General features: G+C 56.1%; 94 protein-coding genes, 1 tRNA gene, 1 pseudogene and 1 CRISPR repeat array (1 of these 97 running past the window's edge). Of the genes and pseudogenes, 60 read left to right on the forward strand and 36 right to left on the reverse strand.

Going from position 1 to position 115,343, the window contains the following annotated elements:
• The first annotated feature begins 458 nt into the window (after positions 1-458).
• The 5 genes from HCU74_RS17455 (at position 459) to HCU74_RS17475 (ending at position 6,524) form a co-directional block, all read left to right on the forward strand.
• On the forward strand, positions 459-1,787 hold the full coding sequence (locus HCU74_RS17455; RefSeq protein ID WP_168451722.1) for a DUF6065 family protein: 1,329 nt from the start codon (positions 459-461) through the stop codon (positions 1,785-1,787).
• A gap of 98 nt (positions 1,788-1,885) precedes the next feature.
• A complete protein-coding gene (locus HCU74_RS17460; RefSeq protein ID WP_168451723.1) occupies positions 1,886-2,206 on the forward strand; it encodes a hypothetical protein in 321 nt (106 codons plus the stop codon).
• Between the two features lie 114 nt (positions 2,207-2,320).
• Positions 2,321-3,301 (forward strand): glycosyltransferase, encoded by a 981-nt coding sequence (locus HCU74_RS17465; protein ID WP_168451724.1) that lies wholly within the window; start codon positions 2,321-2,323, stop codon positions 3,299-3,301.
• Positions 3,298-4,080, forward strand: a complete 783-nt coding sequence (locus HCU74_RS17470; protein WP_168451725.1) for a glycosyltransferase family 2 protein — start codon at positions 3,298-3,300, stop codon at positions 4,078-4,080. Before HCU74_RS17465 ends, HCU74_RS17470 begins: the two co-directional genes overlap by 4 nt.
• Complete coding sequence (locus HCU74_RS17475; RefSeq protein ID WP_168451726.1) at positions 4,080-6,524, forward strand: efflux RND transporter periplasmic adaptor subunit; 2,445 nt, start codon at positions 4,080-4,082, stop codon at positions 6,522-6,524. The genes HCU74_RS17470 and HCU74_RS17475 overlap by 1 nt, the downstream gene beginning before the upstream one ends.
• On the opposite strand, the gene HCU74_RS17480 is transcribed toward HCU74_RS17475, so the two are convergent.
• The 6 genes from HCU74_RS17480 to HCU74_RS17505 all read right to left on the reverse strand — a co-directional run bounded on the left by HCU74_RS17480 (position 6,521) and on the right by HCU74_RS17505 (position 10,606).
• Complete coding sequence (locus HCU74_RS17480; protein ID WP_168451727.1) at positions 6,521-7,768, reverse strand: class I SAM-dependent methyltransferase; 1,248 nt, start codon at positions 7,766-7,768, stop codon at positions 6,521-6,523. The genes HCU74_RS17475 and HCU74_RS17480 overlap by 4 nt on opposite strands.
• A gap of 20 nt (positions 7,769-7,788) precedes the next feature.
• Positions 7,789-8,451 (reverse strand): glycosyltransferase family protein, encoded by a 663-nt coding sequence (locus HCU74_RS17485; RefSeq protein WP_168451728.1) that lies wholly within the window; start codon positions 8,449-8,451, stop codon positions 7,789-7,791.
• Between the two features lie 250 nt (positions 8,452-8,701).
• Positions 8,702-8,777: transfer RNA gene (locus HCU74_RS17490), tRNA-Phe, on the reverse strand.
• A gap of 83 nt (positions 8,778-8,860) precedes the next feature.
• A complete protein-coding gene (locus HCU74_RS17495) occupies positions 8,861-9,133 on the reverse strand; it encodes an oxidative damage protection protein (protein ID WP_168451729.1) in 273 nt (90 codons plus the stop codon).
• Positions 9,133-10,212 (reverse strand): A/G-specific adenine glycosylase, encoded by a 1,080-nt coding sequence (mutY, locus tag HCU74_RS17500; protein ID WP_168451730.1) that lies wholly within the window; start codon positions 10,210-10,212, stop codon positions 9,133-9,135. Before mutY ends, HCU74_RS17495 begins: the two co-directional genes overlap by 1 nt.
• Complete coding sequence (locus HCU74_RS17505) at positions 10,205-10,606, reverse strand: acetyl-CoA sensor PanZ family protein (RefSeq protein WP_168451731.1); 402 nt, start codon at positions 10,604-10,606, stop codon at positions 10,205-10,207. Before HCU74_RS17505 ends, mutY begins: the two co-directional genes overlap by 8 nt.
• A gap of 81 nt (positions 10,607-10,687) precedes the next feature.
• Here HCU74_RS17505 and hisB point away from each other — a divergent pair, with 81 nt between their 5' ends.
• From hisB to hisF, 4 genes are read left to right on the forward strand one after another with little or no spacing between them, the layout of a single operon-like run.
• Positions 10,688-11,281, forward strand: a complete 594-nt coding sequence (hisB, locus tag HCU74_RS17510) for an imidazoleglycerol-phosphate dehydratase HisB (protein WP_168451732.1) — start codon at positions 10,688-10,690, stop codon at positions 11,279-11,281.
• Between the two features lie 13 nt (positions 11,282-11,294).
• Complete coding sequence (hisH, locus tag HCU74_RS17515) at positions 11,295-11,960, forward strand: imidazole glycerol phosphate synthase subunit HisH (protein WP_168451733.1); 666 nt, start codon at positions 11,295-11,297, stop codon at positions 11,958-11,960.
• A 20-nt stretch (positions 11,961-11,980) separates the two neighbouring features.
• Positions 11,981-12,715 (forward strand): 1-(5-phosphoribosyl)-5-[(5-phosphoribosylamino)methylideneamino]imidazole-4-carboxamide isomerase, encoded by a 735-nt coding sequence (gene hisA, locus HCU74_RS17520; protein ID WP_168451734.1) that lies wholly within the window; start codon positions 11,981-11,983, stop codon positions 12,713-12,715.
• 9 nt (positions 12,716-12,724) lie between these two features.
• Positions 12,725-13,501, forward strand: coding sequence for an imidazole glycerol phosphate synthase subunit HisF (gene hisF / locus HCU74_RS17525; protein ID WP_168451735.1), 777 nt, complete (start codon positions 12,725-12,727; stop codon positions 13,499-13,501).
• Between the two features lie 187 nt (positions 13,502-13,688).
• On the opposite strand, the gene HCU74_RS17530 is transcribed toward hisF, so the two are convergent.
• From HCU74_RS17530 to gpmM, 3 genes are all read right to left on the reverse strand, one after another.
• Positions 13,689-15,041, reverse strand: coding sequence for a S41 family peptidase (locus HCU74_RS17530; RefSeq protein ID WP_168451736.1), 1,353 nt, complete (start codon positions 15,039-15,041; stop codon positions 13,689-13,691).
• Positions 15,042-15,179: 138 nt separating this feature from the next.
• Positions 15,180-16,322 carry a murein hydrolase activator EnvC family protein gene (locus HCU74_RS17535; protein WP_168451737.1) on the reverse strand — a complete coding sequence of 381 codons (1,143 nt, stop codon included), beginning with the start codon at positions 16,320-16,322 and terminating at the stop codon, positions 15,180-15,182.
• Between the two features lie 53 nt (positions 16,323-16,375).
• Entirely contained in the window at positions 16,376-17,932 is a 1,557-nt protein-coding gene (gpmM, locus tag HCU74_RS17540) for a 2,3-bisphosphoglycerate-independent phosphoglycerate mutase (protein ID WP_168451738.1), read from the reverse strand.
• A gap of 224 nt (positions 17,933-18,156) precedes the next feature.
• Here gpmM and HCU74_RS17545 point away from each other — a divergent pair, with 224 nt between their 5' ends.
• From HCU74_RS17545 to HCU74_RS17560, 4 genes are all read left to right on the forward strand, one after another.
• Positions 18,157-18,573: a rhodanese-like domain-containing protein gene (locus tag HCU74_RS17545; RefSeq protein WP_168451739.1), complete on the forward strand. Its 417-nt coding sequence runs from the start codon at positions 18,157-18,159 to the stop codon at positions 18,571-18,573.
• Between the two features lie 17 nt (positions 18,574-18,590).
• Positions 18,591-18,848, forward strand: coding sequence for a glutaredoxin 3 (gene grxC / locus HCU74_RS17550; RefSeq protein WP_168451740.1), 258 nt, complete (start codon positions 18,591-18,593; stop codon positions 18,846-18,848).
• 33 nt (positions 18,849-18,881) lie between these two features.
• Positions 18,882-19,370, forward strand: coding sequence for a protein-export chaperone SecB (gene secB, locus HCU74_RS17555; protein ID WP_168451741.1), 489 nt, complete (start codon positions 18,882-18,884; stop codon positions 19,368-19,370).
• Positions 19,371-19,433: 63 nt separating this feature from the next.
• Positions 19,434-19,898 carry a tRNA (cytidine(34)-2'-O)-methyltransferase gene (locus HCU74_RS17560; protein WP_168451742.1) on the forward strand — a complete coding sequence of 155 codons (465 nt, stop codon included), beginning with the start codon at positions 19,434-19,436 and terminating at the stop codon, positions 19,896-19,898.
• A gap of 120 nt (positions 19,899-20,018) precedes the next feature.
• On the opposite strand, the gene ntrC is transcribed toward HCU74_RS17560, so the two are convergent.
• The 4 genes from ntrC to glnA form a co-directional block, all read right to left on the reverse strand.
• Complete coding sequence (ntrC, locus tag HCU74_RS17565; protein ID WP_168451743.1) at positions 20,019-21,437, reverse strand: nitrogen regulation protein NR(I); 1,419 nt, start codon at positions 21,435-21,437, stop codon at positions 20,019-20,021.
• Complete coding sequence (gene glnL, locus HCU74_RS17570) at positions 21,434-22,507, reverse strand: nitrogen regulation protein NR(II) (protein ID WP_168451744.1); 1,074 nt, start codon at positions 22,505-22,507, stop codon at positions 21,434-21,436. The genes ntrC and glnL overlap by 4 nt, the downstream gene beginning before the upstream one ends.
• Before the next feature lie 276 nt (positions 22,508-22,783).
• Positions 22,784-23,284: a DUF4124 domain-containing protein gene (locus HCU74_RS17575; protein WP_168451745.1), complete on the reverse strand. Its 501-nt coding sequence runs from the start codon at positions 23,282-23,284 to the stop codon at positions 22,784-22,786.
• A 148-nt stretch (positions 23,285-23,432) separates the two neighbouring features.
• The gene (gene glnA / locus HCU74_RS17580) at positions 23,433-24,839 is read right to left on the reverse strand and encodes a glutamate--ammonia ligase (protein ID WP_168451746.1); all 1,407 of its coding nucleotides are present in this window, start codon (positions 24,837-24,839) and stop codon (positions 23,433-23,435) included.
• A gap of 377 nt (positions 24,840-25,216) precedes the next feature.
• Between glnA and thiI the strand changes: the two genes are divergently transcribed.
• Complete coding sequence (gene thiI / locus HCU74_RS17585; RefSeq protein WP_168451747.1) at positions 25,217-26,671, forward strand: tRNA uracil 4-sulfurtransferase ThiI; 1,455 nt, start codon at positions 25,217-25,219, stop codon at positions 26,669-26,671.
• A 26-nt stretch (positions 26,672-26,697) separates the two neighbouring features.
• Here thiI and HCU74_RS17590 read toward each other — a convergent pair whose 3' ends face one another.
• Both HCU74_RS17590 and HCU74_RS17595 read right to left on the reverse strand, forming a co-directional pair.
• Complete coding sequence (locus tag HCU74_RS17590; protein ID WP_168451748.1) at positions 26,698-27,132, reverse strand: hypothetical protein; 435 nt, start codon at positions 27,130-27,132, stop codon at positions 26,698-26,700.
• A 30-nt stretch (positions 27,133-27,162) separates the two neighbouring features.
• A complete protein-coding gene (locus HCU74_RS17595) occupies positions 27,163-28,497 on the reverse strand; it encodes a sodium-dependent transporter (RefSeq protein ID WP_246864701.1) in 1,335 nt (444 codons plus the stop codon).
• Positions 28,498-28,687: 190 nt separating this feature from the next.
• Here HCU74_RS17595 and typA point away from each other — a divergent pair, with 190 nt between their 5' ends.
• The 5 genes from typA (at position 28,688) to HCU74_RS17620 (ending at position 33,402) form a co-directional block, all read left to right on the forward strand.
• The gene (typA, locus tag HCU74_RS17600; protein WP_168451749.1) at positions 28,688-30,496 is read left to right on the forward strand and encodes a translational GTPase TypA; all 1,809 of its coding nucleotides are present in this window, start codon (positions 28,688-28,690) and stop codon (positions 30,494-30,496) included.
• A 113-nt stretch (positions 30,497-30,609) separates the two neighbouring features.
• Entirely contained in the window at positions 30,610-31,587 is a 978-nt protein-coding gene (gene pip, locus HCU74_RS17605) for a prolyl aminopeptidase (protein ID WP_168451750.1), read from the forward strand.
• Positions 31,588-31,623: 36 nt separating this feature from the next.
• Positions 31,624-32,061, forward strand: a complete 438-nt coding sequence (gene dtd / locus HCU74_RS17610; protein WP_168451751.1) for a D-aminoacyl-tRNA deacylase — start codon at positions 31,624-31,626, stop codon at positions 32,059-32,061.
• A 143-nt stretch (positions 32,062-32,204) separates the two neighbouring features.
• Positions 32,205-32,789: an outer membrane beta-barrel protein gene (locus tag HCU74_RS17615; RefSeq protein WP_168451752.1), complete on the forward strand. Its 585-nt coding sequence runs from the start codon at positions 32,205-32,207 to the stop codon at positions 32,787-32,789.
• A 220-nt stretch (positions 32,790-33,009) separates the two neighbouring features.
• Positions 33,010-33,402 (forward strand): GNAT family N-acetyltransferase, encoded by a 393-nt coding sequence (locus HCU74_RS17620; protein ID WP_168451753.1) that lies wholly within the window; start codon positions 33,010-33,012, stop codon positions 33,400-33,402.
• An 18-nt stretch (positions 33,403-33,420) separates the two neighbouring features.
• Here HCU74_RS17620 and HCU74_RS17625 read toward each other — a convergent pair whose 3' ends face one another.
• Positions 33,421-34,458, reverse strand: coding sequence for an AraC family transcriptional regulator (locus HCU74_RS17625; RefSeq protein ID WP_168451754.1), 1,038 nt, complete (start codon positions 34,456-34,458; stop codon positions 33,421-33,423).
• A gap of 190 nt (positions 34,459-34,648) precedes the next feature.
• Between HCU74_RS17625 and HCU74_RS17630 the strand changes: the two genes are divergently transcribed.
• The gene (locus tag HCU74_RS17630) at positions 34,649-35,668 is read left to right on the forward strand and encodes an AraC family transcriptional regulator (RefSeq protein ID WP_168451755.1); all 1,020 of its coding nucleotides are present in this window, start codon (positions 34,649-34,651) and stop codon (positions 35,666-35,668) included.
• Positions 35,669-35,854: 186 nt separating this feature from the next.
• A complete protein-coding gene (locus HCU74_RS17635) occupies positions 35,855-38,293 on the forward strand; it encodes a TonB-dependent receptor (protein ID WP_168451756.1) in 2,439 nt (812 codons plus the stop codon).
• A 433-nt stretch (positions 38,294-38,726) separates the two neighbouring features.
• Here HCU74_RS17635 and HCU74_RS17640 read toward each other — a convergent pair whose 3' ends face one another.
• Complete coding sequence (locus HCU74_RS17640; protein WP_168451757.1) at positions 38,727-39,365, reverse strand: TetR/AcrR family transcriptional regulator; 639 nt, start codon at positions 39,363-39,365, stop codon at positions 38,727-38,729.
• 347 nt (positions 39,366-39,712) lie between these two features.
• Between HCU74_RS17640 and HCU74_RS17645 the strand changes: the two genes are divergently transcribed.
• The 9 genes from HCU74_RS17645 (at position 39,713) to HCU74_RS17685 (ending at position 49,399) form a co-directional block, all read left to right on the forward strand.
• Positions 39,713-42,394, forward strand: a complete 2,682-nt coding sequence (locus tag HCU74_RS17645) for a c-type cytochrome (RefSeq protein WP_168451758.1) — start codon at positions 39,713-39,715, stop codon at positions 42,392-42,394.
• A 234-nt stretch (positions 42,395-42,628) separates the two neighbouring features.
• Positions 42,629-43,801: an acyl-CoA dehydrogenase family protein gene (locus tag HCU74_RS17650; protein WP_168451759.1), complete on the forward strand. Its 1,173-nt coding sequence runs from the start codon at positions 42,629-42,631 to the stop codon at positions 43,799-43,801.
• A 215-nt stretch (positions 43,802-44,016) separates the two neighbouring features.
• Complete coding sequence (locus HCU74_RS17655) at positions 44,017-45,126, forward strand: alcohol dehydrogenase catalytic domain-containing protein (protein ID WP_168451760.1); 1,110 nt, start codon at positions 44,017-44,019, stop codon at positions 45,124-45,126.
• Positions 45,127-45,152: 26 nt separating this feature from the next.
• Entirely contained in the window at positions 45,153-46,682 is a 1,530-nt protein-coding gene (locus HCU74_RS17660; protein ID WP_168451761.1) for a class I adenylate-forming enzyme family protein, read from the forward strand.
• Between the two features lie 97 nt (positions 46,683-46,779).
• A complete protein-coding gene (locus tag HCU74_RS17665) occupies positions 46,780-47,295 on the forward strand; it encodes a TlpA family protein disulfide reductase (protein ID WP_168451762.1) in 516 nt (171 codons plus the stop codon).
• Positions 47,295-47,507: a DUF4266 domain-containing protein gene (locus HCU74_RS17670; RefSeq protein WP_168451763.1), complete on the forward strand. Its 213-nt coding sequence runs from the start codon at positions 47,295-47,297 to the stop codon at positions 47,505-47,507. The genes HCU74_RS17665 and HCU74_RS17670 overlap by 1 nt, the downstream gene beginning before the upstream one ends.
• A complete protein-coding gene (locus HCU74_RS17675; RefSeq protein WP_168451764.1) occupies positions 47,494-48,717 on the forward strand; it encodes a DUF3570 domain-containing protein in 1,224 nt (407 codons plus the stop codon). The genes HCU74_RS17670 and HCU74_RS17675 overlap by 14 nt, the downstream gene beginning before the upstream one ends.
• Before the next feature lie 149 nt (positions 48,718-48,866).
• Positions 48,867-49,106, forward strand: coding sequence for a type II toxin-antitoxin system ParD family antitoxin (locus HCU74_RS17680; RefSeq protein WP_168451765.1), 240 nt, complete (start codon positions 48,867-48,869; stop codon positions 49,104-49,106).
• Entirely contained in the window at positions 49,106-49,399 is a 294-nt protein-coding gene (locus tag HCU74_RS17685; protein ID WP_168451766.1) for a type II toxin-antitoxin system RelE/ParE family toxin, read from the forward strand. Before HCU74_RS17680 ends, HCU74_RS17685 begins: the two co-directional genes overlap by 1 nt.
• A gap of 37 nt (positions 49,400-49,436) precedes the next feature.
• Here the strand turns inward: HCU74_RS17685 and HCU74_RS17690 are convergent, their stop codons facing one another.
• Entirely contained in the window at positions 49,437-50,369 is a 933-nt protein-coding gene (locus HCU74_RS17690) for a DUF4238 domain-containing protein (protein ID WP_168451767.1), read from the reverse strand.
• A 237-nt stretch (positions 50,370-50,606) separates the two neighbouring features.
• Between HCU74_RS17690 and HCU74_RS17695 the strand changes: the two genes are divergently transcribed.
• The 5 genes from HCU74_RS17695 (at position 50,607) to HCU74_RS17715 (ending at position 58,085) form a co-directional block, all read left to right on the forward strand.
• Positions 50,607-51,542: an FAD:protein FMN transferase gene (locus HCU74_RS17695; RefSeq protein ID WP_168451768.1), complete on the forward strand. Its 936-nt coding sequence runs from the start codon at positions 50,607-50,609 to the stop codon at positions 51,540-51,542.
• Between the two features lie 391 nt (positions 51,543-51,933).
• Positions 51,934-53,139: an iron-containing alcohol dehydrogenase gene (locus HCU74_RS17700; protein ID WP_168451769.1), complete on the forward strand. Its 1,206-nt coding sequence runs from the start codon at positions 51,934-51,936 to the stop codon at positions 53,137-53,139.
• 139 nt (positions 53,140-53,278) lie between these two features.
• Positions 53,279-54,349 (forward strand): AraC family transcriptional regulator, encoded by a 1,071-nt coding sequence (locus HCU74_RS17705; protein ID WP_168451770.1) that lies wholly within the window; start codon positions 53,279-53,281, stop codon positions 54,347-54,349.
• Positions 54,350-54,394: 45 nt separating this feature from the next.
• Complete coding sequence (locus tag HCU74_RS17710; RefSeq protein WP_168451771.1) at positions 54,395-56,761, forward strand: TonB-dependent receptor domain-containing protein; 2,367 nt, start codon at positions 54,395-54,397, stop codon at positions 56,759-56,761.
• 55 nt (positions 56,762-56,816) lie between these two features.
• Positions 56,817-58,085 carry a cytochrome P450 gene (locus HCU74_RS17715; RefSeq protein ID WP_168451772.1) on the forward strand — a complete coding sequence of 423 codons (1,269 nt, stop codon included), beginning with the start codon at positions 56,817-56,819 and terminating at the stop codon, positions 58,083-58,085.
• On the opposite strand, the gene HCU74_RS17720 is transcribed toward HCU74_RS17715, so the two are convergent.
• On the reverse strand, positions 58,053-59,102 hold the full coding sequence (locus HCU74_RS17720) for a helix-turn-helix transcriptional regulator (protein WP_168451773.1): 1,050 nt from the start codon (positions 59,100-59,102) through the stop codon (positions 58,053-58,055). The genes HCU74_RS17715 and HCU74_RS17720 overlap by 33 nt on opposite strands.
• 209 nt (positions 59,103-59,311) lie before the next feature.
• Here HCU74_RS17720 and roxC point away from each other — a divergent pair, with 209 nt between their 5' ends.
• Together roxC and HCU74_RS20085 are read left to right on the forward strand one after the other, a co-directional pair.
• A complete protein-coding gene (gene roxC / locus HCU74_RS17725; protein ID WP_168451774.1) occupies positions 59,312-61,717 on the forward strand; it encodes a putative rubber dioxygenase RoxC in 2,406 nt (801 codons plus the stop codon).
• A 396-nt stretch (positions 61,718-62,113) separates the two neighbouring features.
• The gene (locus tag HCU74_RS20085; protein WP_345889710.1) at positions 62,114-65,497 is read left to right on the forward strand and encodes a thrombospondin type 3 repeat-containing protein; all 3,384 of its coding nucleotides are present in this window, start codon (positions 62,114-62,116) and stop codon (positions 65,495-65,497) included.
• Between the two features lie 47 nt (positions 65,498-65,544).
• On the opposite strand, the gene HCU74_RS17735 is transcribed toward HCU74_RS20085, so the two are convergent.
• Together HCU74_RS17735 and HCU74_RS17740 are read right to left on the reverse strand one after the other, a co-directional pair.
• Positions 65,545-66,204, reverse strand: coding sequence for a TetR/AcrR family transcriptional regulator (locus tag HCU74_RS17735; protein WP_246864713.1), 660 nt, complete (start codon positions 66,202-66,204; stop codon positions 65,545-65,547).
• A 110-nt stretch (positions 66,205-66,314) separates the two neighbouring features.
• Complete coding sequence (locus HCU74_RS17740; RefSeq protein WP_168451776.1) at positions 66,315-67,067, reverse strand: murein L,D-transpeptidase catalytic domain family protein; 753 nt, start codon at positions 67,065-67,067, stop codon at positions 66,315-66,317.
• Between the two features lie 56 nt (positions 67,068-67,123).
• On the opposite strand from HCU74_RS17740, the gene HCU74_RS17745 reads away from it, so the two are divergent.
• Entirely contained in the window at positions 67,124-68,743 is a 1,620-nt protein-coding gene (locus tag HCU74_RS17745; RefSeq protein WP_168451777.1) for a L,D-transpeptidase family protein, read from the forward strand.
• A gap of 26 nt (positions 68,744-68,769) precedes the next feature.
• Here the strand turns inward: HCU74_RS17745 and HCU74_RS17750 are convergent, their stop codons facing one another.
• Both HCU74_RS17750 and HCU74_RS17755 read right to left on the reverse strand, forming a co-directional pair.
• Entirely contained in the window at positions 68,770-71,025 is a 2,256-nt protein-coding gene (locus HCU74_RS17750) for a TonB-dependent receptor (protein WP_168451778.1), read from the reverse strand.
• A 374-nt stretch (positions 71,026-71,399) separates the two neighbouring features.
• The gene (locus tag HCU74_RS17755; RefSeq protein WP_282596064.1) at positions 71,400-73,064 is read right to left on the reverse strand and encodes a long-chain-fatty-acid--CoA ligase; all 1,665 of its coding nucleotides are present in this window, start codon (positions 73,062-73,064) and stop codon (positions 71,400-71,402) included.
• A 183-nt stretch (positions 73,065-73,247) separates the two neighbouring features.
• Here HCU74_RS17755 and HCU74_RS17760 point away from each other — a divergent pair, with 183 nt between their 5' ends.
• The 4 genes from HCU74_RS17760 to HCU74_RS17775 are packed head-to-tail and all read left to right on the forward strand — an operon-like array spanning position 73,248 to position 77,029.
• Complete coding sequence (locus HCU74_RS17760) at positions 73,248-74,234, forward strand: NAD(P)H-dependent flavin oxidoreductase (RefSeq protein ID WP_210425379.1); 987 nt, start codon at positions 73,248-73,250, stop codon at positions 74,232-74,234.
• 11 nt (positions 74,235-74,245) lie between these two features.
• Positions 74,246-74,668 carry an acyl-CoA thioesterase family protein gene (locus HCU74_RS17765; protein ID WP_168451780.1) on the forward strand — a complete coding sequence of 141 codons (423 nt, stop codon included), beginning with the start codon at positions 74,246-74,248 and terminating at the stop codon, positions 74,666-74,668.
• 46 nt (positions 74,669-74,714) lie between these two features.
• The gene (locus HCU74_RS17770; RefSeq protein ID WP_168451781.1) at positions 74,715-75,917 is read left to right on the forward strand and encodes an acyl-CoA dehydrogenase family protein; all 1,203 of its coding nucleotides are present in this window, start codon (positions 74,715-74,717) and stop codon (positions 75,915-75,917) included.
• 2 nt (positions 75,918-75,919) lie between these two features.
• Positions 75,920-77,029 carry an acyl-CoA dehydrogenase family protein gene (locus HCU74_RS17775; RefSeq protein ID WP_168451782.1) on the forward strand — a complete coding sequence of 370 codons (1,110 nt, stop codon included), beginning with the start codon at positions 75,920-75,922 and terminating at the stop codon, positions 77,027-77,029.
• A 45-nt stretch (positions 77,030-77,074) separates the two neighbouring features.
• Here HCU74_RS17775 and HCU74_RS17780 read toward each other — a convergent pair whose 3' ends face one another.
• The 5 genes from HCU74_RS17780 to HCU74_RS17800 all read right to left on the reverse strand — a co-directional run bounded on the left by HCU74_RS17780 (position 77,075) and on the right by HCU74_RS17800 (position 85,408).
• Positions 77,075-80,065: a COG1470 family protein gene (locus tag HCU74_RS17780; RefSeq protein WP_168451783.1), complete on the reverse strand. Its 2,991-nt coding sequence runs from the start codon at positions 80,063-80,065 to the stop codon at positions 77,075-77,077.
• A 158-nt stretch (positions 80,066-80,223) separates the two neighbouring features.
• Positions 80,224-81,957: a bifunctional isocitrate dehydrogenase kinase/phosphatase gene (gene aceK / locus HCU74_RS17785; protein WP_168451784.1), complete on the reverse strand. Its 1,734-nt coding sequence runs from the start codon at positions 81,955-81,957 to the stop codon at positions 80,224-80,226.
• 91 nt (positions 81,958-82,048) lie between these two features.
• Complete coding sequence (locus HCU74_RS17790; protein WP_168451785.1) at positions 82,049-83,083, reverse strand: LLM class F420-dependent oxidoreductase; 1,035 nt, start codon at positions 83,081-83,083, stop codon at positions 82,049-82,051.
• Positions 83,084-83,163: 80 nt separating this feature from the next.
• On the reverse strand, positions 83,164-83,646 hold the full coding sequence (gene rraA / locus HCU74_RS17795) for a ribonuclease E activity regulator RraA (protein WP_168451786.1): 483 nt from the start codon (positions 83,644-83,646) through the stop codon (positions 83,164-83,166).
• A 157-nt stretch (positions 83,647-83,803) separates the two neighbouring features.
• On the reverse strand, positions 83,804-85,408 hold the full coding sequence (locus tag HCU74_RS17800; RefSeq protein ID WP_168451787.1) for an isocitrate lyase: 1,605 nt from the start codon (positions 85,406-85,408) through the stop codon (positions 83,804-83,806).
• A gap of 318 nt (positions 85,409-85,726) precedes the next feature.
• On the opposite strand from HCU74_RS17800, the gene HCU74_RS17805 reads away from it, so the two are divergent.
• From HCU74_RS17805 to HCU74_RS17840, 8 genes are all read left to right on the forward strand, one after another.
• Positions 85,727-87,913, forward strand: coding sequence for a malate synthase G (locus tag HCU74_RS17805; protein WP_168451788.1), 2,187 nt, complete (start codon positions 85,727-85,729; stop codon positions 87,911-87,913).
• Between the two features lie 908 nt (positions 87,914-88,821).
• Positions 88,822-89,781 carry a type I-F CRISPR-associated endonuclease Cas1f gene (gene cas1f, locus HCU74_RS17810; RefSeq protein WP_168451789.1) on the forward strand — a complete coding sequence of 320 codons (960 nt, stop codon included), beginning with the start codon at positions 88,822-88,824 and terminating at the stop codon, positions 89,779-89,781.
• A complete protein-coding gene (locus HCU74_RS17815; protein WP_168451790.1) occupies positions 89,778-92,735 on the forward strand; it encodes a CRISPR-associated endonuclease Cas3'' in 2,958 nt (985 codons plus the stop codon). Before cas1f ends, HCU74_RS17815 begins: the two co-directional genes overlap by 4 nt.
• A 3-nt stretch (positions 92,736-92,738) precedes the next feature.
• Positions 92,739-93,683: a type I-Fv CRISPR-associated protein Cas7fv gene (gene cas7fv, locus HCU74_RS17820; protein ID WP_168451791.1), complete on the forward strand. Its 945-nt coding sequence runs from the start codon at positions 92,739-92,741 to the stop codon at positions 93,681-93,683.
• A 24-nt stretch (positions 93,684-93,707) separates the two neighbouring features.
• Entirely contained in the window at positions 93,708-94,715 is a 1,008-nt protein-coding gene (gene cas5fv / locus HCU74_RS17825) for a type I-Fv CRISPR-associated protein Cas5fv (protein WP_168451792.1), read from the forward strand.
• Positions 94,716-94,725: 10 nt separating this feature from the next.
• Complete coding sequence (gene cas6f, locus HCU74_RS17830; protein ID WP_168451793.1) at positions 94,726-95,277, forward strand: type I-F CRISPR-associated endoribonuclease Cas6/Csy4; 552 nt, start codon at positions 94,726-94,728, stop codon at positions 95,275-95,277.
• A gap of 256 nt (positions 95,278-95,533) precedes the next feature.
• Positions 95,534-95,761: a hypothetical protein gene (locus HCU74_RS19875; RefSeq protein WP_210425380.1), complete on the forward strand. Its 228-nt coding sequence runs from the start codon at positions 95,534-95,536 to the stop codon at positions 95,759-95,761.
• Positions 95,762-95,775: 14 nt separating this feature from the next.
• Positions 95,776-96,339, forward strand: coding sequence for an ATPase (locus HCU74_RS17840; RefSeq protein WP_168451794.1), 564 nt, complete (start codon positions 95,776-95,778; stop codon positions 96,337-96,339).
• Between the two features lie 141 nt (positions 96,340-96,480).
• Positions 96,481-97,410: a CRISPR direct-repeat array (repeat unit 28 nt; unit sequence GTTCACTGCCGCACAGGCAGCTTAGAAA).
• Positions 97,411-97,870: 460 nt separating this feature from the next.
• On the opposite strand, the gene HCU74_RS17845 is transcribed toward HCU74_RS17840, so the two are convergent.
• The 4 genes from HCU74_RS17845 to HCU74_RS17860 are packed head-to-tail and all read right to left on the reverse strand — an operon-like array spanning position 97,871 to position 101,765.
• Positions 97,871-98,893 (reverse strand): NADH:ubiquinone reductase (Na(+)-transporting) subunit F, encoded by a 1,023-nt coding sequence (locus tag HCU74_RS17845; RefSeq protein ID WP_168451795.1) that lies wholly within the window; start codon positions 98,891-98,893, stop codon positions 97,871-97,873.
• A gap of 16 nt (positions 98,894-98,909) precedes the next feature.
• A complete protein-coding gene (locus HCU74_RS17850; protein WP_168451796.1) occupies positions 98,910-100,424 on the reverse strand; it encodes a ferritin family protein in 1,515 nt (504 codons plus the stop codon).
• Positions 100,425-100,437: 13 nt separating this feature from the next.
• Complete coding sequence (locus HCU74_RS17855) at positions 100,438-100,728, reverse strand: MmoB/DmpM family protein (protein WP_168451797.1); 291 nt, start codon at positions 100,726-100,728, stop codon at positions 100,438-100,440.
• Positions 100,725-101,765, reverse strand: a complete 1,041-nt coding sequence (locus HCU74_RS17860; RefSeq protein WP_168451798.1) for a ferritin family protein — start codon at positions 101,763-101,765, stop codon at positions 100,725-100,727. Before HCU74_RS17860 ends, HCU74_RS17855 begins: the two co-directional genes overlap by 4 nt.
• A 347-nt stretch (positions 101,766-102,112) precedes the next feature.
• On the opposite strand from HCU74_RS17860, the gene HCU74_RS17865 reads away from it, so the two are divergent.
• The 6 genes from HCU74_RS17865 to HCU74_RS17890 all read left to right on the forward strand — a co-directional run bounded on the left by HCU74_RS17865 (position 102,113) and on the right by HCU74_RS17890 (position 107,752).
• Positions 102,113-102,829, forward strand: coding sequence for a nuclear transport factor 2 family protein (locus tag HCU74_RS17865; protein WP_168451799.1), 717 nt, complete (start codon positions 102,113-102,115; stop codon positions 102,827-102,829).
• An 87-nt stretch (positions 102,830-102,916) separates the two neighbouring features.
• Positions 102,917-105,286 (forward strand): TonB-dependent receptor, encoded by a 2,370-nt coding sequence (locus tag HCU74_RS17870; protein ID WP_168451800.1) that lies wholly within the window; start codon positions 102,917-102,919, stop codon positions 105,284-105,286.
• 64 nt (positions 105,287-105,350) lie between these two features.
• On the forward strand, positions 105,351-106,061 hold the full coding sequence (locus tag HCU74_RS17875; RefSeq protein ID WP_168451801.1) for a hypothetical protein: 711 nt from the start codon (positions 105,351-105,353) through the stop codon (positions 106,059-106,061).
• Between the two features lie 142 nt (positions 106,062-106,203).
• A complete protein-coding gene (locus HCU74_RS17880) occupies positions 106,204-106,677 on the forward strand; it encodes a hypothetical protein (protein WP_168451802.1) in 474 nt (157 codons plus the stop codon).
• A gap of 88 nt (positions 106,678-106,765) precedes the next feature.
• Positions 106,766-107,044, forward strand: a complete 279-nt coding sequence (locus HCU74_RS17885; RefSeq protein WP_168451803.1) for a hypothetical protein — start codon at positions 106,766-106,768, stop codon at positions 107,042-107,044.
• Positions 107,045-107,125: 81 nt separating this feature from the next.
• The gene (locus HCU74_RS17890; RefSeq protein WP_168451804.1) at positions 107,126-107,752 is read left to right on the forward strand and encodes a TetR/AcrR family transcriptional regulator; all 627 of its coding nucleotides are present in this window, start codon (positions 107,126-107,128) and stop codon (positions 107,750-107,752) included.
• A 123-nt stretch (positions 107,753-107,875) separates the two neighbouring features.
• On the opposite strand, the gene HCU74_RS17895 is transcribed toward HCU74_RS17890, so the two are convergent.
• Positions 107,876-108,715, reverse strand: a complete 840-nt coding sequence (locus HCU74_RS17895) for a hypothetical protein (RefSeq protein WP_168451805.1) — start codon at positions 108,713-108,715, stop codon at positions 107,876-107,878.
• 378 nt (positions 108,716-109,093) lie between these two features.
• Between HCU74_RS17895 and HCU74_RS17900 the strand changes: the two genes are divergently transcribed.
• Positions 109,094-109,645 carry a TetR/AcrR family transcriptional regulator gene (locus tag HCU74_RS17900; RefSeq protein ID WP_246864704.1) on the forward strand — a complete coding sequence of 184 codons (552 nt, stop codon included), beginning with the start codon at positions 109,094-109,096 and terminating at the stop codon, positions 109,643-109,645.
• 7 nt (positions 109,646-109,652) lie between these two features.
• Here the strand turns inward: HCU74_RS17900 and HCU74_RS17905 are convergent, their stop codons facing one another.
• Both HCU74_RS17905 and HCU74_RS17910 read right to left on the reverse strand, forming a co-directional pair.
• Positions 109,653-110,519, reverse strand: a complete 867-nt coding sequence (locus tag HCU74_RS17905) for a metal-dependent hydrolase (protein ID WP_168451806.1) — start codon at positions 110,517-110,519, stop codon at positions 109,653-109,655.
• Positions 110,520-110,576: 57 nt separating this feature from the next.
• On the reverse strand, positions 110,577-111,020 hold the full coding sequence (locus HCU74_RS17910; protein WP_168451807.1) for a hypothetical protein: 444 nt from the start codon (positions 111,018-111,020) through the stop codon (positions 110,577-110,579).
• 545 nt (positions 111,021-111,565) lie between these two features.
• On the opposite strand from HCU74_RS17910, the gene HCU74_RS17915 reads away from it, so the two are divergent.
• Together HCU74_RS17915 and HCU74_RS17920 are read left to right on the forward strand one after the other, a co-directional pair.
• On the forward strand, positions 111,566-113,842 hold the full coding sequence (locus tag HCU74_RS17915) for a TonB-dependent receptor (protein ID WP_168451808.1): 2,277 nt from the start codon (positions 111,566-111,568) through the stop codon (positions 113,840-113,842).
• A gap of 154 nt (positions 113,843-113,996) precedes the next feature.
• Positions 113,997-114,155: pseudogene (locus HCU74_RS17920) on the forward strand (rubredoxin); the annotation flags it as partial.
• Between the two features lie 93 nt (positions 114,156-114,248).
• On the opposite strand, the gene HCU74_RS17925 reads toward HCU74_RS17920, so the two are convergent.
• Positions 114,249-114,962: a nuclear transport factor 2 family protein gene (locus HCU74_RS17925; protein WP_168451810.1), complete on the reverse strand. Its 714-nt coding sequence runs from the start codon at positions 114,960-114,962 to the stop codon at positions 114,249-114,251.
• A 265-nt stretch (positions 114,963-115,227) separates the two neighbouring features.
• Here HCU74_RS17925 and HCU74_RS17930 point away from each other — a divergent pair, with 265 nt between their 5' ends.
• Positions 115,228-115,343, forward strand: partial view of a 1-acyl-sn-glycerol-3-phosphate acyltransferase gene (locus HCU74_RS17930; RefSeq protein WP_168451811.1) — the beginning only. Its footprint extends 1,774 nt past the window's final position; the window shows 116 of its 1,890 coding nt (coding positions 1-116); its start codon is at positions 115,228-115,230; its stop codon lies off the right edge, out of view.

Consider the following 115,343-nt stretch of genomic DNA (forward strand, 5'->3'; position numbering starts at 1 on the left):
CCCAGCCGAGTTCGGTTGGGGCATTTTACTTTGTGGAATCTAAATAGTTGGGCAACTGGCTATGCCCAACGGTCATGGCCAAAGCACTCGCTAACGCTCGCGGGCCACGCTGTCGCCAGGCTTTAATTAAAAACCCGAGATTCGTTTGAGTCTCGGGTTTTTTTATGGTTCTGTGGTAGCTTCAGCGAGGCGAGACCCACAGCGCTTCGCGGGGCCGGCCCTGACCTACGCAGCTAAAGCACTTCGTGGGCCACACTGAATGCCCCAGCCGAGTTCGGTTGGGGCATTTTACGTTGTGGTATCTAAAAAGTTGGGCAACGGGTGAGGCGCAGCGGGCAATGTGGCCCAGCCGCGCGCGGATGAATGACGTGTCGGTAATCAGCTTCCAAGGTCGTTCCAGTAAGTAAAAGGCCGGGACGCTGTCTATAATAATTAAATAACCGTGACAGAGATTCGCCGTGACCGATACTCCCGAAAACGCACTTACAGCCTATCCTGTAGCTGAAAAAGACGCGCTGCCAGAAATTAGGCCAGCGCAGCGGGTACGCCAATGGCAACTCGATACTGCTGACTCCTACGCGGTTAGGTGTCTGCCGCTCAATATCGCGAACAACAACGGATGGGAGCTATTGTTACCCGGAGGCTTCGACGTCGTCTATGGCGGAGGGAGGGGGCTGGATGATATATCCGTCTACCCCCACGGCGATGGCAAATGTATCGCGCAGAGCCACTTCGGAGAGGGCGTGCTGACATTTCAGGTGGGCTATTTATTTCGTACCTCTGACAATGTTCACCTGCAAATCGGGGGGCCCATTAATTATTTCCGCGATGGTATTCAGGCGTTAGGCGGCATTATTGAAAGCGACTGGTCACCTTATACAACGACAATGAACTACCGTTTCACCCGGTCTTGTCGGGTCAGATTTTGTAAGGGCGAGCCCTTTGCTCAATTGTCCCCGATTCCAGCGGCATTTGTTAATCGATTTCAGGTGCGTTTTGCGGATCTGGCGGTGGAGGATCCAAAGTGCAAGTCAGATTTTGATCAGTGGTCAGCCTCACGAGCAGAGTTCAACTCAAGATTAGCAAAGGGGTGCACGAAGGCGAAGAAGCAGAAATGGCAGAAACTGTACTATCGCGGCCTGTATCCGGACGGGGAATGTCGGCACGATGCTCATCGCACACGGCTGGCCCCGGAACCGTTCTCAGACAGTGGCTTGCCCGCGAGGGAAATTCTGGAGGGTAATGCTCAGAATGCAATTGAAAAGGCCCCCGTGCGCTACCCCGTTACGGCGTTGATTAAATTGGAAAAACCGGATTGGTACGCGACCAGATGCATTGATGAACTTAGCGTGAGAGCAGAGAAGGTCGTGGTGTTCTATGCGGCATCTTCCTCAGGTATAGCGTCCCTGGTAAAGGAAATCCCTTATTCCAATGTCACAGCGATTCACGTTAACTCACAACATAACGTCGTAGACCAGTTAATCGAGCACTGCAGCCATGATGCTGTGCTGACATTGAGTACCCGGTGCCTGCTACAAGGTGATTTCTGGACTAACCTTGAGGGTTATTTGCGGTTACTGCAGGAGAAGTACGAGGCCATTGAACTGGCGAAATATCAGGCCAGACATGCATTTGCTACGGTGAAAATAATGGAAAGGACGTTGTCCTATCCTTCTGATGTGCTGGATGCACTCCACACGACTGAAGTCGTGTTGCAGAGGCGGGATCAATTGGGCGCTTCGTCACTTGAAGTGTTTAAAGCCAAAGACAAACTGATTATGGCGTAGAAAACTGGAATAAGTAAAAGCTCCTGGTTGGCGGCACTGAGTCGGTAAATCGGGTGATCTCAGACGCCTTGCGGCGTATTCAGTGAGGAGAACGATAGATGACTGACCATAAACGACCGCCAAAAAAGGTCGAACGCTTATCCCTTGAGGATCTGGAAAAGCGTCTTGCCCCTGCTCCGGTGTGGGCGGGAGGAGCCTTTCCGGGTAAAGGTAACGGCAAAAATCTGGACAACGCTAACGAAAATGCTGCTTTCTTCAAGTTTGCTGACGCGGGCGATGGTGGGGATGACGATATTCCGACAGATCCGCCAACAGATTTGCCGACATCTCCGCCGACCATGTCGCCTCCGAGCCCTTATACGTCACCGCCGGAGCCAATTACACCTGCGCCTACAATGTCGCCGCCGCCACCCTACTAGTAGCGTAAATGGGGGACGGTTGTTGATAAGGCAATTGTTGAAAGATCGCAGTGATGCGAGCAAAGGCCACTTCGGTGGCCTTTACTTTGTCAGGACGACCCAAGGAGAAGGTGTGTGGCCTGCCCAGAGCTGACTGTGGTAATTACCTTCAAGAATGAAGCGGAGATGCTGCGCGACACGCTGGTGAGCCTTCGGGCTACAGCGGGTAGTGGCGTCGATATTCACTTGATTAACGACGCCTCTGACGATAATTATGACTATGTCGCCTTGGCACAGCAGTTTGGTTGTCGTTATGACGAACACACCGTTTCGCGAGGCCCGGCAGCCAATCGTAATCAGGGTGCGGACGCGGCCACCACCCCCTATGTGATCTTCCTTGATGCCCATATGCGCTGCTACCACAATGACTGGCATTTGCAGGTAGTCAACGCGATTAAGTTTGACCCCCGCGCGCTGTATTGCTGTGTTAGTCGGCCACTGGATATTGAAGCTCAGCCTGCCTCGGGTGCAGAGGGCCATGGGGCCTATCTGCGACTGGACGACGCACCAGCAGAGCGCTTACTCCTCGCTGAGTGGAATACCTCACCACTTACCCATACCCGCTACCCAATGATTCCACTTCCCCTGGGCGCGACCTACGCGTTCAGTGTCGCCTTTTTTCAGGAAATCGGCGGCTATGTCGGTCTTCGTCAATACGGGGGGGAGGAGGCCTATGCAGGAATGAAGGCCTGGCTTATGGGTGGCCGTTGCCGCTTGATCAGTGACGTGGTGATCGGCCATATCTACCGCTCCGTTGAACTTCGTCCCTGGCAGTCGGCGTTCAGTTACTACCTCTACAACAAGATTGTGCTCGCGGTGACCTTGTTTTCCGAGGAGCAGTGTCAGGCGTTGATGGAAAAACTCAGTGGGCTGCCCGATTATCGTCAGGCAATAGCGACGTTGAGAAAAGAACAAGGTTTCGTTAACAATCTGCGTGCCTATATACATGAACACAGTCAGCACGATGCAGAATATTTCCTTGATTTGAACAACGCCTTTATCAAGGCACGAAATCTGGAAAACTACTTTGCTGAAAGCGGGTCGGAGGGGCAATGAGTCTGTCGATTATTATCCCAACCTGGAATAACGCTGAGCTGACGTGCGAGTGCCTGCGCTCTCTTGAGACCAATACGCAAAGCGATTTTGATATTGTCTGGATCGATAACGGGTCCACAGACGAACAGTATCAACAGGTGGCCGCAGCCATCAAGGGTTTTGCCGTCACTGCCCAGCGATACGATCACCCGTTGGGCTTTGCACGGGCGGTGAACCACGGCTTGGCACAGATTCGTGGCGATTACGGGGTAATTCTAAACAATGACGTCACGGTCAATAAGGACTGGGATGTCGACCTGAAGCTGGCGGTTGACGACAAGCCGGGCATCGCGGGCCCGGTCTGTATCAATTCGATCGGCTGGCAGGACACTCGTCTGCACCCCTGGCTGGGTATTCCGGAGCACGTCGCTGAGGACAATGCAAAGTGCGCGGAATGGCTGCAAGCGCAATGGTCTGGCCAAGTGATTGATATACCTGAACAACCCTCCTTGCGGCACTTCAGAAATATGCTGGCCTTTTTCTGCGTGCTGATGCCTCAGCAGGTTTTGCAAACGGTGGGCGAATTGGATGAAAATTTTGGCTGGGGCTACTGCGAAGACGATGACTATTGCCACCGGGCCCGTCTGGCCGGTTACAGCCTCACCCTTTGCCCTGGATCTTCTGTTGTCCATCGGGTGGGTTCAACGCTGGCGCAGGTGCAGGAGGACCCTCAGCAGCGGCTGAAGCAGAACCAGCATTATCTGGCGGAAAAATGGGGTTTTCCGGAGGGGCGTGAATAATGACAGTGGCTGGCTCTGTGGCGGAGACGCAAGGCGCACAGGAAGAAGCCGCTGCCGCGCTCAGACTGGCATTAACTACGCCGCGTCTGCGCAGTGACCTGATTATTGCTCGTACCGATACCGCGGGGCAGCAGCGATACACCATCAAGGTGCCGGATACAGAACAGTACTTCCAATTGGGTGAAGATGAATACCGCATTATTTGCCTGATGGATGGCTCGCGAAACATCAGTGCGTTGATGGCGGCCTGTGAACAGGAGTTAGGGCTGGAGATTGCAGCTCGGCCTCTGTGGGAATTTGTAAAAATTCTGAATAAGTCCCATTGTTTGGTGGTCCCTGGAGCTGCCACCCAGACTAAAAAGCAGAAGCCACTAAGCAGTAGTCTGAAGAACGCGTTCTACATTAACAAACACGTTTTCAACCCTGACCGGATGCTGGATTATCTGGAACCGCGACTGAGGTTTCTCTTTACGCCGGGCTTTCTGATCCTGGTTGCCGTGGCGTTTGTGGTGAGTGTGGGGATTATTCTCAGCCACACCGACAGGTTTATATTCGAGCTGTCGTCGCTTGGCTCCGTGTCCGGCTTTATCAGCCTTTACTTTGCCGCAGCGGTGGTCACCGCGCTGCACGAAATCGCTCATGGACTGACCTGCAAGCACTTTGGTGGTCGAGTACCTTCCATGGGGGCGCTGTTGATACTGCTGACCTTCCCCTGTTTTTACACCGATGTCAGCGATGCCTGGTTGTTTGAAAACAAGCGGCAGCGTATATGGGTGACCGCCGCAGGCGTGATATTTGAAAGCTTTCTGTGGAGCGCAGCCACCCTGTTGTGGCTGGTTACGGAAACTGATGCCCTGATTCATCAGATTTGTCTGGGTGTGATGATTTCATCGGCTATGGGGATGTTGCTGAGCGCGAACCCCCTATTGAAGTTTGATGGATACTATCTGATCAGTGATGCGCTGGAGATCCCCAATCTGCGCAGTAAATCCATGGCCTATACTTCAATCTATCTGGGTACCTTCTTCGGCGGCAGTGCGGGGCAATTGCCCAGAGTAAGCCCGAGAGAGAAGCGCATATTTCTGATTTACGGCTGCGCCGTAATTTTGTTCACGATATTTATACTCGGCAATGTTGTGCTATTGCTGTCGGGTGTTGCGGTCGAGGAACTGGGGGCGGTTTTTCTACTGCCGGTGGCTTACGTGTTCTGGCTATTACTGGGGCCAACTTTTAAAGGTATATGGGCGGGGATGACATTGGCGAAGCAGGGTGAGACCGGCACCGATAACGCGACGGAAGCTCAGGCAACAGCACCTGTGGCGCGGGAGCAGGCAGAAGACAGTGTCGTACCGGGAGCGTCAACAGAGTCTGCACCGCAAACGGCGGGTAGCGAGCGGGACGGTAATACCACGCCACCAGAACGGCGGCATACGGGCAAGTTGTTGTTGGTGCTCGTACTGGTCGCGTTAGTCGCGTCGTACTTTGTCGAGGGCACCATCGAAGTCAGCGGGCAGGCGCAGTTGAAACCGGTGGCGGCGCAGTCTATAGAACCCTCTATCCATGGCTTGATTCGTGAAATATATGTGCGTGAAGGGAGCGTGGTAGCGGAAGGTGATCCGTTGTTGAAAATCGACGACGAAAGCCTGCTGGCGGAAATTAAATCGGCAGAAGCCAGCTTGCTTAGTGCCCGCAAGGAACTGATATTACTGGAAAACGGCACCCGCCCCGAAGTGATCGCCGCCAAGCGGGGTGAGCTGAGTATTTTGCGTGCCGATGTCACCTACTATAAAGACGCCTATGAGCGTCTGCTGCGGCTGCCCGACAGTGTTGCCAGAACCACAATTCTACAGGCAAAACACAACTGGGAGAGCGCCATCAAGCGAGTGGCGGTGTCGCGGGATGAGCTGGCGCTGTTGCGAGCGGGCACGCCCACGGAAGAAATTGAGGCCAAACGGGCGGCGATTCTCAGTCTTGAGGCAGGTCTGGAAAAGTTAAAGCAGGATTTGCGCAATACCGAAGTGTTCGCGCCGATTTCCGGCGTCGTGGTCACGCGGGAGCCGGAAAACCTGATCGGAAAGTATACCGCCCAGGGCAGTGCGGTGCTGGAAATCGAGCACTCCGGTGCTTTCAAAGCGCGTATTCAGATCAAGGAGCGGGATATTGCTGAAATTGCCATTGGGCAGCCGGTTCGGCTAAAAGTGTATGGCTATCCGGGTAAGCAGTTTAATGGCCGTATTGAGCATATTTCCACTACGGTTCAATCGGCGACGATCGATAGTCTGGTCGTACCGGCAATTGAAGTGGAGGCCTCGATGGAAGACCCGGAAGGCCTGCTGAAAACGGGAATGAATGGCATCGCCCGCATCAAGGGTAATCAATACAGCTACCTGGAGCTGGTATTTCGCAAAATTATCCACTGGTTTCGCATTGAGTTCTGGATCTAGGCGATTGGCTTAGGGTCGATTGAGGGCTGTATTGCACAGTCGGCAAGATAGGCCTCCAGCTCGCTTTGGCACAGAGTCATGTCGCGGTAGCAAGCCACTATGTTCTCGTAATGGTGCTGCAACGCCGTGTTGTGAGGGTCGAGCGAAGACACCTTGACCAGCCCGGTGGGAGGGCAGTCATAGCAAGTGATCTCGAGATCAGGCCGGTATTCCTTCAGTATTGGCAGTACTTTCCATACGTCGCCGGTCCACCAGTGGGCAAATGGGCCGGTGTTGGGGACGGATCGCTCATCGCGATTCGTCATCTCCGTCGTGACCGGCAGGCAGTCATGCATATAAATCACAGCCTCCTTGTCGCAGTGCTTCTCGGTATTGATAAAATCCCTCAGCAGGAATTCGAAGAGATGCATGCCATCGAGAAAGGCGCTATCAATGGGCTTGCCAAATAGTGCGTCGGGGCGATAACGGTTAAAAAAGTCGTCGCTGGTCATCTGAAAAAACAGGCACTGGGGTTTGTTACCGATCACATTTCCATTGACCACAAGGTTGGGGTCGATGGCGATAACGGGGCAGTCCAGAGCGGCAATCGAACTGCCATCGCGAGTGCCGATTTCCAGGTGCGCATCAGACTGCCGGGCGCGTAAGTCACCCTGAAGAAATTCGAGGTAATGTCGACCGCGGTGCTGTAGCGGGTGGGTATTGTGTTGCGGCTCTGTGTTCTTTGGGGCGAGCGGGGGCTTCAGAAACACCCCCGTCAAATCCCCCCATTCCGAGTCTTCGTCCAGCCATGAATCTATCAGTCGGCAGTTGCCGAAACGGGCCAGTGCGGGCATCGCGTCGGGCAAGAAGCGATAGCAATCGACGGGAAAGCGATGGATAAATCCGGTTGAGGGCACGATGACGACGATATAAGCGCCAGGCTTGGCGATGCGAACCATTTCTTGAAAGGCCAGCCAGAAAAACTCGCAGTGCTCCAGCATTTGGCCGGATAGCACGATGTCGGCGCAGTTGTCGGGAACAGGGTAGTGATAGGGATTGTCGGTGACAATATCGACGCCCTTGCCAGGCTCCAGGTCTACGCCGATATAGTGAAACTTCTCCTGATCGAATACCTCCCGGTAGCTGCCATTCACGTTCTTTGCACCGATATCCACCACTGTCGCGGGGGCAGTGATCTGGTCCAGATGAGGTTGCAGGAAGCGTGAGTAAAACGCCTGCATATTGAACATTGATTCTGAGTGCATGGAAGAGGACCTGCCTGGTTCTAGGGTGGGGTGTCAGAGAAGACGTCTTCCAGCCAGATATGAGAGCTAAAGCTCCCGTCGTGGGAGACATAAATGGCGGTGCGTTTATCGCTTTGACGGCAGTCAAAGCCCTGGCGAGTTACTGCCAACACAACGTGGTCGGCGTAACTGGCATCGGGGGTGTCGAGAAAAGCTTGGTGAAGCGCTTCGGCAAAGGGGCGCGTAAACGCCATGCTGGAACTCATTCCGCCTGCGGGGTGTGAGGTAAAGTGAACAAGTGGCTGAAAGCGGTATTGCCCCGCTTGATGAAATAATATGCTGTTCTTGTCAGAAATTGAGAAGTCGCAGTAATCGAGCTCGTTCAGTCGCGCCTCAACGTGATGGGTCAGGTAAATGTCGTCATGGTCGGCCCAGAAAAAATGGGTACAACCCGCTTCGATAAGGCGCTGCAACGGGCGACGGTACCACTCTACCGCCGGCAGAGTTTGCGGGCTGAATATCCACTCGCAGGGCAGAAACGACTTCAGGTCGCTAATGCACCACTCGTAGCTTTCGGAGGAACCGTTCTGATGAATTACGACGAAATCCGGGCAGCGACTTTGTACGATCCACTGTAAAAGGCACGCGCGGAGTAAGTCTGGCCTGTTGTACGTGGGTAGAAATACGCCAACTTTTTCCGCCATTAGCCAAGACCTCTTGCCCGCCATTGTTATGGTTGCACTATTTAGAATAAAGCACATTATGAAGAAGAGGTGTAGTCGGAAAGATAGCGATCCGGAGGCGGTGAATTTCTCACGGCGGGCGTATGGTTTCAGAAACTTTGAGAACTACAGAATGAGAGTGCTGGCCCAGTGTGGATGGGACGGGATTATCAACAGGGTTTAGTGAGTGTCATCCCCCGATTATGGGGTTGGGGATATTGCTTAAAAAAAGTGGTGCCCGGAGGCGGAATCGAACCACCGACACGAGGATTTTCAATCCTCTGCTCTACCGACTGAGCTATCCGGGCATATGTGTTGCAGCTGATGTGCATCACAGAAGGCGCGTATTAAACCTGTTCCGATTGCCGGAGTCAAGCCTAAAAACAAAGACTTATTCGCTGGGTGGAACGTAGCCTTCCGCTTGCTCGAAATCTTCGCCGGAAAGGAATTTATCCATTTCGCCCTGGAGGAATTTGCGCGACGCCGGGTCCATCATGCTCAGGTGCTTTTCGTTGATGAGCATGGTCTGGTGGGCCATCCACTCCTCCCACGCTTTTTTCGAGACGTTGTTGTAGATGTCCTGGCCTTTGGGGCCTGGGTAGGGGGCCTTGTCGAGACCTTCGAGTTCCTGTTGGTATTTTTTGCAGAATACGGTGCGAGTCATTACTGGGGTTCCGTAAATAGGTCGTGTTGCAGGAGGCTGTCTAGCAGCTTTTTCACCGGCGCGGGTAGGCCGAGCTGCTGTCCCGGTGCTCCGTTATACCAGAGCCAGCGGCCGTCTTCCATGATATGTCCCGGTTCGCGGGGTAGGTGAATGTGTTGGGGCTGAATGTCCAGATGGTAGTGGCTGAACGTGTGGCGGAGTGGTGTCAGCGCTTGGGGGGCGCCAGTGACGCTGAATTTACCGAACAGGAAATCGTCGATATCGCCCTCGTCTTCCAGCTCGGGCAGGCTCCACAGTCCGCCCCAAATGCCGCTGTCGGGGCGTTTTTCCAGCAGGATTTCGCCTCGGGGGTTTTCGATGAGGAGCATATGGCAATATTTTACCGGCAGGGTTTTGCGCGGTTTTTTGCCGGGAAATTCGCCTTGGCGGCCGAGTGACAAGGCTTTGCAGTCGGCGTTGACGGGGCAGGCGTCACACCGGGGGCGAGAGCGGCTACACAGGCTGGCGCCGAGGTCCATGATAGCCTGGGTATAGTCGGCCACCCGCTGATGCGGGGTGTAGTGTTCGGCAATCTGCCAAAGGCGGTCTTCCACTTCCCGTTTGCCGGGCCAGCCCTCAATGGCGTGATGGCGGCTGAGTACCCTTTTTACATTGCCGTCGAGTATGGGCGCGCGGCCCGCACAGGCGATACTGTGAATCGCACCTGCGGTGGAACGGCCTATACCGGGTAAAGACTGCAATTCCTCCACGCTGCGGGGAAACTCACCGGCAAAGTCAGCGACGACCCGCTGTGCGGCTTTGTGCAGGTTACGGGCACGGGCGTAGTAGCCGAGGCCGGTCCACAATGCCATGACCTCGTCTGCGGGTGCGCTGGCGAGGTCGGCAACAGTGGGAAAGCGCGTCATAAACCGCTGGTAGTAGGGAATAACGGTGGCTACCTGGGTCTGCTGCAGCATAATTTCTGACACCCAGACCCGATAGGGACTGGTGTCATGCTGCCACGGCAGATCCTTGCGGCCGTGGTGATCGAACCAGTTCAGTAGTCGCGCACTGAAGTCAGTACTGCCCGGGTCACTCACGCGTGGGGCGCTGCCACTGCCAGGTGCTGCCACTAGCTGTGAAACCAAGCTCGTTAAACAGGCTGGACAGTTCCGGGGCCGTTCGAAGGTCGGCGCAAAGGCTGGTCAGATCGTCGGGCAGGTCTTTAAGGCACTGAATCAGCAGCTGACGGGCGACACCCCGGCGGCGGGTAATGTCGCGGACGGTCAGTTGCGCCACCTGATAGTCACCGCCATGGATGGGGGTGAGGGTCATGGCGGCAATAAGGCGACCATTAAAGCGGCCTGCGACGAGATGAATTTTACTCTTCGCGGCATTATTGATGAGTCTTTCGCTGTCACCGGGGTAGAGCAGCTCAAGGTCTGAGCGGTCCTGGGGTTCCGGTTCGCGGATGTATTCGGCGTATACGGGCATTTATCCGCACTCTGCTGGCTGTATTACGGGTCGGGATTTTTTATAATGGTCTATTGTACGCAAAATACTGTTGGGACGTCGATGAACGAGCGCAAAGCAACAATCAGCCGCAATACTCTCGAAACACAGATCACCGTCACGGTTAATCTGGATGGGACGGGGCAATCCGAGTTTGACACCGGGGTGCCCTTTCTCGACCACATGATGGATCAGATCGCCCGTCACGGGATGATCGACCTGGTGGTCCAGGCCAAGGGCGATCTGCATATCGACGATCACCACACCGTGGAAGACATCGGTATTACCATGGGGCAGGCCTTCGCCGAGGCGGTGGGCGACAAAAAGGGGATAAACCGCTATGGCCATGCCTACGTGCCTCTGGATGAGGCCCTGTCCCGAGTGGTCATCGACTTTTCCGGCCGCGCTGGCATGGAATATCACGTGCCTTATACCCGCGCCAGTGTGGGTGGCTTTGATGTAGACCTGTTCTCGGAATTTTTCCACGGTTTCGTCAATCACGCCAAAGTGACCCTGCACATTGATAATCTGCGCGGCACCAACACCCACCATCAGGCCGAGACGGTGTTCAAGGCCTTTGGCCGCGCCCTGCGCATGGCGTTGACCGTAGACGAACGCATGGCTGGTATCACTCCTTCTACCAAGGGCTGCCTGTAAGGCACATCGGCTTATGACTAAATCAACAGTGGCCGTAATTGATTACGGTATGGGAAATTTGCACTCGGTGGCCAGCGCTCTGCACAAGGTGGGCGACGGCGTGACGGTGCAGGTGACCGATGACCCCGACACCATACTGGCGGCTGATCGGGTGATTTTTCCCGGAGTAGGTGCCATTCGCGACTGCATGGCAGAGCTAAAGGCGCGGGGGCTCGACGAGCTGGTGCAGGAAGTGTCTGCGACCAAACCTATGCTGGGTATTTGCGTGGGTATGCAGGCGTTGATGGAAAGCAGCGAGGAAAATGGCGGCGTTGCCTGTCTCGATGTGTTGCCGGGCCAGGTTAAGTTCTTTGGCGCGGATTTGCGCGATGGGGGCGGCGAGCGGCTCAAGGTTCCCCATATGGGCTGGAATACCGTCAAGCAGAGCTATGAGCACCCCCTGTGGGAGGGTATAGCCGATAACAGCCGATTCTATTTTGTACACAGCTATTACATTGACGCGCCGGAGTTCGTTGCGGCCACCGCGGAGTACGGCGTTGAGATTCACGCCGCGCTGCATTGCGAAAATGTGTTTGCAGTGCAGTTTCACCCCGAAAAGAGCGGCGACGCCGGTTTGCGTTTGCTGAGTAATTTTTTGCGCTGGGATGGCGGTCAGGCCGTTTTCCGGCCCGTATCCTAAGCATTGTCAGGTTGTAAATTATGCTAGTTATTCCCGCGATAGATCTTAAAGACGGCCACTGTGTGCGCCTGCGTCAGGGCGAAATGGACGATGCCACTGTCTATGGCAGCGACCCGGTGGAAATGGCCGCTCGTTGGGTAGATCAGGGCGCGCGGCGCCTGCATCTGGTCGATTTGAACGGTGCCTTTGATGGCAAGCCGGTCAACGGTGAGGCGGTCATGGCAATTGCCAGGGCCTACCCCGATTTGCCAATCCAGATCGGTGGCGGTATTCGCTCCCTCGACACCATTGAGCGCTATCTCGATGCCGGGGTGAATTACGTCATTATCGGCACCAAGGCCGTCAAGGAGCCTGCCTTTGTTACCGAGGCCTGCAAAGCCTTTCCCGGCGCGGTGATTGTTGGCCTGGACGCCAAAAATGGTCTGGTGGCCACCGATGGCTGGGCAGAAGTGTCCAATATTCAGGCAACGGAGCTGGCCAAGCGTTTTGAGCAGGACGGCGTATCGTCAATCGTTTACACCGATATCAGCCGCGACGGCATGATGCAGGGGGTGAATATCGAGGCTACTGTGGCAATGGCTCAGGCCTCCGGGCTGAAGGTCATCGCCTCGGGTGGGGTGACTAATATGGATGATATTCGCCAATTACAGGCCGTCGCCGATGCCGGTATTCTCGGCGCGATCACCGGGCGGGCCATCTATGAAGGTGAGCTTGATCTGGCGGAAGCCCAGCAGTTCTGCGACAACGCCAAGTAGGAATCAAACATGGCATTAGCAAAACGCATTATCCCCTGTCTGGATGTTGATAAGGGGCGCGTGGTCAAAGGGGTCAACTTTGTCGGTATCCGCGACGCCGGTGACCCGGTGGAAATCGCCAAGCGCTATAACGACCAGGGTGCCGACGAAATCACCTTTCTCGATATCACCGCGACCCACGAGGGCCGGGCAACCACGGTGCAAACCGTAGAGCAGATTGCCGCGGAGGTATTTATCCCCCTGACCGTTGGTGGCGGTATTCGCGAAATTTCCGATATTCGCACCATGCTCAATGCCGGGGCGGATAAGGTGGGGATTAACTCCGCCGCCATTCACAACCCCGATTTCGTGCGCGAAGCCGCTGAGCGCTTTGGCTCCCAGTGCATTGTGATCGCCATTGATGCCAAGCAAGTGCCAAACAATCCCGATGGCAGCCCTCGCTGGGAAATCTTTACCCACGGCGGCCGCAAACCCACCGGTATCGACGCGGTGGCGTGGGCGCGGAAAATGGTCAGCTACGGCGCTGGCGAGGTTCTGTTGACCAGTATGGATGGTGATGGCACCAAGGCCGGCTATGACCTGGCGCTGACCCGTGCGATTTCCGAGGCCGTTGCGGTGCCGGTGATTGCCTCGGGTGGTGTGGGCAACCTGGACCACCTGGTTGACGGCGTGATTGAAGGAAAGGCCGATGCGGTGCTCGCGGCCAGCATCTTCCATTTTGCCGAATATACCGTGCCGGAGGCCAAGGCCTATATGGCGTCCAAGGGGATTGAAGTACGCCTTTAGGTGATTGCGGGGGTGCCTGGGTTCGCTTGCAGGACAAGCTCCCACAGCCTGTGGGTCAGCTATTGCTGCGGATCTGATTACTTTCTTTCGGGGCAGGTTCCTGCAGAGGGGTAGGCGCCGGTTGTTCACCTGCAGGACTGGCTCCTGCAGGGGGGTTGTCGTGGGAGCTTGCCCTGCAAGCGAAGGCTTACTCCTTGTTATCCAGCCGACTCAAGGCCTTCTGTGCCGAAGCTCGGTTCGCCTCAGACATAATATTCAAGCCCTTCAGCAGATTGAGTGCCTCGTACAATTGATTGTCGTTGGCGGCCAACTCGGCGCTCTCGCTGTCCAGTACAGAGCGGGACGTGCTGTTGCTCTCATTGCCGTCATCCCGACCCAAATGCCCGGCCAGATCCGCCTCTGTAACCAGTTTGTTTCCCGCCAGGCTTTCAAATTTTGCGCGATCCACAAAGATGTCGGGAATAATGCCCTGGGCCTGAATCGAGCGCCCGCTGGGGGTGTAATAGCGGGCTGTGGTCAGTTTAATGGCACTGTCTTCCGACAGCGGCAGAACCGTTTGCACCGACCCCTTGCCGAAGCTCTGGGTGCCGAGAATAATCGCGCGGCGATGATCCTGCAGTGCACCGGCAACAATTTCCGAGGCCGAGGCAGAGCCGCCATTGATCAGTACCACCAGTGGGGTGCTGTCGCCAGGGGTGTCGCTGTTGGCCATATAGCGGCTGTAGGCGTTGGGCAGGCGTCCTTCGGTGTAGACAATCAAACCGTCGCTGAGGAAGGTGTCGGCGACTTGAACCGAGGCTTGTAGCAAGCCGCCGGGGTTGTTGCGCAGATCGAGCACCAGACCGCGTAATCCACCCCGGGTTGCCTTGAGCTTTTCCAGCTCCTTGCGCAAATCCTGGCCGGTGCGGCTCTGGAACTGGGAAATGCGCAGGTAGCCATAGCCCGGCTGCAGCATTTCGCCGCGCACGCTGGCCACGGTGATAGTGTCACGGCGTAATTCCACTTCGATGGGGGCGTTTACCCCTTCACGGAGAATATTCAGGGTAATTTTGCTGCCTTTTGGGCCGCGCATCAGGGCAACGGCTTCCTGCAGGCTCATGCCTTTCACCGGCTGATTGTCGATCTGAATAATCAGGTCGCCAGGTTGGATGCCGGCACGCTGGGCGGGGGTGTCGTCGATGGGGGCAACTACTTTGACAAAGCCGTTTTCCATGCCGACTTCAATGCCCAATCCGCCAAATTCGCCGGTGGTGTGGCTTTGCAAATTGTCGAAAGAGTCGGCGTCGAGATAATCCGAATGGGGGTCGAGGCCGCTAAGCATGCCGCGAATGGCGCTTTTCAGCAGCTCTTCATCGTCCACTTCCTCAACGTAGCTGTGGCGAATCTGGTTGAATACATCGGCGAAGTTGCGCAGGGCCTGTATCGGCAGCGCGGCTTCGCGGGCAGCGGTGTCCTCAGTGCTCTCGGTCTCTGCCAATAGCGCCGGGCTGGTACAGAGCATCAGGCTGACAAACAGCGTGCGTGTTAGGTTTTGCAGCATCTACATATCCCTGAAATAAATCGGGCCAACCGTTGTGTTGGTGGCCGGAGAATTTATTGTATCCGGCTTTTGGGCCGAATGTCGCCGGAAACCAAGCCGATATGTGGTGGCTGGTGGCGGTTTCCGCTTGTTTCGTTGCTACTTTTTGCACCATTGGCTGGGGTTGGTCGGGCGCCCCTTGTGGCGGATCTCGAAATAGAGTCCCGCCTGCCGTTGCCCCCCGCTGTTACCGAGGGTGGCAATGGCCTCGCCGCCCTGCACCCAGTCGCCTTCCTGGCGCAACAGGCTCTGGTTGTGGGCGTAGAGGCTCAAATAGTCATTGCCATGATCGACAATAATCAGCAGACCTGCACCGCGCAGCCAGTCCGCGTAGACTACACGGCCATTGTGGATGCTGCGAATGGTGTCGCCTTCCTTGCCGGCTATTTGCACTCCCTGCCAGCGCAGATTACTGCCTGCTCGCCGAGCGCCAAAGCTGTTCAGCGGCTTGCCCGCCACCGGCCAGGGCATTTGACCGCGCATTTGGGTAAAGGGTCGGTAAGAGTCGGGAATCGCGATATTGGTTATTTCCCGTTCCACTGCGGCAAGGATGCTTTCCAGATCCTTGCGTTCGGTATCAAACTTTATCAGCTCGGTTTGCTGGCTGCTGAGCTCGTTGTCGAGTTTGCCGAGGGTGACGGCCCGGCGCTGTTTTTGCACGGAAAGCTGTTCATGCTGCGAGGTCAATTGACGCTGCACGGCACTGAGGGCCTCGGTCTCGGCGGTAATTTCCGGTATCAGCGTGGAGATTTCCGTCAGGGTAGCCTGGTAGCGGCGCAGTTGCTCGCTGCGCGCCTTATTGAAATAGTCGTAGTAGCTGACCAATCGTGTCAGCGATTGCGGGTCTTCCTGATTCAGCAGCATTTTCAGTTGCCGCTCGCGGCCGAGAGTGTAGGACTGGCGGATTTGTTCGGCAATCAGCCCGCGCTGGACACTTTGTTGCTGGCGTAACTCGCTCTGGCGTTTTTCGAGGGAGTTCAGTTTTTGTTGGCGGCGGTCCCGCTCAACCCGGGTTTTGTGCAGTTTGGCGGCAATCTTGCCGATTTCCTGTTCGACCTCCTGTAGCTCCTTTGCGGCGCGGCTGCGCTGGCTGCGGGTTTCGCCGATGGAAGACTTCAGTTGTTTGATTTGCCGGTCCAGGCTTTGCAGTTGGCGTCGCGCTGTGTCGCCGTCGGTGGCGTAGGCCACCGCGCTCAGCGCGGTGCACAACAGGGCGATGAGCGTGTGGCGAAGGTGTGGCAAATGGGCACTTCCTGTTGCGTGATTAGGCGGAATCTGGCGATAACCGGCGCGGCTCAGACCTCGCTTAGCAAGTTGATGCCGGTCATTTCCGCCGGTTGCTCCATGTCCAACAGGGCGAGCATGGTGGGAGCGATATCCGCCAGGCGGCCACCGCTGGCCTTCAGGCTCACCGGTTTGTCGCCGACATAGACCAGTGGCACCAGTTCGGTGGTGTGCTGGGTGTGGGCTTGCCCGGCGTCATAGTCGAGCATTTGCTCACAGTTGCCGTGGTCGGCGGTAATCAGGCAGTGGCCACCAACTTCGCGTACAGCGGCGGTTACCTGGGCCAGGCAGTCGTCAAGCGCCTCTACGGCCTTAACGGCAGCGTCAAAGACGCCGGTGTGACCCACCATGTCGCCATTGGCGTAGTTGCAGATAATGCTGTCGTACTGGCCGCTGCGAATCGCCGCTACCAGTTGCTCAGTCACCTCAGGGGCGCTCATTTCCGGCTTGAGGTCGTAGGTCGCCACATCGGGAGAGGGGATCAATTTGCGCTCCTCGCCGTCGTATAGCTCCTCGCGACCTCCGCTGAAGAAAAAGGTCACGTGGGCGTATTTTTCTGTTTCGGCGATGCGCAGTTGGCGGCGACCGCTTTTTTCCAGTAATTCGCCGAAGCTGTTTACCAACTTCTCCGGGGGATAGGCTACCGGGGCGTCGATGCTGTTGGCGTACTCTGTGGTCATCACGAACCCGGCAAGGGCCGGGCAGCGGCGGCGGGCAAAACCGTCGAAGTCCTTGTCGACGAATGCACGGGTGATTTCACGGGCGCGATCGGCGCGGAAGTTCATAAATACCACTGTATCGCCGTCGCTGATGGCGGCGTTGTCCTCGCCATCGGCCTGAATGACGCTGGCGGCGACAAACTCGTCGTTCTCGTCCCGGGCGTAGGCGGCTTCCAGAGCGGCGGTGGCGTTGTTATAGCAGTGTTCTGCCTCGGCTTCGGTCAGAAGGCGATAGGCTTTTTCGACTCGATCCCAGCGATTATCCCGGTCCATCGCGTAGTAGCGGCCTACCACGGAGGCGGTGCGGCCGCAGCCGAGTTCGGCAAACTTGGCATCGACCTTTTCCAGCGACGCCTTGGCGCTGCGCGGGGGGGTGTCGCGGCCGTCGAGGAAGGCGTGGACATAGACCTTTTTCGCGCCGCGGCGGGCGGCCAGCTCGATCATCGCCAGGATATGGTTTTCGTGGCTGTGAACGCCGCCAGGAGACAGCAGGCCGAGTATGTGTACGGCCTTGCCTGCGGCGACGGCCTTGTCGATATTTTCCACGTAGGTCGAGTTGTTGAAAAAGTCGCCGTCGGCGATCTCTTTGTCGATACGGGTAATGTTCTGATAGATGATGCGTCCGGCGCCGAGGCTCATATGGCCCACCTCGGAATTGCCCATTTGGCCATCGGGCAGGCCGACATCAAGGCCGGATCCGGAAATCAGGGTGTGGGGCGAGTGCTGCCACAGAGCGTCCCAGGTCGGAGTGTTGGCATGGTATATCGCGTTGTCCTGCGGAGCCTCGCGATAGCCGAAGCCATCGAGAATAATTAATACAACGGGGGCCTTGGACTGGGTATCTACCATGGTTGAAACCTGTTTCTGTCTGGTCTGTGAAGGCGGCGAGTCGCAGTGGCCTGAGCCTGCTGCGGCGCGCGAGAAAATCCCATTGTAACTTTTCCACTCGCCCCAAGCCACGTGCCCTGTGGTGAGAATTCCCGTTTAGCGGTGTATACTCTGGCCTTTTCGCGGGGAAGTGGTGGCAGTCTCCGGCCCGGTGCCCGCGTGTTGATTCTGTCCAGAGAGTATTCATGGAAAAGTTGATCTTATTTATCGTTGAACAGTGGATGCTGGTCGGCGCGCTGTTGAGCTGCGTTATCCTGCTGAGTTACCACGAATCCCGTCGCGCTGGCCCGGCCTTGTCGCCCCAGCAGATGGTGAGCCTGCTCAACGAGCAGAAAGCCACCGTTATCGACCTGCGTGACAAGGCCGAGTACAACAAGGGGCACATTCTCGACTCGGTTAATCTGCCCTTTGCCAAGCTGGACAAAGAGATTGACCGCGTTGCCTCCGACAAGGACAAGCCACTGGTGTTAGTGTGCAAACTCGGGCAACATTCCAGCGCTGCGGGTAAAAAACTCGCCGGTAAGGGCTATGCCAAAGTGCATCGCCTGAAGGGCGGCATCAGTGAGTGGCAAAGTATGCAAATGCCCTTGGTTAAAGGCTAGGGCGGAGAGCCGGAATTATGGCAGCAGTTAAAATCTTCACCACACGGTTTTGTCCCTTTTGTGTGCGCGCCAAACAGTTACTCGACCGCAAGGGCGTTGCCTACGACGAAACCGCGGTGGATGGCCGCAACGACCTGCGCGAGGATTTGCTCAAGCGCACAGGCCGCCGTACCGTGCCGCAGATCTGGGTGGGTGACACCCATGTTGGCGGCTGTGATGAATTGTATACCTTGGAGCGTAGTGGCCGCCTCGACGAGCTGCTGGCTGCGGATTAATTTCAATAACACATCAGGAGTCGTAAACCGACAATGGCTGAACAAGAGAACGCAACGCAGGCCCAACAACCCTCTGCGACCTTCGCCCTGCAACGTATTTATGTAAAAGACTCGTCGTTTGAGTCGCCCAGCAGCCCGGCGGTATTTGGTAAAAGCTGGAAGCCTAAAATGCATGTGGACCTCAACACCCGCAGCCAGGCCGTGGCAGACAAAACCTACGAGGTGACATTGACTGTTACCGTGACGGCCAAGCTGGAAGAAGACGAGACGGCCTTCCTGGTTGAAGTGCAGCAAGCGGGCCTGTTCGTTGCCGACGGCATTGAAGGTGAGGCGCTGCGTCAGCTGCTGGGTATCGCCTGTCCGAATATGCTGTTTCCCTATGTGCGCGAAGCGGTTGATGCCCTGGCAATCAAAGGCGGTTTCCCGGCGCTGGCACTTCAGCCGGTAAACTTTGAAGCCCTGTTCCGTCAGGCGCAAAAGCAGGCGGAAGAAAAAGCGGCGGCTGAGTCCACGACTCACTGACACCTGTCAATCTGCTATGAGCGTGGCGGCGACCGGCCTTGGCGGGTTGTCGCCCACCCACCTATGTTCCACATTGCCCTCCACGAACCACAAATTGCACCCAACACCGGCAATATTATTCGCCTGGTTGCCAATAACGGCTGTCACCTGCACTTGATTGAGCCTCTGGGCTTTGATCTTGAAGAAAAGAAACTACGCAGAGCGGGGTTGGATTATGCGGATATGGCCAGGGTCAGCAGGTACTCTGACTATGGAGCTTTTTTAGCCGCAATGGGTGAGCGCCGCATCTATGCGCTTACAACGAAGGGCCATCGGAACTATGCCGATGTGGCCTACCAGCCGGATGATGTGTTGCTGTTCGGTTCGGAGACTGCGGGCCTGCCCCAGTCTATTCGCGATGAACTAGGCGCTGAGCAATGCCTGCGGGTGCCGATGATGACGGGAGCGCGCAGCCTGAATTTATCGAACACCGTGGCCCTGGTGAGTTACGAAGCGTGGCGACAGCAGGGATTTGGCGGGGCGAGCTAGATCGAAAGCAACGCGTCATTTGGTTATCGCGCTTGATAGGAAGAGCGCCAGCCCCAAAGCTAATCTAGCGTCTAGCGTCTAGCGTCTAGCGTCTAGCGTCTAGCGTCTAGCGTCTAGCCTTCAATCCTCGTCGTCACCGCCCATGCCCAGTTCCTTGATTTTCCGGGTCAGGGTATTGCGTCCCCAGCCCAGCAAATTCGACGCATCCCGACGGCGACCGTGGGTGTGGCGAAGGGCGGCTTCGATCATGATTTTCTCAAACTGGGGCACGGCGCGATCCAGCAGCTTGTCCTTGCCCAGCATCAGCTCCTGATCGGCCCAGCGGCGCAGATTGTCCTGCCAGTTCGATGCGGGGGCCGCTTCGCCCTGTGGTCGCTCGAGCAGCTCGGGGGGCAGGTCGTCGATATGAATTTCCCGGCCGGAAGCCATTACCGTCAGCCAGCGACAGGTATTCTCCAGTTGACGAACATTGCCGGGCCAGTCCAGCTGGCAAAGGAATTCTTCGGTTTCCGGGCGCAGGCGCTTGGGTTCGACATTCAATTCACTGCCCGCCATGGTGAAGAAGTGCTGCATCAGCTTGGGAATGTCCTCCCGGCGCTCGGCCAGCTTGGGCAGATGAATGCGGATGACGTTCAGCCGGTGGAACAAATCCTCGCGGAAGGTATTGTTCTGCACCAGTTTTTCCAGGTTCTGGTGGGTGGCGGCGATAATCCGTACATCGACCTTTACCGGGGTGTGTCCGCCCACGCGATAGAATTCGCTGTCGGCCAATACCCGCAGCAGGCGGGTTTGGGTGTCGGCGGGCATGTCGCCGATTTCATCGAGAAACAGGGTGCCGCCATTTGCCTGCTCAAAGCGGCCGCGGCGCTGGGCGCTGGCCCCGGTGAAGGCGCCTTTTTCGTGGCCGAACAGTTCTGACTCCATAAGGTCCTTGGGAATGGCAGCCATATTCAGCGCAATAAAGGGCTTGGTAGCGCGCGGGCTGTGACGGTGAAGGGCCTGGGCGACGAGTTCTTTACCGGTGCCCGATTCGCCGTTAATCAATACGGTGATATTGGATTGGCTGAGGCGACCAATGGCGCGAAACACTTCCTGCATCGCAGGGGCTTCGCCGATAATCTCGGTGGTCTCCAGCGGCGGTTCGTCGGGCAGGACACTGCGGTTCTTGTTGGCGTGCTGGAGGGCGCGCTGGGTGGTGGCCAATACCTCGTCCACATCAAAGGGCTTGGGCAGGTACTCAAAGGCACCCCCCTGGTAGGAGGCAACCGCGCTGTCCAGGTCGGAGTGGGCGGTGGTGATAATAACGGGCAGCCCGGGGTGGATTTCGGTGATCCGCGACAGCAGCTTAAGGCCGTCGATGCCGGGCATGCGAATATCGCTGATGACCGCATCGGGAACGCCGGTTTCCAGCTGGGCCAGCAAGGCGTCGCCGTTTTCAAAGCTGCGGGTAACGATGCCCGCCTGATTCAGCGCCTTTTCCAGCACCCAGCGGATTGATCGGTCGTCGTCTGCAATCCATACAGCATTGCTTTGCGTCATTGCTTTAACTCCACGGGTATAAAGAGAGAGAACTGGGTGCACCCGGGTTCGCTCTGGCATTCAATAAGGCCACGGTGGTGGTTGAGTATCGACTGGGCAATAGACAGGCCCAGTCCGGAACCGTCGGCGCGGCCACTGATCATTGGCAGGAAAATCGACGGCAGCAGTTCGCTGGGTATGCCGGGGCCGTTGTCGATAATGTCGACCCGGCACACCAGTCGGTGGCGGTGAGAGCCGATGGTGAACTGGCGCAGTGTTCGACTGCGCAGGGTAATAATGGGATCGCTGTGATGGGTGGATTCCAGCAATGCCTGCTGGGCATTGCGCATAATATTCAAAAACGCCTGAATCAGTTGCTCGCGATCGCCAAAGATATCGGGAATGCTGGGGTCGTAGTCGCGAATAATTTGCAGGCGGCCCTGGGATTCAACGTCGATAAGCTGGCGCACTCGCTCCAGTACCTCGTGAATATTGGTCGCGCATTTTTCCGGCACTTTGTGGGGGCCGAGCATATTGTCGACCAGGTTACGCAGGCGGTCGGCCTCTTCAATGATGATATTGGTGTAATCGTGCAGGCGGGGCTCGTCCAGCTCCCTTGCCAGCAGCTGTGCGGCGCCGCGCAGACCGCCCAGAGGGTTTTTGACTTCGTGGGCAATACCGCGAATCAGCGCCTGGCTATTTTGCTGAGAGGACAGCAGGCCCTCTTCCCGGCTTATGCGCAGCAAACGATCCAATGGCTGAAGTTCAATAATCAACGAGGTGCGCGGGTGCTCGATTACCGGAGTCACGGCGTAGTCAACGGTGATTTCCCGTCCGGAGCGCAAGGTCAGCACGGTTTCGCGCTTGGTGTAGGCCTCGCGCTTGTTGATGGCGTCGAGTAATTTAACCAGGGTGTCTTCGTCTTCGTGGAACAGCTTGGTGATCGCCTCACCATGTATGCGTTGGTCGGAAACAGCCAGCAACGACTCGGCCGCGGGGTTGATGTAACTCACCGTCAAATTGGGCTCGACCAGCAAGATCGCTGTCTTGAGGTTGTCGAGTATGTGGTGGTGAAGATTATTTGGGGGCATACCGTCGCCGTATCCGTCGTTATAGCTTGCTTGGAAGCAATTTCCAGGCCAGTCCATTTGCTTGTGGGGAGCCAGTGCTAGTGGGTTGAAATTACTGGATTCGTAGCCGTAGTCCCATTGTGGTGCGAGCTAAAGAATGGCGCCGTGCCACATATCGGGTCGAGACAGATTTCATTATACGCGCTAATGCACCAAAGTGGCGCATATGGCTGCCGGGTGGTGCGGCCTGTGACTTATGGTGGCACAGGCGTTTGATTGTCGTCCGAAGGCCGGGGTTCAGCGGTTATTTGGCCAGTGAACTACGATGTTGACGGTATGTGAGCTGATCAGTCTGTCGTTGCTGGTATACAGGCTGGCGTTGATCTGGTGGGGGCCGCGCTGCATCAGCGGTATTCTGAGGCTGGTTTGGCCGCCGCGCTGGACGACTTTGCCGTCAATGGAAAATACGACGATCTGGCCCGATATCAGCGGGCTTTCGGTGCTGGCGGTGACGGTGATGGGAATGCGGCCATTGGGGAAGACCTGGCCGTCCCGTGGAAAGGTGACGGTAATTCGATTGTCCATCATCGCCGGTTCAGGGGTGTCTGAGAAGGTTTGTCGCTCCCGTGGAGCGATGGCGGGGGTGGCGTTTACCTCGGGCAGGTCGATGGTTTCGCTGCCGGGAAAGGGGCTGTCGCTGTAAATGGTGTTGCCGCGTTTGTCCTTGCCTTTGTAAATCTCGCTGGTGGCGGCGCCGGTCGCCAGAGTCAGGCAGAGTAAAATCGTCAGTCTTAACATGTTGAGCCCTTGTGTGTGTCCTCCATGTTGCGACGGGAGGAGCCCTGGGGCAAGAGGCAGAAGGTTATTTTCATTGTCGGGGTCTGTCCCCGCTTGTGGCAGGCAAAAAAAAGCCCGCCGAAGCGGGCTTTTCGATAAGGCCTGGGCCTTACACGCTGTAGTACATGTCGAACTCAACAGGGTGAGTTGTCATGTTCAGGCGCTCGATTTCCTGTGATTTCAGGGCGATATAGCCGTCGATCATGTCGTCGTCGAATACGCCGCCAGCGGTCAGGAAGGCACGGTCTGCATCCAGGGCCTGCAGGGCCTGCTCGAGGCTTGACGCTACAGTCGGGATGTTGGCCGCTTCTTCTGCGGGCAGGTCGTACAGATCCTTGTCAGCAGCATCGCCGGGGTGGATCTTGTTCTGAATGCCGTCCAGGCCAGCCATCAGCAGGGCTGCGAAAGCCAGGTATGGGTTGGCAGAAGGGTCGGGGAAGCGAACTTCTACGCGACGTGCCTTCGGGTTGGAGATGAACGGAATACGGATTGACGCAGAGCGGTTACGCGCTGAGTAAGCCAGCATTACGGGAGCTTCAAAGCCGGGAACCAGACGCTTGTACGAGTTGGTAGAGGCGTTGGTGAAGGCGTTGATGGCGCGAGCGTGCTTGATGATACCGCCGATGTAGTACAGGGCAGTTTCAGACAGGCCGCCGTAAACGTCACCGGTGAACAGGTTCTGGCCGTCTTTGCTCAGAGACATGTGTACGTGCATGCCGCTGCCGTTGTCGCCAACGATGGGTTTGGGCATGAAGGTTGCGGTTTTGCCGTAGGCGTGAGCAACGTTGTGTACGCAGTACTTGAGGATCTGTACTTCGTCAGCTTTGGCAACAGCAGAGTTGGGGCCAACACCGATTTCACACTGGCCGGCAGTACCCACTTCGTGGTGGTGTACTTCAACTTCCAGGCCCATGTCGGTCATGGCGTTACACATGGCGGCACGCAGGTCGTGCAGGCTGTCGACCGGAGGAACGGGGAAGTAGCCGCCTTTAACGCCGGGGCGGTGACCAATGTTGCCTTCTTCGAAGTTGTTGCCGGAAACCCAGGCGGCTTCGTCAGAAGAAATCGCGTAGCTCGCGCCTTCCATTGCGACTTTCCACTTCACGTCGTCAAATACGAAGAACTCGGGCTCGGGTCCGAACAGGGCGCCGTCGGCAATGCCGGTTGAGCGCATGTAGTCTTCAGCGCGCTGGGCAATAGAGCGTGGGTCGCGGTTGTAGCCTTGCATGGTTGAAGGCTCAACGATGCCGCAGCGGATGATGATTGTGGGCTCGTCGGTGAATGGGTCCAGAACGGAGGCAGAATCATCTGGCATGAGAACCATGTCTGATTCGTTAATGCCTTTCCAGCCAGCAATGGATGAGCCGTCGAACATTTTGCCGTCTTCAAAGAAGCCAGCGTCGATCTCGCCCACCGGCATGGTGACGTGCTGCTCTTTACCTTTTGTGTCGGTGAAGCGCAGGTCGGCCCACTTCACGTCGTTGTCGGCGATTAACTTCAGAGTGTTCTCTGACATTCTTAACATCCTCCAATTATAGAGTCTTGTAGTCGATTTCGGCGGGGCCGAAGGGTGAAACGATTATAGGTATATTGCAGTGAGACGCAAAGCGCCATCTGCCTTGAACACTTATAAACATCAGATTCGTTGGTGGGCCGCTAATGGGCGCACCACAGTTGCGGAGGTTGATAAGGCAATAACTGTGCCACTAATAAGTGCCGTTTGGGTGCTTGGAGAGGTTGAAAAACAACCAAAATGCACAAAAAACACCCGCGCCCATCAGTGGTGCGCACTTTAATGGTGCGGTCGTGCCTCAGTATGGTGCGGCAAAGGGTGGCTGAATAGCGCGGCTTGAGCCGTTATACTTACGCGTCAGCACCTAATGCGGTATCACCATGAAATTTCTCGTTAAGCTTTTCCCCGAAATCATCATTAAAAGCAAGCCGGTTCGCAAAAAGTTTATTAAGCAGTTGCGGGATAATCTGCGCAAACTCCTGCTGCCGATCGACCCCGATATCAACATTATTCGCGAATGGGATCGTATTACGGTGGAGACTGCGCTGACTGACGAGGCAGCGCACCGCGGAATATTAACCGTGTTGTGCAACACCCCCGGGATCGCCAATGTGGCGGAGGTGGCGGAATATCCGTTGGTCGATGTGCACGATATCTACGAAAAAACCCGCGATGCCCTCGGTGACAGCCTGCGCGGCAAAAGTTTCGCCGTGCGCTGCAAGCGCACCGGGCAGCACGATTTCAACTCCGGGGAAGTGGAGCGCTATGTAGGTGGTGGTCTGAACCAGTTCAGCGAAACCGGCGGAGTGAAATTGAAAAACCCCGATGTGACGGTGCGTCTGGAGGTGCGTCACGGGCAGTTCTCGCTGCTGAAGCGCCGCCACGAGGGTTTGGGAGGCTTTCCGATTGGCACGGTCGATTCTGTGGTTAGTCTGATCTCCGGCGGCTTCGACTCTACGGTGTCCAGTTACATGGTGATGAAGCGGGGGATGCGCACCCATTTTTGCTTTTTCAACCTTGGCGGGCGTGAACACGAGGTGGGTGTGAAGGAGGTGGCCCTGTACCTGTGGCTGAAATATGGCGCTTCCCACCGGGTGAAATTTATCACCGTGCCCTTTGAGAACGTGGTGGCGGAAATCCTCAAGAATGTTGAAAACTCCCAGATGGGGGTGATCCTCAAGCGCATGATGTTGCGCGCGGCGTCAGAGGTGGCGGCAAACCTCGAATCCCCGGCGCTGGTCACCGGCGAAGCCGTCGCCCAGGTCAGCAGTCAGACTTTGATTAATCTGTCGGTGATCGACCAGGTGACCGACACTCTGGTGTTGCGCCCGCTGATTACCGCGGACAAGCTGGATATTATCAACACCGCTGCACGTATTGGCACGGAGGAGTTCGCTGCCAATATGCCGGAATACTGCGGGGTGATATCGGTTAAGCCGACCACTCGCGCGAAGCCGGAAAAAATCGCCGAACAGGAAGGCAACTTTGATTTTGCGGTGCTGGAGCGGGCCATCGCCAGTGCCCGTTACACCAATATTGATGCCCTGGCCGATGAAGAACAGACCGTGGTTGATGTTGAGGTATTGCCCATTCCCCTTGCCGAAGCGGTGATTCTGGATGTGCGCCACCCCGATGAAATCGAGCGCAAGCCGCTGCAGCTGGATCGCAACGAGGTACGGGAAATGCCCTTCTATGAATTGCACCGCCGATTTGCGGAGTTGGATCAGGGGGTAAATTACCAGCTGTATTGCGACAAGGGGGTGATGAGCCGCTTGCACGCGGCGCATCTGGTTGAGCAGGGTTTCGCCAATGTGAAAGTCTATCGCCCCGGCTGAAGCCGGGGTGGGCCGGTGGAGGGCGCTCAGGGCTTGCCGAAGTTCAGGTTATAAATCTTGAAGCGCTCGTCTTCGACGGTCAGGGTGGCGGTCATAATGGCATCGCCGCCGCTGAAATGAATCAGCGCGCTGTAGCTCAGGCGCGGCGCGTCGGCAAACAGTGACAGGGCGCCGCTGAGTCGGGAAAAGCGCAGTTCTTCCATGCTTTGGTAGCTGCCCAGGTAGCGGTACTCTTCGGTCAGCGAATGTAATTGGGCGTCGCTGACATGCAGTAATGTCTCCCGTGCGAGCTCGCCTTTCAGGCTGGCAGGCTGCCAGTCGGAGATGCGCGAGAGTGCGCCATTCAGAAATTTCCGGGCATTGTCAGCGTAGTGATCTTCCACTTCGCCGCTGTAGTAGTACAGGCTGCCGAACAGTATCAGGCCGCTGAGAATAAACAGTCGTAAAGCCGAGTTGCGCAAGGGGGTGAATCTCCAGGTTAGGACAAGGGGCTATAGTTCGAGCAGGCCGAGGCTGTTGAGGAACACCGCGATAATACCCAGTGGCGCAACATAACGCAGCACTACTCGCCACATTCGGTAAAGCTGGCCCCCGGCCATGCCGCTTTCGGTCAGTACCCGCTTGTCTGGCAGTACCCAGCCAACAAAGATGGCGATAAACAGCCCGCCCAGCGGTAACAGGATGTTGGCGGTAATGTAGTCCAGAGCGTTGAAAACATCTCCGTCGACAATGCTTGCGACGCCCCCCAGCCAGGCGACAAAGGCCAGTCCCAGCGTCGACACGACCCGCTTGATGCCGCGTTTTTCCAGCCAGGCTACACCCGGTTCAATCAATGAGATGGACGAGCTGAGGGCGGCGATCGACACTAGGGTAAAAAACAGGGTGCCGAAGAACAGGCCGCCGCTCATATTGGAAAAGGCGATGGGCAGGGTGACGAACATCAGCCCTGGCCCTTGGCCGGGCGTCAGGTCGTTGGCAAACACCAATGGGAACATGGCCATGCCCGCCAGCAGTGCAATAATGGTATCCAGCGCGGCGATGGTGATAACGGTTTTGCCGATCGAGGCATTGCCGGGGAAATACGCGCCATAGGCCATGATGGCGCCCATGCCCAGGCTCAGGGTGAAGAAGGCGTGGCCCATTGCCACCAGTATGGCCTCGCCATTCAGGCGGCTGAAGTCGGTGTCGAACATAAAGTGCAGGCCGGCGGCGAAGTCGCCATAGACCGCGCTGTAGCCCACCAGCAACAAGAGAAAGGCGAACAGCATCGGCATAAGAATATCCACCGCCTTGCCGATGCCCTTGGTGACTCCCGCTGCGACGACTCCGGCAGTAAGCAGGGTGAACACCGTGTGCCAGCCAAGCTGCCCCGGCCTGCTGTCCAGCAAGTTGGCAAAATTGGCCTCGATGTCGCCAGCGCTGGCCTTGTGATAATTGCCAGTGAGACTTTGGGCCACGTAGTCCAGTGCCCAGCCGGCGACAACGCTGTAAAACATCATGATCATCAGGCCGGCGATCATGCCCATGCCGCCGATAATGCCCCACCACGGGGTGGCGCCTGCCTCGGTGGCCAGATTGCGCATGGCGGTGGCGGGGTCGCTGCGACCGGCACGGCCACTCATGACCTCGGCGATCATGACCGGAATGCCAATCAGCAGAATGCAGGCCAGATAAGCAATAACGAAGGCGCCGCCGCCATATTCACCGGTGATATAGGGGAACTTCCAAATGTTGCCAAGGCCTACTGCGGAGCCAGTTGCGGCAAAAATAAAGGTCCAGCGCGATTTCCACATCGTGCCGGCGGGCGCGCCGGGGCCATTCGTCATAGCTTTATCCAAGTCGGGGAGCGGTGTATGGCCTTGATTGTAGCGGGAAAGCTGCAGGTGCCCAAGTCGGCGGCGGCCTGCGGCGGGGAATAAACCACGGGAAAAAGTCCCACTTCCCGGGTATTGCTGCTATTGCGACGGCCGCTGGTGTATACTGCGCGCCCAAATTTCTCCGACGACGACCTTTCCCATGATTGATAATTTGCGCAATATCGCGATCATTGCCCACGTTGACCACGGCAAAACGACCCTGGTTGATAAACTGTTAAGCCAGTCGGGCACACTCGACCGCCGCAACCAGGATGCGGAGCGCATCATGGACTCCAACGATCAGGAGAAAGAGCGCGGTATCACCATCCTGGCCAAAAACACAGCCATTCGCTGGAACGACTACCGGATCAATATCGTAGACACCCCGGGACACGCCGACTTCGGTGGCGAAGTCGAACGGGTACTGTCGATGGTAGACAGCGTGCTGCTGCTGGTGGATGCGGTTGACGGCCCCATGCCGCAGACCCGCTTCGTGACCTCCAAGGCCTTTGAGCGCGGTCTCAAGCCCATTTTGGTGGTTAACAAGGTCGATCGTCCCGGCTCGCGTCCTGACTGGGTTATCGACCAGGTGTTTGACCTGTTCGACCGCCTCGGTGCTACCGATGAGCAATTGGACTTCCCCATCATTTACGCTTCTGCATTGAACGGCGTTGCCGGGCCTGAAGCGGATCAGCTGGCCGACGATATGACCCCGCTGTTCCAGATGATTGTTGATCGCGTGCCGGTACCGGCAGTCGATGTCGATGGCCCTCTGCAGATGCAGGTGTCAGCCCTGGACTACAACAGCTATGTCGGTGTTATCGGTGTTGGTCGTATTACCCGCGGCACCATGAGACCCAACGAGCAAGTCGTTGTCGTCGGTGCCGATGGCAAGCAGCGTAAAGGTCGCGTACTGACCGTAATGGGTTACCACGGTCTGGAGCGAGTTGAAGTCGAGAAGGCCCAGGCGGGTGATATCGTCTGTATCACCGGTATTGAAGGGCTGAACATTTCCGACACCCTGTGCTCACCCACTACACCGGAGGCACTGCCGCCGTTGACCGTAGATGAGCCCACTGTAAGCATGACCTTCCAGGTAAACGACTCACCCTTCGCCGGTCTGGAAGGAAAGTACATCACCACCCGTAATATCAAGGACCGTCTCGAGCAGGAGCTGATTCACAACGTGGCACTGCGGGTTGAGCCGGGCGATACCCCCGATAAGTTCAAGGTGTCTGGTCGCGGCGAGCTGCACCTGTCGGTATTGATTGAAACCATGCGTCGCGAAGGCTTTGAGCTGGGTGTGTCCCGCCCGGAAGTCGTGCAGAAAGAAATCGACGGCGTGGTGATGGAGCCATACGAGCAGGTTGTTATTGACGTTGAAGAGCAGCACCAGGGCTCAATCATGGAAGAAATGGGCCTGCGCAAGGCCGAGCTGACCAATATGGAGCCCGACGGCAAAGGTCGCGTCAAACTGGAATTCATGGCGCCGGCACGTGGCCTGATCGGTTTCCGTGGCCAGTTCCTGACCATGACCTCCGGCAGCGGTATTATGACCACCGTCTTCGATCACTACGGTGAAGTGAAGGGCGGCCAGATGGCCAAGCGCCAGAACGGCGTAATGGTGTCTATGGTCAAGGGCAAGACCCTGAGCTATGGCCTGTTCAACCTGCAGGATCGCGGTCGCCTGTTCCTAGGGCACGCCGAGGAAATCTACGAAGGTCAGATCATAGGTCTGCACAGCCGTGGTAACGACCTGGTGGTGAACGCCACCAAGGGCAAGCAGCTTACCAACGTTCGCGCCTCCGGCACCGACGAAGCACTGACGCTCACACCTCCGGTTCGCCACACGCTGGAACAGGCACTGGAATTCATCGAAGATGATGAGCTGGTGGAAGTGACGCCCAAGAGCATTCGTCTGCGCAAGAAATTGCTTACCGAGAACGAGCGCAAGCGCGCGTCCAAGTAAAAGCTACAAGCGGCGCCCGGCAATCGGGCGTCTTCAGTCGATGACGGCAGCCCGTCATCGACTGCGCTACACTAATAGAAGGTTGTTCCTTCAGCATTAGGATGGCGCTGTCTATGTTAACCCTTTACCCCGATATCAAGCCCTACCAGACCCACCGTCTTTCGGTGCAGGCTCCCCATGAGCTGTATATCGAAGAAGCGGGTAATCCCGAGGGAATTCCGGTGCTGTTTCTGCACGGCGGTCCCGGTGGCGGCTGCGCTCCCCGCTCCCGTTGTTTTTTCGATCCCGAGCGCTACCGCATCATCCTGTTCGACCAGCGCGGCTGTGGTCGCTCTACACCCCATGCCTGCCTGGAGGGCAATAACACCGAGGCGCTGGTGGCTGATATCGAGGCCATTCGCGCCTACCTGAATATTCCGCAATGGATGCTGTTTGGTGGTTCTTGGGGGGCAACTCTGAGTCTGATTTATGCCCAGCATCACCCCCGTCAGGTGTTGGCGATAATTTTGCGCGGAGTATTTTTGTGCCGGCAACGGGACCTCGACTGGTTTTACAGCGAGGGTGGCGCCAGTCGTATCTTTCCCGATTACTGGCGGGAGTTCGACGAGCACGCCTGTCGTCGTGGCGACGAAAGCTGGATCGAGGCCTATCATCGACAGCTCCACGGCAATAACGAACTGGCAAAAATGTCGGCGGCAAAGGCCTGGTGTTTGTGGGAGGCGCGCTGCTCGACACTGCGCCCCAATCACGATATCGAGGCTGACATGATCAGCACCCACGGGGCGATCGCCATGTCCCATATTGAAAATCACTTCTTTCGCGACGACGATTTCCTCAAGAACTACAGCGTTCTCGATAATATGGCCACTATTGAAGATATTCCCGGCATTATTGTGCACGGCCGTTACGATATGATCTGCCCGCTGGACAATGCCCAGGCACTGCACGAGCGCTGGCCGGTGTCGGAGCTGTTGATCGTGCGTGACGCCGGCCACTCCGCATTTGAGCCGGGTATCACCGACGCCTTGGTCAAGGCGACAGAGGAAATTGCCAATGTACTCGAAGGGCAGTTTTCTGGCGAGGGCGCTTAGGGGACAATAGCGCCTTTTCGAGTTTCAGGTAAAACTATGAAAGCACTGCTGCAACGGGTTCGCCATGCTCGGGTAGAGGTTGAAGGCCGCTGTGTCGGCGAAATTGAACAGGGTTTGTTGGTCTTTCTCGGCGTAGAGCAGGGCGATAACGAAGCCGGACTGGAGCGCTTGCTGGAGCGGGTGCTTAACTACCGGGTATTTGCCGACGAGGCGGGGCGAATGAATCTTTCTGTGCGGGATATTGCCGGTGGTGTGTTGCTGGTCTCCCAATTCACCCTCGCCGCAGATACCCGAAAGGGTCGCCGTCCCGGCTTTTCCACCGCGGCGGAACCCGCCGTTGCCGAGGCGCTATACCAGCGCGGGGTGGCGATGCTAAACGCCCACCACAGCCCGGTGGCCACCGGTGAATTCGGTGCCGATATGCAAATCAGTCTGCTGAACGATGGCCCCGTTACGTTTTTGCTGGAGCAATAACGCCACAGGACAGCCCTCCGCTGACAGAGTTCCGCGGAAAATCGAAACTGTAAAATCTTTCACAAACCACCTGTGGAACAGGAACCAAGACGTTGTCGCCAGTCTAATCGGTCATCACTTTGTGAACAAAAGAGGATGGCCAAATGAAGAAAATCAATACAGCGATGACCCTGACGGCAGCGGCTCTGGCAATGAGTTTAAGTGCGCCGCTAATGGCCAAGGAATTCAGCTACACCTACGCCGAGTTAGGGGTTGCTGACGTTGAAACCGGTAATAACGATGGTGACTTGTTCTACGGCGGCGGTTCGCTGGCGCTGGATCGCAACGTATTTATTCGCGGCTCACTGGGCTTTCTCGACTACGAACCCGGTGAATACGATGTCGTAAGCCTGGGTGTGGGTACGCCGATGAACCTGTCGCCCACCTCCGACCTCGTGCTGGCGTTGGACTACGCCTTCGCCGACCCCGACAAGGGTGATAACGACATCGACACCCTGACCGCCAGCGCGACCTCCCGCACCTGGTTGACCAATAACCTCGAGGGTAACCTCAGTGCGGGTCTGGCCCACCAGGAATCTGACTTTGGCGACGACAGTGGCGCTATCGTGGGCGCAGGGCTGCGTCTGTATGTCGCGCCGCAGATCTCCGTTGCTGCCAACATCAGTCGCAGCTTCGTGGGCGACCTGGACACCGATAGCATCGGCGTAAGCGGTCGCGTACAGTTCTAAGCCTGCTTTTGCAGTGGTAGCCCCGCTATAGAAAAGCCCCGCACTGGCGACAGCGCGAGGCTTTTTTGGTTCAGGAAGGGGGCGACCACTCAGGCATGAATATTAATAAGTATGGTATAACTTAACGCCAATCTTTGGTGTTTATGCTTGGCTCCGATCAGATTACTCTATAGAACTGCCTGCATGGGCACCGCTAAATGAGATTTTTCCAAGGAAAGGTATGTACTACGAAAATGGGAAATATCGGTTAAGTGATGATCGAGGTGACGTAGAGCTTGATGTAGTCGAAGCGCTTTTAAGGTCATCATATTGGGCGAGCGAAAGAAGCCTGGAGACGATGAGAGTCTCCATTGCTAACAGTGTGTGCTTTTCACTTTTTTGTGGTGACGCTCAGGTTGGCTTTGCCAGGGTCGTCACCGATTTTGCTTCAGTGGCCTATATTGCTGATTTAATAATCCACCCCGGCCACCGTGCCCTAGGCTTGGGAACCTGGATGTTCGGTGTTATCGTCAATGACCCGCGTTGGTGTTCAAAATTTCAATTCCTGGCAACGGATGACGCTCACGGCCTGTATGAAAAATTCGGTTTTTCAGGCAGCACTAAAATAGGATAAGACTGAGTACATCCGTTTTTACCCCGCCACCGGCCGCCTCATAGCCGCTCGCACCTCACTGGGTGATCTGGCGTAGTAAGCCTGATACGCCCGATAGAAGTTATTCGAATGTTGGTAGCCCAGCTGATAGGCGATGGCTTTCAGTGGCATATTGGTTGCGGTGAGGTACTGGGTCGCCATTTCCATGCGCACTTGCAGGCATATCTGCCGAAAGCTGCAGTCGGCTTCAGCGAGGCTGCGGCGCAAGCTGCGTGTTGTCAGGCCGAGTTGTTGGGCTGTTCCAGTCAGTGAGAAGCGACAGATATTCGGGTGTTCCACCAGCGCCCGCTTCACTCGGGCGGCTATGCCGTGTCCCCGATAGTCTTCACCCAATAGTTGTTTCAGTTCAGCGGAGCAGATGCGAATCATCTCACTGTTGCCGCTGGGAATCGCCTGCTGGCTCCAGGCATCGGGGTAGGCCAGTACATTGTGGGCCTGATTGAACAGCACCGGACAGCCGAACAGTTCCCGATACATATCAGCACAGGAGGGTGCGGGGTAGGTAAAGGTGACGTGGCTGGGCACTGCGGCGCGCCCGGTGGGGAGTATCGCCTGAATGCAGCGCCATACCGCCAGCACGCTCATTTCCAGCAGGGCTTCCCGGTAGGGGTGGGCATCGTGGACGACGCTGAATACGGTGCGGACCAGGTCGCCACCAATTGACTGTTTGGTGCGCAGCAGATACTGGGAGGAATTCAAGGCGTGGCTGGTGAGCTTGGCAGCGTGTTCAATGGTGGGGGCGGTCAGTACGGCGTAACCGAGCAAGCCCGAGTCGGTCAGCTGGGCGCGGTCGCCAATTTGCAGGGTGATGTCGGGAATGGCGCTCTGGCGCAGTTGGGTGGCCGCCCGGAGAAAGGCGTACATGGCGTCGTGGTGGTAGCCGTCAGACCAGTCGCTGAGAATTTCGCACTCCACCGCGAGGGCCTGGCGGTCTATTTCCGGGTAGCGGGCCTGTAGTATTTCCCTCAGCATCGCCAGTCGGCGTTTGCCGATATGCTCTAACTGGAACAGTTGCATTGTGACCTCATCGACATTCGGGTCGTGGCGGACACTAATGATAGTGGTCTTTGGTCACTAATGATAGCGATATTCCCCGGGCGACACCATTTTGCTGGTAGGCTATCAGCCACGGTATCACGGATGCGGGCGGCTCGCGGCGAGCAGCCACCGCGGCATTCGATAAAACTAATAAATAAAGGAAGCCATCATGAGAACTCCGACAGTCTGCGGCGAATACCTTGATAACCTGTTGCAATACATTTATGGACAGGGCGTGAGCCCTTCGGCCCTGCGCAAGGTGATGCGACTGACTCCCGAGGACCATGTTAGCGAGCAAGGGCGATTTCCGCTGCGCTTATTCGAGATGACTCTGGATGCAGGCAGCCTGTTGCTCGACGACTATTATCTGGGTGCCCACGCGGGAGCCCAGGCGTCTCGCCAGGCCTGGGGCATGGTAAATTATCTGGGCATGAGTGCCCCGGATACCCGCGGTGCGGTGAATGCGGTGGTGGAGTTTTCGCGGTTGCTGGTGGACCACGGCGATGTACGCTTTGTCGAGCGCGAGGGGGAAACCGCGGTATTAACCTGGGATATTCCCCTTCGGCAGATGCCCTCGCGCCATGTCGTCGAATTCTTCTTTGCCAGTTGGTATCGGGTGAACAAGTCGATGCTGGATCGCTGGTGTAGCAAGCGGGAAATCCATTTTGCTCACGCCGGGCCGGCAGATTGCAGTGAAATCGAGCGCATTATCGAGGCGCCGGTGCACTATGGTAGCGATGCCAACTACGTTGAGTTCGACAGCCACTTCCTCGATAGACCGGTGCGCTTTCCCCACGAGGCGATTTACTCGTCACTGCTACAGGCCGCGCGTTTTGATCTGGCCAAGTTACAGATGGAAGACCGGGTCATTCGCGATGTGCTCGACTGCATTGTGCGTCAGCTTCGCGAGGGCGTGCCCAAACTGGAGGACGTCGCGGCCGAGTTGGGATTGGCGCCGCGTACCCTACAGCGGCGACTGAATCACACCAATACCAACTTCAAAAGCCTCGTCGATGAAGCGCGCAAGGAGCGCTCAAGAAATTTGATCTGTGACTATGAGCTGGGTCTGCTCGATATATCCGCCGAGCTGGGGTTCAGCGATCAAAGTGCCTTCCAGAAAGCCTTCAAACGCTGGTTTGGCCAGGCCCCGGGCCTTTATCGTTCGCAGATGCAGTCGGTGTCGATGTAACACCCAGCACTTTTACAGAGTACGGTCGGCTGAGTTGGTTTGTCAGGTTTTGGAAAAAGTGTGGGGCGGCACTGGTGCGCGGGCTTTAGAGAACAATCCCTGGCATTTTCAGCCTATCCTCTGATCTCATAACAAAACAGAATAAATGCTATTACCAGCAAGCTCAGAATCCCAGGGAGACAATCAATGATTCACCAAGTAAAGGCCCCTTCGCCGGGCTGGCGAGAGAGCACATTGGCTCTTGCGCTGGCAATTGCCGCGCCAGTCGGTATCGCTCAGGAATCCGGTATGCGTCAGTTGGAGGAGGTTGTGGTGACGGCCCAGCGGCGTTCCGAAAGCATGCAGGATGTTCCGGTGGCGGTCACCGCTGCCACTGAAGAAGATATGGCCTATGCACAGGTAGACAGTGTTGGCAATATTCAGGCGATCTCTCCCAGTATCAAATTTGACGTGACGAACAGTGCAGCGAATAGCGCGAATATCTTCATTCGCGGCATTGGCACAGTCGGTAACAATCGCAGCTTCGAGGGTGCGGTAGGGGTGTTTTTTGATGGTGTTTATCGCACCCGCGCCGGGCAGGCGATGCAGAACTGGCTGGATATCGAAAGCCTCCAGGTGCTGCGCGGTCCCCAGGGCACACTGTTTGGTAAAAACACCTCGGCGGGTGCGCTGATTATCAACAGTAAAGCGCCAACGCTGGATGGCTCAGGGGGCAGCTTTGAGCTTACCGCGGGGAACTACGGCAAGGAAATGGTGCGGGTTAGCTATAATCAGGTTATCAGCGACTCCTCGGCGATTCGACTCGCCGGGCTTTACGGTAACAAAGAAGGCTTTATCGAAAACGCCAATGGCGGTGACTACAACGACAGCCATCCCCGTGCATTGAAGTTTCAGTTTCTCACTGAGCTGTCCGACGATCTCACCCTGAGGGTGATCGCCGATTGGTCGGGGGAAGAGGCCAATTGCTGCTACGGCCAGATTGACGATGTCGATGGCCCCATGCAGGACTATATCGACCAGTTAACCGTTGATAATGGCCACACCCTGCCCTCCAAGGACTTTGACGATTACCAGCAGGTGTTGAGTAACGATACCGATCAGTCGGTGGCTGATCAGGGTATTCAGATGAATATCGACTGGGTGCTGGAGTCTGGTCTCATACTTGGCTCGGTCACCTCCTATCGCGAGTGGAGCATTGAACAGATTGGTATGGACGCCGACTTCAGTGGCGCGAATATCCTCGGTATAAATGAGTCCCTGGAAACCGAGGTGTTCTCTCAGGAGTTTACCCTGTCTGGAGAGGTCCACGATTTTGGCCCCTTCCATTACGCCGACTATGTTATCGGACTGTATTTTGCCGACGAATCCATCAATGCCGACCACCAGCTGGTGTGGGGCGATCAGGCTACGGAATACCTGCAAATATACGCGCCAGCGGCACTGGGTGTGCCAGTTGAGGCGATGCTTGCAGCGTCGGATTTGACCAGTTTCCTGGGCAGCCAGGGTATTCCCGTCGGCGCCTTGCCGGTCGCCGAGGAGGGGTTGGTCTCTGATATTAATATGTACGGGGGCGGGCAGTCCTTTGCTGCCTTTATGCACTGGAATATCGACTTGACCGACGCCCTCAGTGCCACCGCCGGTGTGCGTTATTCCCGGGATGAAAAAACCGGGGGCATGCGCCGCCGCTTCTTTACCTCTAATCCCCAGGAGCCCTTCCGTCTGCTGGGCGCTCAGCCCGGCCCCGAATACGATGACGAGTACACCGACTCGGCGGTCAGCGGGCAGTTCGCTCTGCGCTATCAGTTTAACGACGATATTATGGCGTATATGTCCTACAGTCTCGGCTACAAATCCGGTGGCGTGAACCTGGATAACCAGGCGGCGGGTAGCGTGGGGGATAATCCCGACGAGCCTTCCTGTTCCAGCAGTGGTGACTGTGAGCCAAACGATCCGAAGTATGAGTCTGAGTATATTGAGGGCTATGAACTTGGTATCAAGGCGGACTATCTGGACTCCCGTGCCCGTAGCAATATTGCCCTGTTCTACAACAAGCTGAGCGACCTTCAGGTGGCCAACTTCGACGGTCTGGCCTTCAGTATTCTCAACTCGCCGGAGGCGACCGTTTACGGTGGCGAAATCGAGAACCAGTTTGTGCTCACCGAGGCGCTGACTCTTGGACTGGATCTCACCTATTTGCCCGAGGCCCACTTCGGCGAGTCTGATGCCTTGTCTGCTGAAGCGCTGGGCACGCCGGCTTCACTGTCTGGCCGCCGTTTTGCGCAAGCGCCGGAATGGGTGGGTAATCTGTCGCTGACCATGGATCAGCCGATCACCGATAACCTCAGCCTGCGCGGCCGTGTCGCGGCATACTACTCCGGTGAGCAGTATACCAATCCGGCCAACAACCAGCGCCGGGATGAGATCGTCGAGATCGCAGCCACCCTTGGTGTCGCGTCCTACTCGACCGGTTTGTCGTTGAATATCTGGTGTCAGAACTGTACTGATGAGCGGTACGTGACCCAGCACTTCAATACGCCCCTGCAGAATATCGGCGATGACTACGACCACAATGGCTATGTTTCGTCGCCACGCACTTACGGTGTGACCCTGCGCGGGGACTTCTAACGACATAAAAACTTCGCGGCGGGGCGCCGCTCCCACAGGACTCGGTTCATATCCACCTGTAGGAGCCAGCCCTGCAGGCGAACGCTCTTTCGTATACCCATTCCCGGGGCTGTCAGTGGTGGCCCACCACCTTCGCGGCGGGGCGCCGCTCCCACAGGGCGTGGTTCATACCCACCTGTAGGAGCCAGCCCTGCTAGCGAATGCTCTCTTTCGTATACCCATTCCCGGGGCTGTCAGTGGTGGCCCTCCACCTGCGCGGCGGGGCGCCGCTCCCGCAGGGCGTGGTTCATACCCACCTGTAGGAGCCAGCCCTGCTGGCGAATGCTCTTTCGTGTACCCATTTCCGGGGCAGTCAGCGGTGGCCCAACACCTTCGCGGCGGGGCGTGGTTCATACCCGCCTGTAGGAGCTAGCCTTGCTAGCGAATAGTCTTTTCAGCCGCGAAGGTATTTCGACAAATATGCCTGCATTGCATAGGCCGCTTCATCGCGATAGGCGTCGGTGATTTTGCCGTGATGCAGGTATGACACTCGATAGCAGGTTAGGCATATCTCAACGGTCAGATTGGCGACGTCGGGGGAGGCGGAGGGCAATTTCATGCCGCGCATTTGCATATAAGCGCCAGCGGCCTTGCCGATGGCCTGCACTACCAGCGACTGTGCGCGATAGCTGTTGTCGGTTACCGGGCCGCCAAGAATCAACAGGCGGGCCACCGGGTGGGCGTTGTAGAAATCGGCGCCGATGGCGGCGATGCGGGCCACGGTGTCTTGGTGTGTCAGGGTCAGCAGGGTGTCTGCTTCGGCGATCAGGGTGGTTTTGAGTTTATCCAGATAACGCAGGGTCAACTCATTGAGAACGGCATAAGGCGTTGGAAAAAATTTGTAGATACTGCGCCGGGAAAAATCCAGCCGCTCTGCGAGGGTGGGAATAGAAAAGCCCTCCAGTCCCTTTTCCAATAGCAGTGCCTCGGCTTCGTTGAGCACCGTTTCAAAGCGCTTGTGGCCCCGCTCCTGTTGGGGGCGCCGAGCGGTTGCGTCGGGGGCGAGGGTGAGGGAGGGGGCGTCAGTTTCCATCGCGCAAGAATAGCAGAATTGGCCTGCTGTGGAAGTGCTGCTGTCGATGGCGTGGTGGAACAGGCATTGGCAGCCGTTATCAAGACGTTCTGTGGCGTACTGGCCATGCTATTGGCAACACCTGCATTCGATAATGGCTATAAGCCGCCATGCGGTCTGAACGCTGGCCCCGATACATTCCAGCCCGAGAAAAAGCCGTTGGGATGATGCGTCGGGGTGGCGGGCCTTGTCCCGGCGCGCCAGATTCGGAGTCGGGTGTGACAGCGATCGCAGTAATGCACTTGCGGTGGTTGAGGCTTTTTCGCAAAATGGGAACAAATGTTCCTTTAATGGAGTTGGTGGCGACTATGCTCGTATCTGTCCCCTTATATAAAAATACAGTATTGGCTGGCGTTTTGATCGCGACGGGGTTGTTGTCGGGCTGTGGTGGCGGCACTGCCGCAGGTGCCCCGACGGGCACGCCCCCGGTTGCGGGGCCTGGCGACAATAACAGCGGCGGCAGCCCGGTGACTGAACAGAATGTGACGGCGGCTTTTAGTAGCGGTGTACAGCCGTTACTGGGTTACTGCCGTACTTGTCATATTCCCGGTGGCGTGGGGGATACCCCTGAAGGGCGCAATTTTATGCTCGGCAGCCATGTTGCCGACGATTACAGCAATATGCAGACCTCCTGGGCGGCACTGGGCCAGGGCGTGGCCACCAACCCGATTCTCACAATGAACTCCGTTGCGGCGGAAGGTCACTCCGGGGGCACGCCGTGGCAGGTGGATTCCACCGCGTACAAGGCGGTTGCTGCCATTTTGGCTTGCTGGGATGACCCGCAAAGCTGCAACACCGGCGATACCGGCGAGGCAGAAGAATTGCTGCCGCTGCTTGGCAGTGCTCGGGGTGGTCACTTCTGGGATGACTACTGCAATGGGCTGGTCGACGCTGAGGGCGTTCGCGCCTTTACCGACGATGGCGAATATTTATCGGTGGCTGAGGCGACCCCTCGGCCCGATTCCACTGTCTTACCGGCGGATCCCCGCAACATGGTGCGAGCGGGGGTTGGCGAAAACAGCGCGGTGGCCTTTAACGCCTTTTGGCGGGACTGCCACGCTGTGCCCGAAATTGTGAATGAATTTCCCCACGCAAAAACCTGTGGCGATTTGCGCGCCAGCGTTGCACGGGGGGCGATCATTATGGGTGACCCAGCGGTGTCTGCGACCGACGCCGAGGGCAATCCCTATCGCTATAGCAGCTACGAGCCTTATCAGCGCAGCGACGGCAAGCCGAGTATCTATAAGGGGCACTACAGCGAGGGTGAAGTCATTCGCCCTGGTAGTACCTTTGCCGGCGATAACCCCCACGGCTTCGCCGCGATTCGCGCGTCGCAGTTCAATGCTCTGTGGACAGTCTGGGGGCTGACAGCCCGCCCCGACAATTTTGAAGTGTTGCTGGCCGAGCGCTATGGCTTCGGCCAGCCGGTGGCCTCTAACCCCTATCCTATTGTTGACCCCGCCAATGGCATTGATGAAACCTCGCAGCTAACGGCCAGCTTTGGCGGCAGTGGCCAGCTTCCGGTAGGGCTGTTACAGACCCGTATGCCCGACGGCACCTATAGCGGCGAAATCAGTCAGAACTGCCAGGGCTGTCACGGTTCCCAGGTGGGCGACAGCTTTGCTGTGGGCGCCGGTGGCGGCATGCTTGACGCCAATGTTTCGTCCCGCGACTTCTCCGCGATGGGCTCGGCGGCGGGTATCGCGATCGATCGCGCCGGCTTTGCTGGCCGGGTCAGGGGCACCAACAACGCCCAGTTCTCCAATATTCTGGCGGCTACCGGTGTGCGTGGGCCACAGGAATTCCTCGATGTAATGCAGAACGGAAGCACTGGTACGGGAGATACTCCGGCCTGGTGGAATGTTGGCCGCCGCCCGGTGAAGTTTGTTGACGCCATGTTCCCCGGCGATGCGGTGCGGGTAGACTTCGCCCTGTTTTCACCGCTGCTGACCGATAAATACGGGCCTCTGGGGGTGAGTGACAGTGCGCGGGATGATCGCTGGGTCAGCGATCACGTGCAGGACGGTGACCACTACATCATTACCCGCAAGGCGCCAAAATATCCGTTGCCGATTAATAAAGATCTCGCACGCCAGGGCGCGGTGTTATTCCATACCAAAAACCTGTGGGCAGACAGCAAGCAGCAGTCAGTGCCTCGCCCCGATCGCGGCAATGGCTCATGTGCCAGCTGTCACGGCGCCTACTCGCCACGCTTTGTAAATGATCCCGACTACCTGCCGGATCCTCGCCTGGAAGGGATAGCCAGTTATGTCGTGCCAATGGACATAATCGGTACCGATCCGGTGCGTTCGGAAACCTATAACCCCGGCACAGAAAGTGGTCTGTCCCAAGCCTCTGTGGGCTACCCGGAAACCGCTCCCGGCTCCAATGAGCGCGCCAGTTTGCCCCCTGAAGAAGAAGCAAAAGTCGAAGACTGCCGTGTGCAAAACATGCCCGGCTTGCAAAAGGATGCCCAGGGTAACGAGCGCCCCCGTGGCTATGCTGCACCGCCGCTGTATGGTGTTTGGGCGACCGCGCCTTACCTGCACAACGGGTCAATTCCGTCGATGGAAGCCCTGTTGAACTCGGAAGCGCGCCCTGAAATCTGGCGCCGGGTGTCTACGCCAACACCTGCCGGTCAGGAGAACGTGGTGATGGGTTTTGATTACGATCTGAACCGCGCCTACGACCAACAGAACATGGGGTGGCGTTACGAAGCTCTGGAGTGTGGCGGAAGCGATTTTGCCCCGGCGCTGGACTGTACGCCTCTGGAACAGGGGCCCTTCAAGTCAATTCTTGACGGCCTCTATAGCGGTCTGCTGATGGGGTGGAATGTCACCAACCCTCCGGTGATTCGCAAGGAGGATATCGAGGCGCGCAAAATCTACAACACCTCGATGTGGTCCCAGGGCAATGGTGGCCACACCTTCAGTGATGTGCTGAATGAGCAGGAGCGCCGCGCCATTATTGAATACCTGAAAACCCTGTAAAGCCGGACACGGCGGCGCGGGATGCGTCGCCGTGTCGGCCTTCGCCTGGCTCATGCCTACATCGAATGGTGATACTCGGTGTGGTGCCGACATCAGGATGTAAACCCGAACGCGCCGAGCGGCAGTGCCGTCAACAAAAAGGCATAAACCGACCGGCGCGGATTAAACCAAAGACCCATCAAATCACTGCGGGGCCGGGGCAATGCCGGGCTTCCACGTTTCATGGAGTAGCACATGCTTCCACGTAATTTTACTGAAGACCAACTGATGTTCCGCGAGGCTTATCGCAAGTTTTTGGCAAAGGAAATAGCGCCTAATGTCGAGCGTTGGAGAGAGCAGGGTATTGTTGATCGCGAAGCCTACACCAAGGCGGGGGAGCAGGGATTTCTCATGGTCTGGCCCGAGGAAAAATACGGCGGCATGGGTGATGAGGACTTCCGCTTTGAGCAAATCATTATCGAGGAAACCGCCAATGTGCTGGCGGGAGACTGGACCAACACCCTGCACAGCCGCCTGGTGGGCCCCTATCTGACCCGCTTTGGTAACGACGAACAGAAAGACCGCTTTTTGCCCAAGTGCGTGTCGGGCGAGTGTATTCTCGCTGTGGCGATGACTGAGCCCGACGCGGGGTCTGACCTTGCCGGTATGCGGGCAACCGCCAAGGATATGGGCGACCATTGGCTGCTCAACGGCGCGAAAACCTATATCAGTAACGGCATCAATGCCGATCTGGTGATTGTAGCCGCCAAGACCGACCCCGAAAACAATCCCCACGCGATGGGCCTGTTTCTGGTGGAGCGGGGTATGGAAGGCTTTGAGCGCGGACGCAACCTGAAAAAAATGGGCATGAAGGCCCAGGACACCGCCGAAATGTTCTTTAACAACGTGCAGGTGCCCAAGGAAAACGTATTGGGGGACCCCACCAAGGGCTTTGTCTACCTGATGCAGGGACTGGCGGAGGAGCGTTTGATCGGCGCCTGCGGGTTTATTTCAGCGGCGCAAAAGGCCTTTGAGGTCACTCGGGAATTTGTCATGGAGCGCAAGGTATTCGGCAAGCCCCTTTCGGCCATGCAGAACACCCAATTCAAAATGGCGGAATTGCGCACGGAAATTGACGTGGCTCAGTCTCACGTTGATGCCTGCGTGGCGGCCTTTAACCAGGGCAAGCTCACCGCCGAAGACGCAGCCAAGGCCAAACTCTATACCAGTGAAGTGCTGGGGCGAATGGTAGACGAAGGCGTGCAGCTACACGGCGGTGCCGGCTATATGGACGAATACCCCATCTCCCGAATGTATAGCGATGCCCGCATTACCCGTATTTTTGCCGGCACCTCGGAAATTATGAAGTTGATTGTCAGCCGCGAAGTCTTTTCCGAGGGCTTTCTCACCTACATTGATCGCACCTAGCAGCGGAGAAGGCGTGGCGCGGGAAGCGGCGGCGCAGAATATCTTCGTGACCGTCGACGCCAATGAGGCGCTATAGCCTGTCGCCTTCAGCGAACAACTGGCGCGGTGAGCACTGCTAGCCCCGCAACGATTCCCCTATGATCTTGGGGTCTGTCCCCGGGGTCTGTCCCCAGGGACAGACCCCGGTTTTATCAGTGAGTGGGAGTACAGGTGCAGTGAAGATTACCGCAGCCGTTGTAAACGAAGTCGGCAGTGAATTTGTTCTGGATGAGTGTGAGCTGGAGCCGCCCAGAGCTGGCGAAGTTCTGGTCAAAATAGAAGCCTGTGGTGTCTGCCACACCGATATTGCGGCGCGGGATCAGCATGTGCCGGTGCCGCTGCCCGCCGTGCTTGGCCACGAGGGGGTGGGGCGTATCGAGGCCCTCGGTGAGGGGGTGAGTGAATTCGCCGTGGGCGACCGGGTGCTGGTCAGCTTTGGCTCCTGTGGTAAGTGTTCCAATTGTGAAAATCGCGCGCCGGGCTACTGCGATCATGGTGGCGCTTTTATTATGAATGGCTCGCGTATCGACGGCAGTTCGCCGATGACCCGGGCTGGCAGGGCGATTACCGGGCATTTCTTTGCCCAATCGTCGATGGCGACCCATGCCATTGCCGCGACCCAGAATATGGTCAAAATCCCCGATAACCTTCCCGCGGAATTGGCCGCGCCGCTGGCCTGTGGCGTGCAGACGGGGGTAGGGGCGGTCATGTTGTCGATGGAAGCCAAAGCGAACAAGGCGATTGTGGTGCTGGGTTGCGGCACTGTCGGTCTGTCGGCGGTTATGGCGGCGAAAATTGTCGGCTGCTCTCCCATTATTGCTGTGGATCTCGTACCGTCGCGATTGGCGCTCGCCCGTGAACTTGGCGCAAGCCATGCCCTCACCGGTGACACTGCGACCCTTGCCGAAGAGCTGGTTAAGCTGGGGGGCGTGGATTATGCACTGGATACTACCGGAGTCCCGGCGGTCGCCACAGCGGCTTTCAACGCCATGAAAGCCCAGGGTACCCTTGCCTGTGTTGGCGTGGCTAAGCCCGACACTGAGCTGCAACTCGATTTCAATATGCTGATGGCAACAGGCCGTCGAGTACGGGGGGTGATCGAGGGAGATGCTGTTCCCCGCGAGTTTATTCCGCGACTGATTGGCTACTACGAGCAGGGTCTGCTGCCGCTGGAAAAACTGGTCGTAACCTATCCTCTGGCGGCGGTGAACGAGGCTGTCAGCGACAGCCTGTCGGGAAAGGTGGTTAAGCCTGTTCTGCTATTGAATGACAGCGCAGCCCCCTGACACAACCGCGAATAACGGAGCCTTACATGTTCGATACACTGCTTGATGTACTTGCCTTTCAGGCGGAAATGCGCCCGACAATGCTGTTTGCCAAAGACGACCAGCAAAGCCTGACCCACCGCGAGGCGTGGCTCCGTATAGGCCAGATCGCCGCGCGGCTTCAAGCCTCCGGGGTACAGCGGGAAGACCGCGTGGGCATTCTGTGCAAGAACTCGGTGGATAATCTGTTGCTGTTTCTCGGCTGCGGCGCCGCTGGCGTGGTGCCGGTGGCGATCAACTACCGCTTGAGTGCCGCCGAGGTGGCGGTCATCAGCAACGACGCCGAGGTGGTGGGCTTCTTCCACGATAGCGAATTTCAAACCCTGCTGCCCGACCTGAACGGGGGTGGCGCTTTCGTGGCCGCCATCTACGATGATGACGAGCCGCTGCTGCTGAACAAGTGGCTGGGGGGGATCGCACCGATTTGCCCGGTCAGTGTGCATGGCGATGATGTGTTTGTGCAGATGTACACCAGTGGTACCACCGGTGTGCCAAAGGGGGCGCTGATAAGCCACCGGGGTGTGGTGACCAATGCCTTCCAGTCCATACTCACCCACGGGCAGAGTATTCGGGCGGGGGATCGGGGGCTGATGATCGCCCCGAGTTTTCACGCGGTGGGCTTGGTGGGGTCATTGTGGACAGTGATGTTCGGCGGTGGTCTGGTGATTCATCGGGACTTTAATCCGGTGGCAATGCTGGAGGCTATCGGCCGCGAGCGTATCACCTTGATGTCCGCCGTGCCGGTAATGCTCCAATTTGCCCTCGCGGTGCCCAATGTCCGCGACTACGATTTCTCCTCGTTGGAGTTTATTTCCTATGGCGCGTCGCCGATGTCACCGGATCTGCTCAAACAGTGTCTGGAGGTCTTCGACTGCAAATTTGCCCACGGCTATGGTCAAACCGAGGCGACCACCGCCCTGACCTTTTTGCCGCCAGAGGGCCATCAGCGGGCCCTGGCCGACAAGCCTGAGTTGCTCAAATCCTGCGGCCGAGCGGTGTACGGCAGCGAGATTAAAATTATCGACGAGCAGGGCAATAGCCTGCCGGTGGGTGAAATTGGCGAAATTCTGGCCCGCGGCCCGCAAATTATGAAAGGCTACTGGAAGCGCGACGAGGCCACGGCATCGACCATTGTTGATGGCTGGCTGCACACCGGCGATGCCGGCTGCCTGGACGATGAGGGCTACCTCTTTATAAAAGACCGGGTTAAAGACATGATTATTTCCGGTGGCGAGAACATCTATCCGGCAGAGATAGAAGCCCTGCTACTGGGTCACCCGGCCATTGCCGATGTCGCAGTGATCGGTGTGCCTGACGAGAAATGGGGAGAAGTGCCGTTGGCGGTGCTGGTTGCCAAGGGTGAGGAACTGGATATTACAGCCCTGACCGACTTCTGCCGTGGCTCGCTGGCGAGCTTTAAACTGCCGAAAAAATTGGTCTATGTCGAGGCGCTGCCGCGCAACCCCTCGGGCAAGGTGTTGAAAAAAGACCTGCGAGTGCAGTTTTCAGGCGCGTGAGGCTACTGTGTGTCGTTGCCAAACTGTGCAGCATCGGGCTACATTGACTGGCCTTCATTCAGTAGTGATGAAAACCATAATAAGGTCTGAGGTTGTGATGAATCGTATTTTACCTTCGCTGACGTTGGTCGCGGCGCTGACGGTGTCGGCGATGAGCCACGCCCTGACGGCAGGCGACAAGGCCCCCTATTTTCGCGGGCCGCTGATTACTGCCCCGGCCAATGCCGAGCTGTTCGACAGCCAGTCATTGAAGGGGAAAGTGGTTTATATCGACTTCTGGGCCTCCTGGTGTGGCCCCTGTCGAGTCTCGCTGCCGGCACTTAATACTCTATATCAGGAATTCAGCGAGCAAGGCTTCCATGTGGTGGCGATCAATGTCGATAGCTATCGCGACGACGCACTCAGCTTTCTCAAGGAACGCCCCGTCGATTATCCGGTGATCTATGATGCCGGCCAGAAACTCCCCGGTGAGTTCGGAGTGAAGGGTATGCCTACCGCCTTTCTACTGGATCGCAGTGGCACCGTACATCATGTTCACGAAGGTTTTCGCCCCGGTGATGAACAGGCGCTGCGCGGAGCCATCACCAAATTATTAAAGGAGGAGGCCCAGTAATGGCAAGATTCGCCGTTGTTGTCATGCTCCTGCTACTTTCGGCCTGCGGTATTACCGAGGTCAAACCCTGGGAGCGGGCCTACCTCGCCCGACCGGAAATGGCCTGGAGCCCCGATGCACAGACCGCCGCCCAGCGCGGCCATGTCTACTTCAGCAAAGAGTCGAGCAATGGTGGTGCCAGTGCAGGGGGAGGTGGCTGTGGCTGTAACTGATAACAAAAAAACTCAGCCGACAGCAGGCCAGGCCTTGGCCGCCCTCGGTGCCGCGGCACTGGCGATTCCCGGTATTGTCAGCGAGGCCAATGCGGCAGCCCCTTTGGCAGAAGCCAGTTTTGACTATAAATATTCCGCTTATCGCGAAGCCGACCTCGATAGGAACAAACTCGGTGGCGGCTCGCCAAAGCGCTTTGAAATCGACAGCCACATGCTGCGCTTTGCCGCTCCGGCGGGCACCCAGTCAGATATCGCCGTAGACCTGTCCTTCGAGACCCTGAGCGGCGCATCCCCGTGGTTCATACTGCCCGGCAGCGGTGACAGCGGCCCGGTGCAGATTATGAGCGGCGCCAGCATCAAGGAAGAACGCAAGGATGTGCAGCTCACCGCGACTCATTACTTCGACAAGCAGTGGTCGCTGGCGGTGGTGGGGGGATATTCCACCGAAAACGACTACGAGGCGGTGAACGTCGGCGCGGCGCTGGACCTGGAACAGGCGGAATCCCAGCGCACCTATAGTGCAGGCTTTGGCTACAGCGACGACACCCTGGAACCCACCGATGGCCGTGCCCTCGCTGATCGGGTAGACCGCGCTGCCAAGACCAGTCTCAATGCCTTTGTCGGCGTCAGTCAGATTATTAACGCCCGCACGGTAGTGCAGGGCAGCCTCAGCTACGCGGTTCACGACGGCTACCTGTCCGACCCCTATAAAAAATATTGGGTGGTAGATCAGAGCAATACCTTTGCCGATAGCCGCCCCGATGAGCGCACACCGATGGTGGTGGAGGCCAAGCTGAGGCACTTTGTGCCGGGAGCCAAAGCGGCCCTGCACCTGGACTATCGCTTCTTCGACGACAATTGGGAGGTCACCTCCCACACCGTCGATGCCGCGTGGTATCAGAACCTGCCTGGTGGCTGGATGCTGACCCCCTCGCTGCGCTATTACACCCAAACCCAGGCGCATTTCTACGCCCCGTACTTCTTTACCGCACGGAGCGATGGGCTGGGCTCGTCGGACTACCGCCTGTCGCCCTATGGCGCGATCAGCGCGCGGCTGATGGCGAGCAAGGACTGGGGTGGCCTCACTACCCAGCTGGAATGGGAGAGCTACCGCGCCAGTGCAGACTACTCCCTGGAAGAGGTCGCGCTGGAAAACCCCGCATTGGTCGAATTCGATATTCTCACGCTGGGTATTCACTGGAAGCTATAGTGACGGCGGTGTTGGTTTACCCATAAGTTGGCCACACCGCGTTTATGGATTGGCCAGAGAATGCGCAATGCGGATGGCCGATTGCTCTGCCTTGCCTTGTTATGGGTTCCTTGCCAGAATGTACCAATATTTGGTACAGGAGGCTCCTCATGGCCAGAAACACCAGTATTACCCTTGGCCCCCATTTTGATGAGTTCATTGCTGCACAGCTTGAAAGTGGCCGCTATGGATCTGCGAGCGAAGTGGTGCGAGCGGGGTTGCGTTTGCTTGAAGAGACTGAGAGCAAACTTGAAAGATTACGGCGCCTCCTGGATGAAGGTGAGCAAAGCGGGATAGCAGAGTACTCGCTTGAAAGTGTTATTGCAGAATTGGATAACGAAGCTCATTGATGCCCTCTTTCCTGCTCACCTCCGCTGCTCGAAAAGACATTATTCATATCGGGCGCTTTACCTCTGAAAAGTGGGGAAAGCGTCAACGCGATAAATACCTCAAACAACTTGACGATGCCTTCAGGCTACTTGCGCGCCAGCCTGATATTGGCCGCGATGCGGAAGACATAAAGCCGGGGTACAAGAAGTTTAGCCAAGGCAGTCATGTCATCTTTTATCGAGCCGGCACGGAATCCAGTATTGTTGTGATCCGCGTTCTCCACAACAGTATGGACGTGGAACAACGTTTCTAAAACGCTAGCGCTGCCAGTGCTGCTGTTTGGTAGATGTTTACACGACCACACGCTGAGAACTACCTCTCAATTTACCGACCATTCTGGCCAAAGCTTCCGACTTTTCAGAAGAGTAAACGTACTGTGCCGCTGCTAGAGCGGTTCGCTTGTTCATGTTCTTGGTGTCTGCCTTGTCGAGTTGCACCGAAGTGCAACCCAATCGCTCACACTGGCTCGGTGTTCGCTTAAAAGATGGCGAGAATATAAGCAATAGATCCTTTCTGAGGGGGAGTGTGACTTCTGAAAATGGGTGCATCGGTCCAATTTGTGGGCCGACCTGTTCTCGATGTTCTGCAGGTGTTTGGAAATAGACAGGATTATCAGAAGTGACGAAGGTCATGCCACTCGCGGGTGCTGCAAAATGCCATACCTTTTCTAATAGCCTACAGGCTCCCGTTTTAGCCATGTTGATCATAGGTTCTAGGCTTACGGACTGCTCGATATCGATTTTTATTTTGCCTTGTTTATATAGCTCTTCGATCACCCTTGGGAGTTTTTCTTCCTCTTTGTCTTTATTCACTATGTAGTCAAGCCCAACCTCTACAACCCTACGATGTAGTTCCTCAATACCTTCTCGGAAATTCGGTACCCGGAAAAGCTGAATGGCCGCAAAAAAGCTTAAAATCTCACGCTCTTTATCAGTTAGAATTACTTTCTTGCCTGTACCTGGAAACTCGATTTTCGCAATAATACGGGGGGCCTTATCTTCTATATAGTGAAAGGCATTTTCCATCGACTCATGATCAACTGTTCCGTCTTCGTTTTTCTGAGCGTAGTAATGATGTTCGGAGCAAATATAACTGATTGATTTAGGTTGTCGGGAGATCCCTCCCGTATTTTTATCGTATTCCCAAATCAACGATTTCTCGCCTTCGATAGTGAATCCTCGAAGGTATCCTTTGGGAACGTAGTGATGATTGTCCTTCGCCATTGACTCTATGCTTCTTTTCAGCGGACGCTATAAATAGCGGTTGTGGAGCTTTTGGGGCGTAGCATTAAGCGACAGGACGCTGCTAGTTTAGTAGACTTGATCCCTGTGTTTTTACTTCAATCCTTTCTTCCGATCATAAACACGCACCTTAAAAAATCAATAACTGATAACACGGTCCGCAGAGTTGCCGCCCCCGCGTCTTCGGCCCTGAGGTGATTCAGGGTACACTTGCGGCCGATGGAAGAATATCACTACACCTTCACCGCTATGGCCAGTCCCTGCGAGCTACGTTTGTATGCCGCAACACGGCAGCAGGCCGACCGCGCCGCTGCTTTGGCTCAGGCTGAAGTCCAGCGCATTGAATATAAATACTCCCGCTACCGCGACGACAGTGTGCTTAGCGCGATTAATCGCGCCGCGGGTCAGTCGTCCCTGCGGGTCGATGACGAAACCGCCGCATTGCTGGGCTATGCCGACACGGCGTGGCAGCAGAGCGGGGGGCTGTTTGATATTACCTCCGGGGTGCTTCGGCGGGCATGGGACTTTAAATCCGGTCTGCTGCCCACCGATGCCGCCATTGCTGAACTGCTTCCTCTGATTGGCTGGCAGAGGGTGGTATGGAACGGTCGCGAGGTTTCGCTTCCTCTGGCGGGAATGCAGCTCGATTTTGGTGGCTTTGGTAAGGAGTACGCCGCCGATGCCGCCGCCCGGGTCTGTGGTGACAACGGTATTCAGCACGGTTTGGTTGAGCTGGGCGGAGACATCCACGCCATCGGCCCCCACCCCGATGGCAGTCCCTGGCGCATTGGCATTCGTCACCCCCGCGCCCCCGAGTCTGCTATTGCTGTGTTGGCTTTGCATAGTGGCGGCTTGGCCAGCAGCGGCGACTACGAACGTTACATGGTGATTGACGGTCGGCGTTACAGCCATCTGCTTAACCCTGAAACCGGCTGGCCTGTTACCGGCAACCTTGCCTCGGTGTCGGTGGTGGCTCCCCTGTGTCTTATCGCGGGAACCGGCGCAACCGTTGCACTGCTTAAAGGTGAGCAAGGTAGTCGCTGGCTGGAGACATTGGGGCTACCCCATTTAAGTGTTGATGCTCAGGGGCAGCTGGGTGGCAGTGTGGATTTTTCTACGCAGGCAGACCTAAAGAGCGATGCCGTCAGCGACTGATATCGCGCTCCCGCCCCGCCACTTCCACCACAAAACACCTGCTTGTTGAGTGGCGTGTGGCTGTATCGCGACCTGTACCCCTTGCCAACATTGAGCGGTGAACTGGCTTCCACGGTGGCCGCCTGGTTGGCCAATACCCTGCAAAATATTGTCGATGATCCAGCACTTTAGTTCTGTTGCCGTCATGCTTTAACGCCGAAAAATTTGCGGCGACCGGGGTCATGCTACGCCAGCATATGTGCGTGAAAAAGCGCCTTCAGCAAGTGGCGAGTCGCCCTGTACTGGTCCTGTTTCACTGACCTGCGCCGACCACGGCTGTCGCATTACAACAAGCCCTGCCAACCAGGCCGCTCTACACTTTCATCCCGCTCTCCGTACACAGGGATGGCCCATGACATTTATCAAGCGCGTTATTCACAAAGCCTACCTCGGCATGATGGCGGCGGTTATCCGTTTTATGCCCCCGGATGTGTTTACCCTGTTTGCCGGCGAGGGCAGTAGCCGTCAGTTGGTTGGGCATATTGCCGGTCAGGGAACGTCTCGTTTGTTGATTGTGAGCGACAAACCACTGGTTGAATTGGGTTTGATTCAGCCATTGGTGGCGCGTTGCGATGAGCTGGGTGTCGCCTGCGCGGTCTTTGATGGCGTGCTGCCCGACCCGACGTTCTCGATTGTTGAGGCGGGGCTGGAGGTGTTTCGGCAGCATCGTGCCGACGCCGTGCTGGCTATTGGCGGTGGTTCATCGATTGATACCGGTAAAACCATTGCGGCGGCGGCGACCAACGGCTTTGCACCGCGCAAGCTGGAGGGCTATTTCAAGGTTAAACACCCTCCGGTGCCACTTTATGCGATTCCGACCACATCGGGTACGGGTTCTGAGGTTACCAAGGGGGCGGTGATCGCCGACAGCGACACCCACCTCAAGGCCTATGTCGCCGACCCGAAGATGGTGCCAGTGGCGGTGGCCCTTGACCCGGCACTGCTCACCGGCCTGCCACCGGCGATTACCGCAGCTACCGGAATGGATGCGCTGACCCATGCGATCGAGGCCTACATCAGTGTGTGGTGCAATCCCCGCTGCGAACGCTACGCCCTGGCGGCAATTAAAATGATATTTACGCATTTGCCCAGGGCCTACCAGAACGGCGGCGATCTGGAAGCCCGTGAGCAGATGTCACTGGCGGCCTGCTACGCCGGCCTCGCAATTAACGACACAAATATTGGCAATGTGCATGCACTGGCCCACCAGTTGGGCCGGGTCTATGGCATCCCCCACGGGCTGGCCAATGCCGTGGTGTTGCCCTATGTGCTGGAGGAAACCTTCGACGCCTGTGCGTCTCGTCTGGCGAACCTGGCCCGTGTGCTCGGCTTTAGTGAGAGCGGCAGCGATGGTGAGGCGGCCAGGGCCTTTATTGCCGAAGTGGTGGCCTTGAATCAGCGGCTCAATATCGCCGCGGGCCTGGACAAGCTGGCAGCGGCGGACGTAGAGGATCTTGCCAGTGCGGCAGCCAGGGAAGGCAGTCGCCTGCCAGTGCCGGTACTGGTGCCTCGCGAGGGTTTTGCGTCGGTGCTGCAGCGCTTGTTGGTTGTAGTGTAGGAGAAGATAGGGGGGGTATTCCGGTCTTAAATGATAGTTTGCGAAGGTCTAAAATGATAGTTTTCTCTGGAGCTGCCCATTGCCGCCGCGTATTGTTATTCCCACAAACAAAATAACAATAGTAATAGTGGAGTAAGCGATGCGACTGCCTACAGTGTGTAGACCTTACGTTGATGGCCTGATGTCCTGCCTGAGTGAAGAGGGCGTTAACCCCACGCAATTGCGAGCGCGGCTTGGCTGGTCGCCTGTGGAACAGTTCGGCGACTCGGGCCGACTGTCAGTAAATATGTTTGAACATGTGTTGGCCGCTGGCGCCGAGCTTGTGGGTGATCCCACTTGGCCGCGCAGGGCGGGTGTCTATGTCGGGCAGCATGCAGTGACCATCATGGATTACCTGATAATGAGCTCCCCCACCACCCGTCAGGTGCTGGCAGATATTCAGCAATTCTCGCCCTTGCTGCTGGATCAGGGCTTTATTGATGTCTGCGAAACCGTGGTCGATGGTGACGTTGCTACTACGGAATTGGTGTGGCGTATGCCCCAGGGGCCACGTCCCAGTGTAGCGTTGCAGGAATTCTATCTGGCCAGTTGGTTTACTCTGGTGTGCAAAAACTCACCGGATCGTCAGGCGGCGCCGGATGACAAGCCCTTCACCATGAGCAGCGATAGCTGTGCCCGCGTGCTCGCGGAAATGACGGCACCCGCGCTGCAGTTGGGCAGCGAGAGGGTATCCATTGAGCTGTGTCAGCAAAGCCTGGGCAATCGTCTGGTGCGGGCCGACAGCTCGGTACACGGCACCCTGTTTGAGCAGGCCCAGCGGGAGCTGCGGGCACTTAGTCAGGAAGACCGCATAGTGGCCAGTGTGTACCGCGAAGTATTTGCCAATATTCGCGAAGAAAAGGCAACGCTGGAGTCGGTGGCGGCGAGCATGGGTATGTCGTCGCGCACCTTGCAGCGCCGGCTGGGTGACGCTAATACCTCCTTCAAGGAAATCCTGGATACGGTGCGTATGGATATCTGCCGTGAGCAGATTCGCGATGACGGTGTATCCCTTGTTGATCTGTCGGAGCGCTTGGGCTTTGCCAGCCAGCCAGCATTTTACCGCGCGTTTAAACGGTGGTTTGGCGACTCGCCCAGTCATTACCGCAACTATACTGAATCGGCGTACCCCGTCGAAAGAACAATGATAAGCGCCTGTAGCGCGGTATAAGAAATAACTTTAATAAGCATAGTGGTTTAACACCAGGAGAAAAATGTGAACGCATTCTATAGGTCAATAACAGTGGCGACGCTGTGTCTGACGGGGCTGCTTGCTCCCGGTCTTCGTGCCGCGGTGCTCGAAGAGGTGATCGTTTCGGCGCAGAAGCGAACCCAGAGTGCCCAGGACGTGCCGCTGTCTATTACCGCAATGAGCGGCGAAGCCATGCGCGAAGCCGGGGTGTTCAGTACCAAGGATTTGACCGATGTTAATCCGAGTATCAGCTTTGATGTGGGCCAGAGCTCCCAGAATGCCAGCCTGAAAATTCGTGGTATTGGTTCGGTGGGCAATGGCCGCACCTTTGAAGGGGCTGTCGGGGTGTTTATTGATGGCGTGTATCGGTCGCGCTCGGGTATGGCCCTGTCGGATATGAATGACATTGCCGGACTGGAGCTACTGCGCGGGCCGCAGGGTACCCTGTTTGGCAAGAATACCGTTGCCGGGGCGCTGTCGCTGAACAGTACCCGCCCCAGTCTGGATATGGTCGAGGGAAGGCTTGAAGTTATTGGAGGTAGTTACGAAAAACGTTATGCCTCAGCGGCGATAAATATGCCCATCAATGAGCGCAATGCGGTGCGGGTGTCACTGATGTCAAATCAGGAAGATGGCTATTACCGCAGCCCCCAGCAAAACGGTCGTACCTTCAACAACACTGACCGTCAATCGGCCAAGGTCCAGTGGCTGTTCGATGTGAGTGACACCCTGGAGTCGCTGCTGATTTTTGATTATTCCAACTCCAATACCGGTTGTTGCTGGGGTAGTGTGCAGGTGGTGAGCGGGCCGCTGACCGATGGGGTAGAGTATTTTGCCAACCAGCGTGGTCTGGAGTTGTACAAGGCGCCCGATGCCGAGCGCGGCCGTCTGACCAACAATAACAAGGATTCACGGGCGGTTATCAAGGATATCGGTCTGACCTGGAAGCTGGACTGGGCGCTGGAAGATATGGATATCGCGTCGGTGACCGGGGTTCGCTACTTCAAGGAAAACCAGATACAAGGCGATGCTGATTTTGGCCCGGCCCACCTGGTGGTACTTGAGGAGCCCGCCGAGATCGACTTCTGGTCCCAGGAGGTGAATGTGTCCTGGGTGTGGGGGCCAACGGATTTTGTGGCAGGGTTGTACTACTCGCTGGAAACCTTTGACAGCCAGCGCAGCCTGGTGGCAGATACTGACACCAATGCCTATGTCAGCTTTCTCGTGGCAAATATGGCCGCTCCGGGACAAGCCGCCGTGCTGTGTGAGCTGGGTGGCTGTGCCAATGGCCAACTCGCCCCCGAGGGTGGCGAGCCGGTCAGTGTTGAGCACTACTATCAGGACGCCGAGAGCGCGGCGGTGTTTTTCCACACCCAGACCATGCTCAACGAGGCGTGGACATTGGTGGCGGGGCTGCGTTATTCGGTGGATGAAAAATCCGGCGGCTACGACAATATCTACTGGTATAACTCTCCGGCGGCCCAGGCGATTGTGAATTCCGGCGCGACCGGCGCACCGCCCTCCGGTGATGCGTCTACCCCCCGTAATGCCTTCGATGTTGCCGGTTTGTACTGGGGGCCGAGCTTTCAGGATTCCTTTGAAAGCGGCGTAGTGTCCGGTACGGCATCTTTGCAGTACACCTTTAACGACGATGTAATGGCCTATGCGACTTATAGCCGCGGTTATAAATCCGGGGCGGTCAATCTGTTTTTTGAAGCGGATAACTTTGATAACACCGTGTATGAGCCGGAATATGCAGAGAGTCTTGAGTTGGGCCTGAAATCCCGCTACCTCGATGACCGTGGCCAGACCAATATCTCGGTGTTTGAAACCCACTTCACCGACCTGCAAATCAACTTCTTTACCGGCCTGAACTTCTTTACTGAAAACACAGGTGAGGCGACTTCCCGCGGCATGGAAATCGAGAACCAGTTCCAGGCTTCAGAGTCTCTGCGCGCCGAGCTGAATATCACCGTACTAGATGCCAAGTTCGGCGATCTGGCCGACGGCCCTGAGACAGTACGTCACCTCGACGGTCGTGAAACCGCGCGGGCGCCCACGCTATCGGCGGTAGGTGTATTGAATTACGAAGAACAGTTATCGGATACCTTCTACGGCTCTCTGCGCCTGTCGGCGTCATACAGCGGCGAGCACTATGCCGGGGTAGATTTCGCCACCGAGCCCACCCAGGGGCCGTATACCCTGTGGGACCTCAGTGCCGGGTTGCGCTACATGGGGGGGCAGGAATGGGCACTGAATATGTTCTGTAAAAACTGTACAGACGTGACCTACCGGACCATCTACTTTGCTGCGCCGTTGCAGGAAGGCTCGTTTAATGCCTATCTAAATACTCCCCGTATTGTCGGCTTGAGCTTGAGCACCTATTTCTGATTAACCCTGCCAAACCCGGCGGCATGAGCCGGGTTTGCCACCCAGGACAATGATTATGAACGCTACCAATGGAAGCCCCCTAAACGCTGGGATAGACCCTACCCTGCTGGTCGAATCGACTGCTTATGCCGACCCTCAGTTGATCCGCCAGATACTGGATCACCTGCGTGAACACCAGCCGGTGTGTTACGTCGAACCGGAGCGGTTTCGACCCTTCTGGGCCGCCACCCGTTACGACGATATTCGCTATATCGAATCCACCCCGGAGCTGTTCAGTGCAGAGCCCCGGGCGGTATTGATCCCGGAAAGCCTGGAAATTGAAAACCTGAATCGCTTTGGTGATATGCAAGGAGTGAAAACCCTGGTGCATATGGACGGCCCCCAGCACCTCGCTCTGCGCGCCATTACCCGCGACTGGTTTATGCCAAAAAATGTCGCCGCCATGCGCGGCAGAATAGATGTGATTGCCGACCAATTTATCGATCGTATGCGGTCGATGGGGGGGGAGTGTGACTTCGCAGCGGATATTGCCTTCTGGTATCCCCTGAGGGTGGTGCTGCAAATGATCGGCATCAGCGAGGAGGATGAACCCACCATTCTCAACCTCACCCAGCGTCTGTTTGCCGCGGAGAGTTATGTGACTGAGGAAAGTGACCTCAGCACGGTATACGGTGAAACCCTCACGGCATTGGCGGAGTTTTTTACCCAATTAGCCGAGCAACGCCGCAATGAGCCGGTGAATGATATCGCCAGTGTTCTGGCAAATGCCAACGTTAACGGCGAGCCATTGGACCCCTTTACCCTGATCTCTTATTTCGTACTGCTGGCGACCGCGGGCCATGACACCACCAGTGCCTCGCTGGCCGGTGGTGTTAAAGCGCTACTGGATTTCCCGGAACAACATCGCTTGCTGTTGGCTGAGCCAGGGCTGTACCCCGGTGCCGCCGACGAGATGATTCGGTGGGTATCACCGGTGAAGCATTTTGCTCGCACTGTGCTTAAGGATACCACCTTGTCCGGTGTATCACTGAAGGCGGGGGAGACGGTGGCGATGTTTTTCGATTCAGCCAACCGTGACGGTGAGGCTATAGCCAGCCCTGCCAAGTTTGATATCAAACGGGACAGAAGCCGCCACCTGGCCTTTGGGGTTGGCCGACACAACTGTCCGGGTATGCACCTGGCGCGGCTGGAAATCGCGGTGTTCCTGGAAAAATTGCTGCCCCAGTTGGAGTTTATCGAGCAGGCAGGCGAGCCAGCGTATATTCAAAGTGGCTTTGTCAGTGGCCTCAACTCACTGCCCGTGCGTTACCGATTCCGCGACTGATTGCTTACGGTATTGCAGGGGAGAAAGCCCCCTGCATGCCTTGAAGGCGCGAATGAAATTATTCGGTTCGTGGTAGCAAAGCTGGTAAGCGATCTGCTTGATGGGCATGGCGGTTTGTACCAGGTACTGGCTAGCCAGCTCCATTCTGACCTCGTTGGATAAGGCGCGAAAACTGGTGCCCTTTTCGATCAACTGTCGCCGCAGGGTGTTGGGGTTCATATTGAGTAGTCGGGCGGTGTCGTCGAGTTTGAAGGCGCAGTCCTGGGGCTGTTCGAACAGAATGGTTTTTACCTTGCCGACTATGCCCCCGGACGAGGGCAGTGCATTCATCACGTGGTGCATTTGCAGATTGCAGTCCCGCAGCAGCTGGCTGTCGCCGGTGGGAATACGGCGCAACAGAGACGAAGCCGGAATGCAAATGCAATCGCTCTGGGCGTTAAAGGTTACCTCGCAACCATAGTAGTGGCTGTGCCGCTCGCTGAGAGGGTCTTTGCTTGTGCTGACAAACACTGCGCTGGGCACCATATGACGGCCCTCGGGAATCAGTGCCTGAATATAGCGCCAGGCCGACAGAGTGCCGATGTCCAGCAAAATTCGTCGGTACTCCGGGTTGAGATTGTCACAGCGAAAGTGCACTTCGGCGATATCGTCGCGAATAACAACAGAGGACTTTACCGGGTACTCGGCCTGCTCAAGGGCATGGCCCGCTATGAGTACCGCCTGTTCGAGGTTGCGCGAGGTCAGCATGGCATAGCCCATCATTCCCAAGTCGGTGAGCAGGGCGTGGTGGGCCAACTGAAGGGCGATGTCGGGGATATGCGTGCGGCGTAATTGCGCGCATAGCCGGTAGAGAATGTCGAGATTGCTGTCTTCATCGATCACCCACCAGCGGATTTTTTTTAACTCGCATTGCAGGCCGAGATTGGCGCGGTCGATGTGGGGATAGTGGTCCTGAAGAATGCTGTTTAATGAGGTTAGCAGTCGATCGGTGATGTGCTTGGTGAGGAGCAGTTGCATGGCGTTATTCTGGGCTGGTGTCAGACAACAGTCTCGATGGTTTACTCAAAGGCGTCAACTGAGGCTTTGCGCGCCGTGGGTATTGCCCATGACCTTGTATGCACCGACTATGACCCGCAGTATAGGCTGAGTGTAATAGGCCGACCAGCGTGTCGGTGTCAGGAGCTTAGAGAACAGGCCCCCAGTGGTGGTCAACAGAGGTTTCAATAATGAATAATAATACAATACTTGGAATAGGTGTCTTGAGTTTGCTGGCAGCCTGCGGTGGTGGCGCAAGTAATCCGCCGCCGCTGAGTAATGCCAGTGTGCCGGCTGCAGGGCAGAGCACGGGCAACAGCGACGATTTCTTTACCACGAGGGTGGCCCCAAAAACCGCCTTTTGCCGCAGCTGCCATTTACCCGGTGGCGTGGCAGATGTGGACGATGGCCGCGGGTTTATGCTGTCCTCCAATCCTGCGGAAGACCTGTTTAATATGCGTGCCTCCTGGCAGCGCCTGGGTGGCGGCATAGCCACCAACCCCATTCTGGTTCAGGCCTCCGACCCCGCAGCCAGCCACAGTGGTGGCCAGCCCTGGCCTGTGGGCAGTGAGATTTATCGCGATGTGTCGGCTTTGTTCAGTTGCTGGGATGATCCCGCCAGCTGTGATCTGAATATCTCGGGGGAGGTCGCCGACGAACTGCCCCTGCTGGGTAGCTCCCGCGCCCGCTTTGTCTGGGAGGAGTTTTGTGAAACCAAGGATGACAGCGCGACGTTGCCGGTAGACCCCCGCACCCTGGTTGTGCCCGGCGTTAATCAGAATCGCGCGGTATTCTTCAATGCCTATTTTGAGGAGTGCCACGACGCCCTGCCTATTGCCGATCAGGCGCCCCGTACCTGTGGGGAATACAAGGCCAGCCGCGACCGCGGTGAAGCCTTGCTGTCGGGCAAGAAAACCCCGGGCAGTCAGTCTGCCGAAGAATACGGTCGGGCATGGGAAGCGTGGGGTTACGACAGTCGACCGGAGAACTTTGATCAACTCTATACCCTGCGCTATGGCTTGAATGTCGCGCCCTACCGCAATCCCTATCCGCTGGAGGGGGAAGACCCGAATCAGACCAATGGTGGCAGCGGACAACTGCCAATGGGCAAACACCAGACCAGGGATGAGTCTGGCAGGTGGACAGGGATGATCGCCGAAGTGCCCTGCTTCGCTTGTCACGGGGGGCAGATCGGTGATCCCTATTCGGGTGAAACCCCCGTATTGTCCGAGCGCCATATTGGCCTGGGAAACAGTAATCTCGACAGCCCGATGTCGATTGAACATGCCTATCGCGACCCTGCCAGCGTGGCATTTACCGTGTTCAATCTCGGGGTGAAACAGCGTGGTCAAAACAATGCGGTTGGGGCGTTTGAGGTGCTGTTTGCGGCACTGGACTACGACTCGCTGGGTGTCGCCCCCAATATGAACAAGGCGCTGCTGACCGAGGGTCAGGATTTTGACCATCCCACTGGGGTCGCCCAGGATACTCCGGCGTGGTGGAATTACTCCCAGCGTCCGCGGAAGTTCTTCGACGCGGGGCAGTCCATTGACAGTACCCGCATCGTGCTTGCCGCACACCCGAATTCCTCTATAGGGCCGGATGGCACCGCTTACCGCAAGGCCATCGAGGAAGACGATCAGGATGCGGCCGCCTATATCGCCAGTCGCGAAGCGCCGGCCTATCCTGCAGCGATAGATACTGAGCTGGCAGAGCAGGGTGCGATTCTGTTCCATACAAAGGATCTGTGGGCGGAGCCGGGTAATGCCGAAGCGCCCAGGCCTGAAGGCGGCAACGGCAGCTGTGCGAGTTGTCACGGCGCCTACTCGCCACGTTATGTTCACGACGACAGCTATCTCGAAACGCCCCTGCTGGAAGGAATTGCCGGACATATTTCGGAGCTTGATGTGATCGGCACCGACACGGCCCGCGCCGATACCCTCACGCCTTATCTGCGCGACGCCTACAGCACAACCTTCTGGGCTTACCCCGACGGCGCTGAGGGCTGGGTTGATCCCGCCGAAAAATTGGCTGCTGCCGAGGTGGCTGACGACGCCCTGCCGATTGATATGCGTCCCGAAGGGGCCTGTGGCTGGGAGCGCGGAGTGATTGGTTATCAGGCACCACCGCTGTTTGGCACCTGGGCCACCGCACCTTACTTCCACAATGGCTCGGTGCCGACTCTGGAAGCCGTGCTGGACTCCTCCAAGCGTCCCGACATCTGGCGCAGAAAACTCCAGACAATAGGCAATGTGACCGGCTTTGATCAGCGTATGTCAGTCGCCTTTGACTGGAATGCTATCGGCTGGAAGCACGATGTGTTGGCCTGTGAGGATATGCCCGGTGGAGCGGCGGAGAATTGTCATCCGGTGGATGCCGAAGGTCCGAGTCTGCTGCAGTTGGTGGAGCAATTTATCTGGACCAACTTCAATTGGGCGGCGCTGGGTAGCGCGTCGAGTGCGTCACCTTCCACTTTGGAAAAGCGCTTTATTTATGATACCCGAACGCTGGGCAATGGGGCGGGTGGTCACACCTTCTCTGATGTTCTAACAGACAAAGAGCGTCGCGCCATTATTGAGTACCTGAAAACCCTCTAATATTCCCTTCCGATAAGTGTGCTGAGGCGACAGTTTTTGTGCCTCAGCACACATACCTGCACCTCTGCCGTCTCGCAAAATTGACTAAATTTTGTACTACTGTTACTTTCAAAGGAACATAAGTACCAAAATTAAATAATTTGAATCGGGATGCACCACGACTCGCTGTACTCCGGCACAGACCGTACTGCTTGCTATCAACACGCGCAGCACTCCGGTCGAATACGCTCCGCCGAGCGGAATCAATAACAACACGCCGTAGCAGAAAGCATTAGCAGTCAGCATTCGTTGCCGTGACACCTGTTATTTGACGACACTGTAGTCGCCACTGCGCAGTGTTAGGTCAAGTAGGCAGGGTGCTGAGCAAAACGCCGAACGCACTATGAGAGGCCCACCGTGAAACGTCTGACTATCCCCGCCCTGATGATCGCTATGAGTGCTCTAACCGCCTGCGGAGGCGGCGGTAACGCTGGCGCGCCGCCCGCTGCTGCTGCCGATACACGGCAAATGACAACAGATCAGGGCACTGTGACCACGCGCACCTCCTCGGGCAGTATAGAGGCGGCTAACGTGGTGGCTACACCCGCTGCGGCACCCGTTGAATACGATTACCCTATGGGCTTTCTGGCCATTGATATTGCTGATCTGGCTCCCGGTGAAACGGTGACTTTAAGTCTTGAGCTACCCCAGGGTATGACCCCTTCGGTTTACGTAAAGTGCTCTGCCAATGACCAATGCGCGGTGTTCCCCAGTGCAGAAATCCGTGGCTCTACGGTGCACCTGACCCTCACTGACGGCGGTGCCGGTGACGCCGACGGCGAAGCCAATGGCGTGATTCGTGATCCGGGCGCCCCGGCAGTTCAGCGCAATGGGCAGGACAGCGATGGTGATGGCATAGACGACCAACAGGACAATTGCGTGAGCGAGGCCAATGCCGATCAGGCCGATCTCGACCGCGATGGTCGCGGCGATGTTTGCGACAGCGACCGCGACGGTGATGGCATCGACAATAACGAAGACAACTGTCCCGCTGTTGCCAATCCCGACCAAGGAGATGCCGAGGGTGACGGCGCAGGTGATGCCTGTGATGGCTCGGATTCTGCCGACGGAGATGCCGATGGGGTGAGTGACGGCGAGGACAATTGCCCTGCGACTAACAACCCGGATCAGGCGGATAGTGACGGCGACAGCCTCGGCGACGCCTGTGACAATTTCACCGATTCCGACCGGGACGGTGTCGCCGATGATGCGGACAATTGCCCCGATCACAGCAATGCCAATCAGGCCGACAGCGATGGCGATGGTCTTGGTGATGCCTGCGATGCATTGACCGATGCCGATGGTGACGGCGTCGCCGATGCCCTGGATAACTGCCCGTTGGTAGCCAATGCCGATCAGCAGGACGTGGATAATGACGGCCTTGGCGACGCGTGCGATGCCATCTCCGACGCAGATTTGCGGACCTATTTCGCCGAGCAGGTGCAGCCCAATCTGGCCATCTGCCGCACCTGCCATGTGCCCGGCGCGATTGCGGACACCGCAGAGGGCGCGGGCTTTATGCTGTCGCGAATCGACAGCCTGGACTACGCCAACACCTATGCCGCCTGGTCGGCCCTGGGTGAGGGGGTGGCCGAGAATACGATATTGCGCAAGGCATCTGATACCGACACGGAAAAACACTCGGCGGGCAGCCCCTGGCCTGTGGGCAGTCAGGCCTACAATGCCATGGCCACCGTTATGGCCTGCTGGGATGACCCGGACAACTGTGACCTGATCGATCAGGGCGAAGTGGCGCAGCCGAAACCCTTGCTCGGCAGCCGTCGCGGCGGTCACTACTGGTTTGATTACTGCGCGGATAAACCCGACGATCACGACCTGTCGAACGTGGCTGACCCCCGCTCGATGGTGGTGCCAGGCATCAGTGATGGCCGCGCGGTAGCGATGAATCTGGAATGGCAGAACTGTCAGCCTGGTGGACAACCGGCGACCTGTGGTGACCTGCGCGAGCGCGCCCACCGGGGCTATGCGCTGGTGGCCTCAGACGGTGAGGTGGGTGCCGGTTCGATGTTTGCCGGTTCAAGCAGCAGTTCCGGCTTTGCCTTTCCCGCAAGCCGTTACCGAGATATGTGGCAGTCGATCTGGAATATGCCCCAGCAGCCGGATAATTTCGACGAGCTGGTGAGTCAGCGCTGGGGAATGCCCCTGTCGAATACCCATAATCCCTATCCGCTGGCGGGGGAAGATCCCAATGCCACGAACGGCGGCAGTGGCCAGCTGCCCATTGGCCTGACCCAGCTCCGTGAAGCCGATGGCAGCTGGACCGGTCAGCTCAGCCCGACCTGCAGCATCTGCCATGGCGGTCAGGTGGGGACGAGCGCTGATGGCGAGGGGCTGGGCGCGATCTACGGCACCAACTCCATGTCGGATATCACGGTGATGTTTACCGACCTGGCCCGGCTCACTCCTCAACAGGGGGCGCTGGCAATTATCTCCCAGAACAAGGTAAGGGGGACGGGCAATATCACCAACTTCCAGTTGTTTGGCACCCTTACCTTGACCGACCGTGAGACCTGGATTCCCTACGCGACGATTCAGGCAGAGCCGTCCACCGGCACTGAAGATCCTCCAGTATGGTGGAACCTGGGCAGTCGTCCGGCCAAGTTCTTTGACGCCGGTATGGTGGCCGATGCCAAACGTATCGAACTGTCTTTCCATATGCCCGGCGTGCCAATGGCAGGTGACGAGGAGCGGCAGTGGATTATCGATAATCAGCACGACAGCGATGCGTGGATACTGTCATTGAAAGCACCTGTTTGGCCCGCCCGGCACTTTGGTGAGATCGACGAAGACCTGGCGCGCCAGGGCGCTATATTGTTTCACACCAAAGACCTGTGGGCGGGGGTGGAGGAGACCGCTGCCGCGCTGCCTGAGGTTGATGGTTTGGTGGCGGAGGAGGGGAGCTCCATGCGCCGTCCGGAGCAGGGTAACGGCTCTTGCGCCAGCTGCCACGGGGCCTACTCGCCGCGTTATGTACACGACCAAAGCTACCTCGCCGATCCGCGTCTTGAAGGCATCGCGGCCTATGTGACGCCACTGGATATCATCGGCACCGACAGCGCGCGGCTGGACGGTAACAGTGAGCGGGTGGTGGAGTATTCCAAAAGCAACTGGTTTGCCTATAGCGATGCTCCGGAAGAGCAAAAGACCGACGAGGGCACACCTTATTGCGGTAACTGGAACGACGAATCACTGCGCGCTCGGGTAGGCGGTCGTGAGCTGGGCTATCTGGCGCCACCGCTATACGGAGTGTGGGCCAGCGCGCCTTATTTCCATAACGGGTCGGTGCCGTCGGTGTGGGAAGTGCTCAAGCCCTCAGCGCGTAAGCCGATCTGGCGCAGGCTGTCCAACGCGCCCCGCCCCGATCAGGCCGGGCAAGTGGTGATGGGCTTTGATGCCAGCCTCGACGCCTACGACACCGCCAACCTCGGTTGGAAGTATGAGGAAGTGGCCTGTGGCCCCGGCCCCTATCCTGTGGTGGAGTGCTACCCGTCGCCGGGTGAGGATCTCCCCACCCTGCAGGATGGCCTTGGGCTGTTGTGGGGCAACGGTGGGTTGGCCTGGAATCTGCTGAACATTCCGATTATGACTGACGAGCAAATCGAGGAGCGAAAAATCTACAATACCTATTACTACAGCCAGAGTAACGCCGGTCACGAGTTTACCGAGGTGCTGACCGACGATGAGCGCCGTGCGCTGATCGAGTATCTGAAAACGCTGTAAAATCCGGTGGTTGCCCAGAGCCTGTTAACAGGCCCTAAAGACAGGCTCTAAAGATAGCTGCTTAATGCTTCGCGGCTGGGCGCATCGCCCAGCCCGAGAGTCTGACAGAGGTAGAGCAACATCACATAGGTGGCTTCTATTTTGTAGCTGTCGGTAATTTTCCCGTGTACACCATAGGAGTGACGAAAGCAGGCGGTTCCCAGTTCGATGGCCAGGCTGGCAACGTCCGGTTCGGTGGGAATATTCGGGCTGAAGTTGCCCAGACTACGCCGCGCCAGCTGGCCCAGGTGCCGGGTATTCATCTCCTGTGCGCGATAGCTACTGTCGGTGACCGCGCCGCCAAGGATCAGCTGGCAGCCTACCGGGTGGGTGTTGTGAAAATCCGCCGCGGCAAAGGTCACCCGCGCAACCGCTTCGTGCAGGTCGCTATGACGGTATTGCGCCAGCTCCTCTGCCAGGCGTTGTTCCAGTCGGTTGATATAGCGTCGAGTAACCTCGTTGAGCACCGCGTAGTGGGTGGGGAAAAACAAATAGATGCTGCGCCGGGTCATACCCAGCTTATCCGCCAGGGCGGGGATGGAGAGCGCACCAAGGCCACCTTCGGCGAGCATAGCGTCAGCGGCGGCAATCACCTTTTCAAAGCGTTCCCGCGACCGGGCCTGGCTGGGGCGGCGGGCAATCGCCAAATCGTCGAGTTCTGTCATCATCGCCACAGTATACGGATTTGCCCTGAATTCGCGATATTTCTGCTGTCAGTGGGAGCCGCCCCGGTGCAAGTTGGCCGGGGCTTGGAAGGAGAAAGCTTGGGGGGAAAGGCTCAGTCGTTGAGGCTAATTTGCAGGCTGGTCTGATCGCCCGGACAGTTAAGATAGGTAGACCGAGACAGCCACTGCTCATCGGGATAGTAGGCAAACAGGAATTGGCCGTCCTTGAGCTGATCGACCACCAGCTCGGCGATGTCCGGGCGAACCGCTGGGCAGCCGTGGCTGCGGCCGATGCGCCCCTGCCGGGGAATCCAGCTCGGGTCCACGTACTTGGCGCCGTGGATCACTATCGCCCGCATCCGCGCCAGGTCATTAACCCCCTGTTCCAGGCCATCCATTCGCAGTGAGTACCCGTGGGCGCCGTAGTAGCTTTCCGCAGTGCGGAACAGGCCCAGGCTCGATTGGTGGCTACCTTCCACATTGGAGAACACGGTGGCCATATTTTGCCCGGAGCCTTTGCCGTGGGCGACAAAGTCCTCAAGTATCAGGGATTTGGACGCCAGATCGAATATCCACAGACGGTGCTCAGACGAGGGCAGGGAAAAATCGATAACCGCCAGTCGCTCGCCGGCTTCGGCACCGTCGCGGGTGGCGCAGTGCATGGCAGCGACAGCCCGGTGCAGCACAGAGTGGTTCAAGGCCGGGGCAAGCTGTGCCAGCTCGGTGGTCAGCAGGTCGGTTTCCGTGCGCGGCGACGTCTCCGGCGAGGGCTGTAAGCCCTGACGGGAGGCATTATTGCTTGCGCATCCCGTAAATATGGCCGTTGTGAGAAGAACAGCGACGATTAACAGTGAATTTTGTGTCATTGTAGGGGTCTGGATTTCTCTACGTTGTTAACGGAACTGACAAAAGATTACCTGAAGTGCTAATTCTCCTCCAATCCGCAGCTTTACTTACCCAGGGTGGTAACCCTCCTCACACCGCGTATCGCGGGGTGTTTCGGTTCCTTATTGTCCTGATTATAGCTCTGGCAGCTTATCCCGCCAGTGCGGTGGATGCGCAGCAGATTCGCGACTTTCTCGCGCGCCAGCCCGACGACCTGATTTATACCAGCAGCCTGAGACCAGTGCGTCAGCTGGAAGTTCAGCGTTTTTATGCCAGTCGCGAATTTCGGCCGATCTGGAAATATGGCGACCGGCGTGAGCAGCTGGAGCAGGCCGTGGCCTCTCTGCTGGGGGACGGACTGAACCCCGCCCACTATCGAGTGCCCTCGGCAAAGGAAGTCGATACGGCTCTGGGCGAGGTCAGCGCGACGGCGGTATGGATGCAGGCGGCCCTGGACCTGCGCTTTGGTCGCCTTGATCGCAGCCAGATCGAACCGATATGGCATTATTTCTCCGACTTTGCCGATGACGCCCGCGCTCTGCTGCTGAACACCCTGTTGTTTAAAATTGACGAGCCATTGGCGGCGATCGAGGCGCTGCGCCCTGACACCCCGGTGTATCAGCGTTTGCGTGAGGAATATCTGCGGCGCTACCGCCAACAGGGACAGCCGCCGCCCGCCTATGTGCCGCCAGGCCCCACCCTTTCCCCCGGTGATCGCGGCTATCGGGTCGCGCGCTTGCGTGACCGTCTGCGCGCGACCGGGCAGGAGTTTGCCAGCCACTTTGGTGAGGATTACTACGACGCCGAGCTGAGTGAAGCGGTGAAGCGCTTTCAATATCGCCACAGTCTGGCAGAAGACGGCCACGTCGGCCCGGCAACCCTGGCGGCCTTGAATGTGACTCCCGACGAGCGACTGGGACAGCTGCGGGCCAATTTGGAGCGCTGGCGCTGGATGACACCGGAGCTGGAAGACAATTTGCTGCTGGTGAATATTGCCGGTGCCCGTTTGAAGTACTTTGTTAATGGTGAGCAAGTTTGGGTGTCGCGTACTCTGGTGGGGCGTAACAGCCGCCCGACACCGGCACTGAAGTCGCTGGTGACCTACCTCACCTTCAACCCTGACTGGACGATTCCGCCCACCATTTTCCGGGAAGACAAGCAGCCGCAAATCCAGGAGAACGCGCAGTTCTTTGAAGAAAACCCCTATATCGTGGTCGATCACAGCGGCCGACAGGTCGATCCGGCCACGGTAAACTGGGACAACCCCAAGGGCGTTCTGCTGCGCCAGCGACCGGGGCCGGAAAATCCCCTGGGTCAGGTCGTTGTCCGCTTTCCCAACCCCTTCAGTGTTTACCTCCACGACACCCCCAACAAGGCCCTGTTCGGCAAGGTCAGGCGCGCGGGCAGCTCCGGCTGTGTGCGGGTCGAGGAGGCAGTTGATCTGGCGTACTTGATAATGCGCAACGCGGGAGATTACTTCCCCGCAGAGGTGGATGAGCTGTTTCGCCGGGGCGAAAAGCGCAACGTCAATCTGGTGACCCAGATTCCCATTCTGATGGACTACTGGACCGCCGATATTGATGAGGCAGGCCGGTTGATTTTTCAGGCGGACATCTATGACCGCGACCGCGCCCTGAGCCTGGCGCTGGAGGAATAGCCCGCTCAGGCTGCTGCCGATGACGCTCAGAAGCGCAGGCCCGCTTCCAGGTAGACTGATCGCGGCGGTTCAGTAGAAGAGCGGTAGCCGCCCACATCCAGGCCGGTGGCGGCGCCCAGCCCCTGCCCCATTTCTTCACTGAGATTCTTGCCCGCCAGAGTTAGCCACCAGGTGTTGTCGTTGTCGAAGACGCGGACTCGGGCGTGATATTTGGTCAAGGCTTCCTGCAAGCTGCGGGGGTCGAGGTCGCCGGCGATATAGTGCTCGTCGCGGTAATTGACATCGACGGCGAATTCCAGCGTGTGACGGCTACCCACGGGCAGAGTGATCGTCGAGGACAGGCTTGAGGTCCAACGTGGGGTTTGCTGGTTGACCTTGCCGTTGAAACTGCACGTGCCGGTGTCCGGGTCTTCCTCGGGGGAGCCGGGGTAGCAGGGCCCCTGTTCATAGCTGAGCCATTCGAAATCGAGATAGCCCACCGCAGCGGTGAGCATCAGCCAGTCGGTTGCCAGCCAGCGTCCGTCCAGCTCTGCGCCCTGGGTAAGGGCGCTGCCGGCATTGGTGACGTTAAAGCCAGCCACGCCATCAAACACGCTGACCTGCATATTGCTGTATTCAACCCGGTACACGGCAATATTCAGGTCGGCGCTGCCGTCGAGCAGGCGCATTTTCGCTCCGACCTCCCAGGCGTCGGCCAGTTCGTCTTCAAATTCAAAATTGGTGCCGCCTCCGGTGGGGCCGTCGTTGGCGTTGTTGCCCCGGGCATCATAACCGCCGGACTTGGCGCCCTCGGTGTAGGCAACATAGGTCATAATATTCTCGCTGGCATCCCATTGCAGATTGACCAGCGGCAGCACCACCTCGCTGCTGCGTTCCCCCTCAAGTTGATGGCTGTCTACATTCAGCTGGCTAAGGACAAGGCCCGACAGCGGGTTGATGGGCATGCGGGTATCCCGTTCATACAAATTGAACTCCCGGTAGCCTTCCTTGGTTTCAAAGACATAGCGCAGGCCAAGGGTGCTGCGCCAGCGCTCGCTGAAGTTGATGGTAATCTGGGTGAAGGCTGACCACGCTTGGCTGTCGAGGAGATAGTCGCGATCGAGGTCAGATTCCACCAGTACCTGGCTGTTCAACTCGCAGGAGTCGGTGTCCTGTACTGCCGCATTGCGTACTTTCAGCGGTGCCGATTCGTCAAAGGTCAGCTCGCTTTGTTGGTAGAAAATACCGCCGATATAATCAATAAGCTCACCGCCGGGGGAGGTAAAACGCAGCTCCTGGCTGAGCTGTCGGTAGTCTTCTATGGAGTGGAATACCGAGGTATCCCAGCTGCTGGAATCGGGGTCGAAGTATTCGTCATTGTCGAAACGGGTGTATCCGCTGATCGAACTCAGGGTACCGGCGGCGGCGTGTACATTGACATTTAAGGTGGTGTTCATCGCGTCGAGGACAATGCGCTCGTCGATATCGCTGTGGCGAACGTAATCGGCACGGGTGTTTTCACCCGAGCAGCGGGTGAGCGCGCTGGGCTGGGTCACCTGCAGGGTGCGGCCCGTTTGCTCCCGGTCGGTTTTTTCAAATTTAAGCGAGGCGTCTAGCAGATCCTTCGGGGTCCAGCTTAGCACCATTCTGCCCGAGGCTTCGACGGCGCCACCTTCCAAACGATCCAGCTCAGGATTGTACATATAACCCTCCTGATCCCGGTAGCGCAGCGCCAGTCGTGCCCCAACAGTGTCACTGAGGGGGCCGGACAGCACCGCGTCGGTCTCCACCTTGTCGAGTTCCAGGCCGTAACCGGCAGACACCATGCCGGCAAATTCATCACCCGGTTGAGCGGAGACGACACTGATCGCACCGGCAATGGCGTTTTTACCGAACAGAATGGACTGGGGGCCGCGGAGCACCTCGACCCGCTGGACATCCATAAACGCGGTGCGGGTCTGATGGGGGCGACCCAGGTGGATGCCGTCGGCAAAAATGCCTACCGATAGTTCAAAGCCCTGATTGGAGCCCGAGCCGATGCCGCGCATATAAATATTCGGCACCAGCCCCCCTTCGGCGAGCTTGAGGTTGGGCACGTATTCCGACAGGTCGGCGAGATTCTCGATACCGGCTTCGCTGAGCTTCTCCGCTGATACTGCGGTGACCGACACCGGTACATCGCTGAGCGACTGCGCCCGTTTTTGCGCCGTCACGATAATTTCCTCGAGCACCCGCGGTGTTTCTGCGGCGGCCATTGCAGAAACTAGGGCTACGGCCAGGGCGAGCAGGTGCCGGTGCATCATTGGGACAAGCCTCGTTGTTGTTATGGTTATATCGAATGCGCGCAGCGCTGCACAGGTGGCTGCGGCAAGGGGAACTCTAGCGAGTAGGGGGCGCGGGGCGCAAGAGTGCTGCGGTTGATGCTGTCGCGTGTAAACCATAACTGCCGCCCTGAAGCCAAAACGCCGTGCGGCGGGGTTGGATAATCACCACAGTGACCCGTTTGATGGAGTGGGGACGGTAGGGTCGTTGAATCCGTCGAGCCGGCGGTACAGAGCTGATTGCGTTTAGGGCTGCCGCGAGATTATCTCTATCGCTCGTAAACACTGTGTTGGTCATGAGCGCAAAAAAAGCCGCACAATGTGCGGCGAAGCAGCTGTTCAGCAGACTGTGGGTGCTAGCCGACCTGGCGGTCGCTGTCCTGCCAGTAGGGTTCACGAAGTACACGCTTGAGGACTTTGCCCGAGGGGTTGCGCGGTAGTTCATCGACGAAGGCGTAGCGGCGGGGGGTTTTATAGCCCGCCAGCCGTTCGCGACAGAAGGCCACCAGGTCCTCGTCGGTAACCGTGGTGTCGGGTTTGAGAACGCAGACTGCCAGTGCAGCTTCGCCAAATTTTTCATCGGGTACAGCGATGACGGCAACGTCCTGGATGGCGGGGTGACTGAACAGGGTGTTTTCAATTTCGGCGGGATAAATATTCTCGCCGCCTGACACAATCATGTCCTTGAGCCGGTCGCGAATATAGAAAAAGCCGTCTTCGTCCACATAGCCGGCGTCGCCGGTATGCAGCCAGCCATCGACCAGGGTCGCCGCGGTTTTTTCCGGTTGTTTCCAGTAGCCGGACATGACCGTGGCTGAGCGAATCAGCAGCTCGCCGGTTTCACCGGGGGCGGCTTCTTCGCCATTGTCCTTGAGCACCTTCAGTTCTGCACCGGGCAGGGGGCGGCCACAGGAGCGCAGCAACTGCGGATTGCCCGCCAATGCGCGCCGATGATCAGAGGCCTGTAAACAGAGCACCATGCAACTCAGTTCGGTCATGCCGAAGCCTTGCACAAAGTCGCAGCCAAAGACCTCCATGGCCTGTTGCAGAATCGGCATGGATATCGGCGACGCGCCATAGGTAATGCGTTGTAATGGGCTGAAGTCGTAGCTTTCGATATTGGGCACGAAGGCGAGCACGGCCTGAATCATGGCGGGCACCAGCACCGTGTCACAGGAGGTGCTGCCGACAATCGACTGCACCAACTGTAGTGGATTGAAGTCATCGGTGACCTCAACGATGGCGCCGCCGCACAGCCAAACCAGCGAGGCGGCCATGCCGGCAACGTGAAACAGGGGCAGAGGCATGATACCGAGATGGCCGACCTGGCAGCGCTCGGGTACTTGAGCCGTCATTACGTAGGCGCTCAGTAACTGGCGGTGACCAAACAGCACCCCTTTGGGATAACCCGTGGTGCCACTGGTGTACATCTGGATGACGTCGTTGTTCTCAGCGTTAAGGGTCGAGCGCGGTGGGCGCGTGGTGTTTGCCGAAAACAGCTCTTCAAAGGCGCGCCAGTCGGCGTTGGTCTCGCTCAAGGAAAAGCAGCGGTCGAGGGTGGCAATGGCTTCGCACTTGCTGGCCGCGTCTCGCAGTTCATTGTCGCCGACAATCAGCATGGCCGCGTCGCTGTCGGTGAGAATATAGCTCAGTTCTGCCGGGGCCAAACGATAGTTCAATGGCACAAGAATCAATCCCGCTTTCATACAGGCGATCACCACTTGCAGATAGGCGAGGTTGTTTTTCGACAGCAGGGCAACCCGGTCACCCGCTTGCAGGCCGCTTGCAAGTAAACCATTGGCCAGCTGGTTGCAGCGTTGTTCGAGCTCGCCATAGCTCAACGACTGGCTGGGGGTACGCAGGGCGATATGATCGCTGTACTCGCGGGCGTTGAACTCAATCATTTCCTGTATATACATCGGTGCTTCCTGTTCAGTCGTGCATGGCCGTCGATAAACCTCGGGGGGCTGGTTCCAATAGTGCTGGTTGGGGCAAAAATTAAGAAGGGCAGGGCGCGCCAGGCCCTGTCGGGCTGCGCCAGATCACCTTCCGGGCGCGCCACCATTGTCACCTCAACGACCGCTGACGTTGACAGACAAGGACTGTCGCCCTTCGACCTGTTAGCGGCGGCCACATGGATTTACAGTGCTTTCATCCGCGGCCTTGGCCGGACTTCAGATTGGGTTGTAAAAGAGAGTAGGCACATGATTAAGACGCGAGTGACGGAAATGCTGGGAATCGAGCACCCGATTATTCAAGGCGGAATGATGGCGGTGGGGCTGGCAGAGCTGGCGGCGGCGGTGTCGAACGCTGGCGGACTGGGCATTTTGACCGCCCTGACCCAGCCGACCCCGGAGGATCTGCGCAGGGAAATTGCCCGCTGCCGGGAAATGACTGACAATCCCTTTGGTGTGAACCTCACCCTGTTGCCGACGATCAATCCGGTGCCCTACGACGAATATGTGCAGGTCATTATCGACGAAGGGATTACCGTGGTGGAGACGGCAGGGCGCAGCCCCGAACAGTATATGGAAGCCTTCAATAATGCCGGCGTGAAGGTGATTCACAAGTGCACTTCGGTGCGTCATGCATTGAAGGCCGAGGCCATTGGCTGTGCCGCTGCCAGTGTTGATGGTTTTGAATGCGCCGGTCACCCCGGCGAGGACGATGTGCCGAATCTGGTGCTGTTGCCCTGTGCCGTGTCGCGTTTGCGTATTCCGGTGATTGCCTCGGGTGGCATCGGCGACGGCCGGGGTTTGGCTGCCGCGCTCGCCCTCGGTGCCGAGGGGGTGAATATGGGGACTCGCTTTGTAGCAACCCGGGAAGCACCGGTACATCACAATGTAAAACAGATGATGGTGGAGAGCAGCGAGCTGGACACCGCGTTGATTTTTCGCACCCTGCGCAATACCGCGCGAATCTATAAAAACAGTATTGCGAAGGAAGTGCTGTCGATCGAGGGCAAGCCCGGCGACACCGACTTCAGCGAATTGCAGCCCCTTGTCGCCGGTGCGCGGGGCCGTGAACGGGTACTTGAGCAGGGTGATACCGACGACGGTGTCTGGACCGCCGGTTTGGTGATGGGCTTGATTGACGATATTCCCAGCTGTGCAGAGTTAGTCAGCCGAATAGTGGCTGAGGCAGAGGACATTATCGAAAATCGCCTGCAGTCCATGCTGCAGCGCGCCTAGGGGAACACGCCGTGTACTCAACGTGTTTTGTACCGTCCGTTCAGGAGTGCAGGGCCGGCGGTGCGGTATACCGCTGGGCACTCAGCAAGTGGTTTGACGACGCGCAGCGGGAGTATTGTGCCCAGTTGACCGCTTGCTGTGGGGATATGCCCCTGAGTTGGCGGGCGGTGTCCCACCGCCTGGATTTTTTCAGTGACTGCGAGGCTACCGGTGAAGTGCGCCTGGAAGTGTCTGTTGCTGAAGTGAACGGTCACGGGGTGTCACTGGGCTGCCGAATTGTTCAGGGCAGTCGCTTATGCGCTACCGGCAGCAGTGAGCTGGTCAGCCGCGACACCATTCACCACCGCAGCTTGCCTCTGACCGCCGGTGCACGAGCCCGGCTGCAGGCGGAGGTTTTGACTTTTCAGCGTATTACCGAGGTTTGTCTGGGCTGATGCCCCGGCCTCGGTGTCGCGCAACAGTGAGACAACAGGTAGCAATATGTCGATATTTGATGATAGCGAATCCGCCCGCTTCCGTGAGGAGGTCAGGGCCTTTCTGGCAACAGCGCCCAGCGAAGAAATTCTCGAAGCGGGGCGCAAGACAACCAGTGTCTTTGCCCCCTTTAAACAGGCCATCGCCTGGCAAAAAATACTGTACGACAAGGGCTGGGTAGCACCCTCCTGGCCTGAGGAATATGGCGGCACCGGCTGGTCGATCCAGCAGCGTTATATCTTCGCAGAAGAATGTAACCGGCGCGGTGTGCCGCCGGTATTGCCCCAGGGCGTACAGATGGTCGGGCCGGCCATTCTCGGCTTTGGCAGCGAGGCGCAGAAGGCGGCACTGCTACCCGGTATTCTGTCAGGTGAGGATTTCTGGTGCCAGGGCTACTCTGAACCAGGGGCTGGTTCCGACCTTGCCAGCCTGAAATGTCGCGCCGACAGCGACGGCGACGACTATGTGCTCAACGGTTCCAAGACCTGGACAACCTACGGCCACCACGCCAATAAAATGTTCGCGCTGGTGCGTACCAGCAGCGAGGGTAAGCCCCAGCAGGGGATTACTTTCCTGTTACTGGATATGGATCTGCCCGGGCTCGAGGTCAGACCGATTATTGGTCTGGATGGTGAACCCGAACAATGCGAAGTGTTCTTTACCGATGTGCGGGTGCCCAAGGCCAACCGCATCGGCGAGGAGAATCAGGGCTGGACCGTCGCCAAGTATGTACTGGAGTTCGAACGTGGCGGCAGCACCTTCGGCACCTGGCTACTGCCGGCCCAGGAAAAACTGCGTGCGTGGTGCACCCGTGAAAATGCCTTTGGCGAGCGTCTGATCGATCGCCCGGCACTGCGCCGTCGGCTGGTGGAGCTGGACATTGAAATTGCGGCGGTTGTGCATACCGAAAAGCGGGTCAATGCCAACCTCAAGCACGGTGAAAACCCTGGCCCGATGGCATCCATGCTTAAAATTCTGGGCACCGAGGTGATGCAGCGGTTTTCTGAATTGCAGCTCGAAGTGGCCGGGTTGGACGCTCTGCCGGTGCAAAACCAGGCCCTGGCGGTGGGCAGCGAGGTCGCGCCGATCGGTGACGAGGCGGCCCTGTTGGCTATGCCCTACTACCTGAATACACGGGCGGCATCGATCTACGCCGGCTCCAATGAAATACAGCGCAGCTTGCTCGCTAAAGCCGTGATGGAGGGCTGAATATGCAGTATCAGTACACCGCGGAACAAACCGAATTCAAAGATATGCTCAGCCGCTTTGTGCGGGATCACTACGACTACGAATCCCGCCGGGTTTATCTGAGCAGCGGGCAGGGTTTCAGCAAGGACTACTGGCAGCAGTTGGCCGAGCTGGGTGTGTTGGGGCTGCCCTTCAGTGAAGCGCTGGGCGGGCTGGACTTGCCTTTGGCCTATCAGATGGCGGTGGCCGAGGAATTCGGCAAGGGGCTGGTGCTTGAGCCCTTTCTGCCCAGCGTCGTGATGGCCGGCAAGCTGTTGGCGGCCAGCGATAACAGCGAGGCCAGAGACAGTCTGATTCCCTCACTGATTGCGGGAGAGAGTGTGTTGGCGCTGGCATGGGAGGAGCGGGACAGTCGCGGCGCCCCCGGCAAAGTGTTGACCCGTGCCCAGCGCGAGGGAGACAGCGTGGTGTTGAACGGCGAGAAACTGGCCGTGCTGGCAGCGCCCAATGCTGACGCCCTGCTGGTGACTGCCCGGGACGACAGCGGCGACCTCAATGTTTATCTGGTGGATACCCAAAGCCCGGGAATGACGATGACGGCCTTCGGCAGCGTGGACGGTCAGCCTGCGGCCAATCTCCGTTTTGAACAACTGACTCTGCCCGCCAGTGCGGCCCTGTTCAAGGGAGATGCCCTGCCAGTGCTGCGGCAAATTCTGGACGAAAGTCTGGTGGTCATGGGGGCGGAGGCCGTGGGCGTGATGGATCAGCTACTGGCCACCACGGTGGAGTACTGTAAAACCCGCAAACAGTTTGGTTTGCCCATTGCCAGCTTTCAGGCGTTGCAGCACCGCATCGCTGACATGGTGATGGCCTGCGAACGAACGCGCTCGCTGTTGTGGGCGGCGCTTCAGGCGGTTGGCCACAGCCATTTTGGCGACAGCGTCGCAATGTTGAAGGCGGAGCTGGGGCGCAGCGGTCGCTATGTGGGGCAGCAGGCGGTGCAGCTGCACGGCGGCATCGGTATGACCGAGGAGCTAAACGTTGGGGCTTATTTCAAACGGCTGACGGCGATGGAAGTTCTCAGCGGTGACCGCGACTACCACCTCGACAGGCTGGCCCTCGGCAGCGACTGAGTTCGTCACTGCCGAGGGTCTGAGTGGGTATGCCGGTCGAGCTAATTACTCGAGCTTCACCTCCAGTTCAACCTTTCCTGCCGAGCGATATTGGCCCGGTGCCGGTTCGGTGGGGAAGCCGCTGGGGAGCTCGTTAATTGAAGGGGCGTAGGCTGGTGCCACTTGTGCGGCCCCGGCGATGGTGTACACGATAAGGTCTGTCGCTCCTTCATCGGCGGGGGCATCCAGCACAAATTCAACCTGGAAGGGGGTGCTTGAGTCTCCCTGTTCCGGTTTACAGCTGCCCGCGAACAATTGGGGTGAGCGGTACTGGCCCTCGGTGGTTTTGATGCTGGTATTGCCCTCGTTGGAATAGTCGTAGGGGGTTTGGCCGTTTTCGTAGCGTTGCACCAGAATATTAATCGGTGCCAGACCTGTGCCGATATTGCCCTCCAGTCCACTACAGGACAGGCGGCCGCTCAGGGTAACGGTGGTTTCCCGGTCGATGTCCTGGTAGAAGAACCCGCCGAGGGCGATGCCCCCGCCCCCAGCGGAGCATTCAATGTCGCCGTTGGAGTAGCGTTCACAGGTGGTTTCCAGTGTGGCATCCACTGACACCGCGAGGGTGCCATCGGCGCGCCCTTCATAGACTACGTCGGCGTCCATCAATCCCGAGAGAGTAATACCGCTGCAGCTGTCGTCCGCGGCGTTGTCATTGCCCTTGTTATCGACCACATGTCGAGAGGAGTTGTGGGTAAAGCGGGCGCTCTGGGTTTCGCTGCGAACGTTCCAGAACTCCGTTTCCGCAGGCAGTAGCGGTGGTTCGGGAATGTCGGTGTCGCTGAACGTCACCGACTGGTCATCGCCCTTTGAGGCCTGCGGACAGTCAGCACCCTCGCTGCTGTAGGTGCCATTGTTGTCTATGGCAAAGCCGCCGTTGGGATACCAGATTTTACGCAGGCAGTTGTCGGCTACGGTAAAGCGCGACTCGTCCTTGACCTCACTGTCGAATTTGGCGGTGGCCGTGACCACATACTCGCCGCTGGCCTGGGGGGCAATCCAGGTCGCTGTGAGCGGCGTTTCCCCGGTGAAGCTGCCGCCAGTGGCGGAGAACACCACCTCTTGCTCCTGTTCGTCAAAGCCCTTGAGTTCGGCGGTCAGCGGCACTGCATCGCCAGCGGTAAGGCAGGGGGCATCCTCGGGGGTCAGGGTAACGCCGAGGTCGATCTCGATGTCGGCGAGTTTAAAGCGCTCGGCGCCCTCTGGCAGGGTGCGGTTCTGCGAGGTAAAGCGCACCTGAACCGGATACTTCTCGCGGTCTGTTGTCGGCTTGATCGTCGCGATCAGAAAGTCGTTCTCGATACGTAGCTGGGTCACTTCGCCGCGGCTGGTGCCACCGACCACGTCAACGGCAAAGTTTGCCGGTTCGGCTTCAGAATTGGCGATGGTGGCGGCGATCTCCACGGGGTCGCCGGCGTCGGCGATGCGGGCGGTGGAGGGTAGCAATGACAGAATCTGCGGGTTGACGTTGACGGTGAGGGGCTTTTTGGCGGAGCTGTCGGTGCCGAAGGCCTCGCCCTTGATTTTTACCTCCAGGGTGGCGGCGCCGAGGTCGCTTGGCAAATAGCGGTGATGATCTACGAGGCTAATAGCATTGCCAATGACCTCGGCCTCGGTAAAGTCCTCGTAGGTGGCGTCAAAGGGGCCGTACTCCGGCGCCTTGACCCGGAAGCAGCTGTCTTTGGTGACGCGGTCAATTTCCGCATTGACCTCGTTGCTATAGGCGAAGGTTGTGGCAGACAGGGCAGTGCCCACCGGGCCGGGGATCAGGCCCAGCCCTTGAATGATGGTTTGTGCGGCGGCGCGCTCAAGGTTGAAATCAACGCCTTTGGCGGCGATTTCTGCCTTCCATTCCGCAGGGTTGCTGGCCAGCCGGTCTTCGGTGAGCTGGGTGTCGCCGGTAACAATAAACTGGCTGAACACCTGGGGTTGAGCGGCGTTAAGGGCCTCTTCGACGGTGGAGACAACAAACAGGATATTGCCCACGGGTGTGGCTTTGTTCCATTGCGCGGTGCCGGCGTAGTTCGTGGCGGTGGCACTGTGAGCGGCAACGGCTTTGATGGTGCGGCTTTTCGCCGCTTTCATTGCCGGGGCCAGATCGAAAATGCTGGTGATGTCGGGCTTGGTGGCACCGGGAAACTGGAAGCCGCCGCTGCAGTTGCCCCCATTGCGATATACCGGACCTTCGTCATTGCGGGTGATTGCGCGGGGGACAGGCTCACCGGGCTGATAGAGCGATTGCACTGCGGGGGTGGTCTGGTTGAGCAGGGCGGCGTCTTCCAGCAGCCTTTGTTCAAGGTTGAGGGATAGCAGAAAGCGTTCCAGTAGCTCATCGGGGTCGGCGGCGGCGTCGTCAGCCAGTGCCTTGATAGAGCCGGGGGCCGAGGGGTCGCTGGCCATATCCAGCAGCATCCGCATTACAGCAGCCATACCGTCGAGTTGGCTGGTGTCGGCGTTGCGTAACTGGTCGGGATCAAAACCGAGCTGGCTGGCGGCGGCCTCAACCCAGCTTGTCAGCGCCGATTGAACCCTCTGGGCATAGTCAGCGGGGGCGTCGGGCAGCGCCGCGATCGTGAAGCTCTGGCTGGGGCAGTGGTTGCTGCCGTCGCCGATTTCTATTAATACCTGGCCACCTTCCAGCGGAGTGGCCGGATGCATCGGCAACTGGAACTGCCAATCCTCATTGCCTTCGCGCATCTGAAAGAAAGCCGGGGTGACAATATCGGGATTGTCTGCGGCAATGATGCGCAGGCCCGGTGCCGACATAGAGACGGGAATACCGCTGACGGAAAGGGTGTCGCCGACACTGGCTGACAGTGTGCTGAATTGCAGGTTGGGGCATGGTGTTTCTGTGCCCAGGGGGCTTAATACCCTGAGTACTTCCCCCGTGGCGGGAGGCTCTGTGGCGGAGCCTCCTCCAGAGCTACCGCCCCCGCAGGCGATCAATGTCGAGGCCAGACAAGTGGCTAGGGTGAGTGTGACTACACGTGGATACATTCGCTGTTCCTCCTTGTCGTCAGCAAGCAACAGCCAGGCCGCTACCGCCGATTAAAATCCTTTGCAGAATTGTGCCACGGCGGGTGGGGCGCAGGTCAAGACGGAAGGGCGAAAGTGTGACGCGGTGGCACCCCGGAACAGGGTGCCACCGCCGGGGGTCAAAAGGGGCGTTGCTGGAAGCGCTGCTTCTTGCGGTAGGGGAATACATCGGCCACATAGCCTGCGCGGATGCGATCCTGAAGCTCTCGCCAATATTCCGGTTGGTAGAGGTCGCTGTGCAATTCGTCGAAGACCTTCTTGGCCCGCTGATTGCCCGAGAAGAACAGGCGGAATTCCTCGGGGAAAACATCTTCCGGTTTGACTTCGTACCAGGGCTGGGTGGCCATGGCCTGCTCGTCGTTTTTCGGCTCGGGCAGGGCGCGGAAGTTGCAGTCGGTGAGTGGGCAGATTTCGTCGTAGTCGTAAAAAACGACTCGTCCGTGTCGCGTCACCCCGAAGTTTTTCAGCAGCATATCGCCGGGGAAAATATTACCGGCGGCCAGCTGCTTTATCGCGTTGCCGTATTCGTCCATCACACTGTAAAGCTGCTGTTCGTCGCAGTCTTTCAGGTAGAGGTTAAGGGGCGTCATTTTGCGTTCAATGTAGACGTGCTTGAGGATCAGTACATTGCCGTTTTCCTCAATCAGCGAGGGAACTTCCTTGTAAAGTTCGGCCATCAGCTCATCGGAAAAACGTCGCCGGTCGAAGGCAAGGTTGTTGAACTCCTGGGTGTCGGCCATTCGACCGCCTCGGTCCCAGCGTTTAACCAGACTGTAGCACTTCTTGACGTGATCCCGGGTCATTTCCTTGGGGGGCGTAAAGCGGTCCTTGATGACTTTGTACACGTAGCCGAAATCAGGGCGAGTAAACACCAGCATCACCATGCCCTTGATACCCGGCGCGATCACGTAGGGGTCTTCACTGTTGATCGTGTCGTTCACGGCAAAGCGGAAGAATTCGGTTTTGCCGTGCTTGGGCATCCCCATCGCGTTGTACAGCTCGAAGATTTCCTTGTGCGGCATCAGGCGGCGCAAAAAGGCCACATACTCCGAGGGAATCGAGGCATCGACCATAAAGTAGCTACGGCTGAAACTGAAAAGTATGGAGATATCGTCGGGGTCGTGGAGCAGAGAGTCGACAAAAATAGACCCGTTTTCCGTGTGCAGAATAGGCAGTACGAAGGGTTTGCTGAAATCACCGCTAAACACTCGGCCGACAAGATAGGCGGCCTTGTTGCGAAAGAATAATGATTCCAAGGTTTCCACAATAATTTCCCCGGTATTGCCTTCGGGGATACGGGGCATCAGCTCGCGGTTGACGACATCCATAATAAAGCCAATATCCCGCTCCTGGTCTTCCCAGGGAATATTGAACTCACAGTTGTCGAGCAGCTGCTTGACGATCTCTGTGGCGTTGTTGCCGTCGAAGCGGTAGCGGCGCAGGATGGAGTCGCTGTCCATCGGACCATTGTGCCCCGCCGGGGTCATGGCGAAGGTGTGCTGCTCGCGAATTTTTTCGTGCTTGAACACGTAACAGTAGATGGAGTTAAAAAACGACTGCGCGATTTCGTAGTTGTCGTGGTGTTTTATCAGCTCGGCATATTCGTGCTTGGCTTCCTCCCAGTTGTCGCGGCTTTCCACGCTGCCACCGGTAATGGTATAGGCGGCTTCGGCAACAATGGCGCGCTTTTGCTTCCACAGGTCGAGCCGTGCGCGCATGGCTTTCTGGGCGCCGTGCCAGTCAGCGGCCTCAAAGCGGGCCTGGGCACCCAGCGTAATGTTTTTATACTCGGCGAAAAATGCGTCGAAGCCATTGAGTATCGCCATGGCGAGGCGGCGGGTTACGGCAGTCACTGTGGTGGATTCCTGATTTGTGAGGCAAGCCTCGCAGTTTGCCAGAGATTGGGCAGAGCTGCGAGGTGCGGCTTGGAGTCCCCGTGGAGGATTACAGGAAGCAGTCAGCCAATACTTCTCTGGCTTCAGCCTGCTGGCAGTTGACGATCATGGTACCGACTTCGCCACGGGCTTCAGCGGCCTGCCAGTCCTTGGCGCGCTCGCGAATGCGTCCCTCGGGGCCGACCAGGGCGATTTCATCGACAAGCTCGTTGGGCACGGCGTCGCGGGCTTCGTCTTTTTTTCCGGCCAGGTAGAGGTCCTGAACCTTGTCGGCGGCATCGCCATAGCCCATGCGCGTGGCGTAGTCGGTGTAGAAGTTTTTGCCCTTGGCACCCATGCCGCCGATGTAAAGGGCGAGGAAGTCCTTGATGAAGTAGCGGCAGCCATCGAGGTTGTCGTCCATGATGACGCCGACAAAGGGAGCCACGTCAAAGTCGGCCTTGGTGCGACCACTCTTTTCCAAGCCCTTGGTGATACTGGGTTCCAGCACCGCGTATTGGTCCGGGCTCATCCACACCGGAAAGACACCGTCGGCGACTTCCGCCGAGGCGGCTACCCCGGCGGGGGTGATCGACGCGGTGTAGATGGGAATGGACGGATCGCCGTGCAGAATTGACTTCAGTGGCTTGCCCAGTCCTGTGGTGCCCTCACTCTTGTTGGGGATTTGATACATCTTGCCGTCGAACTCCAGCGGGCCCTCGCGGCGGAAGATCTGCTTCATGATCTTGATGTACTCCCGAGTGCGGGTAACGGGCTTGCCGTAGGGCACGCCGTGCCAGCCCTCTACCACCTGGGGGCCAGAGGCTCCCAGTCCGACGATAAAACGCCCGCCGGAGAGTGCGTCGAGGCTCATCGCCGTCATCGCACACATGGCGGGTGTCCGCGCCGGCATCTGCATAATAGCGGTGCCCACCTTGATTTTAGTGGTTTGCGCCAGAATCCACGCTGCCGGGCTGACGGCGTCTGAGCCGTAGGCTTCGGCGGTCCACACGGAGTCGAAGCCCAAGGCTTCCGCATGTTTGATGTCGTCCATCGGCAGTGTGAGTTTTGCCCCGGAATAGCCGAGTAAGAGCCCAAGCTTCATGGTGTTCCCCTTTGTGATCTTATTAGATGACTGTGAGTTTAGGGCCTGTTAACACGAATTGCATTGTTTCCGACCGGAAGTTAATCGACCAACTTGTCCTCGGCGATAATGACCCCGGTTTCGTCAGCGTACAGGTATTGCCCCGGTGTTATGGTGCACTGGCCGAAATGAAGGGAAACGTTGAGCTGCCCTTCGTTGCGTTTTTCAGTCTTGCGGGGCACGCTGCCGAGGGCCATAACCCCGAGCGGCATCGGCGCGATTTCTTCGACATCACGCAGGTAGCCGTAAATAACGATACCGGCCCAGCCATTTTTTACTGCAGCGGCGGCCAGATTGTCACCCAGCAGTGAGCGTCGCGGCGAGCCGCCGCCGTCGACCACCAGCACGCGGCCATTGCCGGCGGTTTTTACCTGTTCGGCAACCAGGGAATTATCTTCAAAGCACTTGATGGTGACGATTTCGCCACCAAAGTGGTGGTTGGCGCCGTAGTGCTTGAATTGCAGTTCGATAACCTGAACGGCGTCGCCGTGTTCGTCGCAGAGGTCGGGGGTGGAAATGTTCATAGGGCCTCCAGGGAGTGGGAGAGGCTGGATCGGAGAGGGGTGATGCCAAAGCCGCAAGGACTTTGCGTCTCCCGTCTTCCGTCAAGCATTCAGTATTCAGCAAACAAAAAAAGGGTGACATCGCTGCCACCCTTTTTCTTATACACCATATTGTCGGTTAGATGTTCTCAAACTGACCCATAGTGTTGTCTTTACCACCGGCTTTCAGTGCAGCGTCACCAGCAAAGTATTCTTTGTGGTCGTCACCGATGTTGGAGCCAGCCATATCCTGGTGCTTAACGGTTGCGATGCCTTCGCGGATTTCGCGACGCTGCACGCCACCGGCGTAAGCCAGCATGCCTTCTTCGCCGAAGTAGCCTTTGGCCAGGTTGTCGGTAGACAGGGCCGCAGTGTGGTAAGTCGGCAGAGTGATCAGGTGGTGGAAGATGCCGGCTTCACGTGACGCGTCACGCTGGAAGGTACGGATCTTCTCATCAGCTTCTGCTGCCAGCTCGGTTTCGTCGTAGTCGGCGCTCATCAGGCGAGCACGGTCGTAGGCAGAAACGTCTTTGCCTTCAGCCTGCCATGCATCGAATACTTGCTGACGGAAGTTCAGTGTCCAGTTGAAGGACGGGCTGTTGTTGTAAACCAGCTTGGCATTGGGCACCACTTCACGGATGCGGTTAACCATGCCACCGATCTGGCCAACGTGGGGCTTCTCGGTTTCGATCCACAGCAGGTCAGCACCGTTTTGCAGGCTGGTGATACAGTCGAGTACCACGCGATCTTCGCCAGAGCCTTCTTTGAAGCAGAACAGACCGCTTTGCAGACGCTTGGGCTTGAGCAGTTTGCCGTTGGATTTAACAACAACGTCGCCGTTTTGAATTTCTTCAGCGCTGGTGATGTATTCGCCGTCGAGGAAGGCGTTGTACTGGTCGCCCAGATCGCCTGGCTCGTTGGTCACTGCGATTTGCTTGGTCAGGCCAGCACCCAGTGAGTCGGTACGGGCAACGATAACACCGTCGTCGATACCCAGCTCAAGGAAGGCGTAGCGTACAGCGCGGATTTTCGCGAGGAAGTCGGCGTGGGGAACGGTAACTTTACCGTCCTGGTGGCCGCACTGCTTCTCGTCGGAAACCTGGTTTTCGATCTGGATACAGCACGCACCTGCTTCGATCATTTGCTTGGCCATCAGGTAAGTGGCTTCTGCGTTACCGAAACCGGCATCGATGTCAGCAATGATGGGCACAACGTGAGTTTCGAAGTTGTCGATCTTGGCGATGATTTCAGCTTCTTTAGCGCTGTCGCCAGCGTCGCGAGCGGCGTCCAGGTCGCGGAACAGGTGGTTCAATTCCCATGCGTCGGCTTGCTTGAGGAAGGTGTACAGCTCGCGGATCAGGTCAGCGACAGAAGTCTTCTCGTGCATGGACTGGTCGGGCAGAGGACCGAACTCGCTGCGCAGGGCGGCAACCATCCAGCCAGACAGGTACAAGTAGCGCTTGTCAGTTTTGCCGAAGTGCTTTTTGATAGAGATCAGCTTCTGCTGACCAATGAAGCCGTGCCAGCAGCCCAGAGACTGGGTGTACTTGGACGTGTCGGCGTCGTAGTCGGCCATGTCTTTGCGCATGATACCGGCAGTGTACTTGGCGATGTCCAGGTGAGTTTTGAAACGGTTCTGGGTTTTCATGCGAGCGGCGTACTCAGGAGTGATATCTCTCCAGCCGCTTCCCATTGCTTCGCGGAGGCTTGCGATAGCCTCGATGTCTTTTTGATACTGTGACATGGTCGATCCCTTCCTAGTGAGGACATTGAGTGATTCAACGGTGGCAAGTGTAGTTGGAAATGCGGGATTTACCAAATTTATAGTTTTTATGATCGTTATTTATCTGGCGAATTCAGAGGGGGTTTGGAATGGTGATGCTGCTTTATATAGCAAAAAGCCGGCGTCGTGGATTGTATAATAGGGGTAGAATTTCTGTAGTGAATATTAGTAATAATATGGATAAATTTGCGGAATTATCCCCCGCTGTTTAGGATGTCGTCTACATTATGTGGTGGGCGATAACTCTTCGCCGTAATGGACAAAATTTAAGGAGCAAACATGTCTGCGCAGGCCATCAAACGCATTGAGCATAGCGGATTACAGATCGCCGAGGTGCTTTACAAGCTGGTCAACGACGAAATTGCCCCCGGTACAGGCATCTCCACTGACGACTTCTGGTCTGCATTTGCCGCGATTCTCCGTGATCTTGCGCCGCGTAACCGCGAGCTGCTGGCCAAACGCGACGAGCTCCAGCAAAAAATCGATGACTGGCACCGCAACAATCAGAGCGCCTTTGACGCCGCCGCCTACAAGCAATTTCTGAGCGATATCGGCTACCTGTTGCCCGAGCCCGAAGATTTCAGCGTTGCCACCGAAAATGTGGACACGGAAATTGCCCGGTTGGCGGGTCCCCAGCTCGTTGTGCCAATCATGAATGCCCGCTTCGCCCTGAACGCGGCCAATGCCCGCTGGGGTAGCCTGTACGACGCACTGTACGGCACCGATGTTATTTCCGAAGAAGGCGGCGCCGAGAAAGCGGGTAGCTATAACCCGGTTCGCGGTGACAAGGTTATTGCCTACGCCAAGGCCTTCCTCGACGCTCATGCGCCGTTGGCCAGCGGCAGTCACGCCGACGCCACGGGCTATCGCATCGACAACGGCAATCTCAGTGTTGCACTGAAAGACGGCGCAATTACTGAACTGCAAAACAGCGAACAGTTTGTCGGCTACATCGGTGATGTTGCCGCACCAACCAATGTTCTGCTGGTGAACAACGGTCTGCACATCGATATTCAGATTGACGGCACTCACCCCATTGGCCAGACCGATGCAGCCAAGGTTAAAGATGTGGTGCTGGAGTCTGCCCTGACAACTATCCAGGACTGTGAAGACTCGGTAGCGGCAGTCGACGCCGAAGACAAGGTTGTGGTGTACCGCAACTGGCTGGGCCTGATGAAAGGCAACCTGCAGGAAAAATTTTCCAAGGGTGGCAAGGAAGTGGTTCGCCGCATGGTCGAAGACCGAGTGTTCACTGCCCCCAATGGCAGCGAAAAAGTACTGCACGGCCGGTCCTTGCTGCTGGTGCGTAATGTTGGCCACCTGATGACCAACAACGCAATTATCGACGCTGACGGGTTTGAAGTACCGGAAGGCATTATGGATGCCATGGTCACTGTGCTGGGCGCCATCCACGACCTGAAGGGCAATAGCGAGCGCAGCAACTCCCGCACTGGCAGCGTGTATATCGTTAAGCCAAAAATGCACGGCCCTGAAGAAGTCGCCTTCGCCGCTGAATTGTTCGGCCGAGTGGAAGATGCTCTGGGACTGGCGCGCAACACATTGAAAATCGGCATTATGGATGAAGAACGCCGCACCACGGTGAACCTGAAAGCCTGTATTGCTGCCGCTAAAGAGCGGGTGATCTTTATCAATACCGGCTTCCTTGATCGTACCGGCGACGAAATTCACACCAGCATGGAAGCCGGCGCCTTTGTACGCAAGGCCGACATGAAACAGCAGGCATGGATCAAGGCCTACGAAGACTGGAACGTCGACATCGGTTTGGCCTGTGGTCTGAGTGGCCGCGCCCAGATCGGGAAAGGCATGTGGGCCATGCCCGATGAAATGGCGCAAATGATGGACGCCAAAATCGGTCACCCCAAAGCGGGTGCCAACTGTGCCTGGGTACCTTCGCCAACTGCCGCGACCCTGCACGTGATGCACTACCATCAGGTAAATGTGCTGTCGTTGCAGCAGGACATCGCCAAGCGTCAGCGCGCGGCACTGGATGACATTCTCACCTTCCCGGTGGCGGCAGACACCAACTGGTCTGCCGATGAGATACAGAACGAACTGGACAACAACGCCCAGGGAATTCTCGGCTACGTGGTGCGCTGGATCGACCAGGGTGTGGGCTGCTCCAAAGTGCCGGACATCAATGATGTTGGTCTGATGGAAGACCGCGCCACCCTACGTATTTCCAGCCAGCACATCGCCAATTGGTTGCGCCACGGCATCTGCAGTGAAGAGCAGGTGATGGAAACCATGAAGCGTATGGCGGCAGTAGTAGATCGCCAGAATGCCGGCGATCCGCTGTACCGCAACATGGCTCCCGATTTCGACAACAGTGTGGCCTTCCAGGCGGCCTGCGAACTGGTATTCAAAGGTTGTGAACAACCGAGCGGTTACACAGAACCAGTTCTTCACCGTCGCCGTATAGAGTTTAAAGCGAAGCACGGCGCCTGATCCCCGAGGGGTCAAAAGGCGCGACGCGCTAACAGTTCCTGTCAGTGAGGCTTGGCCCGGGTTATCCCGGGCCTTTTTTTGTCTGGCATTTTTGTATAAGCCAATACAGGTGACTGAATTCCAACAAGCGCGCGGTATCGGTGGGAGCCTGCCCAGCAGGCGAGGATGTTGTTCACTGCCGCACAGGCAGTTTGGAGAGCCAGACATTTCCTGAAATGATTCGCCAGCAGGGCTGGCTCCCACAGGAGGGGCGGTCTTTCGAGGTGCTATCAGCTCCTTGTGCTTGAGCTGCGTGCTTTGCTCATTGCCGTCATCAACCTTGAAATGCATCCCAATGATCGTGCCATGTCTGTAGGAGCCTGCCCTGCAGGCGAAGGGTTGGTGCATTGGACGTGATTCGCCAGCGGGGCTGGCTCCCACAGGTGGGTGCGCTTCTTTCGAGGAGCTGTCAGCTCATTGTGCTTAAGCTGCGTGCTCTGCTCATTGCTATCATTGACCTTGAAATGCATCTCAATGATCGTGCCATGTCTGTAGGAGCCTGCCCTGCAGGCGAAGGGTTGGTACATTGGAAGTGATTCGCCAGCAGGGCTGGCTCCCACAGGAGGGGCAGTCTTTCGAGGTGCTACCAGCCCCTTGTGCTTAAGCTGCGTGCTCTGCTCATTGCTATCATTGACCTTGAAATGCTTCCCAATGATCGTGCGATGTCTGTAGGAGCCTGCCCTGCAGGCGAAGGTGTTCTTACGGCTGACATCATCAAAGTGTAATCCACGTGGCGGGGTTGCCGATATCACGCTAGTATTCTGGTTAATGCGATTTCTATCGGTTACGGGTCCTGGAAACCGGCTGGCAGCTTCTACCTCCAGAACCCGCTGGCCATCTTGAAATGACCATCCAGGGAAGCAATGAGCATGGAACAGCTCACAGACTTGAAGTCTATCCTGCATTCAAAGCGTGCCAATATCTATTACTTGGAAAAATGCCGGGTAATGCAAAAAGACGGGCGGGTGCTCTACCTCACAGAGGCCAAAGCTGAGAATCAGTATTGGAACATCCCCATTGCCAATACCACCTGCTTGCTACTCGGCACCGGCACATCGATAACCCAGGCGGCCATGCGCATGCTGGCGCAGGCCGGGGTGCTCGTCGGGTTCTGCGGCGGTGGCGGCACACCTTTACTAATGGCCAACGAGATTGAGTGGCTTTCTCCCCAACGTGAATACCGTCCAACCGAATACCTGCAGGGCTGGATGCGCTTTTGGTTCGAGGATCACCAACGATTGGTGGTTGCCAAGCGATTTCAACACAGCCGGGCTGATTATTTAGAAACCCTGTGGGCCAAAGACAGAGACCTTAAAGCCGAGGGCTTTCAGAGTGATGCGCCGGTTGTTCAAGCCGCCTTGGCGAATTGCCGGGCTAAGAACGCAGCGGCGACCACAGTTTCAAACCTGCTGCAGGCCGAGGCGGAGTTCAGCAAACAACTCTACAAACATGCAGCCCACTGCACTGGCTACGGCGACTTTACCCGCGAGCGCGACGCCGTCGACACGGCCAATGCCTTTCTTAACCACGGGAATTATCTAGCCTATGGTTTGGCCGCCACCACGCTGTGGGTATTGGGCATACCCCATGGGTTCGCAGTGATGCACGGCAAAACCCGGCGCGGCGCTCTGGTCTTTGATGTGGCGGATCTCGTCAAAGACGCCATCATTTTGCCCTGGGCCTTTATCTGCGCCAAGGAAAATGCCACTGAACAGGAATTTCGGCAGCAGTGCCTGCAAGCCTTTACCGATCACAAAGCATTGGACTTTATGTTTAGTCAGGTAAAGGCCGCTGCGATAGAAACCAGTGCGGAGACACCGCAACTATGATGGTCACCTTCGTTTCCCAGTGTGAAAAAAAGGCCCTGCCACGCACCCGACGGGTGTTGGACGCCTTTGCCGATCGTATCGGCGACAACACCTGGCAAACCGTAATTACCCAGGAAGGACTGCTGGCGGTTAAAAAGTTGCTGCGTAGAACCGCCACCAAAAACACAGCGGTGAGTTGCCATTGGATTCGCAGCCGGGCGCGGAGTGAGTTGGTTTGGGTGGTGGGTAGTAAAAGCAAATTTAATTTTTCAGGCTTAGTACCTGTAAATACGACGCAGAAGGAAGTGCCGATGGATATCACAAACGCTAAGCCCGTTATGGGAGAGTTGTACGCAAACACGCACCTCCAAATCCTAGAGCAACACTTATTTTCTGTTGGGTATGTGGCCGAGCTGCTTTACAGCCATTTTTACCCTGACGAAAAGCAAATGGCTCTTGCGGCTTTTGTCGCTGGCTGTCTGCATGACATCGGAAAGATTGATCCTCAATTTCAAACCTGGGCAACCAAAGCAAAGAACAGAGACTATGTTGCCGATGATGGGCAGCATATTGATGACAAAACATTCAGCTTCGAAAAGCACCCCAGGCACAATGAAATATCAGTTCTGCTTTATACCCTGTTAGATGATCTGAATAGCAAAATTCCAAATCGTGAAATAAAGCGAAGAATAAAACATGCAATATATTGGCACCATGCAAAGCCATTTCGACCAAAAGGAGGTTTTGAAACGCTGGGTGACATTTATAAGAAGCTAGATGCCAGCCTCAAAGGGACAGCTATATCCGATGTGTTGGCTAGGGTGCCAGTCTTGATAGAGAAGGTGTGCGCGTTAGAGAAGAACTATTTCGGCTGCGAGTCTAGCCGCCTGAGAAACTGCCTTTTAACTGAAGTCGATAGTGAAAAGCTATGGGATTTCGAGGGGATGACCCTCCCTAGATACAAAGAATATGATAACGCCGATAAGCTGCCTGATTTCAGGAGACAAGCTAATGCGAATGCAATAAATAACCAGCTGCGCGCTTGCTTGATTACTGCTGATAGATGGGTTTCATCGATGGAGCCCAGTGAGCTTTCATTTTGCCTGACGAATCGAGCTTTGGGCGAATTTTTTGCGGTTCAGTTAGAAAATAGCGACTTGAAGCCGGAATCAGATATAGGAAGTGACATCGATATCTGCTTGTCAAAGTTCCCGCGCGATGAACGCTCCCGGCTGCAATCTGAAAAGGCCGGTGCCTTGGCTGATAATGAGCGCCATCTATCGGTGTTGGCGGGTGCAGCTGGTTGTGGGAAAACGAAAATAGCCCTTGAATGGGCGAAGTTACGTGATGCCCAGAAAATACTCTGGATATGCCCGCGGGTCCAAATTTGCCAGGGAATTTTTGCTGAGTTGCGAGAAAGTGACGCCCCGTATTTACCGCATGCTAATGTAGAAATCCACACGGGGGAGTTCAAGTGTATCAACAGCTATTCCAGAGAATCTGAGGATCACGAATTTTTCTCAGGAGATATTGTGATCACTACTATTGACCAACTCCTGAGCACGGTGGTCAGTCATTCCAACGCTGACAGGCTGCTGAACTATCTGAGTGCGCACGTAGTATTCGATGAATATCATGAATACGTCAGTATGCCGGGCTTTAACTTATTGTTTTCCGAACTGCTAGCGAGCCGCTCCGGTTTAAATACAGGCTTAAATGCCTTGTTGGTCTCGGCAACGCCACATTACAGCTATATAGAAAATATGCTAGGGGTAAATGTAGATTATGATGTTGTAGAGATGCCGTCCTTCAATCAAAGCCAATATCAGATCAATTTCATTGATTACGACGAGAATGATACATCGAAGGCTAACCCGCTCTACTGTCTGCAGCCTGAAAATAGCTTTGTCATAAGCAATACAGCGACTACAGCGCAAAAAAGTTTTATCCAAAATCAGGCTCAAGAAAATGCCGTATTGTTGCACTCAAAATTCAAGAAAAGCGATAAGAAAAAGCTATTTAATGAGGTTTATGATGCATTTTCAAAGGATGGAAGTCGGATCTATGGCCTGCTAAGAAGCGGTCCGATAGTGCAAGCATCGTTGAATATTTCCTGCGACCACATGGTGACGGAAGTCACCCATGCAGAAAACTGTTTGCAGCGGCTAGGTCGCTTGGACCGATTTGGCCGGAATAGCGGTAAAGTTAATCAATATATTATATCTGTACCAATCAAATTCAAAAGCGGGGGGAGTCTGTCGCGATTTCTGTCTTCGACCTTTCAATTGAATTCCTCCAAAGCGTGGTTAGAATTTTTGTATGAAGTAACTGATGCGGGAGAAAAAGTGCTGACATTGCCTGTAATTTATGATTTTTATAAATCGTTCTACAAGCATCAGCCCGCTTTGAGCTTAATAGATTCGGACCTGTTGGCGGCATTAAATAAAAGCGTGCAGGTGCTCAATGATAAGGTTTCAGAGCCTCAAACTATTGTGAAGCCAAAGGTTGCTAAAGGAGGGCGTGCAAAAATCAGTAAGAATTCATTGCGAGGAGATAGCCGTTTTGTGCAAATGGCAGTGTGCAATGTTTCCGATCCCGATAGCATCGTATTTGAAAATGGCTACGCTTACGACATACCTGTGAATGATACTGACGATGTTGATAGCTTGACAGAATCTTTAGATCGAATCCGAAATTATGGGTTGCTTGACTATTTGGCGCAGAAACATGGTCGGATAGAGGAGTTTAGCCCCGTAAATGGCATTCCCGCCAAAAAAATGGTGGCACGAAAAGCAGTGTTGGAAGGTTTTGCCCGCGACCCTGAATATCCGCTCTATTTAAGTTACACCCCTGATGCCCTCGATGAGAAGCTCGGGGAAAGGGTGCCTCATCCAGAGGCAATCTATTACGCAGTTTCCAGCAAGCAGCCAATCGGCTCAATTTCTTTAAATCACTTAACCCAACAAAAGGATTAAACCATGGAGAAGGTAACCGGCATTAAAAGCGTCGATTTCAAAATCATCGCCAAAGGACACGGAGTGGTAAATTGGAATGGGCCGACGAATTTAGCTCAGGAGAATGGGAATACGGTAGATAACCATACTCTACCCAAGCTAAGGGGCTACAGTAATTTGTCCGGCAGGGTTAAGGATAACGGCTATAAATATCGTAAAGAACCTACCGATATAAATTTTAAAGAAACCCCTCTTTATATAAGCCAAAATTGTATCCGTCATCATCTTTTTAGGGAGCAGGCCTACGACCTCCATTACGCCAAGAAGACGAATTTAGACAAGGTGCTGGCCTCTGTGACAGGCTTGGTGCGCGGGTATGTCGTGGCGTCTACTCAGAACAAGCGTACTAGTCCATTGCTGTTGGAAGACTTTGTTGACCGTTTAGGGAACGGTAATTTTGAGCAGTTCGGTCAGGCTGGTGAAAGAGATAGCTCGTCCTTTTACTCTAAAACTACTTTTGGAGACACTGAATACAAATCCTATGGTTCTATAAGTATCGAGCAACTCCAGTTTATATCGCTGGACAAAAAGTTTGATCGTGAGGCAATGGAAATAAAAGAGGGGCAAGGTGAGGAGGTTGCAGCGGCTGTGCAGGGGTTTATTCAGTCCTTGGATAGTAGCTTAAGTCCTCGCGCGAAATTTCATTCAAACTATGTTCGAAATGGCACAATATTTGAGGAGGGGGAGGTGGGTATCCTGTTGAATAATGATTCTATCAAGGCGCTGGTTGATCATACTCTTGAGCGTATTCAAAACCTCTCGATTCGTCAGGCTAAGTCTTACATGTATGTCGACTCAGTATTGGTTGATTACAATGACAGCAATAAAATGATGCGAATAAAGGCGGACGAGGGCGCAATTCAAGAAGATTGTAATGGCGAATTTGCTGTCTATTTTTACCCAAAATAGTTGGGGGCTGGTATGAGAACGGCAATGAAAATTTCCATAGAATATGAATCCTCTTGGCGTAACTCATTTCTTGAAGGGAATAATAATGAGCCACTGCCTAAGGAGGGTAGAAAGTTTATTGGCTCAATGACAAGTTTAAAGTCGGAGGACAATTATATTGAGCGAGATATAACCATTGATACTGTAATGGGGATATTAAATAGGTTGATTGGAGATCAACGGAAACTATATCAAGCAAGGCAGGACGAACTTTATTTTTTTAAGGACATTGAAGATAAGGTTAGGTTTAAGGATGTACCAATCGTCGTGAACAACGAAATTACTTATATTCGAAATGTTTCTGGAAGCACCGATCAGAATTCATATACAGGTATGATCCGAGTTTCCGATCCTGTGTTCAATTCTGCTTACTCCCAAGAGCTTTGGTCAGTTTTGGCTTTGAGTTTAGAAGATTTATGTATATGGCTGGTAGCAGACGGCGCTCTTGATCGTGCTATTGATCTACATCCGCTCGTAATTATTGAACGTCTCGAGCAGCTGAATAAGCTCAAAGTGGTGCCATTGGAAGGAATATTTCAAGAGAGTTATGAGAAATTAGCCGGCCGTTTTCCAAAATTCAAGGGCCTGAATAAAAAGGGTGAGCTTTTCCCTATTAGCTTGTACTGTTCGGCTTTATACCTTCAGCTCGATTGTCTACGGGAGCGCGGTGTAGATGTTAGTTCTGCTCTAACTAAAGCGGGAGGGTTGAGTGGAATTTCAAATAATGGCTTCACCAAGAAGGATTTTATGAGTCGCTACACAACTGGCGACAAAAAGAAGATTTGGGGGAACCCTTATATGCGTGAGGAGTTCGTCGCTGGGCAGGGGAAGTCTAAGAAGCTCCTTAAAAAAGTAAGTGGCCAGCTTCAGATAGATATTGATATTGATCGACCTTCGGCTGATAAGTTGTACTCCATGATCGATAACGCCGGCGTTTCGAGTTTTTACCTAGGCAAAAAAGGTCTTGCCTATGTTACGGATATTCGGGTTTAGGGTGATAAAAATGGATAGTTATCAAGATATTACACTTAATCCAGATCAAGAGATGCCACTGAACTGGCTTATTAATTCCGTCTATACCAAACTCCATAAAGCTTTGTTTGAGCTCGGCTCTACAGCTATTGGCGTTAGCTTTCCTGCATACAAGGTAACGCTCGGCCATGTAATACGATTGCATGGTAGTCAGCGTGATTTGAGAGACTTGCAGCAAAAGAACTGGCTTGGTGGCATGATCGGTTATTGTAACGTGGCCGATGTATTGCGGGTTCCCGATGGCGCAAACCATCGAATTATTAGTCGTAAGCAATCCAATATGACGCAGGCGAAGCTTAATCGTCTGATTAAGCGTGGTTCTATTGCTGAGGCGGAGATTAGGCAGTACAAGGCCAGAATGTTCGCCAGTGGACTTGATAATCCTTATCTGGAATTACAAAGCTCCTCAAACGGCCACAAGCATCGCCGCTATATTGAGTTTGGCCCACTGCGGGATACACCACTCCCTGGGGAGTTCGACCAGTTCGGTCTCTCCAAAACCGCCACTGTTCCCTGGTTTTAACAGTGTTGGCCCGAGTTGTAGCAAACTGCTACAACTCGGGGTGGTTGTCTTTCACAGGAGCGTAATTATGGCTAAAGCCGCATCGCCCATTCGCTTGCAGCAGGACCTGATGCAGGCAGCAGAATCCACCGCGAAACGCTTTCATCGCAGTACCGCCGAATAGATTGAGTACTGGGCGGAACTCGGGCGGTCGGTTTCCTCGACCTTGGCCCCGGATATTCTCCTGTCTATTAAGGCGGGGCTAGCCAAATTGCATGTGGAGCAAGTTGTTGGCCAGCGGGTCGATCCAGAGGCGGTTTTCAGCGCGCTGGGCGTTCAGCGGGAGGGTCGGGACTTGCAAGCTGGAGTGAGTGAAAGTCCGGTTCGTTACCAAACCTCTTTGGACTATCCTGGTTTGTTGGAGCGCATTGATCGCGATGGCTCTCTTCAAGTTGGGCAATTCAGAAATGGCCAGTTTATCCCGAAGGATGAAACGCTCCGGTGAATACAGGTAGGCAGTTGTGGCTGCTGGCAGCGCGCAATGGTTCAGGCAAGAGCACGTTTTATCGAACCCAGTTACAACCGCTGGGTATGCCATTTGTAAACGCCGATATTCTGGCAAGAGAGCTTTACCCCGATCTGCCGGAGCAGCACAGTTACGAGGCGGCACGACTCGCCGAGCAGATTCGTATGCAACTGTTACAGGAAGGCCGAACATTTTGTTTTGAAACAGTGTTCTCCCATCCTTTGAAGATCGATTTCGTAGCTCAGGCAAAGGCATTCGGCTATGAAATAGTGCTGGTATTTATCCACCTCGACAGCGCAATGTTGAACAATACCCGTGTTGCCCAATGGATGGAAGAGGACGGACACAATGTTCCCGAAGGTAAAGTAAATGAGCGCTTCCACGGGTGCTGGAAAACGTTAAACAAGTCCTGCCTTTGTGCGACAGCGTTTATCTGCTTGATAACTCGCGGGCTGATCTGCCATTTCAGCGGGTCGCCAAACCGGTCTGTGAAAAGGTTGCCCTTAGTCAGCAAGCAATCGCGTTCTGGGCGCAACGCTTGCTGGCTGACTATTTGAACTAGGAAAAACCCAAGTTTTTTCTGCTTTTTAAAAATCTATAAAAATCAATAAGTTGCAAAACGGCTAATTTCCATGGTTGGTTTCCTCTTGCGCCGCCTAAGTGCCTGTTGCAACTAATTTTTTGCGCTGTACACTTCAGTTCACTGCCGCACAGGCAGCCTAGAAAGCACTGGCCAGCAACGCGGGCGACAAGTTTTCGTTCACTGCCGCACAGGCAGCTTAGAAATCTTGCTTGCTTTTGGCTGAAATGATAATCAACGTTCACTGCCGCACAGGCAGCTTAGAAATGTTGAGAGGCTTACCCCAGAGGCTGCACGGGGTTCACTGCCGCACAGGCAGCTTAGAAACTTGCTTCGCAAGGTCGCCTTATGGCTGGGGTGTTCACTGCCGCACAGGCAGCTTAGAAATGTGTACAGATAGCCGGACACTGAGTGCCTACGTTCACTGCCGCACAGGCAGCTTAGAAATCTGAACGGAATCATGCAGATAGCCCACGCGGGTTCACTGCCGCACAGGCAGCTTAGAAATGTCAGGACGCCGTCTCCTGCCTCTGTCGCTGGTTCACTGCCGCACAGGCAGCTTAGAAACAGACGTCCGATACCATGTCTTGAGCTGTCATAGTTCACTGCCGCACAGGCAGCTTAGAAAACAAAGCGTAATGTTACGGAGTGCCGTCAAGGGTTCACTGCCGCACAGGCAGCTTAGAAATACGGTATTTACTTATGTCAAGAGATAGCCGAGTTCACCGCCGCACAGGCAGCTTAGAAATAACACTTCGCCTATTTATATTCAGTTCCTCCGTTCACTGCCGCACAGGCAGCTTAGAAAATTGCCATTGCTGAGTCCAACACTCGGGCTGCGTTCACTGCCGCACAGGCAGCTTAGAAAACGTGCCCGTGCGTCGTGAGCCTGAGCGGTCAGTTCACTGCCGCACAGGCAGCTTAGAAAAATCGGCAGCATCTTCTGTTGTAGTAGTAGCCGTTCACTGCCGCACAGGCAGCTTAGAAATGCCACCCCACGTGGCGGGTTGAGTACCACAAGTTCACTGCCGCACAGGCAGTTTGGAGAGCCAGACATTTCCTGAAATGATTCGCCAGCAGGGCTGGCTCCTACAGGAGGGGGGCAGTCTTTTGAGGTGCGATCTGTCTTTTGTTTTTGAGGTGTGAGAGTCGTTCATCGCTATCGGAATCCATTCCAACATTCGTGCGTTATCGGTGGGGGGTTGCCCTGCAGGCGAGGATGTTGTTCACTGCCGCACAGGCAGTTTGGAGAGCCAGACATTTCCTGAAATGATTCGCCAGCAGGGCTGGCTCCTACAGGAGGGTGTCAGTCTTTTGAGGTGCTATCTGTCTTTTGTTTTTGAGGTGTGAGAGTCGTTCATCGCTATCGGAGTCCATTCCAACATTCGTGCGTTATCGGTGGGCGCCTGCGCTGCAGGCGAAGGATAGGCCGGAATAAAAAAAGGGTGGCAAGCCACCCAAGCAAGGCGTCCGATGAAGTGAGTGCCCCTCACTGTACCGAACAGAGGTCAACTGTTTTGGACAAACTTGTCAAAGCGTATACGGGCGTTAAACATACCTTTGTCGCGCAGAACGTCGATGGCAGCGTCGATCATAGGGGGTGGTCCGCACAGATAACCTTCTGCACCGCGTAGTGAGTCGGTGTTGCGTGCCAGCACGTCGGTGATATAGCCATGTTCACCCTGCCAATCGTCGTCGGGGTCCGGCGCGGAGAGCGCGGGAATGAAGCGGAAGTTGTCGAGTTGCTCGCCCAGTGCATTGATCTCGTCGATAAAATAGAGGTCTTTCACCGCGCGTGCGCCGAAGTAGAAGCTGATCTGGCGCGTGGATTTTTCCGCGACCAGTTGCTTTAACATCGCCATAATCGGGGCCATGCCCGAGCCGCCGGCTATCATTATAATTTCTGCTTCGGTCTCGCTGATCTGGAACTGTCCGTAGGGGCCGCGGATCTCTACGCTGTCACCGGGTTTCGCTTCGGTGTCCAGGTAGCTGCTGAACGCGCCGCCCGGAATGATTTTCACCACTAGTTCGGTGATGCCTTCTGCGCTTGGGGTGTTCGCCATGGAAAAGCAGCGCCAGGTATCCTCGCTGCCCGGCACTTTTATCTCCAGGTATTGACCGGGGTTGAAGCGGTATTCCGCCAGTTCCTCGCCGGACAATATCAGGTGAACGGTGTCGTGGGTGACACGTCGCAGCTCGGCGATTTTTGCCGGGTAGACCCGCAGGGGGAACTCCGGTGTCAGTTCTTCCTCGCTATAGTCGTCGTCAAGGGTGATGACGATGTCTTCCTCTGCGTAGGCGCAGCACAGCAGGGCGACGCCGGCGTCGATTTCCTCTTCGGATATTGCCGTGGCGTGGTCGTTGTAGTCGACCTCACCCTCGCTGATCTGCACCTTGCAGCCACCGCAACCACCGTGCTTGCAGCCGTAGCGCAGAGACAGACCGGCTTTGAAGGCGGCCTCGAGAATGGTGTCGTCCTCATGGCAGGGAAAGTCGATGCCGAAGGGCTCCAGTGTGATTGTGTGGCTCATGGTCGTATCTCTGCTGTTAAGGCTTGATCGGCGGTACTGGCGGACGTTGAACCACATAGTCAACGCTGCGTATGTCATCCAGCGTCCACATGCGTTTTGGTTCAAGTTCGGGTTGTGCCATCAGTGTGTTGCCGTCGTCGCGGACAAAGCCAAGTGTTTTGATAACTTCGCTCAGTTCCATGCCTTCGTACAAGTCGTAGAAGTTCTTGTAGCCCACATAGTGGTGGGGTTCTTTGGTGAAGATGCTTTCGCAGCCATCTGAGCAGAAGATAAAGGTCTGGTCGCCAAATTTGCGCGCACGCTCTTTGGTAATGTCCGGACGCGGGAAAATCGTTGGACGCTGACACACCTGGCAGAAGTTGGGCAGGCCGCCCATTTCCTTGAGGATTAAGCGACCTTCTTCCGGGTCTTTGCAGATGTTGTAGGCTTCCCAGAAGGGGCCAAAATGCTCGTAGAAACCGGGGTACTTTTTCTCAAACCATTCAAAGTCGTCGTCGTTGAGGCCGTCATAGCGATGGAAGAAAGTGGGCCACGCGCCGAAGATATAAATGGCTGCGGAGTGTGACATCCAGTCCAGATCGCTGATCATATCGTCGAGGTGGGGCGGTGGCTTGATGCCGAATTTCTCCAGTTTCTGGTAGAAGCCGCCATAGAAGTCGTCGAACACCCAGCGCATGGTCATTTCCTTGGCAGACTCGGTGCGCTGGCGCACAAAGTAGTCGCCGAACAGCATATTGCCCATGCCAAAGCTGGTGTGAATGCGCCATGACCACTTGTCCATGGCATCCTGAATCAAGGGGATGTTGCGGTCGTCCTGCATCAACGTAGACAAGGTCGCCCAGCCGTTAGCCATGTGCCGGGCCTCGTCGGACTGAATCGTCAGCAGGGTAGAGGCGAGCATGTCGTCGCCGTGGGCTGAAGCGTGGGCCGACAGTCCGACAAAGAACAGGTTGGTATAGGCGGTTTCAACAAAGACCTGCAGCCCTATGGAGGTTTCCACCGGGTCGCTGGTAATCAGGTCTTCCACCATCGAACGGAAAATGCCACTGCCCACGCTGCAGGCACCGGCCTTGGCGGCTACGTCGAAACCTACCGGGTCTTTCCACGAGCGCATATGGTGCCGAATCACATTCATCTCAAGGTTTGAGTGACGCATTTCGTCCAGCATCTGCATCATATAGCCCTGGCGCAATTCCACCGGCGCAACGGTGCGTGCCATGCGGCCCATGGCACGTGCGGCTGCGTATTCCACGCCCACCAGGTTCGACAAGCCAAACTTCATACCTTCCATCCAGCGGCCGTCAGGTTCGCCGGTGTTCAGGCGGGAAGCGGCCTCAAGTAAGGCATAGTGGCGATCATCCTTCTCCAGCTCCTGTTCGCAGTACTCGCGAACAAAGGTTTTAAAGGGATCGTTCGGCTTAACACCGTCCAGGTGAAACTTTGTGGTTTCTACGGTTTTCTGTTCTTCCGTGATGTAGCTGGTTTCCCAATCGATGTCCTTGACGCGGTCGTATGCTTCGCTGATTTTCATAAACTGTCTCCCGTTAGCCTTCGTCGCGAATGATGACGTTGTCGTCGTTCACTTCGATAAAGCCTTTGTAAGTGGCCAGTACCGCGAGAAAACGCGATACTGAATAGGGGCTGCCCATCGCCTCAGCGATGTCGTTGGCGTCAAAGATCAATTCAGGTTCCTGCGTTTCGATATTGAGGTACGACCCCATATCGGTCACGGTGACATGGTCGAACATTTCTTCCATCAGGTCGCAAATCACCCCCGCTTCGTCGCCGCCAATCAGCTTGGCAGACACGGTATGGTTTTCTTTCAACTGGCTCATGCGGCTTTCTCCAGTACTTCTTCGATACCCAGCTCAGCGAGGTAATCGCAAAATTCACGGTAGACATTGTCGTAGGCGGCCTGGCCGCTCAGGGTTTGGTGCTTTAGCAGTGAGAACAGGGGAATCAAATCCTGAGCAGCGGAGATGGCTAATGGCAGCCATTTTTCCGCCCACTCACTGAATATCACTCGGTTGTCCGGGTGCTGATCCAGCACCATTTGAATAAAGGCCTTGCTGCTGTCGCGCTTGTTTGCACGGTCGGCTTCGGCTGCCTGGGCAATCGTGGGGGTAATGGCGTCGCCGTGGAGCGGCGCATTGCGCTGTATCAGTTCCCGGCATAACAGCGTGGACACCAAAGGCTCGATCAGAAAATTCACCACCAGGTAAATTTCGGCCCAATCCCGACAGGCGAGCAGATACTCGACGATTTTTCTCAGCCCCTGCCACTCCGGTGCATTCATCCATATGTCTTTGGCGGCACTGTCGGAAAAGCCCGGGATCTCTGCCTCAAGAACCATTCCGTAAAGCGTGATGTCCTGGGCGTGGCGGTCTTTCTCGACGCTTTGGAAAATAATCGGCTGGGCGACTACGTCGGAACCGGCCTCCCGCTGGGCCTGGCACAGGGCGAGAAACAGACCGTACTCGGCAAAACGATAGGCGGCGTAATGCTTGGACAGAAAATCGACCCACTCGGCGTCAAAATTGGCGAAATTACCCGCGCGTTTGGCCCCGGCGATGCTCTGCTCAATAGAGCGGCCAATATCCGCTTGCCGTTTAACAAAGGGGCGAAACCACTCGGCGTGGGGGTCGCGGTAAGCCCACCAATCTGTTGCTTTCAGGCGGGTAGAGTCCTCGCGCCAAGGGGGATTGCCGTTCTTGTCGAGATTAAACCAGCCCGCTTGGGCGAAATTTTTTGGATCCCACTGGGTGTGGAGGGTGATCTCTTCATATTGTGTTGCGCGACGCTTGGCCGGAACGATGTAGCTAAAGCCTGTTTTTTTGTTTCCGCCAGAGCGACCTTTGGGTAACGCTGCCATATTGTTCTACCTCTTCCACCGATACGCGATGTATGGGTTATTCTTAGTATTGATATTAATGTCAATAAGGTATCACGTATCGCCGGGATGTCAACAGTTGTGTGTTTCGGTCGGGCATTTTGCTCAAAGCCAGTAGTGGCGGGCGTTTGCGGCAGTGGTCGCGGTGTTGCGCGTGCGAGCTGCCGGGAGGGAATTGTGAGGTATTTCACTATTGAGTATAATATTAATAAATTTTTATGAGCCGTGTTGACATAAATATCAATAGGGGTGTAGCTTATAGTGACGGAAGCGACAACGGCTATTGTGTGTCGCCTGAATAACTAATAATTGTATTGTCGAGGTACACCATGCATCTTGGATACTTGGGTGAGTTGGATCGTCTTGAGAAAGAAGGGCGCCGGAATTTCATTAAAAAGGCTGGCGCCGCCATACTTGTCGCCGGTGCCGCGCCGGCCTTTGGTATGAGTTCTGCCAAGGCCGCTGGCAAGGGCTTTCGCGGTGAAGGCCGCATGGGTATGTCGTCCGGTGAAGACTGGATTGATACCTTCTTTAACGGCGGAGCCGATGAGATCATCCACTATTATGCGGATGATTTTGTGTTTGAAGATATCACCTTTTTCCAGACCATTCAGAACAAGGAAGAATTGCATCGGGCATTTGTCCCCTTTAATAACTCCGGGCCGGACTCGCCACTGGGTGTTCATCAGTTTGATATTATTCGCTACGATGGCGGTCCTGCCGGTGACCGCACCGCCCTGTTGAGGGGGGATGTGCCCGAAGGGTATAGCGCTGAAGAGTGGGCCTTGTGGTCTCAGGATGCCAGCACCGGGGCCGATCACGACTATGATGAATGGTCAGTGATGAACTGGGTGTGGAAGGCCCAGCACAATATGGATTTCCTCGGTCTGCCTGCCAAGGGTAAAACCACCCACACCCGAGGTATTACCTTTCACTGCTATAAAAATCGAAAAATCGTCAGAGAGTTTACTTATTGGAACTTCCGGGGCGTTGCTATTCAGCTCGGCGCATTCCCCGAGCCAAACAAGTTCTGGTTAAAAAAGTAAGTTAAACGCAGCCGGAGGCAGCTCCGGCTCGTTATTACAATAACGTGCTATCAGCGCGCTGGCGCTGGCCATAAAGGGTGTTCAACAATGAATAAGTTTCGTCTCAAGTCTATTGCGCTCGCTGTCGCGGCTCAAACCATGGGCTTGTCTCTGGCTGGGCAAGCTATCGCCCAGGAAGACGGCAGCAGTGCGCCGCGCAAATATTCCCGTGCGCTTGAGGAGGTGGTGGTGACCGCCCAAAAGCGGGAAGAAAACGCCAATGATGTTCCCATCTCCATTCAGGCATTCAGTCCCGATCAGCTGGCTGCTTTTGGTGTGGAAAACACCACGGATTTGATGAAGGTGACTCCCGGTCTGGACATGGGGACTCAGGCCGGCGATTTTACCAGTGTATTTATGCGCGGTATCGGCTCAGAGGCGTGGTTGACGTCTGACCCCAGCGTTGCGACCTACGTCGATGGTGTGTACTACCCCTTTTCGCCCTCGGTGGCGCAAAACCTGAAAGGGGTGGAGCGGGTCGAGGTGTTGAAGGGCCCCCAGGGGACGCTGTTCGGGCGAAATGCCGTGGGTGGCGCCATAAACGTCATCTTGAAAAAGCCGGATTTTACCGACACCTGGACCGAGCTGAGTGTTCATGGCAGTCGCGCCAAGGCTCGGGATATCTATGATGTCAGTACCTTCGTCAATGTTCCTCTGACCGACAAGGTTGCGATGAACTTTGCCGCCACCTTCAGCCAGGATGACAAGGTTTACAGCAAAAACAGCACTATCGCGGGCAAGCCTGTGCCCGCTGACAAGTTGTTCGGTGGCCGGGTGATGTTGCGCTGGGAGATCGCCGAAAATCTTGAAACCCGTCTGACTCTTCAGGGTGCCAAACGCGATGGTACCTCTACCCTGGCGGCAAACATCAATCCTACCCCGCTTGGGGAGGCCAGTGGTATTGATGGCGAGCAGGGGCGCAATTATGAAGTACACCCGGATCTGCCTATCTACGGACATTTACAGTCTTTTGTTATCTCCAGCCAGACCGATTGGTTTCTGCCCTTTATGGACGTCAAGCTGTTGTTGAGCCATCAGGCCCACAGCAACCCTTACAACTACGACTACGATGGCTCCGAGTTTTCCGGGGCGTCATTTATCGTTCACCGCCACGAGGCGGATATCGACGAGCTGGAACTGCAGTTGTTGTCAAACGAAGGTTCGCTGTGGTCCAGCTGGCTGACGCTGACCGGGGGGGTGTTTCTGTTCAAGAACGAACAGGGTTTCGACCCGGTTGAGGTTACCGTGGGCGGAGCTGATCTGGCCAATCTGGAGTCGGCAGGGGTAGAGCTGCCTGAGGCGCTTCAGGGCCTCCCTGCCCAGGCTGTTGATCCAGTAAGCGGAGAGCTGATTACCCCCTTGTATGCCCTGTCCAATATCGGTCTGGTCGAGACCGACTCCTGGTCGGTGTTTATTCAGGCGACGGCGGATATTACCGAGTGGATGTCCCTGACTCTGGGTGGGCGCTATCAGGATGAGTATCGCGGCGTGGTACAGTCCGAGACGACCTTCCGCGACCCTTCGGGGGCCGAGCAGCCGGTGGCGACCTGGACAGAGGCCCGTGACGAAAACGACGAACCCTATCCGCTGAACGACACCACCAAGGGCTTCAAGCCCAAGGTGGCGGTAGACTTCACGCCGTTTGACGATGGTTCGTTGTTCTACCTGTCCTATCAAGAGGCGGTCAAGGCTCACTCCTACAATGCCTTTGCCTTCTATCTGCCGCCGGCATTTGTGGAAGCGGAAGAGACAATCGCCTACGAAATTGGCTTTAAAACCCGTCTGTTCAATGACACGGTACAGCTGAATGCGGCGGTGTTCCGCTACGAAATCGAAAACCTGCAGACCCAGTCTATCTCGTTGACCAATGGCGGGGCGCTGTCGCTGGATACCGCCGGTAACGCGGAATCCGACGGGTGGGAATTCGATATCAAGGCGGATATTTTCCCCAGTATCTTCGGTAACCTGGTGGGTACCATCAACGGTACGTTTATCGATGCGATATACACCGATTACCGCGATGGTGCGGGTCACGACCCGGAAACCGGGGTGTTCACCCAGAACAACGACTTTACTGGCAACCGGGTAACGCGCTCGCCCGAATTCACCGGTTCAGCGTCGATCGCCAATACCTGGCTGATTCCCGGCGGGCCTCTGGAAGCGACCCTGAGTTATTACTATAACGACGGCTTCTTCTATGCGGCGACCAACGACCCCCGATATTCGCAGCCGAAGTATGATTTGTGGGGGGCTCACGTGAGCTACCTGTGGGAGGAGCACAATGTCCGGGTGACCCTGTCGGGACAAAACCTGAAGGATGAGTTCTACACCGCAGGTATGTTGAAGCTGGACTGGGGCGCAATGGCGTCGCTGGGTGCGCGACGCACTATTGGCCTGACCGTAGACTATGAGTTCTAAGGGGCCAGTGATGATTAAGTGTTTGAATAACAAAAGCAAATCCGCAGCAATAAAGGTGATTGCGATGAAAAGGTTCAACAAAATGTATCGGGCTGCGGTCTGTGGCTCGCTACTGGTATTCGCAGCGGCCGCCCAGGCCCAGTACGGAGAGGGTGGCGCGGCGGCAGGTGGCGGCGCAGCGATGGGTAGCAGTGGTTCCAATGAGTTCAAGAGCTATGTGGATATCATGTATAGCTATGAACAGAGTGAGACGGAGCAGCCCTATCGCACCGAGGGCGAAGGCGGAATGCTGGGGCTCGGCGGCGAAACGGCCACTCGAATAGAAGACCCGATTGAAACCGCCGAGGGCGCGCAGGTGCTGGCAGGGTTTCGTCGAAAGGGTTGGTATGGATTTGAGTTTGGTCTGGGTTATACCCGGGGCGGCGATGTTGACAAGCAAAGTCTGCTGTTCAATACGCTGATCTACCCCTTTGAAAGTGACCTGTACCTCAAACTGGCCAGTGGCGTGACGCGCTATGTTGAATACCCCATAGAGCGTGGCGAGGGCGCGATTCCCGACGGTGACGATGACTTTATCACTGTGAATTACGGTCTCGGGCTTGGCTATGTGTTCCCCTTCGAGGTGTCAGAGAAACCCTTTGGCGTGCGTCTGGAAGCGGTTTATCTGGTGGGGGACCGATTCCTTGAGCGCGAAAGTGACTTTGAAGAGGACATTCGTGCACCTGGTACGTTGAAGGACATCCAGCTCAACATTGGCCTGCGGTTTCCGCTCTAGGTAGCTGTGGTTGAGTGTGTGTTTTGATACATGCATCACGGTTGGAAGTCTGCGTCAATTCATTAGTTGATATATTGGTCAATAACGATTTATATTAGTCTTGAGTTGTCTTCCGCTAAACGCTAATAATGAGGAAAAGTTTATGTTGTTGAAGAAGAAGCTAATCAGTGCAGTGGGCACAGCTGCAATGTTGTTCGGAGTAAATACAGCGGTGGCGCAAATCCCCGCCGTCGCCTTGCCAACAGACGCGCTGGGCGGCTTGCCTGCTCCAACCGGGCTGCCCGAACTCGGTCTGCCTTTTGGTATTGATCCGTTCACCGTGGGGGATACCTTTATCGCCATCGGTGCCGGTGCTTTGGCCGGCGGTGGTCTGTCGGGTGTGCCCTTGATCGGTGAAGAGCTGAATGGCCTGACGACGCCGGAGGGTGCGCAGGCGGGTTTGGATATGGTAGTTTCCGAGCAAAAGCTCCCGGTGGGCATTCCGGTTGTAGGGCGCCAGCCACATAAACTATATGGCCCGGTCGTTATCGCCATTCTTCGTTCCAATGGCGTGCCGGTAGATATGCTACCGATAAACCCGGTCACTTTTTCGCCGGGCAGCGTATTGGCACCCTGATATTCGCGACAGCGAATAAGTGTTGCAAAGGTGGCCATAGGGCCACCTTTTTTGTTTCGATTCATATCAAAAAATGACTGGGGGTTACGTGACTGAGCAGGGAGAGTTGTGGGCCTTGTTGCGGAGCTTGCTTGTAGCGGTAGCGGAAGACCTCGAAGAGTGTTTGCAGAGTGACACCAATGCCGCTTTGCAGCCGTTGCGAGCACGGCTGTTATTAAAAAATATAGATGAGTTCGCGCAACAATTGCCGTCGGTGAGCGGCATTGACTTGCCGGCACTGAATTGTCAGGGGAAAACGCCGGCTGCGCAAGCGCAATCGGAAATCCTGAAATTTGTCGCCATTATTGATAATAATGTCGTTAATTGAATGGGTTTGCTGATTGCGTGGGTGTAGTGGGGTAAAATAACCATAGGCCTACAGGCCCTTGTTTTCACCGTGGATTCAGCAATGCAGTCAGCCAGAAACGCCGAAGTAAAACCCCGTGCCAAACGCATGTCGCCCGAGGCCCGCCAACAGCAAATATTGGACGCCGGCATCGAGGCCTTTGCTGAGCGAGGGCTGGCGAACGCCACTCATGCGGATATCGCGGAGAAAATAGGCGTGTCCATACCAACGATTTTTCACTACTACCCCAATATCGAAAATCTCCAGGCATCTGTGCTCAAGGAAATCCATAAGTACTTTATCAAGGAGATGATCGCCCCTCGCTTAGCGAAGGAGGCCCCAGCCTATGAGCGTATCGAGGAGATTCTGCTTAGCTTCCAGGGACAGATCGACTCGGGCAATCATCGCCATTATGTGACGATTTGGCTGGAGTGGTCGGGATTCACCCGTGGTTTTATTTGGGAGATGTATCTGGAGTTTTATAAAGAGGCGGTTAACGGTTTGCGGCGTCTGCTTAAGCAGGGTGTTCTTGATGCTTCAATATCCAGGGGGATCAATGCGGGGGATGCGGCCAGGGTCATTATGGGAATGGCGCATACCATCGCCCATATGCGCTTTGCCGGTAGTTCAAAGCGAACGGTAAAAAACACCGTCCATTCATTGGTGATGAGCTATCTGGCGCCCGAATAGGTGCTGGATACCGCTAATCTGACACACTTCCGCTTGTTTCTCTCTTTTTCTTTCCCATTCATTGCTGACTGACATCACTGTCAGCTAGCGCGCCGACGAATCATGCGCGCTAGCTGGAGTGGTTTAGCTGCTCAGTGCCGCTGCGCCACTGTGGGTGGCTCGGGCGGTGTCGCGTTGTTGCAGCGGGGTGGGCAGAAACTTCGTTGCGCCGTAAACCGCCAGCGCACACAGTGCCATTGTGAACAATGTCGCGGCCCAGATAATGGCCGGGCTGAGCTGTTCTTCAGGCAGGTGAAGCGCGACGACTATGGGGCCGCCAATACCGCAGTTGGCACCAATCATGGTAATAGGGAAAATCAGGAACAGTCCGGCCAGACCGGCGGGACTGCTCACCCGGCGCCAGAACTGCACTGCCAATACGGTGTACAGTACGACCTGGGTACCTTCCAGCACGCCGATAACCAGTGGGTAGTTCCAGATGCGCAGCACATAGGGGCCGTAGTAGGTATAGACGCCAACGCCGGTGCCTATCACTTCAAATACGCAGGACGCGGTAATTTCAGCAATCCATATCAGAAAAAGCATGTTCGGCGACAGCCGGCCTTCATAGATCGCACGCCCGGCATACAAGCAGGCTGTTGCATACAAAATGATATAGCCGCTGTGCGACCAGTTGGGCTGAACAATGCCAAAGGCGGTGAAGTGGGAGTACATCGCGCCGGCAATGCCGTTGTGTACGTCGTAGAACCACAGGTCAAAGGCGACATCGTAAAGCGGCTCGATAAATGCACCAACGCCGGCGGCCAGCATAGCCAATACGTAGAATGGGGTACGCTGCCTAATGCCCATGCGCCAGGCGATGACAAGCATCACTAATACAATGCTCCAGCTTCCCCAGGTAAAAACGTTTTGCCAGAATAGGTCTAGCTCGCCCATTAATACGTGTTCCGGCATGCGGCCCATGTTCGTCTCCTGTGAGGTCTATTGTTCCAGATGATTCTTATTTGGTGATTGCGTGCGACGTCTTTCTGCACACGTTGGTGTAATGGCAGATTACGATTTTATTAACCTGTAAGTCAATAATGGATCGTGTGTTTGCGCACTCAATACGTGCTTTTTAAGGGGGTGGGAGGTATTAATGTGCCTTCTTAGTGCTAGGGGGAATAAAAAGGTGTGTTATTATTGGGGGCAAGGTCAATAGTGTCGAGTTTGGCCTGGCGGCGGTCGTAAGGATTGCTGGCAGGTGTGGGAGGTAGTGTGGCAAAGACAGCGAATGGAAACGAAAAAGGCAGTGCATCAAATCGAGTGAGAGCGGGACGGATGTCACCGGAAGCTCGGCGAATGCAGATTTTACGCTGCGCTATTAAAGCTTTTGCCGAAAAAGGCATTCTGAACACCACCCACGCGGATGTGTCCAAGTTGGCTGGGGTCGCGAGTCCAACGGTGTTTCATTACTTTCCGACGATAGAAGGCCTTCAGGCTGAAGTTGTTAAAGAAGTGAGACGCTTCCTGCTGGAGGGCTTTGTATTGTCCCGCTCGGATAAGGCGTCTTCAGCTTCCGAGCGTATTGAAGATATGCTCCATTCCTTTCGCAAGGCCGTTGATACCAGCCCCGATGAGGTGACGATCTGGTTGGAGTGGAGCGGGATGACCCGAGGGTTTCTTTGGGAATTGTATCTGGAGTTCTACCGGGATACCGTGGCGGCATTGCGTAGCCTGATACTTGAGGGGCGCCGGGATAACTCGGTATCTCAACGCATTGACGCCAGCGATGGGGCGCGAGTGGTGTTGAGTATGGCGCATGCGATTGCACACATGCGCTTTTCGGGGAGTTCGCCCAAGACCGTTAAAAAGACCGTACACTCGCTGGTGAGTATTTATATAGCGCCGTGATCGGGCGCTATACGGTCTCCCTGGCCCGAGCGGCCATCAAATTCAGATCCAGGGTTTCCGAGGCTACCCGCAGCACCGCTTCACAGCCTTCAGGCTCTTTCAGGTTTTTCGGGTTGTACCAGGGGCTGAAAGCCCTCAGCAGACGAGGGGTGATAAAGAAGAACATCCCTGAATAAGACTTGAATTTACGCACAAGCCCCTTGAACCCACCAGTCATACGGCCCGCTTTCAAATCCTCTCTCAGCATATACTCACTAAGTGGAACCGCGAAGCCCAGCAGGTGAGAGGTGGCCTTGATAATGCCGCCGATCCGACCCCAGTAGGTGCCGTAGAGCGCTTCAACAACATTGAAGGCGCAACAACGGTGCTCGAACTCTTCGGACAGGTGCCAGCGCCAAAGTGACAGAGTGATTAAATCAACATCCTGATCCTTCAGGCGCTTGTTGGCCTGTACCAAAAAATAACTGGCGAATATTGGGCCAGCCGTTTCAAAGCCCTCGGCGTACAGCATGGCGTGGCGAAGGCCGCGCTCGCGGTCAAAGCGAGCATAGTCTTCACGCAGACGGTCAGTGTACTTATCCATTTCCGGATAGTAGCCCGTTGCGCGAACCATATCGTTAAATGCCATATGGGTTTTCGAGTGATTGGCTTCCTGTTTGCAAAATAGCTCGCAGTCAGCGTAAAGGTCTTCCCGTCCTTCAGGCAGATGCTTTTTCGCCTTGGCCAGAGCGCGAATAAGATAGCCTTCGAGCAGGGGTAGGCCGATGCTTACCGCGTTCCAGAACTGGGCCAGTTCCGGGTCGCTGGGAATCCAATCAATGCGTGCCTTTGAAAAATCGCACTCGATTTTTCGCGCTTCGGGCTCAATGTTCATACTGATACCTCTTGTCTCACTCGCTGTATCGGTCGCCGATACGTTCGCCTGTGCTGTTTAGGGTGTCGGTAACATCAGGGGTTCTGTTACCAGTGGTATGCGCGGCAATATCGCAATATCCGGAAGCAAAATCGTACCGCCACCCATGTAGTACTCAGGGGTTTGTTCCGGGCGGTTAACGAGTTGCTCGAACCCCGGTGCGAGGGTGTAGGCCACTGGTATAGCCAGCATTTCCACCGGGCGCAGAGCGGATTCGGGGTTCTGCGCGATAATGGCTCCCATGCCGATTAATTGCAGGCCGCCGTCGGCAAAGCGCGCTATCGGTGGGTTCACCGGAATGCCAGCGTCGGAAAGTGCATTAAGTGGCAATGCGCTGAAATCCGGGCTGGGCAATCCGCCGAATGACATCGGCGCGGCGCCAAGGTCGATAGGCAGCTGGGCCTGGGCGCTAACTGCTGCGGAGGCAAGTGCGCTGGCGATAAGGAGTTTTTTTACATTCATGTGTGTCTCCGTGTTTAGTTATTGTCTTCAGTATCAATACTACGCCTATATTGATCGCGAGGTCAATAGTGATATGAGCGGTGAGTAGGGAAAATCCGCGGGGCTGTATATAGTGGGCCTTTTTTGTAAGCGGCTGAAAAGTATGGAATTGTTACGGTGAGTTGGGTAGAAATGGTAGCGTCGGCGATGTTTTGGCTATTTTTGATTGCGGCTCAGCAGTGCGCGACTGAGTAATAGTGGTTGTTGTAAGGCGTAATTCGAATGAGTGATTGGTTTTTGGGTGGTTAAAATAAAATATAATTAAAACAGTAGCTTGGGATTGTTTTGTTCGCTGGGCGATACTTTGTTTGAGGGGTGTGTCCAGGGCAATTGAGACCTCTGTCACGTTTTTGGAATTACAATTATTGATGCAGGGGTCATTAATTTTTATTTCCGTATTGACCGCGGCATCAATAAGCGTTCTAATGGACTCAACAGTCAAGTGCCCAGTCGTTCTCTTGGTTGCCTTAGCAGATAAAAATAGAGATATGAAGAGAGGTCTCATAATGAAAACCCATAGATTTCTACCAATCATGGCGATGTCTTCAGTATCGCTGCTTCTGGGTAGCGGAGCTGCGCTCGCCCAGGAAGGTGGTGGTAGCGCAAAACGCAGCACGCAGCTCGAAGAGGTCGTGGTTACGGCCCGTAAGAAAGCTGAAAATGTACAGGATATCTCTGCCAGTTTGACCGCCCACACTGGGGATTCCCTTGACGCCAAGGGTATCGTCGATATCAAGGACTTGCAGAATGTGACGCCGGGCCTGACGGTAACCGAAATGGCGAGTTACAGTCTTATCTTCATTCGCGGTATCGGCTCTGATGCCTTTCAGGGCCCCATCGACTCCAGTGTCGCGACATATATAGACGGTCTTTATATTACCTATACGTCTAACCAGGCCCAGTCTCTGGGTAATGTTCAGTCGGTAACGGTCCTTAAGGGGCCGCAGGGTACTCTATATGGTCGTAACGCAGTGGGCGGTGCGATCGTGGTGGAAACCAAGAAGCCAGATTTTGTTGAGCCCCAGATGAGCGTGTCTGTCGAGGGTGGCAGCTACAATATGCTGAAAGGCAAGGCGCATATTTCTGGCCCAATTACCGAAAATCTGGCCTTGGGTGCTTCCGGTCTCTACCAGAACCGCGAGACTTACCTGACCTACACCCCAGACCCTTCTCAGAAGCACCGGGATTATGACGATCGCGGTCATAAGTTCGAGGCACGTTGGGCGCCGACCGATTGGCTGGAAATTAATGGCAGCTACTATAAAGTTGACCACGCCTCCAGTGACTCTGCTCCGCTGACCAACTCAGAACCCACTCCGACTTTTGCGGCGGTACTAACGGCCAATGACGAGCCCTGGGAAACCGGTGTGGGTACAGAAGTTTTCACCGAGATGGAATCCGAGTCCTACAAATTGATGTTTGACATCAATAACCAGTACTTCAATACCAAAGCGGTATTTGGACATACTGAGTTCTTCAGTAATATTTTCTGGGACTTCGATATGGCGCAGGAGAAGTTGCTGGTCATCGAGGCGGTGCCAAACACGGCTGAAACCGACTCCCTTGAAGTGGTATTCACTAACTCAGAGCGTGGGCCTTCGTGGTTGACCTGGATCGGCGGCTTCTACATAGAAGACACGTTTAAGGATCAGCGCACACCGGTTTATGTCGATCCTGCGGTGGTGGGGTCGCAAATCCTTCTTGGCAATGCCGAACTGGTTAATGCCCTTACCGGAGCGCTTGGCCCATTGAACCCATTGGAGCCAGTGAACCTTGTGCTCTACGGTGGGGTAGATACCGACGCCAAGGCAGCGTTTGTCGAATTTGATATCGATGTAACGGATTATATCTCGGTCAAATTCGGTGGCCGCTACTCCGACGAGACCCGTGTCATTCCTGAGTCGTGGGTGGATGCTCGCTCTGGCGAAGATGAAAACGGTAATCCGCAATATGAGCGCATCTTTGACTATGAGCCAGACCAGGCGACCTGGAGAGACTTTACGCCCAGCTTCGGTATCGACTACCAGTTCACCGACGACATTATGATTTACTACTCCTACGCTACGGCGTTCAAGAGTGGTAACTTCAACGGTCTGAACATCAACGAGCCACCCGAAAGAATCGAGCCTGAAAATGCCGAGTCCCATGAAATCGGGATTAAGTCTGACCTTCTTGACGGGGCCCTGCGCTTCAACGCGGCAGTGTTCAGCACCGAAGTCACCGACGGTCACGCGCAAATTCTCTCGTTGGCCAGTGGTGGTGTTACACGCCTGGAAAACGCGACGGCCTACACCGTGGAAGGTGTTGAAATCGAGATGGTCTACAACACGCCTCTTGATGGCCTGGTAGTGAATTTCGCGGGTACCTTCCTGGACGGTTCCTACGACGACTACGAGTGTACTAACTTCGACCCCGAAACAGGCATGGAAGGCACCTTTGACTGTACCGGTAACGACACCATTCGTACCTCGGATTTCAGCGGCACCATTGATATTAGCTACAGCTTCAATATCTGGCGCCTTGAGAACGAGATCGGTCTGGGGGGGTACTACAATTCCGGCTTCTGGTTTGATCCGACAAACAACGTACCAGAGGACGAGTACCACAAGCTGAATGCGCGGTTTAGCGTGTACGATCCCGAAACTCGCTTCAAGCTTTACGCCTTTGGCTCAAACCTGAATAACGCTGTTAGCCATATGCAGAAGTTCCGCCAGGACTTCGGTGTCGGCGAATCCTATGCCCGCCCACGTATGTGGGGTGTGGGGCTGCAGTGGGAATACTGAGTCAGGTCTAGGGCCTTACGGCTAGCAGAGCAATACACCCAAGCCTTTTTGCCCGCGTAAGCGGGCTTTTTTTCGGCTGTAAATTGAAGCGCGCGGTGCCGACCCTTTCGGCTGAACTGCGCGACATTGTTAATTACAGGAGTGACAGAAGCTAATGGCAAAGTATGAATGCATAGTGTGTGGTTGGGTTTACGACGAGGAGTTGGGTGACCCGGATTCTGGCGTGCCTGCGGGAACAGCCTGGGAGGATGTGCCCGACGAGTGGTTGTGCCCGGACTGCGGTGTGGATAAAACAGATTTTATGCTGGTGGAATAGAATATTCTGAAAGAGAGAAAAGATAGTTAGGAAGAGGGAGGAGGAGTAACGCTGCCCGAAATGGGCAGCGTAGTCGAACAGAGCGAGGCGTTATTTTTTCCAGAACTTGTTGGGCTTCGCAGCAGCACCCAGCTGAATGGCCACATCGCGGTAGTTCCAGTAGGTGAATTCCCGCACCACTTTGCGGTTTTTGTAACAGTGAAAGGTAATACCGCGGGTGGTAGTGGTCTTGCCCACTGCGGGCAGGCCAAGAAAATCGACATTGTGCTTGCCACGCCAGATCCACTGCATCACACACCACTCATCGTAGGAGTGATCTGCGCCGAGAAAGGTATCAGCAGACCACAGTTTCCAGTCCGCATCGCTGTAGCCATCGGGCTTTTCCATGCGCAGCTGCGCGGTGCGATCACCCGCCAGACCGCCGTCATAACGAAGTACATCGAACTGGTGTTCACCGGCCGGAGAGCCTTTGCCAAAGGGAAGAAAGGCGCGATATAGCTCGTCTTTGTCAGTAATTGTCTGAAACAGGGTAATGTCTTCAAAGACAAAGTCGTCGGCGTAGTAGTGAACAATCGCCTCGGCGCCGCCGGTGTAAAAGGTGTCAATCCAGTCTTCGCCGGAAGACATACCCATGCGGCCTTCTCCCTTGAATCCATTTGCGTCCGCTTTGGCGGCAAACGCTGCGGCCGGGGCAAGGCCGGCAACGCTCATGGCAATACCAGCGGTTTTCAGGAATGAACGTCTTTTACTGAGGTTTTCCGAGTTTGGTGAGAGTGACTCGTCGTCAAGATATCCAAGGTGCATGATGATTTCGCCTTTTTGGTTTTTAGAGGTATGTGTTACCAGTTTATCATCGCATTTAATTGAGTTGCGGGTCAATAGTGGGCTGATTGCGGTTTGCGAAACGCATTTCCATGCTGTAAATAAGTTCGGTCAATAATCGTGGTTTTACCTGCGATTATTCCGTAATATTTAATTGATATAAATGTCAACATTGTGGCTTTCTCTCAGTGAAGTGGTCGAGGTCGTAAGCATAAACAGCAATAAAATCGGGGCAGTTGAGTTGAAAATGGAATATAGAGGCAAGGGTGATTCGACATCAAAGCCGGTTTCCGGGTTGTCGAGGGGGTTGGGGTTTGCTGCGAGGTCGGCGACACCCTTTTCACGCCGCGAGGTGGTTCAGGA

This window comes from Spongiibacter thalassae (assembly GCF_012272835.1).
GTDB classification, from domain to species: Bacteria; Pseudomonadota; Gammaproteobacteria; order Pseudomonadales; family Spongiibacteraceae; genus Spongiibacter; species Spongiibacter thalassae.

Coding starts and splice junctions, on each gene's coding strand:
- HCU74_RS17460 (WP_168451723.1), top strand. CDS start 1,886: ATGACTGACCATAAACGACCGCCAAAAAAGGTCGAACGCTTATCCCTT.
- HCU74_RS17470 (WP_168451725.1), top strand. CDS start 3,298: ATGAGTCTGTCGATTATTATCCCAACCTGGAATAACGCTGAGCTGACG.
- HCU74_RS17475 (WP_168451726.1), top strand. CDS start 4,080: ATGACAGTGGCTGGCTCTGTGGCGGAGACGCAAGGCGCACAGGAAGAA.
- HCU74_RS17480 (WP_168451727.1), bottom strand. CDS start 7,768: ATGCACTCAGAATCAATGTTCAATATGCAGGCGTTTTACTCACGCTTC.
- HCU74_RS17485 (WP_168451728.1), bottom strand. CDS start 8,451: ATGGCGGAAAAAGTTGGCGTATTTCTACCCACGTACAACAGGCCAGAC.
- HCU74_RS17495 (WP_168451729.1), bottom strand. CDS start 9,133: ATGACTCGCACCGTATTCTGCAAAAAATACCAACAGGAACTCGAAGGT.
- HCU74_RS17505 (WP_168451731.1), bottom strand. CDS start 10,606: ATGCCCGTATACGCCGAATACATCCGCGAACCGGAACCCCAGGACCGC.
- hisB (WP_168451732.1), top strand. CDS start 10,688: ATGAACGAGCGCAAAGCAACAATCAGCCGCAATACTCTCGAAACACAG.
- hisH (WP_168451733.1), top strand. CDS start 11,295: ATGACTAAATCAACAGTGGCCGTAATTGATTACGGTATGGGAAATTTG.
- hisA (WP_168451734.1), top strand. CDS start 11,981: ATGCTAGTTATTCCCGCGATAGATCTTAAAGACGGCCACTGTGTGCGC.
- hisF (WP_168451735.1), top strand. CDS start 12,725: ATGGCATTAGCAAAACGCATTATCCCCTGTCTGGATGTTGATAAGGGG.
- HCU74_RS17530 (WP_168451736.1), bottom strand. CDS start 15,041: ATGCTGCAAAACCTAACACGCACGCTGTTTGTCAGCCTGATGCTCTGT.
- gpmM (WP_168451738.1), bottom strand. CDS start 17,932: ATGGTAGATACCCAGTCCAAGGCCCCCGTTGTATTAATTATTCTCGAT.
- HCU74_RS17545 (WP_168451739.1), top strand. CDS start 18,157: ATGGAAAAGTTGATCTTATTTATCGTTGAACAGTGGATGCTGGTCGGC.
- grxC (WP_168451740.1), top strand. CDS start 18,591: ATGGCAGCAGTTAAAATCTTCACCACACGGTTTTGTCCCTTTTGTGTG.
- secB (WP_168451741.1), top strand. CDS start 18,882: ATGGCTGAACAAGAGAACGCAACGCAGGCCCAACAACCCTCTGCGACC.
- HCU74_RS17560 (WP_168451742.1), top strand. CDS start 19,434: ATGTTCCACATTGCCCTCCACGAACCACAAATTGCACCCAACACCGGC.
- ntrC (WP_168451743.1), bottom strand. CDS start 21,437: ATGACGCAAAGCAATGCTGTATGGATTGCAGACGACGACCGATCAATC.
- glnL (WP_168451744.1), bottom strand. CDS start 22,507: ATGCCCCCAAATAATCTTCACCACCACATACTCGACAACCTCAAGACA.
- HCU74_RS17575 (WP_168451745.1), bottom strand. CDS start 23,284: ATGTTAAGACTGACGATTTTACTCTGCCTGACTCTGGCGACCGGCGCC.
- glnA (WP_168451746.1), bottom strand. CDS start 24,839: ATGTCAGAGAACACTCTGAAGTTAATCGCCGACAACGACGTGAAGTGG.
- thiI (WP_168451747.1), top strand. CDS start 25,217: ATGAAATTTCTCGTTAAGCTTTTCCCCGAAATCATCATTAAAAGCAAG.
- HCU74_RS17595 (WP_246864701.1), bottom strand. CDS start 28,497: ATGACGAATGGCCCCGGCGCGCCCGCCGGCACGATGTGGAAATCGCGC.
- typA (WP_168451749.1), top strand. CDS start 28,688: ATGATTGATAATTTGCGCAATATCGCGATCATTGCCCACGTTGACCAC.
- pip (WP_168451750.1), top strand. CDS start 30,610: ATGTTAACCCTTTACCCCGATATCAAGCCCTACCAGACCCACCGTCTT.
- dtd (WP_168451751.1), top strand. CDS start 31,624: ATGAAAGCACTGCTGCAACGGGTTCGCCATGCTCGGGTAGAGGTTGAA.
- HCU74_RS17615 (WP_168451752.1), top strand. CDS start 32,205: ATGAAGAAAATCAATACAGCGATGACCCTGACGGCAGCGGCTCTGGCA.
- HCU74_RS17620 (WP_168451753.1), top strand. CDS start 33,010: ATGTACTACGAAAATGGGAAATATCGGTTAAGTGATGATCGAGGTGAC.
- HCU74_RS17625 (WP_168451754.1), bottom strand. CDS start 34,458: ATGCAACTGTTCCAGTTAGAGCATATCGGCAAACGCCGACTGGCGATG.
- HCU74_RS17630 (WP_168451755.1), top strand. CDS start 34,649: ATGAGAACTCCGACAGTCTGCGGCGAATACCTTGATAACCTGTTGCAA.
- HCU74_RS17635 (WP_168451756.1), top strand. CDS start 35,855: ATGATTCACCAAGTAAAGGCCCCTTCGCCGGGCTGGCGAGAGAGCACA.
- HCU74_RS17640 (WP_168451757.1), bottom strand. CDS start 39,365: ATGGAAACTGACGCCCCCTCCCTCACCCTCGCCCCCGACGCAACCGCT.
- HCU74_RS17645 (WP_168451758.1), top strand. CDS start 39,713: ATGCTCGTATCTGTCCCCTTATATAAAAATACAGTATTGGCTGGCGTT.
- HCU74_RS17650 (WP_168451759.1), top strand. CDS start 42,629: ATGCTTCCACGTAATTTTACTGAAGACCAACTGATGTTCCGCGAGGCT.
- HCU74_RS17660 (WP_168451761.1), top strand. CDS start 45,153: ATGTTCGATACACTGCTTGATGTACTTGCCTTTCAGGCGGAAATGCGC.
- HCU74_RS17665 (WP_168451762.1), top strand. CDS start 46,780: ATGAATCGTATTTTACCTTCGCTGACGTTGGTCGCGGCGCTGACGGTG.
- HCU74_RS17670 (WP_168451763.1), top strand. CDS start 47,295: ATGGCAAGATTCGCCGTTGTTGTCATGCTCCTGCTACTTTCGGCCTGC.
- HCU74_RS17680 (WP_168451765.1), top strand. CDS start 48,867: ATGGCCAGAAACACCAGTATTACCCTTGGCCCCCATTTTGATGAGTTC.
- HCU74_RS17685 (WP_168451766.1), top strand. CDS start 49,106: ATGCCCTCTTTCCTGCTCACCTCCGCTGCTCGAAAAGACATTATTCAT.
- HCU74_RS17690 (WP_168451767.1), bottom strand. CDS start 50,369: ATGGCGAAGGACAATCATCACTACGTTCCCAAAGGATACCTTCGAGGA.
- HCU74_RS17695 (WP_168451768.1), top strand. CDS start 50,607: ATGGAAGAATATCACTACACCTTCACCGCTATGGCCAGTCCCTGCGAG.
- HCU74_RS17700 (WP_168451769.1), top strand. CDS start 51,934: ATGACATTTATCAAGCGCGTTATTCACAAAGCCTACCTCGGCATGATG.
- HCU74_RS17705 (WP_168451770.1), top strand. CDS start 53,279: ATGCGACTGCCTACAGTGTGTAGACCTTACGTTGATGGCCTGATGTCC.
- HCU74_RS17715 (WP_168451772.1), top strand. CDS start 56,817: ATGAACGCTACCAATGGAAGCCCCCTAAACGCTGGGATAGACCCTACC.
- HCU74_RS17720 (WP_168451773.1), bottom strand. CDS start 59,102: ATGCAACTGCTCCTCACCAAGCACATCACCGATCGACTGCTAACCTCA.
- roxC (WP_168451774.1), top strand. CDS start 59,312: ATGAATAATAATACAATACTTGGAATAGGTGTCTTGAGTTTGCTGGCA.
- HCU74_RS17735 (WP_246864713.1), bottom strand. CDS start 66,204: ATGATGACAGAACTCGACGATTTGGCGATTGCCCGCCGCCCCAGCCAG.
- HCU74_RS17740 (WP_168451776.1), bottom strand. CDS start 67,067: ATGACACAAAATTCACTGTTAATCGTCGCTGTTCTTCTCACAACGGCC.
- HCU74_RS17750 (WP_168451778.1), bottom strand. CDS start 71,025: ATGATGCACCGGCACCTGCTCGCCCTGGCCGTAGCCCTAGTTTCTGCA.
- HCU74_RS17760 (WP_210425379.1), top strand. CDS start 73,248: ATGATTAAGACGCGAGTGACGGAAATGCTGGGAATCGAGCACCCGATT.
- HCU74_RS17770 (WP_168451781.1), top strand. CDS start 74,715: ATGTCGATATTTGATGATAGCGAATCCGCCCGCTTCCGTGAGGAGGTC.
- HCU74_RS17775 (WP_168451782.1), top strand. CDS start 75,920: ATGCAGTATCAGTACACCGCGGAACAAACCGAATTCAAAGATATGCTC.
- HCU74_RS17780 (WP_168451783.1), bottom strand. CDS start 80,065: ATGTATCCACGTGTAGTCACACTCACCCTAGCCACTTGTCTGGCCTCG.
- HCU74_RS17790 (WP_168451785.1), bottom strand. CDS start 83,083: ATGAAGCTTGGGCTCTTACTCGGCTATTCCGGGGCAAAACTCACACTG.
- rraA (WP_168451786.1), bottom strand. CDS start 83,646: ATGAACATTTCCACCCCCGACCTCTGCGACGAACACGGCGACGCCGTT.
- HCU74_RS17800 (WP_168451787.1), bottom strand. CDS start 85,408: ATGTCACAGTATCAAAAAGACATCGAGGCTATCGCAAGCCTCCGCGAA.
- HCU74_RS17805 (WP_168451788.1), top strand. CDS start 85,727: ATGTCTGCGCAGGCCATCAAACGCATTGAGCATAGCGGATTACAGATC.
- cas1f (WP_168451789.1), top strand. CDS start 88,822: ATGGAACAGCTCACAGACTTGAAGTCTATCCTGCATTCAAAGCGTGCC.
- HCU74_RS17815 (WP_168451790.1), top strand. CDS start 89,778: ATGATGGTCACCTTCGTTTCCCAGTGTGAAAAAAAGGCCCTGCCACGC.
- cas7fv (WP_168451791.1), top strand. CDS start 92,739: ATGGAGAAGGTAACCGGCATTAAAAGCGTCGATTTCAAAATCATCGCC.
- cas5fv (WP_168451792.1), top strand. CDS start 93,708: ATGAAAATTTCCATAGAATATGAATCCTCTTGGCGTAACTCATTTCTT.
- cas6f (WP_168451793.1), top strand. CDS start 94,726: ATGGATAGTTATCAAGATATTACACTTAATCCAGATCAAGAGATGCCA.
- HCU74_RS17845 (WP_168451795.1), bottom strand. CDS start 98,893: ATGAGCCACACAATCACACTGGAGCCCTTCGGCATCGACTTTCCCTGC.
- HCU74_RS17850 (WP_168451796.1), bottom strand. CDS start 100,424: ATGAAAATCAGCGAAGCATACGACCGCGTCAAGGACATCGATTGGGAA.
- HCU74_RS17855 (WP_168451797.1), bottom strand. CDS start 100,728: ATGAGCCAGTTGAAAGAAAACCATACCGTGTCTGCCAAGCTGATTGGC.
- HCU74_RS17860 (WP_168451798.1), bottom strand. CDS start 101,765: ATGGCAGCGTTACCCAAAGGTCGCTCTGGCGGAAACAAAAAAACAGGC.
- HCU74_RS17865 (WP_168451799.1), top strand. CDS start 102,113: ATGCATCTTGGATACTTGGGTGAGTTGGATCGTCTTGAGAAAGAAGGG.
- HCU74_RS17870 (WP_168451800.1), top strand. CDS start 102,917: ATGAATAAGTTTCGTCTCAAGTCTATTGCGCTCGCTGTCGCGGCTCAA.
- HCU74_RS17875 (WP_168451801.1), top strand. CDS start 105,351: ATGAAAAGGTTCAACAAAATGTATCGGGCTGCGGTCTGTGGCTCGCTA.
- HCU74_RS17880 (WP_168451802.1), top strand. CDS start 106,204: ATGTTGTTGAAGAAGAAGCTAATCAGTGCAGTGGGCACAGCTGCAATG.
- HCU74_RS17890 (WP_168451804.1), top strand. CDS start 107,126: ATGCAGTCAGCCAGAAACGCCGAAGTAAAACCCCGTGCCAAACGCATG.
- HCU74_RS17895 (WP_168451805.1), bottom strand. CDS start 108,715: ATGGGCCGCATGCCGGAACACGTATTAATGGGCGAGCTAGACCTATTC.
- HCU74_RS17900 (WP_246864704.1), top strand. CDS start 109,094: ATGCAGATTTTACGCTGCGCTATTAAAGCTTTTGCCGAAAAAGGCATT.
- HCU74_RS17905 (WP_168451806.1), bottom strand. CDS start 110,519: ATGAACATTGAGCCCGAAGCGCGAAAAATCGAGTGCGATTTTTCAAAG.
- HCU74_RS17910 (WP_168451807.1), bottom strand. CDS start 111,020: ATGAATGTAAAAAAACTCCTTATCGCCAGCGCACTTGCCTCCGCAGCA.
- HCU74_RS17915 (WP_168451808.1), top strand. CDS start 111,566: ATGAAAACCCATAGATTTCTACCAATCATGGCGATGTCTTCAGTATCG.
- HCU74_RS17925 (WP_168451810.1), bottom strand. CDS start 114,962: ATGCACCTTGGATATCTTGACGACGAGTCACTCTCACCAAACTCGGAA.